This window comes from Streptomyces sp. NPDC107581 (genome assembly GCF_055657175.1).
On sequence record NZ_JBVKBH010000010.1, the window covers coordinates 223,973 to 339,315 of the forward strand.

At 70.3% G+C, this 115,343-nt stretch carries 85 protein-coding genes, 8 pseudogenes and 1 riboswitch (2 of these 94 running past the window's edge); of the genes and pseudogenes, 48 read left to right on the forward strand and 45 right to left on the reverse strand.

Annotation, left to right across the window (positions count from 1 at the left end):
• The 13 genes and pseudogenes from ACZ7P3_RS26060 to ACZ7P3_RS26120 all read right to left on the reverse strand — a co-directional run.
• Positions 1-967: the 5' portion of an ornithine cyclodeaminase family protein gene (locus ACZ7P3_RS26060; protein ID WP_472085460.1), read on the reverse strand. The gene continues 107 nt to the left of window position 1, outside the view; the window shows 967 of its 1,074 coding nt (coding positions 1-967); the start codon lies at positions 965-967; its stop codon lies beyond the left edge, outside the window.
• Between the two features lie 367 nt (positions 968-1,334).
• Positions 1,335-1,484 (reverse strand): XdhC family protein, encoded by a 150-nt coding sequence (locus ACZ7P3_RS26065; RefSeq protein WP_472085550.1) that lies wholly within the window; start codon positions 1,482-1,484, stop codon positions 1,335-1,337.
• A 154-nt stretch (positions 1,485-1,638) separates the two neighbouring features.
• A complete protein-coding gene (locus ACZ7P3_RS26070) occupies positions 1,639-2,760 on the reverse strand; it encodes a phosphopantetheine-binding protein (protein ID WP_472085461.1) in 1,122 nt (373 codons plus the stop codon).
• A 7-nt stretch (positions 2,761-2,767) separates the two neighbouring features.
• Positions 2,768-8,713 (reverse strand): amino acid adenylation domain-containing protein, encoded by a 5,946-nt coding sequence (locus ACZ7P3_RS26075; protein ID WP_472085462.1) that lies wholly within the window; start codon positions 8,711-8,713, stop codon positions 2,768-2,770.
• Positions 8,714-8,779: 66 nt separating this feature from the next.
• Positions 8,780-10,003 carry a hydantoinase/carbamoylase family amidase gene (locus ACZ7P3_RS26080; RefSeq protein WP_472085463.1) on the reverse strand — a complete coding sequence of 408 codons (1,224 nt, stop codon included), beginning with the start codon at positions 10,001-10,003 and terminating at the stop codon, positions 8,780-8,782.
• Positions 10,004-10,020: 17 nt separating this feature from the next.
• Positions 10,021-10,824, reverse strand: a complete 804-nt coding sequence (locus ACZ7P3_RS26085; protein ID WP_472085464.1) for a thioesterase II family protein — start codon at positions 10,822-10,824, stop codon at positions 10,021-10,023.
• A complete protein-coding gene (locus ACZ7P3_RS26090; RefSeq protein ID WP_472085465.1) occupies positions 10,821-12,077 on the reverse strand; it encodes an MFS transporter in 1,257 nt (418 codons plus the stop codon). The genes ACZ7P3_RS26085 and ACZ7P3_RS26090 overlap by 4 nt, the downstream gene beginning before the upstream one ends.
• A gap of 4 nt (positions 12,078-12,081) precedes the next feature.
• The gene (locus ACZ7P3_RS26095) at positions 12,082-12,354 is read right to left on the reverse strand and encodes a hypothetical protein (RefSeq protein ID WP_472085466.1); all 273 of its coding nucleotides are present in this window, start codon (positions 12,352-12,354) and stop codon (positions 12,082-12,084) included.
• On the reverse strand, positions 12,351-12,572 hold the full coding sequence (locus tag ACZ7P3_RS26100; protein ID WP_472085467.1) for an MbtH family protein: 222 nt from the start codon (positions 12,570-12,572) through the stop codon (positions 12,351-12,353). The genes ACZ7P3_RS26095 and ACZ7P3_RS26100 overlap by 4 nt, the downstream gene beginning before the upstream one ends.
• A 46-nt stretch (positions 12,573-12,618) precedes the next feature.
• A complete protein-coding gene (locus ACZ7P3_RS26105; RefSeq protein WP_472085551.1) occupies positions 12,619-27,345 on the reverse strand; it encodes an amino acid adenylation domain-containing protein in 14,727 nt (4,908 codons plus the stop codon).
• 51 nt (positions 27,346-27,396) lie between these two features.
• The gene (locus ACZ7P3_RS26110; RefSeq protein WP_472085468.1) at positions 27,397-30,399 is read right to left on the reverse strand and encodes a non-ribosomal peptide synthetase; all 3,003 of its coding nucleotides are present in this window, start codon (positions 30,397-30,399) and stop codon (positions 27,397-27,399) included.
• A 294-nt stretch (positions 30,400-30,693) separates the two neighbouring features.
• Positions 30,694-31,197 (reverse strand): molybdopterin cofactor-binding domain-containing protein, encoded by a 504-nt coding sequence (locus ACZ7P3_RS26115; protein WP_472085552.1) that lies wholly within the window; start codon positions 31,195-31,197, stop codon positions 30,694-30,696.
• Positions 31,198-31,210: 13 nt separating this feature from the next.
• Positions 31,211-31,882: pseudogene (locus tag ACZ7P3_RS26120) on the reverse strand (FAD binding domain-containing protein); the annotation flags it as partial.
• A gap of 383 nt (positions 31,883-32,265) precedes the next feature.
• On the opposite strand from ACZ7P3_RS26120, the gene ACZ7P3_RS26125 reads away from it, so the two are divergent.
• The 9 genes and pseudogenes from ACZ7P3_RS26125 to ACZ7P3_RS26165 all read left to right on the forward strand — a co-directional run bounded on the left by ACZ7P3_RS26125 (position 32,266) and on the right by ACZ7P3_RS26165 (position 40,785).
• Entirely contained in the window at positions 32,266-34,032 is a 1,767-nt protein-coding gene (locus ACZ7P3_RS26125) for a fatty acyl-AMP ligase (protein ID WP_472085469.1), read from the forward strand.
• A gap of 271 nt (positions 34,033-34,303) precedes the next feature.
• A pseudogene (locus tag ACZ7P3_RS26130) lies at positions 34,304-34,930 on the forward strand (hypothetical protein); the annotation flags it as partial.
• Positions 34,931-35,315: 385 nt separating this feature from the next.
• The gene (locus ACZ7P3_RS26135; protein ID WP_472085470.1) at positions 35,316-35,468 is read left to right on the forward strand and encodes a hypothetical protein; all 153 of its coding nucleotides are present in this window, start codon (positions 35,316-35,318) and stop codon (positions 35,466-35,468) included.
• Between the two features lie 162 nt (positions 35,469-35,630).
• Positions 35,631-36,038 (forward strand): hypothetical protein, encoded by a 408-nt coding sequence (locus ACZ7P3_RS26140; protein ID WP_472085471.1) that lies wholly within the window; start codon positions 35,631-35,633, stop codon positions 36,036-36,038.
• A 308-nt stretch (positions 36,039-36,346) separates the two neighbouring features.
• A pseudogene (locus tag ACZ7P3_RS26145) lies at positions 36,347-36,661 on the forward strand (ATP-grasp peptide maturase system methyltransferase); the annotation flags it as partial.
• A 177-nt stretch (positions 36,662-36,838) separates the two neighbouring features.
• The gene (locus ACZ7P3_RS26150; RefSeq protein ID WP_472085472.1) at positions 36,839-37,375 is read left to right on the forward strand and encodes a hypothetical protein; all 537 of its coding nucleotides are present in this window, start codon (positions 36,839-36,841) and stop codon (positions 37,373-37,375) included.
• A 142-nt stretch (positions 37,376-37,517) separates the two neighbouring features.
• Positions 37,518-38,072 (forward strand): telomere-protecting terminal protein Tpg, encoded by a 555-nt coding sequence (gene tpg, locus ACZ7P3_RS26155; protein WP_472085473.1) that lies wholly within the window; start codon positions 37,518-37,520, stop codon positions 38,070-38,072.
• A gap of 414 nt (positions 38,073-38,486) precedes the next feature.
• On the forward strand, positions 38,487-39,137 hold the full coding sequence (locus ACZ7P3_RS26160) for a CatB-related O-acetyltransferase (RefSeq protein WP_472085474.1): 651 nt from the start codon (positions 38,487-38,489) through the stop codon (positions 39,135-39,137).
• A 379-nt stretch (positions 39,138-39,516) separates the two neighbouring features.
• Positions 39,517-40,785, forward strand: coding sequence for a M20 metallopeptidase family protein (locus ACZ7P3_RS26165; protein ID WP_472085475.1), 1,269 nt, complete (start codon positions 39,517-39,519; stop codon positions 40,783-40,785).
• An 816-nt stretch (positions 40,786-41,601) separates the two neighbouring features.
• Here the strand turns inward: ACZ7P3_RS26165 and ACZ7P3_RS26170 are convergent.
• The 6 genes and pseudogenes from ACZ7P3_RS26170 to ACZ7P3_RS26195 form a co-directional block, all read right to left on the reverse strand.
• Positions 41,602-42,507: a poly-gamma-glutamate hydrolase family protein gene (locus ACZ7P3_RS26170; protein WP_472085553.1), complete on the reverse strand. Its 906-nt coding sequence runs from the start codon at positions 42,505-42,507 to the stop codon at positions 41,602-41,604.
• A 402-nt stretch (positions 42,508-42,909) separates the two neighbouring features.
• Positions 42,910-43,248 (reverse strand): annotated as a pseudogene (locus tag ACZ7P3_RS26175) (helix-turn-helix domain-containing protein); the annotation flags it as partial.
• Between the two features lie 129 nt (positions 43,249-43,377).
• Entirely contained in the window at positions 43,378-44,313 is a 936-nt protein-coding gene (locus tag ACZ7P3_RS26180; protein ID WP_472085476.1) for a GNAT family N-acetyltransferase, read from the reverse strand.
• Positions 44,314-44,427: 114 nt separating this feature from the next.
• Positions 44,428-44,775, reverse strand: a complete 348-nt coding sequence (locus ACZ7P3_RS26185; RefSeq protein ID WP_472085477.1) for a YciI family protein — start codon at positions 44,773-44,775, stop codon at positions 44,428-44,430.
• Positions 44,772-45,707 carry a Vgb family protein gene (locus ACZ7P3_RS26190; RefSeq protein WP_472085478.1) on the reverse strand — a complete coding sequence of 312 codons (936 nt, stop codon included), beginning with the start codon at positions 45,705-45,707 and terminating at the stop codon, positions 44,772-44,774. The genes ACZ7P3_RS26185 and ACZ7P3_RS26190 overlap by 4 nt, the downstream gene beginning before the upstream one ends.
• Entirely contained in the window at positions 45,704-46,384 is a 681-nt protein-coding gene (locus tag ACZ7P3_RS26195) for a CatB-related O-acetyltransferase (RefSeq protein WP_472085479.1), read from the reverse strand. The genes ACZ7P3_RS26190 and ACZ7P3_RS26195 overlap by 4 nt, the downstream gene beginning before the upstream one ends.
• A gap of 277 nt (positions 46,385-46,661) precedes the next feature.
• On the opposite strand from ACZ7P3_RS26195, the gene ACZ7P3_RS26200 reads away from it, so the two are divergent.
• Positions 46,662-47,555, forward strand: coding sequence for a LysR family transcriptional regulator (locus ACZ7P3_RS26200; protein WP_472085480.1), 894 nt, complete (start codon positions 46,662-46,664; stop codon positions 47,553-47,555).
• A 729-nt stretch (positions 47,556-48,284) separates the two neighbouring features.
• Here the strand turns inward: ACZ7P3_RS26200 and ACZ7P3_RS26205 are convergent.
• Positions 48,285-48,581 carry a glycosyltransferase family 4 protein gene (locus ACZ7P3_RS26205; protein ID WP_472085481.1) on the reverse strand — a complete coding sequence of 99 codons (297 nt, stop codon included), beginning with the start codon at positions 48,579-48,581 and terminating at the stop codon, positions 48,285-48,287.
• Positions 48,582-48,950: 369 nt separating this feature from the next.
• Between ACZ7P3_RS26205 and ACZ7P3_RS26210 the strand changes: the two genes are divergently transcribed.
• The 5 genes and pseudogenes from ACZ7P3_RS26210 to ACZ7P3_RS26230 all read left to right on the forward strand — a co-directional run bounded on the left by ACZ7P3_RS26210 (position 48,951) and on the right by ACZ7P3_RS26230 (position 54,914).
• Entirely contained in the window at positions 48,951-49,568 is a 618-nt protein-coding gene (locus tag ACZ7P3_RS26210) for a TetR/AcrR family transcriptional regulator (RefSeq protein ID WP_472085482.1), read from the forward strand.
• A gap of 361 nt (positions 49,569-49,929) precedes the next feature.
• Complete coding sequence (locus ACZ7P3_RS26215; protein ID WP_472085483.1) at positions 49,930-50,322, forward strand: ATP-binding protein; 393 nt, start codon at positions 49,930-49,932, stop codon at positions 50,320-50,322.
• 458 nt (positions 50,323-50,780) lie between these two features.
• Entirely contained in the window at positions 50,781-52,499 is a 1,719-nt protein-coding gene (locus ACZ7P3_RS26220; protein WP_472085484.1) for a CocE/NonD family hydrolase, read from the forward strand.
• Positions 52,500-52,904: 405 nt separating this feature from the next.
• Positions 52,905-53,294 (forward strand): annotated as a pseudogene (locus tag ACZ7P3_RS26225) (DUF6069 family protein); the annotation flags it as partial.
• A gap of 120 nt (positions 53,295-53,414) precedes the next feature.
• Positions 53,415-54,914: a long-chain-fatty-acid--CoA ligase gene (locus tag ACZ7P3_RS26230; protein WP_472085554.1), complete on the forward strand. Its 1,500-nt coding sequence runs from the start codon at positions 53,415-53,417 to the stop codon at positions 54,912-54,914.
• 123 nt (positions 54,915-55,037) lie between these two features.
• Here ACZ7P3_RS26230 and ACZ7P3_RS26235 read toward each other — a convergent pair whose 3' ends face one another.
• A complete protein-coding gene (locus ACZ7P3_RS26235) occupies positions 55,038-55,478 on the reverse strand; it encodes a MarR family winged helix-turn-helix transcriptional regulator (RefSeq protein ID WP_472085485.1) in 441 nt (146 codons plus the stop codon).
• A 491-nt stretch (positions 55,479-55,969) separates the two neighbouring features.
• On the opposite strand from ACZ7P3_RS26235, the gene ACZ7P3_RS26240 reads away from it, so the two are divergent.
• From ACZ7P3_RS26240 to ACZ7P3_RS26250, 3 genes are all read left to right on the forward strand, one after another.
• Positions 55,970-56,497, forward strand: coding sequence for an isochorismatase family protein (locus ACZ7P3_RS26240; RefSeq protein WP_472085486.1), 528 nt, complete (start codon positions 55,970-55,972; stop codon positions 56,495-56,497).
• A 173-nt stretch (positions 56,498-56,670) separates the two neighbouring features.
• Positions 56,671-57,015: an NAD(P)H-dependent oxidoreductase gene (locus ACZ7P3_RS26245; protein WP_472085487.1), complete on the forward strand. Its 345-nt coding sequence runs from the start codon at positions 56,671-56,673 to the stop codon at positions 57,013-57,015.
• A 114-nt stretch (positions 57,016-57,129) separates the two neighbouring features.
• Positions 57,130-57,894, forward strand: a complete 765-nt coding sequence (locus ACZ7P3_RS26250) for a GntR family transcriptional regulator (RefSeq protein ID WP_472085488.1) — start codon at positions 57,130-57,132, stop codon at positions 57,892-57,894.
• Positions 57,895-57,971: 77 nt separating this feature from the next.
• Here ACZ7P3_RS26250 and ACZ7P3_RS26255 read toward each other — a convergent pair whose 3' ends face one another.
• From ACZ7P3_RS26255 to ACZ7P3_RS26285, 7 genes are all read right to left on the reverse strand, one after another.
• Entirely contained in the window at positions 57,972-58,874 is a 903-nt protein-coding gene (locus tag ACZ7P3_RS26255; RefSeq protein WP_472085489.1) for a VOC family protein, read from the reverse strand.
• A gap of 43 nt (positions 58,875-58,917) precedes the next feature.
• Entirely contained in the window at positions 58,918-59,613 is a 696-nt protein-coding gene (locus ACZ7P3_RS26260) for a class II aldolase/adducin family protein (protein WP_472085490.1), read from the reverse strand.
• Complete coding sequence (locus ACZ7P3_RS26265; RefSeq protein ID WP_472085491.1) at positions 59,610-60,047, reverse strand: nuclear transport factor 2 family protein; 438 nt, start codon at positions 60,045-60,047, stop codon at positions 59,610-59,612. The genes ACZ7P3_RS26260 and ACZ7P3_RS26265 overlap by 4 nt, the downstream gene beginning before the upstream one ends.
• Positions 60,048-60,097: 50 nt before the next feature.
• Complete coding sequence (locus ACZ7P3_RS26270; protein WP_472085492.1) at positions 60,098-60,583, reverse strand: SRPBCC family protein; 486 nt, start codon at positions 60,581-60,583, stop codon at positions 60,098-60,100.
• Positions 60,584-60,681: 98 nt separating this feature from the next.
• Complete coding sequence (locus ACZ7P3_RS26275; protein ID WP_472085493.1) at positions 60,682-61,581, reverse strand: VOC family protein; 900 nt, start codon at positions 61,579-61,581, stop codon at positions 60,682-60,684.
• Entirely contained in the window at positions 61,578-62,774 is a 1,197-nt protein-coding gene (locus ACZ7P3_RS26280; RefSeq protein WP_472085494.1) for an oxidoreductase, read from the reverse strand. Before ACZ7P3_RS26280 ends, ACZ7P3_RS26275 begins: the two co-directional genes overlap by 4 nt.
• Positions 62,771-63,709: a fumarylacetoacetate hydrolase family protein gene (locus tag ACZ7P3_RS26285; RefSeq protein ID WP_472085495.1), complete on the reverse strand. Its 939-nt coding sequence runs from the start codon at positions 63,707-63,709 to the stop codon at positions 62,771-62,773. The genes ACZ7P3_RS26280 and ACZ7P3_RS26285 overlap by 4 nt, the downstream gene beginning before the upstream one ends.
• A 300-nt stretch (positions 63,710-64,009) precedes the next feature.
• Between ACZ7P3_RS26285 and ACZ7P3_RS26290 the strand changes: the two genes are divergently transcribed.
• The 13 genes and pseudogenes from ACZ7P3_RS26290 to ACZ7P3_RS26350 form a co-directional block, all read left to right on the forward strand.
• Positions 64,010-64,804: a 2-keto-4-pentenoate hydratase gene (locus ACZ7P3_RS26290; protein ID WP_472085496.1), complete on the forward strand. Its 795-nt coding sequence runs from the start codon at positions 64,010-64,012 to the stop codon at positions 64,802-64,804.
• Positions 64,801-65,706, forward strand: coding sequence for an acetaldehyde dehydrogenase (acetylating) (locus tag ACZ7P3_RS26295; RefSeq protein ID WP_472085497.1), 906 nt, complete (start codon positions 64,801-64,803; stop codon positions 65,704-65,706). Before ACZ7P3_RS26290 ends, ACZ7P3_RS26295 begins: the two co-directional genes overlap by 4 nt.
• Positions 65,703-66,758, forward strand: coding sequence for a 4-hydroxy-2-oxovalerate aldolase (dmpG, locus tag ACZ7P3_RS26300; RefSeq protein WP_472085498.1), 1,056 nt, complete (start codon positions 65,703-65,705; stop codon positions 66,756-66,758). Before ACZ7P3_RS26295 ends, dmpG begins: the two co-directional genes overlap by 4 nt.
• Entirely contained in the window at positions 66,755-67,534 is a 780-nt protein-coding gene (locus ACZ7P3_RS26305) for a 2-keto-4-pentenoate hydratase (RefSeq protein ID WP_472085499.1), read from the forward strand. Before dmpG ends, ACZ7P3_RS26305 begins: the two co-directional genes overlap by 4 nt.
• Position 67,535: 1 nt before the next feature.
• Positions 67,536-67,754: a tautomerase family protein gene (locus ACZ7P3_RS26310; protein WP_472085500.1), complete on the forward strand. Its 219-nt coding sequence runs from the start codon at positions 67,536-67,538 to the stop codon at positions 67,752-67,754.
• The gene (locus ACZ7P3_RS26315) at positions 67,754-69,235 is read left to right on the forward strand and encodes an aldehyde dehydrogenase (protein WP_472085501.1); all 1,482 of its coding nucleotides are present in this window, start codon (positions 67,754-67,756) and stop codon (positions 69,233-69,235) included. Before ACZ7P3_RS26310 ends, ACZ7P3_RS26315 begins: the two co-directional genes overlap by 1 nt.
• 145 nt (positions 69,236-69,380) lie before the next feature.
• Positions 69,381-69,761, forward strand: a complete 381-nt coding sequence (locus ACZ7P3_RS26320) for a DUF485 domain-containing protein (RefSeq protein ID WP_472085502.1) — start codon at positions 69,381-69,383, stop codon at positions 69,759-69,761.
• Between the two features lie 510 nt (positions 69,762-70,271).
• Positions 70,272-70,562, forward strand: a complete 291-nt coding sequence (locus ACZ7P3_RS26325; protein ID WP_472085503.1) for a hypothetical protein — start codon at positions 70,272-70,274, stop codon at positions 70,560-70,562.
• Positions 70,563-70,913: 351 nt separating this feature from the next.
• Positions 70,914-71,960 carry an IS630 family transposase gene (locus tag ACZ7P3_RS26330; RefSeq protein ID WP_472085555.1) on the forward strand — a complete coding sequence of 349 codons (1,047 nt, stop codon included), beginning with the start codon at positions 70,914-70,916 and terminating at the stop codon, positions 71,958-71,960.
• A gap of 204 nt (positions 71,961-72,164) precedes the next feature.
• A complete protein-coding gene (locus tag ACZ7P3_RS26335; RefSeq protein WP_472085504.1) occupies positions 72,165-72,602 on the forward strand; it encodes a cupin domain-containing protein in 438 nt (145 codons plus the stop codon).
• A gap of 575 nt (positions 72,603-73,177) precedes the next feature.
• The gene (locus ACZ7P3_RS26340; RefSeq protein WP_472085505.1) at positions 73,178-74,059 is read left to right on the forward strand and encodes a GNAT family N-acetyltransferase; all 882 of its coding nucleotides are present in this window, start codon (positions 73,178-73,180) and stop codon (positions 74,057-74,059) included.
• A gap of 226 nt (positions 74,060-74,285) precedes the next feature.
• Entirely contained in the window at positions 74,286-78,071 is a 3,786-nt protein-coding gene (locus tag ACZ7P3_RS26345; protein ID WP_472085506.1) for an AAA family ATPase, read from the forward strand.
• Between the two features lie 191 nt (positions 78,072-78,262).
• Positions 78,263-78,496 (forward strand): annotated as a pseudogene (locus ACZ7P3_RS26350) (hypothetical protein); the annotation flags it as partial.
• An 8-nt stretch (positions 78,497-78,504) separates the two neighbouring features.
• Here the strand turns inward: ACZ7P3_RS26350 and ACZ7P3_RS26355 are convergent.
• The 4 genes from ACZ7P3_RS26355 to ACZ7P3_RS26370 all read right to left on the reverse strand — a co-directional run bounded on the left by ACZ7P3_RS26355 (position 78,505) and on the right by ACZ7P3_RS26370 (position 84,461).
• Positions 78,505-79,026: a hypothetical protein gene (locus tag ACZ7P3_RS26355; protein WP_472085507.1), complete on the reverse strand. Its 522-nt coding sequence runs from the start codon at positions 79,024-79,026 to the stop codon at positions 78,505-78,507.
• A 248-nt stretch (positions 79,027-79,274) separates the two neighbouring features.
• The gene (locus ACZ7P3_RS26360; RefSeq protein ID WP_472085508.1) at positions 79,275-83,072 is read right to left on the reverse strand and encodes an nSTAND1 domain-containing NTPase; all 3,798 of its coding nucleotides are present in this window, start codon (positions 83,070-83,072) and stop codon (positions 79,275-79,277) included.
• Positions 83,073-83,309: 237 nt separating this feature from the next.
• A complete protein-coding gene (locus ACZ7P3_RS26365) occupies positions 83,310-83,657 on the reverse strand; it encodes a hypothetical protein (RefSeq protein ID WP_472085509.1) in 348 nt (115 codons plus the stop codon).
• 138 nt (positions 83,658-83,795) lie between these two features.
• A complete protein-coding gene (locus tag ACZ7P3_RS26370; RefSeq protein ID WP_472085510.1) occupies positions 83,796-84,461 on the reverse strand; it encodes a TetR/AcrR family transcriptional regulator in 666 nt (221 codons plus the stop codon).
• Between the two features lie 135 nt (positions 84,462-84,596).
• Between ACZ7P3_RS26370 and ACZ7P3_RS26375 the strand changes: the two genes are divergently transcribed.
• The 4 genes from ACZ7P3_RS26375 (at position 84,597) to ACZ7P3_RS26390 (ending at position 89,647) form a co-directional block, all read left to right on the forward strand.
• Complete coding sequence (locus ACZ7P3_RS26375; protein WP_472085511.1) at positions 84,597-85,616, forward strand: NAD(P)-dependent alcohol dehydrogenase; 1,020 nt, start codon at positions 84,597-84,599, stop codon at positions 85,614-85,616.
• A 275-nt stretch (positions 85,617-85,891) separates the two neighbouring features.
• A complete protein-coding gene (locus ACZ7P3_RS26380; protein ID WP_472085512.1) occupies positions 85,892-87,388 on the forward strand; it encodes an IMP dehydrogenase in 1,497 nt (498 codons plus the stop codon).
• A 274-nt stretch (positions 87,389-87,662) separates the two neighbouring features.
• Positions 87,663-88,910 carry a 2-isopropylmalate synthase gene (locus ACZ7P3_RS26385; RefSeq protein WP_472085513.1) on the forward strand — a complete coding sequence of 416 codons (1,248 nt, stop codon included), beginning with the start codon at positions 87,663-87,665 and terminating at the stop codon, positions 88,908-88,910.
• Positions 88,907-89,647: a hypothetical protein gene (locus ACZ7P3_RS26390; RefSeq protein ID WP_472085514.1), complete on the forward strand. Its 741-nt coding sequence runs from the start codon at positions 88,907-88,909 to the stop codon at positions 89,645-89,647. Before ACZ7P3_RS26385 ends, ACZ7P3_RS26390 begins: the two co-directional genes overlap by 4 nt.
• Positions 89,648-89,985: 338 nt before the next feature.
• On the opposite strand, the gene ACZ7P3_RS26395 is transcribed toward ACZ7P3_RS26390, so the two are convergent.
• Entirely contained in the window at positions 89,986-90,564 is a 579-nt protein-coding gene (locus ACZ7P3_RS26395) for a Type-2Aa cytolytic delta-endotoxin (RefSeq protein WP_472085515.1), read from the reverse strand.
• A 455-nt stretch (positions 90,565-91,019) separates the two neighbouring features.
• Between ACZ7P3_RS26395 and ACZ7P3_RS26400 the strand changes: the two genes are divergently transcribed.
• The gene (locus ACZ7P3_RS26400) at positions 91,020-91,667 is read left to right on the forward strand and encodes an antibiotic biosynthesis monooxygenase (RefSeq protein ID WP_472085556.1); all 648 of its coding nucleotides are present in this window, start codon (positions 91,020-91,022) and stop codon (positions 91,665-91,667) included.
• Between the two features lie 233 nt (positions 91,668-91,900).
• Here ACZ7P3_RS26400 and ACZ7P3_RS26405 read toward each other — a convergent pair whose 3' ends face one another.
• The gene (locus ACZ7P3_RS26405) at positions 91,901-92,608 is read right to left on the reverse strand and encodes a type 1 glutamine amidotransferase domain-containing protein (RefSeq protein ID WP_472085516.1); all 708 of its coding nucleotides are present in this window, start codon (positions 92,606-92,608) and stop codon (positions 91,901-91,903) included.
• A gap of 167 nt (positions 92,609-92,775) precedes the next feature.
• A complete protein-coding gene (locus tag ACZ7P3_RS26410; RefSeq protein ID WP_472085517.1) occupies positions 92,776-93,633 on the reverse strand; it encodes an alpha/beta fold hydrolase in 858 nt (285 codons plus the stop codon).
• Positions 93,634-94,052: 419 nt separating this feature from the next.
• Here ACZ7P3_RS26410 and ACZ7P3_RS26415 point away from each other — a divergent pair.
• A pseudogene (locus ACZ7P3_RS26415) lies at positions 94,053-94,957 on the forward strand (phosphotransferase family protein).
• 190 nt (positions 94,958-95,147) lie between these two features.
• On the opposite strand, the gene ACZ7P3_RS26420 reads toward ACZ7P3_RS26415, so the two are convergent.
• A complete protein-coding gene (locus ACZ7P3_RS26420; RefSeq protein ID WP_472085518.1) occupies positions 95,148-95,966 on the reverse strand; it encodes an alpha/beta fold hydrolase in 819 nt (272 codons plus the stop codon).
• Between the two features lie 379 nt (positions 95,967-96,345).
• Positions 96,346-97,746, reverse strand: a complete 1,401-nt coding sequence (locus ACZ7P3_RS26425) for a purine-cytosine permease family protein (RefSeq protein ID WP_472085519.1) — start codon at positions 97,744-97,746, stop codon at positions 96,346-96,348.
• A riboswitch (TPP riboswitch) is annotated at positions 97,736-97,829 on the reverse strand. Its footprint overlaps the gene before it by 11 nt.
• Before the next feature lie 291 nt (positions 97,830-98,120).
• On the opposite strand from ACZ7P3_RS26425, the gene ACZ7P3_RS26430 reads away from it, so the two are divergent.
• Positions 98,121-98,519 (forward strand): DDE-type integrase/transposase/recombinase, encoded by a 399-nt coding sequence (locus ACZ7P3_RS26430; protein ID WP_472085520.1) that lies wholly within the window; start codon positions 98,121-98,123, stop codon positions 98,517-98,519.
• A 231-nt stretch (positions 98,520-98,750) separates the two neighbouring features.
• On the opposite strand, the gene ACZ7P3_RS26435 is transcribed toward ACZ7P3_RS26430, so the two are convergent.
• Positions 98,751-99,563, reverse strand: a complete 813-nt coding sequence (locus ACZ7P3_RS26435) for a class I SAM-dependent methyltransferase (RefSeq protein WP_472085557.1) — start codon at positions 99,561-99,563, stop codon at positions 98,751-98,753.
• 28 nt (positions 99,564-99,591) lie between these two features.
• Positions 99,592-99,765: a hypothetical protein gene (locus ACZ7P3_RS26440; RefSeq protein WP_472085521.1), complete on the reverse strand. Its 174-nt coding sequence runs from the start codon at positions 99,763-99,765 to the stop codon at positions 99,592-99,594.
• A 73-nt stretch (positions 99,766-99,838) separates the two neighbouring features.
• On the opposite strand from ACZ7P3_RS26440, the pseudogene ACZ7P3_RS26445 reads away from it, so the two are divergent.
• Positions 99,839-100,149: pseudogene (locus ACZ7P3_RS26445) on the forward strand (NF041680 family putative transposase); the annotation flags it as partial.
• Between the two features lie 166 nt (positions 100,150-100,315).
• Here ACZ7P3_RS26445 and ACZ7P3_RS26450 read toward each other — a convergent pair.
• Positions 100,316-100,960, reverse strand: coding sequence for a dihydrofolate reductase family protein (locus ACZ7P3_RS26450; protein WP_472085522.1), 645 nt, complete (start codon positions 100,958-100,960; stop codon positions 100,316-100,318).
• Positions 100,961-101,374: 414 nt separating this feature from the next.
• A complete protein-coding gene (locus ACZ7P3_RS26455) occupies positions 101,375-102,790 on the reverse strand; it encodes an amino acid permease (protein ID WP_472085523.1) in 1,416 nt (471 codons plus the stop codon).
• Between the two features lie 154 nt (positions 102,791-102,944).
• On the opposite strand from ACZ7P3_RS26455, the gene ACZ7P3_RS26460 reads away from it, so the two are divergent.
• Both ACZ7P3_RS26460 and ACZ7P3_RS26465 read left to right on the forward strand, forming a co-directional pair.
• The gene (locus tag ACZ7P3_RS26460; RefSeq protein WP_472085524.1) at positions 102,945-104,084 is read left to right on the forward strand and encodes a C45 family autoproteolytic acyltransferase/hydolase; all 1,140 of its coding nucleotides are present in this window, start codon (positions 102,945-102,947) and stop codon (positions 104,082-104,084) included.
• Between the two features lie 43 nt (positions 104,085-104,127).
• Complete coding sequence (locus ACZ7P3_RS26465; RefSeq protein ID WP_472085525.1) at positions 104,128-105,027, forward strand: MurR/RpiR family transcriptional regulator; 900 nt, start codon at positions 104,128-104,130, stop codon at positions 105,025-105,027.
• Between the two features lie 25 nt (positions 105,028-105,052).
• On the opposite strand, the gene ACZ7P3_RS26470 is transcribed toward ACZ7P3_RS26465, so the two are convergent.
• Positions 105,053-106,297 (reverse strand): pyridoxal phosphate-dependent aminotransferase, encoded by a 1,245-nt coding sequence (locus ACZ7P3_RS26470; protein WP_472085558.1) that lies wholly within the window; start codon positions 106,295-106,297, stop codon positions 105,053-105,055.
• A 439-nt stretch (positions 106,298-106,736) separates the two neighbouring features.
• On the opposite strand from ACZ7P3_RS26470, the gene ACZ7P3_RS26475 reads away from it, so the two are divergent.
• A complete protein-coding gene (locus ACZ7P3_RS26475) occupies positions 106,737-107,300 on the forward strand; it encodes an FHA domain-containing protein (protein WP_472085526.1) in 564 nt (187 codons plus the stop codon).
• 636 nt (positions 107,301-107,936) lie between these two features.
• On the opposite strand, the gene ACZ7P3_RS26480 is transcribed toward ACZ7P3_RS26475, so the two are convergent.
• Genes ACZ7P3_RS26480 through dhaM form a run of 3 tightly spaced genes read right to left on the reverse strand, consistent with a single transcriptional unit; the run spans position 107,937 to position 109,218 of the window.
• On the reverse strand, positions 107,937-108,500 hold the full coding sequence (locus ACZ7P3_RS26480; protein ID WP_472085527.1) for an ATP-binding protein: 564 nt from the start codon (positions 108,498-108,500) through the stop codon (positions 107,937-107,939).
• 42 nt (positions 108,501-108,542) lie between these two features.
• The gene (locus ACZ7P3_RS26485) at positions 108,543-108,842 is read right to left on the reverse strand and encodes an HPr family phosphocarrier protein (RefSeq protein ID WP_472085528.1); all 300 of its coding nucleotides are present in this window, start codon (positions 108,840-108,842) and stop codon (positions 108,543-108,545) included.
• Complete coding sequence (dhaM, locus tag ACZ7P3_RS26490; RefSeq protein WP_472085529.1) at positions 108,826-109,218, reverse strand: dihydroxyacetone kinase phosphoryl donor subunit DhaM; 393 nt, start codon at positions 109,216-109,218, stop codon at positions 108,826-108,828. The genes ACZ7P3_RS26485 and dhaM overlap by 17 nt, the downstream gene beginning before the upstream one ends.
• Positions 109,219-109,279: 61 nt before the next feature.
• Between dhaM and ACZ7P3_RS26495 the strand changes: the two genes are divergently transcribed.
• The 6 genes from ACZ7P3_RS26495 to dhaK (ACZ7P3_RS26520) all read left to right on the forward strand — a co-directional run.
• Positions 109,280-110,059 (forward strand): IclR family transcriptional regulator, encoded by a 780-nt coding sequence (locus ACZ7P3_RS26495; RefSeq protein WP_472085530.1) that lies wholly within the window; start codon positions 109,280-109,282, stop codon positions 110,057-110,059.
• A gap of 335 nt (positions 110,060-110,394) precedes the next feature.
• Positions 110,395-111,159, forward strand: a complete 765-nt coding sequence (locus tag ACZ7P3_RS26500) for an MIP/aquaporin family protein (protein ID WP_472085531.1) — start codon at positions 110,395-110,397, stop codon at positions 111,157-111,159.
• Positions 111,156-112,154: a dihydroxyacetone kinase subunit DhaK gene (gene dhaK, locus ACZ7P3_RS26505; protein WP_472085532.1), complete on the forward strand. Its 999-nt coding sequence runs from the start codon at positions 111,156-111,158 to the stop codon at positions 112,152-112,154. The genes ACZ7P3_RS26500 and dhaK (ACZ7P3_RS26505) overlap by 4 nt, the downstream gene beginning before the upstream one ends.
• A gap of 137 nt (positions 112,155-112,291) precedes the next feature.
• Positions 112,292-112,978, forward strand: a complete 687-nt coding sequence (gene dhaL / locus ACZ7P3_RS26510; protein WP_472085533.1) for a dihydroxyacetone kinase subunit DhaL — start codon at positions 112,292-112,294, stop codon at positions 112,976-112,978.
• Positions 112,975-114,675, forward strand: a complete 1,701-nt coding sequence (locus tag ACZ7P3_RS26515; protein ID WP_472085534.1) for a phosphoenolpyruvate--protein phosphotransferase — start codon at positions 112,975-112,977, stop codon at positions 114,673-114,675. The genes dhaL and ACZ7P3_RS26515 overlap by 4 nt, the downstream gene beginning before the upstream one ends.
• Before the next feature lie 3 nt (positions 114,676-114,678).
• Positions 114,679-115,343, forward strand: partial view of a dihydroxyacetone kinase subunit DhaK gene (dhaK, locus tag ACZ7P3_RS26520; protein ID WP_472085535.1) — the 5' portion only. The gene runs 328 nt beyond the window's last position; 665 of the gene's 993 nt are visible here — the first part of the coding sequence; its start codon is at positions 114,679-114,681; its stop codon lies off the right edge, out of view.

Sequence of the window (115,343 nt, forward strand, 5' to 3'; positions counted from 1 at the left end):
GGGCCAGCTCGTCGAACAGCTCCACCATCGCCAGGTCCTGGATCGCCAGTCCGGTCGAATCGTAGACAGTGCGCTGGGCGCGCAGCCCCGCGTACCGTCGTGGATCGCCCAGCACGGTGCTGATCGACGGACCGATCGCGTCGGCGGCCAGCCGCTGGCATTCGCCTTCCTTGCGGGCCTGGAGGTTGTGGTCCGGACAGACCGTCGCCCGGTCCAGCAGGTCCAGTGGGAGTTCGGTCTTACCGGGCATGTCGGAGCCCACGCAGTTGAGGTGCACAGCCGGTTTCAGGCCCTCGCCCCGGATCACCGGCCCGTCCCCGGGCGCCACCGAAGTGGCCGTGCAGATGACGTCCGCCTGCGCCTCCAGTTCGGCCAACGGCACGCTGCGGACCAGGCCGGGCCGCATCCGGGCGCGGCTGGGGAAGCTGTTCTCCGCGGCCGGGTTCACATCGCTGACCAGCACCTCATCGAACCGGAAGACCCGGGACAGGGCATGCAGTTGGGTCACCGCCTGGGCCCCGCAGCCGACCAGGCCCAGCACCCGCGAACCGGGGTCGGCCAGGGCCCTGCTGGCCACGGCCGAGGCGGCGCCGGTGCGCAGGGCGGTGGTGAACGTGCCGTCGATCACGGTGCGCAGGTGGCCACTGTCGGAGTCGAACGCCAGCACCGTGGACAGGATCGTGGGCAGGGCGTTCTTGGCCGGGTTGTGCGGGTTGTAGCCGACCGCCTTCACCGAAACGGTCGAGCCGTGGCGCACCGCCGGCATCCACTCCAGCAGGCCGGGGAACGGGGTGGTGAACCGGAAGCCGTCGCGCTCCTTCTGCTGCACCACGCCTGCGGCCTCGGCCGTCGACACCGCCTCAATCCTCTCGATGGCGAGCTCGAACAGCCGGGCCAGGCCGACGTGTGCGACGACGGCCGCCACAGCGGGAGCGTCGATGACGCGGGTGGTCTCAGTGGTTTCCAAGGCGATTCTCCAAGTAGGGATATGGCCGGGTGCGCAGACCGTGGCCGAAATGTGCTCCGTGGCAGAACGGGCAAGTCGTGAGGGAAGGGCTGGTCGTGAATCGGCCGCTTCCGGTCCCGCAGCGGTACATCGGCGCCGCCGCGTCGGTCGGCGATGATCTCGGCGAGGGTCGACATGGCCCTCTCCTGCGGGATGTGCACGCCCACGTATCCCCCGGGTAGCCGCAACGCGCGCGTCAGCAGTGGGACGTCGGACTTGGGGTCGTGGTCGAGGACGCAGACGGCCGCGGCCAGGGAGGCGCTGAGCTCCGAGCGAGCCGCCGCCGGATCAACGCGCTCGATGAGGATGGCCACGGTGCCGCCGCAGATCAGCCCACGTCGAGCGGGTCCTCGTCCGAGGAGGTGAGATGCTCCGCCCACGGCGGTGCGCCGGACAGGGCTTCCTGACAGAGCTCGTAGGCGGCCCCTTCGACGCAGCCGCCGGAGTTGCTGCCGACCACGGTCGCGGCGGCATCCACCGCCAAGGCCGACCCCGGGCACGCGCGGTGCGCTGCCTGCGGTCCCGACGACGGTCGCCACCGCGAAGGGTGCGCCCCCGCTCGGACCACGGAACCAGTTCTCGGACGATGTCGAGCATCGCCCCACCCCCGTTCAGTCTCTTCACGCGTCTCGTTACCCGACGGCTTCCAGCACCGCCCGCGCCAGGCCTTCGACGTAGGGACGGCCGAACAGTGACAGGTGCTGGCCGGGGACGACGACCGTGCGCAGGTCACGGCAGACGGCCTGCCAGGCATGCCGTGCGGCGTCGCGCTGTCCGGCATCGCTATCGGTGGCCTGAACCAGCGTCACAGGACCCTCATACGGCTGCAGTTGGTACTCACGTGCCGCCGTGACGTGGGCTTCGAGCATGAGCACCTTCGCCCGGACGACGTCCCGCTCGGCATCGGTCAGCCCGGCCGCGGCGGTCATGACCAGCTCTACGCCCTCCAACAGCGGAAGGGACTGCGCCGCCGCGAGGTCCACCGGGACCCGGTGGCCGATCGCCGCCTGGAGCTCCTCGACGAGCCCGGGGACGATTCCGAAGTCGTCGGTGTCCGGGATCGTGCCGGCCGGGTAGCTGTCCACCAGGACCACGTGGGCCGGGACGCGCGCGGCCGCGGCCCGGAGCCGGGCGGCCTCGAACGCCACGATGCCGCCCATCGACCACCCCAGCAGGACCGGCTGGTCCGCCGAGTCGTCCGGATCCTCCACCAGCGCCGAGTCGTCGGGCAGCGCAGCGAGCAGTCGTGCGGCGAGTGCGCCGATGCCGTGGTCCTCTCCCGGGGCGATCGGCGGAAACCGGAACGCCTGGACAGTCCTCGCGGTCTCCGCTTCGGCGAACGTGGCCGCGAACTCGCGCAGGCTCACCACCTCGCCACCGGCAGGCGGGACGCACACGATCCGAGCGTCGCAGGCAGAGCCGGCCCCGACGTTGACGCCGCGTGCCAGCACCACCAGATCAGAGTCCTGTGCCCCCGCGTCCCCGGCGACCAGCCTCGCGATCGCCGTCGGCGACACCCCGTCCCCGCCCACCGCACCGTCGGTGTCGAACAACGCGGACAGCGGAATGTCGGTCGCGAAGGCCGCGTTGACCCGCGCAACGAGCTGCACCGCCAGCAGCGAATGGCCGCCCGCGTCGAAGAAGTCCTCATCGGGCACGATCGGGCTGACGCCCAGCAGTTCTTCGAAGATCTCGACCACGGAGGCGACCGTCTGCTCCGCCCCGCGACCGCCGGTCATCGTTTCTTGCGTCATCGGCGCTTCACCCTCCCGTGGTGACTTCGACTTTCCCGAGCAGCGTCCCGGGCGACACCGCCAGCGCCTCCAGGAAGGCCAGGTATCGGCCCAGGAAGCCGGTCATGGACGACTCCTCGAAGAGCTCTGCGGCGTATTCCAGGACGCCGCTGATCCCGCCGTCGGCGTGCTCTTCGAGGTTCAGGCTGAGGTCGGCGCGGGCCTGGACCCCGACGTCGACGACACTCGCCGTCACCCCGGGCAGCACCGGCTGCCGCACGGCCGCGTTCAGCGAGACCTTGAGTTGGAACAGCGGGCTCTGATTGCGGCTCCGGGGCGGGTTGACGAGGCGCACCACCTGCTCGAACGGCAGCTCGTGGTACGCGTAGGCGTCGATACAGGTGTCGCGCACCTGCCGCAGCAGCTCGCGCAGGCTCTGCTCGCCGCTCACACCGGCCCTGAGGACCAGTTGATTGACGAAGAACCCCACCAGCCGCTCGGCGTCGGCGCCGGGCCGGTTCGCCACGTCGATGCCCACGACCGCGTCGGTCTGACCGGTGGTGGCGTGCAGCGCGCAGAAGGAGCCGGCCAACAGCGCCATGAACAGCGTCGCTTGCTCCGTACTGCACTGCACGCGCAGCCCCGCAACCACGTCCGCGGGCAGATGGAACGGCAGCGCCGCGCCTTCCCCGGTGGAGCGGGCCGGCCGCGGCCGGTCCAACGGGATCGTCGGCAGATCCAGGATCCCGGCCAGTCGGCCGCGCCAATGGTGGCGGTGCGCGGTGAAGTCCTGCCCGCGCTCGGACCGGGCGAAGTCCGAGTACTGCGCAGGCAGCGACGGCAACGGCTCGCCCGCGTAGCGGGCGGTGATCTCGTCGAAAAGGATCTGCGCGGACCACCCGTCGTAGGCGATGTGGTGCAGCAACAGCATCAGGATGTGCCGATCCGGGCCGCGACGCAGCAGCCACGCCCGCAGGGCCGACTCACGCGCCAGGTCGAAGGGACGGAGCGCGGCGACGCGCAACAGCGCGTCGGTGTCCGTCCCGGCGTCCGTCGCAGGATCGATCACTACCAGCCGGGTGCTCCCGGGGGCCAGGACCCGTTGGAAAGGCCGCCCCTGGCGCGACTCCAGCACCGTCCGCAGGATGTCGTGCCGGTCGGCAACCTCCCGGACCGCCCGCGCCAGCGCGGGAACGTCCACCGGCCCGTCCAGGGCAACGAACAGCGGCACGTTGAACGTAGTCGAGGCGGGGTCGAGCTGATGCAGGAACCACAGGCGCTCCTGGGCGAACGACAGGACACCCGGATCGGCCGACGCTTCAGCACCCGCCGGGCCCGGCCTCGGGGTCTCGGCGTCCGCCGCGGCGACCACCGTGGCGAGCTCGGCGAGAGTCCGCCGCTCGAACATCGTCCGGGTGGGGACCTCGACGCCGAACGTCTTCCGCAACCGGTGCAGGACCTGGAACGTCAGCAGCGAGTGGCCGCCGAGCTCGAAGAAGTCGTCGTCTGCGCCGATCCCGTCGAGGCCCAGCAGCTCCTCCCAGATCGCCGCGATCCGCCCCTCCAGCGCCGTCAGCGGGCGGCCGCGTGTCCCCGACCGTGCGGCGCGCCCGGCACCGGCCCGGCTGATCACCGCGATCCTGCGCAGCGCCGCGAGGTCGAACTTGCCGTGCGCCGTCAGCGGCATGGAGCGGACCAGGACGTATCGCGCGGGCCGCATGGCGATCGGCAGCCGGTCGGCGGCGAAGTCCGCGACGGCGTCCACCAGACCGGACCGCCGTTCACGCCACAACGGGTCGTTGGCGTAGCGACGCCAGTCGTCCGCGGCGGGAACCACTTCGGTGGTGTCGGCTGGCGACCGCTGCGAATCCGCACCCGCGCCCGCCCGACGCGGCACGGCGTCACGGTCTGCGTCGGCAGCGCCGACCGTCGGCAGCCGAAGGCCACCCGCAGCGTTCGCAGCGGCGTCCGATCGACGCAGCACGATGTCATAGGCACCGTCCGCATATCCCTCGGCCCAGCTCGGCTCGGCGTCATAACCGGCCCCGGCAGCGGCGACGACCAGCTCTTCGACGAAGCCTGAGTCATGCTCTCCTCCATCGGCCTGACCGGTGACGAAGCCGGCAGTGGCGGCCGCCGGGGCCGCCGCCAACGCCGCCAGCAGCCGCCGGTCCGAGGCCAGCCGAGGGTTCGGAACGCCGCGCAGCGTGACCCGCTCCGGGCGCTCCTCGGCCAACCGTCCCGCCAGAGCGTCGCCTCCGAGACCGCCCGACCAGTCCCACCTCAGGCCGTCGGGCTCCGCCCGTCCGTCGAAGGTCAGCACGGCGTCATAGCGGTAGCGGCTCAGTTCGTTGTCGTAGCCGCCGGTCCTCGGCAGCACCCGCACACCGCTCAGCCGCGGCCAGCGTCCCCGCAGCGCGTCGAACAGCCGGGGGTCGAGGCAGAGCTCCTCCTCGTCGGAGAGATCGGCTGCGACGCGCGCCCTGATCTCGTCGACCTGGTCGGCCGGTGGCGCCTGGAACAAACGCACGCTGGTCCGGAACAGCGGCTGGAGCACCTCGTTGCGGACGTCGCCGAGGAATATGCGGCCGCCCGTCTCCAGCGCCCCCACCGCACGGTCCAGCACGGCCAGCAGGTATCCCACCGAGGGGAAGTACTGGAGCACCGAGTTGATGACCACCAGGTCGAAGCGGTCCCCGTCCCGGACCGCCTCGTGCGCCGCCGCCACCTCGCATTCGACCCGTCCGTCCGGCTCGAACACACGGCGCAGGCGGTCGATGGACGCCTGCGCGAAGTCGGTCGCGCGGTAGGACTCGCACCCCGGCGCGATCCGCTCCACGATCATGCCGGTTCCGGCACCGATCTCCAGGACCCGCCGCGGTCCGAGGGCGGCGATACGCCCGGCGGTCTCGTCCAGCCACTGCCCCATCTGCGTCGGATCCAGCAGCTTGCCGGTGTAGCTGCTGGTCCACCCGGTCAGCGCCGTCGACTCCGCGTCGGAGTCCTGCGGCTGGTCCAGATCCTGGTACGTGTCCGTGTAGAGCATCCGCCACTGTTCGACCCGCTCCATCAGCTCGGCCAGGTGGGCCGCTTCCGGTGAATCGGCGGGGTCGTGCAGGTCGGCCGGTTCGACAAAGGCCGTCAACCGGTCGTCCACGAGGTCGACGACTGCCTGCCGGACGCCGGGCGCGGCGGTCAGTGTCGCCGCGATCTCGTCGGGCTCGATCCGGTGCCCGCGTACCTTGACCTGGCGGTCCCGGCGCCCCAGATAAACCAGCTCACCGTCGGCCCGCACCACCACCGAGTCGCCGGTGCGGTACAGCCGCCCGCCGTTCCCGCCGAACGGGTCGGGGACGAACCGCTCGGCCGTCTGCCCGCCCTGGCCGAGATAACCGTACGCGACCCCGACGCCCCCGATGTACAGCTCGCCCGCCACACCGCGCGGCACGGGCCGCATCTGGTCGTCGAGCACATGGACCCTCGTGTTGGCGATCGGCCGGCCGATCGGCACCGGACCCTCGGGGTCGATGTCGGCGGTGGCCTCGTAGACGGTGCAGGCCACGGATGCCTCGGTCGGGCCGTACTCGTTGAACAGCCGGGTGCGCCGCGGTCCGGCCAGCCAGGGCAGCACCGCGCTGCCGTGCAGCATCTCGCCGCCGATCACCAGCCCTTCGGCGTCGAAGCTCTGACCGGTGTCGCTCAGCATCCGCAGATGCGACGGGGTGAGCTTCACGAAGCTCGCCTTTTCCGAGCGCCGCGCCCAGTGCAACAACGCCTCCGCCGTCGGGCCACCGTCGTCCGCGACCACGATCCGCTGCCCGCACAACAGCGGGGCGAACAGGGTGGTGATGGTGAGGTCGAAGCCGAGCGAGGAGTGCAGCGGCGCACCGTCGCCCTCGGCCACGCGGTAGTGCTCCGCAGCCCACAGCAGATAGTTCGCCACCTGACGGTGAGCGATCAGGGTGCCCTTGGGCGTGCCGGTCGATCCGGAGGTGTAGATCACGTACGCCCCGTCACGGTCGTCCCCGCCGACAGCCGGTGCCTGCTCGGAAGGCTCCGCGTCCGAGACCAGGACGGCGCGGGCTCCCTCCCACGACGTGTGGTACGCCGCCGACGTGAGGACCACGGCCGCACCGCTGGAGGCGATCATCCGCGCCGACCGGGCCGCGGGATAGGCGGTGTCGAGAGGGAGGAAGGCAGCTCCGGCCTTCAGCACGCCGAGCATCGCGCCGACCGCGTCCGCGGAGCGGTCCAAGAGCACGCCGACCACGTCCCCACGGTGTACCCCCTGGGCCCGAAGCAGGTGCGCGACGCCGTTGGCCCGCCGATCGAGCTCGCGGTAGGTGACGTCGCCGGCGGCCTGGTCGCTGACCGCCGTCGCGTCCGGGGTCCGGGCAGCCTGCTGCTCGAACAGGTGGTGCAGTGCGGTGTCGGCCGGGAGCGGCAGCTCGGGGCCCGCGGCATCGGCGACCAGGTCGGCGGTCTGGCTCCGAGTGAGGATCGGCAGTTCTTCCAACTTTGTTGCGGGCTGGGCCAGTGCGGCGGTGAGCAGCGTCTGGAAGGAGTCCGCGATCTGCTCCGCCGTCGAGCGCTCGTACAGGTCGGCCGCGTAGATCAGCGAGCACTCCATCCCCTGCTCCGTCTCCAGGACCACCAGGTCCAGGTCGAAGCGGGCACCGTCGTGATCGAGGTCGAGCGGGGTGATGACCAGGCCCTCCGCGGTCGTGACGGTCTCCGGCGTGTTGTGGAACGCCAGGTTGACCTGGTAGAGCGGATTGCGGCCGGCCTGCCGCTCGGGGTATAGCAGCCGAGCCAGGACGTCCACCGGAACATCCTGGTTGTCGTAGGCGACCAGGCAGGTGTCGCGGACCTCGGCCAAGAACGCGGCGAAGCTCAGCGTTCCGTGCGGGCGGCTGCGGATGATCAGGGAGTTGACGAAGAAGCCGATCAGGTCGTGGAACCCGTGGAACCGGCGGTTGGCGACCGGGGTACCGACCAGGACGTCGTCGTGCCCGGTGAAGCGGGCCAGCGCCGCCTGGAACGCGGCCAGTAGCACCATGAATGGCGTGCCCCCGCAGTCCAACGCCAGCCGATGGACCTCCTGGGCCATGGCGGGCGGCAGCAGGAAGTGGCAGACCTCACCGTTGCGGGTCACAGTCGCGGTGCGCGTGTGGTCGGGGGGCGGAGCGCACTGCTCGGCGGCCCCGGCGAGGCGGCCGACCCAGTAGGCCTGCTGCCGCTTGGCCTCCTCGGTCTCCAGCCAGTCGTTCTGCCACCTGGCGTAGTCGGCGTACTGCAGCCGCAACGGCGGCAGGGACGCCGGCCGGTCCTCAAGCCGGGCCGCGTAGAACTCCGCGAACTCGCGGGCGAAGACCGAGAACGACCAGCCGTCGACGATGGCGTGGTGGAACGTGGTCAGCAGCAGCGCCTCAACCGGTGACTGCAGAACCAGGTGGAACCGCACCAGCGGCCCGTGCCGCAGGTCGAAAGGCGCGCCTTGTTCGGCGCGCACCAGCCGGTCGCTCTCTGCCGCTCGGAGCTCGGGTGTCAGACCGCTGAGGTCGACGACCGCGAGCCGTCGGCGGGTGTGCGGAACGACGTGTTGCACCGGCTCGCCGTCGACGATCGGCAGGGAGGTCCGCAGCACGGCGTGGCGCCTGACGATGTCGTTCAGCGCTGCCTCGATCAGCGTCGGCCGGATGGTCCCGCGCAGCGCCACTGGCGCGGGACTGTTGTAGGCCGCGCTGTCCGGGTCCGTCTCGTGCAGCACCACCATCCGGCGCTGGGTGAACGACGAGGGTGCGGTGGCCGCGGCCTCGTCGGCCCGGTACGCCCCGCCGGACAGGCCGCGCTCCCACATCCGCTGCCACAGCCGGGCCCGCTGTGCAGGCGGCAACTGCTCGATGCGGCGACGGACATCATCGAGGGAATCGGAGGACTGGTCTGTCGTCTGCACGGATCCTGTCGCGTCCATGATCGGTGATTGATCCATTCTCGGTGTCGGTCGTCACGGTGTCGTGGGGCAGCGGCGGGGGCGGCGTCATCCCGAGCACAGCCGCTCCGCGCACGCCAGCAGGACCCGGGCCCCCGCGACGAGGTCGTCCGGGGCAGTGTCCTCGGCGGGGGTGTGGCTGAGCCCGTCCCGGCTGGGGACGAAGATCATGCCGATCGGCGCTATCCCGGCGATGATCTGGGCGTCGTGGCCGGCGCCGCTGGGCAGCGTCGTCGTGGCGTATCCGGACTCCTTCGCCGCGGTCGCAATCAGGTCAGCCAGGCCCGGGTCGGTGGACACCGGGGCGACGCGCATGGTCCGGCGGACCTCGAAGCGGCAGCCCGTCGCGTCGGCGAGCCGGGCCGCCTCCCGCCGCAACGCCCGCTCGGCCGCGTCGAGCCGGTCCTGCGAGGTGTCGCGCACCTCCGTCGTCAGCCGGACCAAGCCTGGGACGACGTTCGTGTCGCCGGGCTGGACGTGCAGCGCGCCCGTGGTCGCGACCCGGCAGTGCCGGTGCTCGGCAGCGATGTCCCGCACCGCCGTGACGAGTCCGGCCGCGCCCACCAGGGCGTCGCGGCGGTACTCCATCGGCGTCGTGCCGGCGTGCCCGGCCCGGCCGGTGACCTCGACCTCGAAGACGTGGCGGCCCACGATCGACTCGACCACGCCGATCGGGATGCCCGCCTGCTCCAGCACCGGCCCCTGTTCGATGTGCAGCTCCAGGTACGCCGCCACCGTCCCGTCCGGCCACGCCGCCGCGGCCACCGCGTCGAGATCGCCGCCGACCTGCCGCAACGGTTCGCGCAGCGACCGGCCCTCGCGGTCCACGGGATCGCATGCGAGCCGTTCCGCCCCGCCGGCGAACGCCGTCGAGCCCCAGAACGGCTGCGGGTACAACGCGCCCTCCTCGTTGGCGAACGCGACCGCCACCGGTTCGAGCCCACCGGGGTCGACGACGAGCGCCTCGACGACTGCCAGCGCGGCCAGCACGCCGTAGGCGCCGTCCAGACGTCCGCCGTTGTGCACGGTGTCCAGATGCGAGCCCATGACCAGGCTCGGTCGGGTACCGAATGGCTCCCGGCCCAGGAGCAGGTTGCCCGCCGGGTCGACGCGCGCGTCCAGTCCGCCGCACCGTGCTTCTCTGGCGACGTAGTCGATCGCCGCTCGGTCGGCGGCGCTGAACCCTGGCCGGCTCACCCCTCCGTCGGGGCCGGCCCCGATCCGGGCGAGTTCGGTCACCCGCCGCAGCAGGGTCGCGTCATCCAGCCGCATGGAAGTCTCCGTCCGCCTCAATCCTCATCAAGCCTCATCAGAACGACCGGCCGGGGCGCCCGGGAACCCGGCGGCCTCGGCACCCGCTGGCTCCCGAGCGATCGCCGCAGCGACCTCAGGCGCCCCTGATCCTCGAGATGGAAGTGGCCACCGGTGAAGGCGCGCAGGGCGAACCGCCCGCGCGTGAACCGTCGCCGGCAGAGTGCCTCGTCCGGGCCACGGACCGGGTCGTCCAGGCCCGCGTACGCGGTGACCGGGACGGTGACCGGCGACGTCTCCGGTCCCGGATGGTTCTCCGGCAACCGCAGATCGTCGCGCGGCACAGGCAGGAGCACCTCGCGGTACCCCGGATCGTCGAGCATTGAACCCGTGCCGGCCGTCGAGCCGTCGCACCGTCTCGACGAGCTCATGGTCCGGCGCTGCGTGCAGCCGCGAGGGCCGGACTCGGTCCGGGGCGACGCGGCGGAGACGAACAGGTGCCGCACCGCGATCCCGAACCGCTGCTCCAGCACCGTCGCGGCTTCGAAGGCAACAGTCGCGCCCGTGCTGTGCCCGAACAGGACCGGTGGCCGGTCCCCCAGCGGGACAAGGACGTGCACCATGCGCGCCGTCAGCTGCCGTAACGAGGACGGCGGCGCCTCGCTGCGGCTCCCCGTACGTCCGGGGTAGCGGACGGCCACCATCTCGATCGAGCCCGGCAGCCGTGCCCGCCACGTGCGGAACACCGTCGGCGAACCGCCCGCGTGCGGGAAGCAGATCAGCCGCACCGGTGCGCGCCAAGCCGGGGCAGTGCGCGGCCGGCCCTCCGATGTCCGGCTCATGACGTCCTCGCAGCCTGATCGCCGCCTTCGAACACCAGCTGCCGCGAGGCCGAAACGATCACTGGCGCGCTCGCCAACCCGGCCGCCACCAGCAGCAGACCGCCGACGACGAAGGGCGCGTGCAGGCCGTAGCGCTCGGCGACGACCCCGGACAGGCCGGCCCCCACGGGCATCGCGGTCAGGGCGATGGTGCGGTAGATGCTCGTCACCCGGCCCAGCAGGTGTTCGGGCACGATCCGCTGCCGGAGCGAGACCGCGACGACGTTCCACATGCCGTTGGCCAGACCGGCGAGTGTCAGGGCGGTGATCGCGGCCGGCAGGTTCGAGGTCAGCCCCGCCAGCAGCACCGCGCCTCCCATCAGCACCGCGCCGCCGACCAGTGCGCCCGGATAGCCGGTCAGCTTCCGGACCATCGGCGCCGCCCCGGAACCGGCCACGGTGCTCAGCGCGAGCACCGACAGCAGCACGCCGTATCCGAGGTCACCAAGGTGCAGCACCTTCCCCGCGTACAGCACCAGGACCGCTTCCGCGACGGCGGTGACCCCGTTCAGCACCGTCACCAGCGCGCAGACGGTCCGAAGCAGCCGATGCCGCCCCAGCCACCGCACTCCGGTCAGGGCATCGCCGGCCAGGCCGGCCAGGCCGGGCCGGTCCACGCCGGCCGCGTCAGCCGCACCGGCCGAGTCGGCCGGACGGCCCACCGGGGCCAGCGCGGCGACCAGAACGGCCGCGACGAAGAAGCACGCGGCGGCGGTGACCAGCGGCCCGGCCCGCCACACGGCGAACAGCACCGCGCCCACGACCGCGCCGACCAGCGTCGAGGCCGCGGCCTGCGCCGAGAACAGCCAGGAGTTGGCCCGTTCCAGATCCTTCGGCGGCACCAACTGCGGAACGATTGCCGACGCCGAACTGTCGAACACGGTCTCCGCGGTGCCGATCAGGAACGACACCGTCATCAGCACCGCGATCGCCCCGCCGACGCCGGCCACGGCGATCGCGAACGCGCCCATGACCACCGCCCGGCCGAGGTCGACCAGCAGCATCAGCGATCGCCGGTCGTACCGGTCGGACAACGCCCCGCCGAGCAGCCCGAACAGCGGCCACGGCAGGTATCCGGCGACGAACACCAGCGAGACCGCGCGCGGGTCGCTGCTGAAGGTGGTCGCGATGAGCGGGAACGCGACGTACCTGATGCCGTCGCCGAGCGCGGACAGTGTCGAGGCCGACCACAGCAGCCAGAATGACCGGTTCACGGTATTACGACGCTCCGAGAGCGTCTTCGAGCAGGCCCTCGGGGATCTCGAAGCCGAGTTCGGCGCGGCAGAACGCCCGCCAGTCGTCCGTGGGCGCGGCCACCAGGGTGGCCGCGTCGGCGACGACGGGGTTGTCCACCACGGTGAAGTCGTCCCAGACGTAGGCGACATCGTCGTCGCCCAGGTGGTCCTGGGGGGCCAGCGCCAACGACGCCCAGCCCTCGAACCGGCGCAGCTCGGCGACCCGGTATCCGCGGCAGTAAAACTTCGGTGTCATCGCGCGGCGTCCTCTTCCATGGCGCGGCGCACACTCAGCGGCCGCATGTCGGTCCAGACCTCGGCCACGTGCTCCAGGCACGCCGCCTTCGCGCCGCCGAAGCCGGCGTCGGTCCAGCCGTGCGGCATCTCCATGTCGGCGGGCCAGATCGAATACTGCTCCTCGTGGTTGACCACTACGCGGTACGTGCGCTCGTCGTCACGATCGGTGGTGTCCATGGTGCCTTCCTGTCTCGGTGATGGTCGGTGTCCTGGTCGGTGGTGATCAGTGGTCGTCGAGCCCGGCGCCGTCGGAGGACAGCCGTTCGAGGTCGTCCAGCAGGGCGTCGATCTCGGCCAGGTCGTCGGGGTCGGTGCGGGTCGTCGAGGCGTCGATCCGGCTCGCCAGGCCGGCGAGGGTGGGCGCCTCGAACACCGCCCTGATGGGCAGTTCGGTCTGCAGGGCCTCCCGGATGCGGGCGATCAGCGTGGTCGCCAACAGCGAGTGCCCGCCGGCCAGGAAGAAGTCGTCGTCGACGCCGACCTGCTCCCGGCCGAGCACCTCGGCCCAGATCCGGACCAGGGCCTGTTCGGTGGGAGTACGCGGTGCGACGTATTCCGCCGTCACGCGCGCGGACTCCGACACCATGGGCAGGGCCGCCGCATCCAGCTTTCCGTTCGGAGTCAACGGCAGGGTGTCCAGCACCATGAACGCCGAGGGCACCATGAAGTCCGGCAGGTCAGCGGACAGCGCCTGACGCAGTTCGGCAGGCTCCGGCAGGACCGGCCGGTCGGTGGCGAGGTAGGCGACGAGAACCTGCCCCGTACTCTCGGTGCGGGCGACCACGGCGGCCTGGGTGATGCCAGGCCGGGAGCGCAGGCGCGCCTCGATCTCGGCCGGTTCGATCCGGAACCCGCGGATCTTCACCTGACGGTCGGTCCGGCCCAGGAACTCCAGCACCCCGTCACGGTTCCACCGGCACAGGTCCCCGGTGCGATACATCCGCTCCCCCGCACCGTGGAACGGATCCGGCAGGAACCGCTCGGCGGTCAAGGCCGCACGGTACAGATACCCGCGCGCGACACCGGCTCCGGCCAGGAACAGTTCTCCCGGCACTCCGTCCGGAACTGGCCGCATGCCTTCGTCGAGCACGTACGCCCGGGTGTTGGCGATCGGAGTTCCGATCGGCACAGACACCGGCCAGTCCGTACCTTCCGGGCCTCCCACGGTCCAGTGGGTGACCACATGGGTCTCGGCCGGCCCGTAGTGGTTGTGCAGTCGGCGCTCCGGCAGCTCCGAGACGAACAACCGCATCTGCTCACTTGGAGTCAGCGCTTCTCCGGCCTGCACGAGATGGTGCACAGACGGCAGCGGAAGGCCGGCCTTGAGCGCCTGCGCGCAGACGAGTTCCAGAACCAGGTTCGGAGCGTAGACCTCGGTGACGGCGTTCCGGTCGAGCCAGCGGACGAACTCCGCCGGGTCCAGCCGGGTCTCCTGCGTCGGAACGGCCAGGGCCTTGCCGAACAGCAGGGCGCCGAGGATCTCCTGGGCGGCGACGTCGAAACTGAGCGAGGTGAACTGGGCCACGACCTCCCCGGCGCCGCCGGGGAGGGCCCGGTGATGCCAGGTGAGGAGGTTGTGCAGACCGGCGTTGGGCATGACCACGGCCTTGGGGCGGCCGGTGGACCCGGAGGTGTAGATCAGGTAAGCCGGGTTCTGGGGCCGGATCGGACCTGTGCGCTCGGAGTCGGTCAGATCGCTGTCGTCCAGCGCCGCGACAGCGGCCAGGATGTCCGGATCGTCCAGGTGCAGAGCCGGAAGGTCCTCCGGCACCGCGGCCGGGAAGTCCGACCGGGTCACGGTCAGAACCGGCCGCGCGTCCTGCAACATGAAGGTCAGCCGGTCCATCGGGTAGTCCGGGTCCACCGGCATGTACGCCGCTCCGGCCTTCACCACCGCGAGCACGGCCGTGACCATGTCGATCGAGCGCGGCAGCGCCATCGCGACGATCTGCTCCGGACCGGCGCCGCGTGCGGCCAGGTACCGGGCGAGCTGGTTCGCCCGCCGGTTCAGCGCGTCGTAGTCGAGCGTCACCGCCGAACCCGCCCCAGCCGGTTCGAACACCACCGCGAGGGCCGTGGGCGTCTGTCGCACCTGCTCTTGGAACAGGGCGACGACGCTGCTGCCAGCCATCCCCACCGGTTCCGGGTTGCGACCGGTGAGCAGGCTCTCCCGCTCACCGGGTCGCAGAATATCCACGTCACCGAGCGCAGCGTCGGGATCATCGGCCAGCGCGGTCAGCATCCGCACATACCGGTCGGCGAGAACAGCGGCGCTCTCCTGGTCGAACAAGTCGAGGGAGAACTCCAGCAGACCGTCGATCCCGCCGTCCTCACCCTCGGCGAGGTTGAAGAAGAGGTCGAATTTCGCGGTGGTGGTCGGCGTCGACTCCTCGACGATCCGCAGCCCGGGCAGCTCGACGTCGTAGTGCGGTGTGTTCTGCAGAGCCAGCATGACCTGGAACAACGGATGCCGGGACAGGGAACGCGGCGGGTTGACCGCCTCCACTACGCGCTCGAAGGGGACGTCCTGGTGCTCGTACGCGGCCAGAGCCGTGCTCCGCACCCGGGCGACCACGTCGCGCAGGGTCGGGTCACCGTCTGTGTCGACCCGCATGACCAGGGTGTTGGTGAAGAACCCGACCAACTCCTCCAGCGCCGGATCCGTACGCCCGGCAAGCGGGGTACCGATCGCCACGTCCGATCCCGCGCCCGTACGGGAGAGCAGCCCGGCCAGCCCGGCGAGCACGACCATGAACAGGCTCGCCGAGCCCTCCCGGCCGATCGCGGACAGCTGCCGGGTGAGCACCGGGTCGATCCGGAACGGCACACCGCCGCCCCGGCCCGAGGCCACCGCAGGACGCGGCCGGTCGGTCGGCAGCTGGATCTCCGCCGGTACTCCGGCCAAGGCCGTACGCCAGAACGCCAACTGACGCGACGCGGGGCTGTCCGGGTCGTCCTCGGAGCCCAGCATCTCGCGCTGCCACACCGTGTAGTCGGCGTACTGCACCGGCAGCGGCGACCACGAGGGGGCATGGCCGTCGCGCCGCGCCAGGTAGGCCATGCCGACGTCGCGCGCCAGCGGCGCGAACGACCAACCGTCCCCGGCCACGTGGTGCAGGACCAACAGCAGCACGTACTCGTCGGATCGGACCCGGAACAGCCACACCCGCAACGGCAGGTCCACCAAGAGGTCGAAGTCGACCTCGCAGGCCTGCGCCGCCAGTTTCTCGACATCGGCACCAGCGGCGTCTCCCCGGTCACCGACATCCACGAAAGACGCCGTCGGTATGCCGTCGCCGAGCGGCAGCACCACCTGTTGCGGCGTGTCGTCGAGCTCGACGAACCGGGTCCGCAGCACCTCGTGCCGACCCACCACGTCCGCCAACGCCTCGTGCAGGGCGGCGAGATCGACGTCTCCGGTCAGCCGCAGCGCCATCGGGATGTTGTAGACCGGGTTCGGACCTTCGAAGCGGTTCAGGAACCACAGCCGCGACTGCGCGAACGACAGCGGAATCACGTCCGGACGCGGACCTGCGACCACACCGGCCCGAACCCTGCCGGCCCCGCCACCGGCGGCCAACCGCTCAGCGAGCAGCGCGACCGTCGGCGCCTCGAACACCGCCCGGATGGGCAGCTCGGTGCGGAAGTCCTCGCGTATGCGCGCGACCAGTGTCGTCGCCAACAGCGAATGGCCACCGGCGAGGAAGAAGTCGTCGTGGACGCCGACCTGGTCCCGGCCCAGTACCTCGGCCCAGATCCGGGCCAGGGCCTTTTCGGCGTCGGTACCTGGCGCGGCATAGTCCATGCCGGTCACCCGCGCAGACTCCGAAACGGTCGGCAGCGCCGCGATGTCCAGCTTTCCGTTCGGCGTCAAAGGCAGGGTGTCCAGCACCACGAACGCCGAGGGCACCATGAAGTCCGGCAGGTCGGCGGACAGCGCCTGACGCAGTTCGGCAGGCTCCGGCGGGGTGGATCGATCGGTGGCGAGATAGGCGACAAGGACCTTCCCGGTGGGCCCGGTGCGGGCGACCACGGCGGCCTGGGTGACCCCGGGCCGGGAGCGCAGGCGCGCCTCGATCTCGGCCGGTTCGATCCGGAACCCGCGGATCTTCACCTGACGGTCGGTCCGGCCCAGGAACTCCAGCGCCCCGTCACGGTTCCACCGGCACAGGTCCCCGGTGCGATACATCCGCTCGCCGACGCCGTGGAACGGATCCGGCAGGAAGCGGTCGGCGGTCAGCCCGGCGCGGTTCAGGTACCCCCGGGCGACACCGTGCCCGGCCAGGAACAGTTCACCGGGCACTCCGACCGGGACCGGACGCATGTTCTCGTCGAGCACGTACACCCGGGTGTTGGCGATCGGCGATCCGATCGGCACCGACACCGGCCAGTCCCTGTCGTCGGAGGTCAGTGTGTGGCTGGTGACCGCGTGTGTCTCGGCCGGGCCATAGATGTTGTGCAAGCGGCGCTCCGGCATCGCGGCGAAGAAGGATCGCAGCTGGTCGGAGACTCGCAGCGCCTCGCCGCCCTGCAGCAGATCCACCAGGGCCGGCAGATCGGTGCCCAGCATCCGGGCGGTGTCGCAGACCGCTTCCAGGACCAGGGTGGGTGCGCACAGCTCGGTCACTTCCAGCCGGTCCAGCCAGCGCACGAACTCCGCGACGTCGGCCCGCACCGCCTCGGTGGGGACGGCCAGCGACTTGCCCGACACCAGGGGCGCCAGGATCTCCTCCACGCAGAAGTCGAAGCCGATGGCCGTAAACTGTGCCATGCGGCCGGCGGGGCGCCTGCCGACGGTCGCCCGGTGCCAGGCGAGGAGGTTGTGCAGGCCGGCGTTGGGCATGACCACGGCCTTGGGGCGGCCGGTGGACCCGGAGGTGTAGATCAGGTAGGCCGGGTTCTGCGGACGGACCGGACCGGTCCGTCCGCCGTCGGTGAGATCGCTGCTCTCGAGTGCCGCGATCGCGGCCAGGGTGTCCGGATCGTCCAGCCGCACCAGTGACAGACCCTCCGGCAGCGGGGCCGGGAAGTCGGAGCGGGTCACCGTCAGCACCGGCCGTGCGTCCTGGAGCATGTAGGTCAGCCGCTCCACCGGGTATTCGGGGTCGAGCGGCATGTACGCCGCCCCCGCTTTCATGGCGGCGAGGAAGACCGTGACCATCTCCGGCGAGCGCGGCAGCGCCATCGCGACGATCTGCTCCGGACCGGCGCCGCGTGCGGCCAGGTACCGGGCGAGCTGGTTCGCCCGCCGGTTCAGCGCGTCGTAGTCGAGCGTCACCGTCGAACCCGCCCCGGCCGGTTCGAACACCACCGCGGGGGCCGTGGGCGTCTGTCGTACCTGCTCTTGGAACAAGGCGAGCGCGCTGTCCCCTGCCACGGCAAGCTCGGGGTTGCGGTCGACGAGCAGGCCTTCGTACTCCCCGGGCAACAGGATGTCGACGTCGGCGAGTACGGCGTCCGGGTCGTCGGCCAGCGCGGCCAGCATCCGTACATACCGGTCGGCGAGAATCGCGGCGCTTGCCTCGTCGAACAGGTCGCGGGCGAACTCCAGCGTTCCGTCGATCCCGCCGTCCTCGGTGTCGGCGAGGTCGAAGAAGAGGTCGAACTTGGCGGTCGTGGTCGGCGCCGGCTCCTCGGCGATCCGCAGCCCGGGGAGCCCGACGTCGTAGCGGGGCGTGTTCTGCATGGCGAGCATGACCTGGAACAGCGGGTGCCGGGACAGCGAGCGCGGCGGGTTGATCTCCTCGACGACCCGCTCGAAGGGGATGTCCTGGTGCTCGTAGGCGGCCAGGGCGGTGTCCCGAACCCGGACTACCAGATCCCGCAGCGTCGGGCTCCCCCCGGTGTCGACGCGCATCACCAGGGTGTTGACGAAGAAGCCGACCAGCTCCTCCAGCGCCGGGTCCGTACGCCCGGCGAGCGGCGTACCAATCGCCACGTCCGATCCCGCGCCCAGGCGGGTGAACAGACCGCCCAACGCCGCGATCACGACCATGAACAGGCTGGCGCCGTCTTCCCGGCCGTGCCGCCGCAGCCGCTGGGTGAGCTCCGGATCGATCGTGAACGGCACGCTGGCACCGCGGCCCGAGGCCACCTGCGGACGCGGCCGGTCGGTCGGCAGCTGGATCTCCGCCGGCACTGTGGCCAGGGCCGCGCGCCAGTACGCCAGCTGCTTGGACACCGAGCTCTCGGGATCGTCCTCGGAGCCCAGCATCTCGCGCTGCCACACCGTGTAGTCGGCGTACTGGACGGACAGCGGCGACCACGAGGGCTCCCGGCCCTCGCGCCGCGCCGCGTACGCCACGCCGATGTCCCGCGCCAGCGGTGCCATCGACCAGCCGTCCCCCGCCACGTGGTGCAGAACGACCAGCAGCATGAACTCGTCGGGCCGGACCCGGAACAGCCACACCCGCAACGGCAGGTCCTCCGAAAGGTCGAAGTCGACCTCGCAGGCCTGTGCCAGCAACCGGTCGGTATCCGCGCCCGCATCGACGTAGACGATCGGCGGCACACCTTCGCCGAGCGGCATCACCACCTGCTGCGGCACCTCGTCAAGCTCGATGAACCGGGTCCGCAACACCTCATGCCGACCCACCACATCGGCCAACGCCGCACGCATCGCGGCGAGATCGACATCCCCGGTCAGCCGCAGCGCCATCGAGATGTTGTAGACCGGGTTGGGGCCCTCGAACCGGTTCAGGAACCACAGCCGCGACTGCGCGAACGACAGCGGCACCACCTGCGGACGGGGGCCGGCAACCACCCCGGCCCGAACGCCGTTCCCGTCGCCGGCCTCCAACCGTTCGGCCAACAACGCCACCGTGGGCGCCTCGAACACCGCCCGGATCGGCACTTCGACGTGGAACGCTTCGCGAATGCGGGCGATCAGCGTCGTAGCCAGCAAGGAATGGCCACCGGTCAGGAAGAAGTCGTCGTGGACGCCGACCTGGTCGCGGCCGAGCACCTCGGCCCAGATGCCGGCCAGAGCCTCTTCGGTGTCGCTGCGCGGGGCGACGAACTCCACACCGGTCACCCGCGCGGACTCCGACACCGCCGGCAGCGCCGCCACATCCAGCTTCCCGTTCGGCGACAACGGCAGGGCGTCCAGCACCACGAACGCCGAAGGCACCATGTACGGGGGAAGCAGGTTCCGGAGCCGCGCGTGGGCTGCCACGTCCATCGGATCGGCCTGCCCGCCGGTCGCGAGGTAGGCGACGATACGCGCTTCACAGTCGGCGCCCCGGTCGATGACAGCGAGTTCGGCGAGCCCGGTGACGGCCCGCACGGCGGCCTCGACCTCACCGAGGTCCACCCGGTTCCCGCGGATCTTGACCTGTCGGTCCGACCGGCCCAGGTACTCGATCGAGAGGGTGTCGCCGTCGGCCACCAGACGGACCGCGTCGCCCGTCCGGTACAGCCGGGCCCCGGGCACGGCGCTGAACGGATGTGGGACGAACCGGTCGGCGGTGAGCGCGGGATTGTCGAGGTAACCGCGGGCCACGCCCACACCGCCGGTGTAGAGGATCCCCGGCACCCCGGGCGGCAACGGCCGCATCCACTCGTCGAGCACGTACGCCTCGGCGTTCGGGTACGGCAGGCCGATCGGCGACCGGTGCGGGCGCTCTCGGTCCCGCTCCCCGTAGACGTGGAAGGTGGTGTCGACGGTGTCCTCGGCGAGCCCGTAGGAGTTCACCAGCACCGTGGATCCGCCGAGTACCGACCGCACCGCTTCCAGGTCCTGGTTGTAGACGGTCTCCGAGCCGACGATCAGCACCTTCATGGTGTCGAGCCGGCGGCCCAGACCCGCGACGTACGCGGCCAGCCCCTTCAGCACTGTGGGCACGAACTCGGCGCAGACCACCGCCTCCTCGTCGATGAGCCGCAGTAGCCGCGGCGGATCGAGCAGCGCCTCGCGGGGGCAGACGACGAGTTTCGCGCCGGAGCCCAGGGCCCGCACCACGTCGCCGATGAACACGTCGAACGCGCCGTTCGCCATCTGCAGGACGCAGTCCACACCGGATCCGAGGCCGTAGGCCGTGGTCCAGCCCCGCAACCGGGCCAGCAGGGCCCGCTCGGACACCATCACGCCCTTCGGTCGGCCGGTGGAGCCCGAGGTGTAGACGATGTAGGAGAGCGCGTCCGGTACGGGCGCCCGGCGCGGATCCTCGGACGACTCGCCGTCGATCTCCGGATCGTCCAGGAACAGGGTCGGCCCGCTGTACCCGTCCGGCACCGGTACGTCCCGGTCCTGGGAGAGGACCAGCGCCGGTGCCGCGTCCGTGACGATGGCGTCCCGGCGCGCGGGCGGGGCATCGGGATCGAGCACGACCAGGGTGGCGCGCGCCTTCCAGATCGCCAGCACCGCCGCCAGCATCGGCACGCCGCGCCGGGCGGCCAGACCGATCCGTACCTCGGGGCTGGCCCCTCGGCGCAGCAGGGTGTGGGCTATGCGGTTGGCATGGCGGTCGAGGTCGCCGTAGGACACGCGGTGCGATCCGGACACGGCCGCCACGGCGTCCGGTCGCCGCGCGGCCCACGCCTGGAAGACGTCGACGACCGAGTCTCCGACCGGCTCGGCGGCGAGGGCACCCCGGGCACGGGCGAGCAGTTCGGCCTCGTGGTCCGGCCGGGCCATCGGCAGCGCGGCGACCGTGCCGGCCGGCTCGCTCAGGACCTCCTCCAGGATGAGCTCGTACAGCTCCGCCAGGCGCCCGGCCGTGGACTCGTCGAAGAGGTCGGAGTTGTAGGTGATGCTGACCGTCGCCGGGCCGGAGTTGGGCAGCCGGACGTCGACTTCCAGCTCGGCCGGGGAGTAACGGCGCGGCGGGAGCACCACGGTGGCGCGCACGCCTTCCAACTCCGGCGTCGAGACGTCCTGGTCCAGATTGAACAGGGTGCTGAACAGCTGTGTGCGCACCGAGTTGCCGTCCTGGGCCAGGCGTCCGCGCAGCCGGGAGAACGGGAAGTCGGAGTGCCGGTAGGCCTGGACGAGCCTCGCTTGCAGCCGCTTGAGATAGTCGCGGACGCTCTCGCGAGCGCCGAGCATGCTCCGGACCGGAACGACATTACTGCAGTTCCCGACCAGCCGGGTGGCGTCCTCGTGGGCGCGCTGCGCGACGGGGACCCCGACCACCAGGTCGTCCTGGGCGCTCAGGCGGTGCAGCAGGATCGCGTACGAGCCGAGAAGGGCGGTGAACGGCGTCACCCCGAGGCGGCGCCCGACTCCGACGAGGCCGCGCACCGCCTCCTCGCCGAGTGGACGGACCACCCGGCCGCCGCGGTAGGTGACGGCCGCGCCGTGCGGCCGGTCGGTGGGCAGCTGTAACGCCGGGATGCCGCTCGCGAAGTGCCGGTGCCAGTACTCTTCGTCGGCGTGCCACTGGTCGCCGTCGACCCGTTCCCGCTGGCGGCGGACGAAGTCGGCGTAGCGCGGGGCCGGGGCCAGCTCGGGCGTGCCACCCGTGCGGCGGGCGTTGTAGATCCGGCCGACCTCGTCGAAGAGCACTGCGAAGGACCAGCCGTCGATGACGGCGTGGTGCGCGGACATGTAGAGGCAGTGATCGGTCTCGGAGAACTCAAGCACAGCGGCGTTGATCAGCGGGCCCGCGACCAGGTTGAACCGCCGGTCGCCCTGCCGGTCGAGCCAGGTGCTCAGTACGGCGTCCCTCTGATCCGGGGGCGTCCGAGTGAGATCGACCGCCACCACCTCGACGGAGCCGTCCGGCAGCGCCGACTGGCTACGGCCGTCCGGCGCGATCACGGTACGCAGGATGTCGTGGCGGGCCAGCGCTTCGATGACCGCGTCGCGCAGCAGCGCCGGGTCCAGCGGCCCGTCCAGTCTCAGCAGGACGCTCTCGTTGTAGGCCCGTGCTTCGTCGACCCCGAGCTGGTCGAGGATCCACAGCTCCTGCTGGACCTCGCTGAGCGGGTACCCGCCGGTGTCGGCGGCGGGCACGGACCGGTCCGCCTCCGGGCGCGGTGCCCCGGCCGAGTCACCCGAGCCTGCGGCGTCCGCAGGACCGGTCATGCCGGGGAAGAGCTCGTTCTCCAGCATCTGGTCGACCACGCCGAGGATCGACTTCTCGACGAGCGCGACGTCCTCGTCGTTGTGCGCGGTCGACAGGAAGCAGTTGCGCCCCTCCCAGATGTAGACGCCGGCGTTCAGGAGAGCCAGGTAGAAGACTTCGAGGACCTCTGGCGGCACGGCGCGCCCGCCGAGCCGGAACCGGAACAGTGACCCGAACGAGACAACCTCGATCGGCACGCCGAGCCGGGTGAATGCCTCGTTCAACCGGCCTACCAGGGCCGTGACGCGGTCGCCGAGCTCCTGCTGGAGCACCGGGCCCCGCCGCCGGAGCTCGTGCAGGACCGCCCGGCTCGCGGCCAGCGCCAGCGGGTGCTTGCAGAACGTCCCCATGTAGAACGTGCGCAGCCCGTCCGGCGGCGCCCCCTCGAAGCTCCAGGTGCCGCCGTCGATCGTGTCGAGGAAGGCCCGGCGACCGGCCACCACGCCGAGCGGCAGGCCGCCGCCGATGACCTTGCCGTACGTGGTGATGTCGGCCTCGATCCCGAACAACGCGCGCACGCCCTGCTGGTGCATGCGGAAGCCGGTGATCACCTCGTCGAAGATCAGGGCCACGCCGGCCTCGCGTGTCATCCGCCGAAGCTCGGCGAGAAACTCCCGGGGCTGCAGGTCGGGACGCCGACTCTGGACCGGCTCGACGAGCACGGCGGCCAGTTCCGGCAGCCGCTCCCTGATCGCCTGCAGCGCGGTCTCGGTGCCGTAGGGCAGCACCACGGCCTCGGTGCCGATGCCCTCGATGATGCCCGGGGCCAGCGGCGCCGCAGCACCGGCCGCACCGGCCACGTCCTGGCGCGCCATCACCGTGTCGGCGGCGCCGTGGTAGGACCCGGTGAAGGTGACGATCTTGCTGCGGCCGGTCACCGCGCGGGCCATCCGGATCGCGACCATGACCGCTTCGGACCCGGTGTTGCAGAACACCGCCCGCTCGTTGCCGGTCATCTCACAGATCAGGTCCGCCACCTCTGCCGCCAGGGCGGGCTGCGGTCCCAGCTGCATCCCGGCCGCGAGCCGGCCGGTGATGGCGCGGTTGATGAACGGCGCGTTGTGGCCGAACAGGTTCACGCCGAAGCCCATGGTGAGGTCGAGGTACTCGTTGCCGTCGACGTCCACCAGACGCGCCCGGTCCGAGGTCTCCACCACGAGCGGATAGTGCGTATCTCGCAGGAGGTGGTCGATGCGCGGTGCGTGCCGGGCGTCGGAGTGGTGCACACGCTCGCTGATCGCGTGGGCACGCGAGCGCGCGGTCCGTTCGCAGAACCGGGCCACCAGTTCCTCGATATAACGCTCGGCGCGCGGACCCAGCCGGGTCGGCCGACCGGAGGACGCCGGGGCCATGCCGCCCATAGGCAACACCGGGGCGGGCACAGCCGATTCCGCCATGGCCGGGGTCTGCGCGGGGGCCGGAGCAGGCTCCGATACGGCCGTCGCCTGGGCCTGGGCCGGTACCCCGGCCGACGTCGGGATGGGCGCCGGGTCCGACCTGATCAGCTCGTACGCCTGGGCCATCACCTGGGCATGCACGTCGAGGAACCGCTGTGCGACCGATCCCAACGCGGCGATCGGCGTCGCGGCGCCCGGTGTCGCGGGGATCGCGGCGACGGCAGCCGGAACGGCGACCGGGTCGGGGACCGCCGTCACGGTCTCGGCGAACGCCGGGGCATCCATCGGAGCGTGCTCCATCAGGTATCCGGCAAGCAGTCGCAGGGTATTGACGTCATCGAACAGCTGGCTCACCGGTGGCGCGGCCCCGAACTCCTTGCGGACGGTCTGCAGGGTCTCGAACATCGTCATCGAGTCGGCGCCGAGCTCCAGCAACGGGACGTCCGGATCGAGCGGGACATCGGCCTGCAACAGCTTGCCGACCAGGGCGGTCAACTGATCGAGCACCTGGTCCAGACGGCCAGGTGCGGCCGGGAGGACGGCCATACTCATCTCCGATCGGGCCTGGACGGCGGGCAGCCAATAGGGCTTGCGTTGGAAGGGGTAGGTGGGCAACGGGATCCGCGGGACGGAGAGCCGGGAATGCACTGCCGGCCACTGGATCTCCCGGCCGGCGGCGGACAGCCGGGCCGCGCTGTCCATCAGCACCGACCAGTCGTCCTGGCCCTTCTTCAGGGACGGGAGCCACGTCGCACCGGCCAGGGAGCGACGCCCGAAGCCCAGCAGCACCGGATGCGGACCGACCTCGACGTAGGTGTCGCAACCCGCAGCCTCCAGCTGGAGCAGGGCGTCGGCGAACCGCACCGGTCGGCGCAGCTGCGTGGCGAAATAGTCGGCGTCCGGGGCAGTCAGCGGGCTGCCGGTCGCGGCGCCGATCATGGCGATCGTCGGCACCGCGTAGGCCATTCGGTCGGCCGCCGCCCGGACCCGGTCCATGGCCGGGTCCACCATCGGCGAGTGGAACGCATAGTTGGTGGCCACCGGCATGGTCACGACCCCCCGCCGCTCGCACTCGGCGCGCAGCCGCTCCACCGCTTCGAGGGGACCTGCGACCACCACGGCGCGAGGCGCGTTGACCGCCGCGACCGCGACCCGGTCGTCGGCGACCGTCGTCGCGATCAGGTCCAGCACGGTCGGCTCGTCGGCCAGCACCTGCGTCATCGCTCCCGGCTCGACGTGCTCCTGGAACGCCTGACCGCGCTCGACCGCGAACAGCAGGCCGTCGTCCCGGTCGAACACCCCGGCGATCGCCGCCGCCGCCAGCTCACCGAGGCTGTGGCCCAGGACGAGATCAGGTCCGACGCCCCACGACTGCCACAGCCGGCCCAGCGCGTACTGGACGGCGAACAGCGCCGGCTGCAGGACGCCCGCCCGGCTCAGCACCGTCTCGTCGGCGCCGAACAGCACGGAGGACAGCGTGTCGCCGAGACGGCCGCGCAGCACTCTGTCGCAGGCGTCGATCTCGGCCCGGAACGCCGGATGACTGCGATACAGCTCCCGGCCCATCCCGAGGTAGTGACCACCCTGGCCGGAGAACAGGAAGGCGAGCTTGCCCGATACCGCGCCCGACCCCTGATACACCCCGGCGGCCTGCCCGCGTCCGGCCCATTTCGTCAACTGCCTCGCCGCTGTCTCCGCGGCCTCGGCCGAGACCGCGAGCCGGTGTCGGAACCGGGTCCTGGTCGTGTTCGCCGCCATGGTGACGTCCGCGAACCGCACCGCATCGGGTCCGGTCAGGAAATCGGCGTAGCGGGCCGCGAGATCGGTCAAGGCCTCGGGGGTCCGCGCGCTCAGTGTCAGAACCCGGTGCGCTCCGCCGCTCTCCGACGGCTCCGCGCCCGCGGTGGACTCACCGAGCCCGGCTTCCCGCAGCACCACGTGGGTGTTGGTCCCGCCGAAGCCGAAGGAGCTGACCCCGGCCGTGCGCGGTCCCCCGCGCCGGGGCCACGGGCAGCGGACGTCGGCGAACCGGATCCGGTTGCCGACGTCCAGCGCCGAGCTGGGTGCCGTCAGGTTCGGTTGCGGGACGAGTTCGCCGTGCTGCAGCATCAGCACGACCTTGATCAGCCCGGCGATGCCGGCCGCCGACTCGGTGTGGCCGATGTTCGCCTTGACCGAACCGACGATCAGCGCGTCGGCGTCGCTGCGGTGGGCGGCCAGGGCCGCGTCCAGGGCCCGGGCTTCGACCGGGTCCCCGAGCGGGGTGCCGGTTCCGTGCGCCTCGACGTAGTCGACGGCGGCCGGCTCGATCCCGGCGTCCCGCGCGGCCGCCCGCAGTACCTCCCGCTGCGCCATCCCGTTCGGCGCGGTCAGGCCGTTGCTGCGCCCGTCCTGGTTCGCGGCGCCGCCCAGGATGAGCGCCAGGATCCGGTCGCCGTCGGCCAGTGCCTGCGACCGGCGCTTGAGCACGATGACGCCACACCCCTCGGACCGGCCGTAGCCATCGGCCGAGGCGTCGAACGCCTTGCTGCGGCCGTCGGCGGCCAGCATCCCGGCCCGGGCGAAGGCGTCGGTCAGGTCCGGGCTCAGGATCAGGTTCACCCCGCCGGCCATGGCCAGCCGGCTCTGCCCGGACCACAGGCTCTGGCAGGCCAGCTGCACGGCGACCAGGGACGAGGAACACGCCGTGTCCACGGCCACGGCGGGTCCGCGCAGGTCGAGCAGGTACGACAACCGGCTCGCGGCGACGGTCGGCGACTGGCCGGTGGCGTCGTAAGGTTCGACGTCGGTGCCGCGGCGCACGTTCAGCCGCGCATAGTCGACGTTACTGATCCCGAGGAACACTCCGGCGTCGGTGCCGGCCAACGTGGCCGGGACGATCCCGGCGTGCTCCAGCGCCTCCCACGCCACCTCCAGAACCAGCCGCTGCTGAGGATCGATGTGGTGCGCCTCGCGGTTGGAGATCGAGAAGAACTCCGGGTCGAACCCCGAGACGTCGTCCAACAGTCCATGAGGCGGGTGGATGCCGAGCATCTCCTCGCGGTCGGCCGGGCCGCCGATCGCGTCGCGGCCCTCGGCGAGCAGCCGCCAGTAGGCCGGGACGCCGGAGGCACCCGGGAAGCGACAGCCCAGGCCCACGACGGCAATCGGTTCCCGTTCGGCCGCCTGGTCAGGATCCTGCTCACCGTCCTGAGCCCGGTTCTGCGCCTGGTCACGACCGGGTCCGGTGAGGAACTCCGTGAGCCGGCGCGCGGTCGGATACTCCCACAGGAGGCTGGGCTCCAACGTCCGGCCGATCAGCTCCTGCAACTTGCCGAGCAGGACCAGCGCGTCCTTGGAGGACACGCCGTAGTCCAGGAACGGCTCGGTCGCCGAGACCCGGTCGCGCGGCAGCCGCGCGAGGTCGGCGACGTGCTCGACGATCCAGCGTTCGACGGCTGCGGCGTCCGGAGCACCGTCCTCGTTCTCGATGTTCCCCACGGGCATGGTCACGTTCTCTCCATGAGTCTTCACGTCGGGGTACCGGTCCACCTGCGGCTAGCCGAGGCGTGCGGACAGGTCGGCGACCGTCTGCCACTGCAGGATCATGCGGGCGTCCACCGGCAGTCCCGCCTCCCGTGCCAGCTGCGCGGCACGCACGGCGGCCAGCCGACCGCCCCCGAGCTCGAAGAACCGGTCCGTCCGGGCTACGGTGTCGACGCCGAGCACCTTGCACCAGTGCCCGGCCAAGGCCTGCTCGACGGGGCCGTCAGGCTCGTCGGTCTCGGCCCGGGCATCGACGCCGGCACTGTCGACCGCCTTGTGTCGCGGGTCGGGCAGCAGGCGCCGGTCCACCTTTCCGCCCGGGCTCAGCGGCAACTCGTCCAGGGGCACGTAGACCCGCGGGACGAGGTAGTCGGGCAGTCGCTCGGCCAGGAACCGGCGCAGCTCCTGGCGACCCACCTCGCTCCCGCCACGCGGCACGAAGTAGGCGGCCAGATACGTGTCGCCCGGGTTGTCCTCCCGGACCGCGACCACCGTCTCGCTCACGTCGGGATGGGTCAGCAGATTCGCCTCTACCTCGCCCAACTCGATCCGGTAGCCCCGGATCTTGACCTGGTGGTCGATCCGGCCGAGGAATTCCAGTTCCCCATCGGGCCGCATTCGCGCGTGGTCACCGCTGCGGTAGAAACGCGCACCGGGCTGGGCGCTGAACGGATCCGGCAGGAACTTCTCGGCGGTGGCGTCCGGCCGGCCGAGGTAGCCGCGGGCCACGCCGACGCCGCCGATCCACAGCTCGCCGACCACGCCGACCGGCACCGGCCGCAGATGGTCGTCGAGCACGTACATGGTCATGTTGCCGATCGGCCGCCCGATCGGCACGATGCTGCCGCCGGCCCGGTCCGCAGGCACCTCGAACACCGAGCAGCCGACCACCGTCTCGGTAGGGCCGTACTCGTTGATGACCCGCGCGTTCGGGGCCAGCCGCCGCCACTGGTCGGCGGTGTCCGGCTTCACCTCGTCGGCGCCGACGACGTAGGTGCGCACCGCGGTCAGCGGCGGCTGCCGCGTGATCTGCGCGCGCAGCACGTCCAGATGAGCCGGCGTGATCTTCAGAAGACTGATGTCCTCGTCGCCCTCCAACTGGCGCACCAGAGCCTGCAACGCGCGTTCCGGCGGCAGGATCAGCACGTCGCGGCCGACGATCAGCGGTAGGAAGATGTTCGGGATCGACAGGTCGAACGCGATCGAGCCGACCAGCGGCGCGCCGTGTTCCCCGGCGGCCGCGCCATAGCCCTCGATCGCCCACAGCAGGTAGTTCACCAGCCCGCGATGGCTGATCTGGACCCCCTTGGGGCGTCCGCTCGACCCCGACGTGAAGATCGTGTAGATAAGGTTGTCGGGACCTGCGGTCCGCGGCGGATTGTCGGCGGGGAACGAGGCCAGGTCGGTCTCGTCCAGACAGACCGCCTCGACCTCCGGCGGCAGCAGAGCCTTGAGGTCCGAGGTGGTGACGACCACCGGGGCCTGGGTCTGGTCCAGTGCGTACTTGAGTCGTTCGGCCGGATGCGCGGGATCGAGCGGCACGTAGGCGGCGCCGGTCTTCAGGACTCCCAGCAGGGTCGACATGAGCTCGACGCTGTGGTCCAGACACACTCCGACATGGGATTCCAGCCGCACTCCGCGCGCCCGCAGCAAATGCGCAAGTCGATTCGCCGCGATGTTCAGTTCCGCGTAGCTGACCGTCCGGTCCGCAGCGGTCAACGCTGTGCTCCGCGGTGTGGCCGCGGCCTGGCGTTCGAACAGTTCGTGTAGGCAGACGTCGGGGTCGTAGTCGGCAGGAATGGCGTTCCAATCGAAGGCCAGGCGGCGGCGCTCCGCCTCGGGAAGCATCCCCAGCGCCGACACCGGTGCCTTGGGCTCGGCGGCGGCGGACGTGAGGAACTCGGCCAAGCACATGAGCACGGTCTCGACGGTTACCGCCGGATACGCGTCGACCGCGTAGTCGACAACCGCCGCGAAGCCGCCGTCGTCCTCGATCCGCAGATGGACATCGGTCGACATCGGGCCGTCGGCCGCCGCGACGACATCGAAGGACCCCGGGGCCGAGTCGGCCGACCAGACCCCGACGTCGTCGTAGGCGAAGGACGCCTGGAACAGCGGATGCCAGGACGCGTCCCGGGCGGGGGCGACTTCAGCAGCGACCTGGTCGAGGTCGGCGAACCGGTGCGGGGCGACCGCGGCCCGTACGGCCTCGACGGCATCGGCGAAACCCGGATCGGCGCGTAGGTCGACAGGGATCGGCACGGTGGTGGCGAGGTTGCCGACGATGTCGTGCGCCGCAGCCTCGGCACGGCCGTCGAAGGTCTGTCCGACGGCGAGGTGGCGTTGGCCGGTGAGCCGGGCCAGCACCACCGCGAAGGCGGCGAAGGCCACGTCGCGGACTTCGCAGGACAGGTCCCGCGCGAGTCGACGCAGGGCGTCGGCGGCGGCCTCCGGCAACGGCCGACGGATCGAGGCCGTCCGATGAGAGGCGATCGTCGGCCGGCTCAGTGCGTTGGGCAGGGTCAGCACCGGCGGGATGTCGGCCAATGCAGCACGCCAGTAGGCGATGTCCTGCTCGCTGTCGGTGTTCGAGGTGTCGGCGTTCGAAGTGCCGCCGTCCTGGATCGGAAGCACTGCCGTGTCGGTATCGGCGGCACCGACAGCACACAGTGCGGCCAAGTCGCGGGCGATGACCCGGATCGACCACCGGTCGACGGCGAAGTACGGCAGCGGCATGAAGAGCTGACGACCGCCGTCAGCAGAGCGTAAGACGGCTAACCGGTCGGCAGCCACGGTCTCGGGCAACGTGCGGGCCGTCGCATCGGAGCCGACCGGTTCCTCGACGTCCCGCCTCACCGGCGTCGTTGCGGACCCGAACGCGCTCCGCAGCACCGGATGCAGATCAAGGAGCCGTCCCACGGCGCGCTCCAGTGCGTCGTACGAGACCGACACCGGAATGCGCAGCACACAGAAAGCCGTCCGGTCGATCGGATCGGCGACGAATTGTCCCGCCACCCAGGCCCCGTACTCCGGCCCGGTCAAGGGGCGACCGGCAAACACTTCATGACGCACAGCAGGTCCCCGTCCAGTCATTTCCAATGCCATGCAGTATTCGAACGTACTATCTGAATGAAAGCCCTTACGTCACTACTTGATAACGGATAGTGATCTTGCCTGCGCGATCTGCCCGCCGTCGAGATCGAAGTCGACCAGGTCCGCGTCGTGGCCATCGGAGATCAGACCCTTGCGGCCGAACCTGGACAGTTTCGCGAGGAACCGCCCGATCGTGGCTGTGGTCCGTGGCGCCGCTCACGGGACCAGATCCCACGGCCGGATCGGCACCCGCGTCAGCGCGCGCCCGGTGGCGTCCCGGACCGCCGCGGCCACCGCGGGCGTCGACGACACGGCCGACACCTCGCCCACGCCGCGCAACCCGTAAGGTGCCTCGTCATCGGCGCTCTCCAGCAGGACCACCTGCATCAAGGGCACGTCTGTCGCAGCGGGCATCACGTACGCCCCGAAGCCCGGGTTGAGGGTCACGCCATCGCGGACGGCAAGCTCCTCCGACAGCGCCAGCCCGACACCCTGCACCGTCCCGCCGTGCAGCTGCCCCTCCGCCCCGATCCGGTTCAGCACCCGACCGACGTCCTGCACCATCGCCAGGTCGACCACCCGGACCCGACCGAGCTCCGAATCGACGTCGACCATCGCACAGTGGGCGCAGAACGCCAGCTGCACGTGGGAATCGCACTGCCCGGTCAACGGGTCCAACGGGACGGTCGCGCGGTGGTGGTAGCGGCGGGTCTCCTCGATGACGGCGTCGCCGAACGGCGTCGGCCACCTCGATCACCGCGTCTGCGGCCAACAGCACCGGGTGACAGTCACCCGCCGGGTGAGCGGCGGCCACGGCGCCGCCGAGCGTGCCGCGTCGCCGTACGTGCGGCGACCCGACAGCCCCGGCCGCGTCCGCCAGAACCGACAACCCGGCCGGCTCCACAGCCGTGGCGATCTGCTGGTACGTCACCGAGGCGCCGCCCCTGAGCTCGCCGTCCCCAGCGCGCCAACCACTCAGTTCCCGGAGTCGGCTGAGGTCGAGCAGCGCCGCCGGACGCTCGCCCTGCGTGTTCAGTTTCGGCATGACGATGGTCCCGCCAGCCACCGGCCAGGCTTCGGGATGACGACGCCGCAGTTCCAGGGCCTCGGTCAGATCTCTCGGACGCAGGAAATCCACCGCACTACCACCACAGCCGGCCGGCGTCAGACGCGCCATCGACGAGGTCGTCACACGCGCCCAGGACGCTCTTGCCCATCTCGTACAACGTCTGGGGCGGAGATCTGCTGTACGTTCCCGCATACGAGTCCACCAGTGGTTGACGCGTCTGCTGAAAAGGCCCTGCCGCAGCGCTGTGTGCCTGTCGGTCGGCTGATACTGCTCGCCACGCGGAGCATTGACTATTCGAATATCCTGCTTGACGTATTCCTGAGTGGTGATGCTCATCTCTCCGGTGTTCACAGCATCACCGTCAGGACGTCACCTTCGCCATCCACTCGGCCGAAAGCCGACGGCGTACGGCGGCACACCGCCATCACCGTAAACATGACAAGTTTTTGCCGATAGCGGAATGTGATCTAGGCATGAGGGCATAGATAGCTGCTATCATGAATCCCCGTTTCGATGCCGACTGGCGCCGAAGATCGGCGCCGGAGCACGAGCGCTACTCGAGCACAGAGTTGATGCCACTGTCAACGAGGGTTTCTCGTCCTACCCGCCTATTTCAGGCCACGACCAGGCACTGAGTCGCCATATGTTGACGCGCTAATCAAGACTCTGCTTGCCTGGATCCAGCCACAGTCGCTCAATTCACGGGGGATGAGACCGTCATGGCTGCTCGGAAACGCACAACCCTGCCCGTCGACCGGAGCCTGGCGCACCTGCTGCACCGGCGCGCTGAGGCCCATCCGGGCCGGCTCGCCTGCCGTGTTCTGCCCAGCGAAGGCCGGGCCGCCGAGCTGACCTACGCACAACTCGACCAGCGGGCGCGGGAGCTGGCCGGCGGGCTGCGGACCATCGGCGTCTCCGGCGACCGTGTCGTGCTGCTGCTGCCGAACAGCCTCGACTTCATCGTCGGCTTCATGGCGTGCGCATACGCCGGGATGGTCGCGGTGCCGCTGCCGTACCCGGTCTTAGGACGCGGCCTGGCCAAGACCGTCGCGCACGCGACTGCGCTGGTCAAAAGCGCCGCACCTGTAGCGACCATCGCGATGGCGGCGGACCTGGACACCGTACGCGCCGAGCCCGCGTTCGGACGCGTCAGCACGACCGCCGACTTGCGCACCGCTGCCGAGCCGGTGACCACCGAATACCTGCCCGGCCGCTCCGATCTGGCGCTGCTTCAGTTCACGTCCGGTTCGACGACCCAGCCGCGCGGCGTCATGCTGACGCACGACAACATCCTGCACAACCTTGCCCAGCTCGCCCAGCTCGGCGACATGGACAACCGGGACGTGGCCCCCGAGGACACCCGCCTGGTCTCCTGGCTACCGATGTTCCACGACATGGGGCTGGGAATGGGCACCTTCGCCCTCCACGTCGGGGGGCGATGCGACTTCATGACCCCGGCCCAGTTCCTGATGCGGCCACTGTCCTGGCTGGAGAACATCGCCGCCGTCCGCGCCCATATCTCCGGCGCCCCGAACTTCGCCTACGACCTCTGCGTCGCCCAGATCAGCGCGGAGGAACGGGACCGGCTCGACCTGTCCTCCTGGGAGATCACCCTCAACGCCGCGGAACCGGTCCGGTACGACACCGTGCAGCGCTTCACGGAGTTCTTCGCGCCCGTCGGCTTCCGGCCCTCGGTGACAGCACCCTGCTACGGCCTGGCGGAGGCGACAGTCTTCGCCACCGGTCTGAAGGACCCGAAGGCCCCGACCGTCCTGCGACTGGACCGTCAGAGCCTGCAGGACGGGTCAGTAGTGCTCTCGGACATGGACGACGCCGTCACCCTGGTCGGCAATGGCCGCACGCCCGAATGGCTGACGCTCCAGATCGTCGAGTTCGACGAAGCACGCGGCCTCGGCGCGCCTCTCCCGCCGGGCCGCGTCGGCGAGGTCTGGCTGCACGGCCCGAACGTCGGGCGCGGCTACTGGCAGGACGCCGAAGCGTCCTGGGCAACGTTCGGCGGACGGCTGCCCGACGACGACCGAACCCATCTGCGCACGGGGGACCTCGGGTTCCTCCACGACGGCGAGCTCTATATCACCGGGCGTCTCAAAGACCTGATCATCGTGGACGGCCGCAACCACCAGCCGCAGGACATCGAGCGGACGGTCGAGGACTGCCACCCGGACATAGGCCCCCGCCGGTGCGCCGTCTTCGCCGCGGACCCCGGAGTCGACGCGCAGCTGATCGTGGCGGCCGAGCTCACGCCGCACGCGTGGCAGGCCTTCAGCCGCGGCGACGAATCCGTCGGCGCCTCCGTCGCGCAGGCCATCCGCACCGCAGTCAACGAGAACCACCAGCTTCCGGCATCCGACGTGGTCCTGCTGCGTCCCGGCAGCATCCCGTTCACGACCAGCGGCAAGGTGCGGCGGTCGGCCTGCCGCGAGCGCTACGCCGACGGTCGCTGGACGGCGGTACCGCCGCTCTGAGTCTTCGACTGTTCGACGGTCTGGCGGTCGCAGAGGCCGGACACGCCGTCGCCGGCTGACGCGCCGCACCCGGCTGGACCGACCCAATGACGTCGGGCCGACCGTGCCGAAGCCTGGACGAAGTCCTGGAAATCGCTCGGTCAGCGCCTCAGCCTCAATCCACCGCGTGATGATTGGTCTGTGGACGGAGAAATAGGAAGAGGTGCCCGATGACCTGCGATGATGGGAGTTTCTACGCTTCCACCACGCACGATCGGCAAGGCACCTCTGAAGTAAAAGTCTCAACGGCAACGTGCAGGGCAGCTTCGCCGTCGACGCCCTCGGCACGGTCGGCGCGAGCCTGGGCCTGAACGTCCAGGTCAACTACACCTCCACCAGCAGCGTGTCGAACTCCATCACCTGGAACTTCTTCCAGCCCGGCTACTACGGGCTCTACAAGGGCACGAAGAAGGTCACCGGCACCTACGGCAGTCTCAACTGCAACCGCGTCCAACAAGGCGACGACAGTTGGGCGTTGAAGTGGGTTGAGGGGCCCGACACCGGCAGCTTCACCACCTACACCACCCTCGAAGAGGGCGCCGTGCGCTGCGAGGACAAGGTCCCCGCCAACAGCATCATGGCCAAGGCGCAGGGCCTGCTCGACTGCGGCTCCGCCACCGCCACGGCGAAGCACGAGGCCGGTCCGGTGCCGTCTGCGAAGGCCGACGCCTGCTCGGAGGACGACCTCCAGCGGTTCTACATCTACCGCGACGTCCCCGGCTCCGGGAAGATCGGCATCCAGAACAAGTACACCGGCTACATGATCGGCCATGACCGCTACGTCGACGGCGAGTTCTTGCGCCAGTACAGCAGCGGCAGGCAGGACGGCACCGGCACCTACGACCTGGTGAAGGTCTGACCGCCAACCAGCCATAAACACTCGGGCCCTGGCCGATTCCGGCTGGGGCCCGAGCCGCGTATGAGGGCGGGCAGCGTGCCGTCATGCGCTTGCGCTGGGACTGGCTCGGCCCGCTGTGGCAGGTGCCGTACGTGCCGACGATCGGCCCCCGTCCGGCCCAGTGGCCCGGCTCCGAACCTGTTGTTCGAGGACGTGTTGTCCGTCGCCAGCACCGGCCGCTTCCTGCTCTACTACAAGGACCAGCGGTGGAGGGCCAAGGACGAGACCGTCCTGGCGAACCGCAGATCGGCACCTCTCCCGCGTCCAGTCGAGCAGGGTCAAGGACTACGTCCGCGAGTTCAACGCGGTCCTCGCCGCGGTCGCGGCGTTCGTCACGAGCGCGCATGTGCCCCCACAACTCGAAGCACGGGCCCGCCAGACCGCAATGGACAAGGCCGAGATCGCCAACAGGATCTACGAGACGTCCGGGCGGCTGCCGTTGCTCCCCGGCCGAGGTGCCCGCGTCCTCACCGGCGTGCAGCCGCCGAAGGCCGCCTGACGGCCACCAGCATCACGGCGCCCCGCCCCCGCTCGCACCGGGGACGGGGCGCCGCCGCGTCAGCCGGTGGTACCGCGGCGGGCGCTGACGGAAACCACCGTGCGCCGCAAGAGGCTGTCGTGCACGGCCTCGTTGTCAGTGGCGTGCGCAACCATGGCTCCCATGACGACGGAACCCTCCAGCCCCGTCGAGCGGCAGATCCCGGCCTGGGCCTCCACCGTTGGGCCCGGCTGGGCCGCCCTGCTCGACCAGCTCCACCACGACCTGCTCACCCTGGATGCCGCCTACCGGATTGAATCGTTCGGCACGAGGTTCGGCGGCCTGCGCATCACCATCGCCGACCGGTTCGAAGACGGAGAGTTCGATGGAGAGTTCGCCGACCGGGCCACCGCGCTGACCGATGCCGCCGAGACCGCCTCCGAGCACACCTGCGAAGCCTGCGGAGTTTCCGGGCGCATCCGCCTTCGCGGTGACGGCCAGCGCACCTGGATGCAAGCGAGCTGCGAGAACTGCCGCACCCTCCGCCCACGCCTGTCCACAACGGTCGGCAGCGTGGAGGGCCCGGCATAGCCGGGCCCTCCACTGGCCGCCTCCATTTCGCTGCGGCCGCAACAGACGTACGACACCTCCGGAACTGTCGGCCTGGTGGTGGGATCATCCGGGCGGATCGTGGAACTCTCCTCGTCGAGCGGACAGCGGCACCACGTTGCCTTGGCCTGTGTCGCCGTCCCGGCTGGCGATGTACTCACGCAGGGCCTCGTTGTCGTGGTGGAGAGCGGCGATGACCGTGGCGGCAGCGTCCAGTTTGCGCTGGAGTTCGGTGCACTGGGCGGTCTTCTTCTTGAGCGTCTTGGTCAGCTCGGTGATCTCCGCGTCCCGCCACCGAGGAGGCGTTCCACCTGCGGTTCCTCGCCCAGAGCGCTGTGCCCGACGCGCAGATGACGACCGTCGGCGAGGTCGTGCACCTGATCGACGTTGTCACCGGCTCCGCCGCCACCCTCAGCCCGAGCGAGGACGGCTGGTCCGTGCGCGAGGGCGGTCCGGTGAAGCTGTGGGAGCGGATCGAGCGCGTCCTGGACGCCTACGACGCGGCCGGCGCCCCCGGCCCAGACACCTTCACCCTGCACGTGTACAACGGCGGGCAGCACCTGCGCCACCCACAGATGCCCGGCCTACCACTGCCCAGGCCCTGACTGGGCCCGTACGCGCCAGGCGCCCCGTGCGGGGAGAGTGACGGCCCCGCCCGGGGCGCCTGCCATTCATAGCAATGAGATTATGAGACCCCGTTTCAAGGAAGATTGATGGTCTAGCATTTCTCCGCTACCTTAGACACATCGACACCGTTAAGGGATGGTCTAATGGGAGGCTCGATGATCCAGATCACGCTGGGCAGACGCAGGCTGATCGACCCGCACAAGGACGCCTTCGCACGGTCACAGATCGGATGGACCGAAGGGCTCTCCGACCAGCAGCTCCACGATATTGCCCGGGGAACCTGGGCGATTACCGGTGAACGTGTCGAGCGAGAGCGGTTCGCCGTCGTCAGCGGCGACGTCATCATCAGGCAGGCCATGGAGATCGACCGGATCGTCGACACCCCCGACGGCCGGCGGGCCTTCGAAGGACGCATCCTCGGCCCCGGGCATCCGGTGTACGACCAGTACGTGGGCAAACCCGCCCCGAACGGCGCCCAGCAGAACCCCATCACCTACTTCAAGTCCCCACTCGACAACCGGAAGTGCAACTGCGGCTGCGACAAACCGATCGAACGCGGCGACTTCCTCCCCGGACACGACCAGCGAGCCATCCACGAGCGCATCGCCCGCGTCGGCACCGTGATGGACTTCATCACCTGGTTCGACCATACCTGGGAGCCCGACGAGGAGCAGCAGGACGATGCGGCATGAAGAAATGCCACCGCGCTGAGACGGAACCCGTGGGACATCTGATGAGACAGCAGAGCAAGCAGCAGGTCAGCGCGGCCCGGAATGACAACGGCGGCGCGAACCTACAGGCCACGACGCCACGTTCGACGAAGGGGAATGACCCGTGGGAGACATCGACGACGCCCTGGAGCGCGCCGGCCAGGAGGCGTTCACCAGGGAGCCGCCCAAGGCCCTCAAGGGACAGATCGGTTACCTGATGAAGCAACTCAGGACGACGCGGGCCGTCGCGGCGGAGATCGGGGTCAGCCGGCGCTCGGTGGAGCGCTACCGCACGGGCGAGCGCAAGCGCCCGCCGAAGGAGATCGCCGACAGGATCGACGCCGCGGTCCGGGCCCGCTGGCAACCGCTGGTCCGTAAGCGCCGCCGCCGGCAGGCCGCCACCGCCACGGGCATCACGATCGAGACGCGCGCCCAGTTCGGCTACACCGCGCCTGTCGGCAGCACGGACGACGGCCGCTTCCGCCGCCTGACCGTCCACCTCCCGCCCGCGTACGCGGCACGTCTTTTCGACGCCCGGGAACAGGGAGCCACTGATCGGCAGATGCGTGAGATCGTCGCCGAAGGACTGCAGGAGGTGTACTTCAAAGACGGCGGCCGCCGCGCCCAGGACCTCGAAGTGGCCATGAACAACATCGACTATTTCGACGTCTCTTTCTGACTTCGCGATGAGAGGAACAACCTCATCGACGAGCGACGGCACAGACCGGCGACATCACGGAACCGTGGGCCCGGCCCTGAATACGGCCAGAACTCCCCTTCCTCCGCGGCTGATTCGGTTCTGAAGGAGTGCGCGGAGGTTGGACGGAATGCGCGCGAAGAGCTGCCGGTCGTCACGTCGGCAGTTCCAGGAGACCAGCGGCGGTCACCGCAGCGCGTCAGGGGGCTCCGCATCGGGATGCTCGTAGCCCGCCGCCCCAGTGCGGGTGCCCCGTGAGCCTGACGGGCAGTGAGCCGCCTTCGGACAGGTGGTAAATGGGTGTCCTGCGACGGCGCGATGCCGCGATCATGGCCCGGACCCGGACCCGCCGACGATCCGGACCCGGACCCGCTACCGAAGAGGACTCCCCCGCCCATGCCTGTGCCTGCAGACCCGAAGATCCTCCATCCAATGCCCGAGCAGCCCCGGGTGGTGCTGCTCAAGCCGCTCGTGAAGTCCCCGCTGATCGACGTCGGGGAGTACTCCTACTACGACGACCCGGATGATCCGACCGCCTTCGAGACGCGCAACGTGCTCTACCACTACGGGCCGGAGAAGCTGATCATCGGTAAGTTCTGTGCGCTGGGCACCGGGGTGCGGTTCATCATGAACGGCGGCAACCACCGCATGGACGGCCCCTCGACCTTCCCCTTCCCCACCATGGGCGGGTCCTGGTCGGAACACTTCGACCTGCTCACCGACCTGCCCAACCGAGGGGACACCGTCGTCGGCAACGACGTGTGGTTCGGCCACGGCACGACGGTCATGCCCGGCGTACGGATCGGACACGGCGCGATCATCGGCGCCGGCGCCGTGGTCACCAGCGACGTGCCCGACTACGGCATCGTGGGCGGCAACCCGGCCCGCCTCATCCGCACCCGCTACAACGACCAGGACATCGCCCGGCTGCTGGCGGTGGCGTGGTGGGACTGGCCCACGGAGCACCTCACCGAGCACATCCGCACGATCATGTCGGGCAGCATCGCCGATCTGGAGGCCGCCGCCCCGGACACCCCGCGCAGCTGACGCGTCCGGCACTGCCGCGCGGGCGCATCGGCCTGCGCGGGACGCTCTCGATGGCCGCAGAAAGCTCTCCGAGGGACCGGTGTCCCCAGGTGACGGCAGATCAAATGGGGAACCTGACGGCCGATTGAGCGCGCCGGCGATGTCCGACAGGTCGTCACCGGTCTGCGTGGACAACGTCGCCCCGATGGGGTTACCCCCACCCCCTGAGCGGTGGCCCGCCGCATGGGCAACGGCATCCGTGTGCGGCCATCGTGTCGTAACAGGGTTTCCGCTCGACGGGCAGCCACGGACAAGGCCGTGCAGTGCCGGGCGGGATGCCCTGCCGGACGTTCCGGAAGAGCACTTGACGGATCACGGAGGGGGAGCAGTGAAGCGTCCCATGGAGCATGCACCTGCGCGCCGCACGCTGCTGGGCGGTGTCGCGGCGGCCGGTGTGGCAATGATGTGGGGAACTGCGGGAAGGGCCGACGCGGACGGGTGGGGACGGCCGGCGGAGGAAAGGGCGATGGATGCGGAGGTGGCGCGCCTGGAACGTGGGCTGATCGAGCTGCGGCGGGACATCCACCGGCACCCCGAGGCGCCGGGACAGGAGCAGCGCACCGCCGACGCCGTGGCCCGAGAGCTGCGAGCGGCCGGACTGACCGTCACCACGGGGGTGGGCGGTCACGGCATTGTCGGCGTCCTGCAGGGCTCGCGGCCGGGGCGGGCCGTCGCGTACCGGGCGGACATGGACGCGGTGCCGCCCCAGGACATCGTCGGAGGAGGCCCGGCGCCGGCCCACGTCTGCGGACACGACCTCCACACGGCGGTGGCTGTCGGCGTCGCACAGGTCCTGGCACGGCTGCGGCAGCAACTGAGCGGAACAGTGGTGTTCCTCTTCCAGACTGCCGAGGAGACCCTGTCCGGGGCCCGGGCAATGATCGACGCGGGCGTGCTGGAGCGCAACTGCGTCGAGGAGATCCACGCGCTGCACTGCGGGCCCTTCCCGGTCGGCCGGTTCGCCGTGTCCCCGGGGTACGGGATGCCGGGCCAGGACAAGGGGGAGGTGACTCTCTCAGGGCCGGACGCACCCGATGCCGCGCGGCGACTGGCCGCCGAGATCGAGGCGCTCGCCACGGTGACACCGCCGCAGACACCTGCGGACATTGAGCGGATGGTCGCGGACGCCCAGACACCCGACGGGCCGCTGGCCCGCTTCGTGGCCCTACGGGCGAAACCGCAGCAGGCAGAGGTGAGCGTGTCCTACCGGTGCTGGCCGCAGGAGCGCTACAAGGAGGTACGCGAGGACATCCGCCGGCTGGCCACGGCACACGCGGGGGCCGAGGTGAACTTCCCCGCCGATCCGTTCCCCGCCATGGTCTGCCCGGAACGGGACGTCCGCAGGCTCGCCCACCACCTGCGCCGCACACTCGGCCGAGGCGCGGTCACCGAGCTCCATGCGGCCTTCCCTCCCTTCAGCGGCGAGGACTTCGCCCTCTACTTGGACCGCGTCCCCGGCACGTTCACCTTCCTCGGTGTCCGTGCCCCAGGCGCACCCGTCACCACCAGCTACCCGCACTTCCCCGACTTCGCCCCGGACGAGCGCGCCATCGGCCTCGGCGTACGGGCGATGGCGGGCTGGATCGCGGCCCGGACCCGCAGGCCGTAGGACCTGCCCGCAGGGTCCGGCGACTGAGGCCTGTCCGGGGGCATCTGCGGCACCTCAGGTGGGTCGGGTGACGGAGATCCGTGACACCGCGCCCACGGGGGTGGGCTGCTCCGGCAGGGGTGAGTCACCTCTCCGCGCGCAGGGCCGGGCTGCACGAGAGGGCCCGGGGCTGCTTCCGCTGGGGACCAAGTGGCGTGCGGCGGGAGGCCCAAGGACGTGTGGGCGCCCCGGGCAGAAGCTCGGGGCGCCCTGTCACTGCAGCAGCCGCTTCTCCAATGCCGCAGCGACGGCCTTGCGCACGGTCGGACGGACCACAGGGCCGTTGACCGTGCCGTCCTGTTGCCGCCGCCGGACTCGCGGCGAATGCCGGACCCGTGGCGGATGCGGGGCTCGCAGGCGATCCGCCGTGCCCAGGACCTGCCGGCGCTGCACCATGGTGCCAGGCGTGCGCAGCGTGGGACCGGCAGACGACCGGCATGTCAGCGACTGGTAAGGAGTTGGCGCTCCAGCGGCTCAACAGCGCACTGCGCAGTGTCGGTCCGTGGCCGCACGGTGACCCATGGCCTCTGGCTCTGCGCGGAGCCGCCGCTCGACCGCGGGTGCCGACGGGCCTTCTCGCCACGGCCCGGTCGGCAGTGCCATTGCCGGGCGGGGCCTGGGGACATGTCCGACGTCGTCAGGCACCCCGGACCGCCGGCGCCGCCCGTGATCCCTCGCCCGTTTCTCGGGCAGGAGCAGTCCCCACCAAGAAGATGCCGACCACCAGCCGATGTCGCTCGACGTATCGAAGCACTACTGGAGCTGGTCCCGAATGCACTATTGGAGTTGGTTGAGGCCGAGTTCGTGGTTCTTGATGGCCTCGCGGACGGCGCTCACGAAGCCGTTCCAGAAGTGGTCGGCGTAGGGGCTGTCGTCGCTCGGCACGCCGGCCGTCGTCCTGCGCTTGGCCGCGCCGGAGAAGTCACCGAACATCGCCTCGCGCAGCGCCGTGGAAAGCTCCAACTGTGCGCCGGCCCCGGTGCGGGTGCGGTTGACGATGTTGGCCGGGTCGTCGCCGTTGATGGGGTCGGTGGGGCCCGCGAAGACCACGGTCACGTTCCAGTCGGCCTTGGTCGCGGGGGAGGTCAGACCGTACTTCGTGAAGGCCGCCAGCAGGTTGCGCTTGAGCCGCTCGTCCCGGCCGCCGATGGTGATCTTCTTCACGGCCGTGTCGTCGAAGCCGTGCAGGGAGACGGCGTACAGATTGTCGGCGCAGACGGCGAGGGCGGCCGGGTCGTCGCAGTGGGTGGCGGTGACGTGCTGCGCGGCCGAGTTGGCCAGGGCCTCGAACATCCAGTAGTCGCGCTGCGGCTCTCCGGGCACGGCCGCGGCCGCCGGGTCGGTGTTGGCGTCGAAGGGCGTGTAACCGGCGACGGCCAGGCACAGCTCGCTCGTACCCGCCTCGATCCCACCGCCGTGCGGTGCGATCACCGCCGTACTGCTGACAGGGCTGCTCGTGCTGCGGGCATTGTCCGTGACCTGTACCGGTGCGCCGATACGGAACCGGCGCATCCAGTCGGTGCCTTCCTTGGCGGCGGTTCGGGTGTACAGCTCGGTGTTGGACCCGTACTGGTCGGCTGCCGCGGCCGGCGTGGCGCCGCTGCCCACCACGGCGTTGAGGGTGGGCAGTCCGGCGGCGGCGACGACGGAGGCGAGGACGGTGCGTCTATTGGTGTGGTTCATGGGGCGATCTTGCATCACCGTACGACGGCCCCTCCAGCGGGCCCCGTCTGAGCATGACAATCCTGGCGCACTGCGAGGCCCGCACCCGGCCCGGAGCGCAGGAAACCCACGGGACCCGGATAATCGGATGCCCGGGGCTCGCCCTATGCACCCACTGGGTACCGGTCTGGAACTTGAAGGCGATCGCGCCGACCACCTCCCGGTGATCACGCAAAGCACCAGGGCCTTCTCCGGCGGATCGAGATACAGGCCGACGACGTCGCGGACCTTGTCGATGAACAGCGGGTCGGTCGACAGCTTGAACGTCAGCGACCGGTGCGGGGCCAAGGCGAACGCCGGCCAGTTACGTGAGACCGTCGACTGCGACATTCCCGTGGCTGCGGCCATCGACCTCGTCGACCAGTGGGTCGCGTTCTTCGGCGTCTCCTCAAGCGTCTTGACGATGACCCGCTCGACATCAGCGTCGGTGATCTTCCGGGGGACGCCGGGCCGCGGGTCGTCGCACAAGCCGTCCAGCCCCCGCTCGATGAAGCGGCGCCGCCAGGTGCGGACCGTGTCCGGAGTGATCCGCAGCCGGCGGGACACCTCCATGATCGAGTGGCCTTCGGCGCACTCCAGCACGATCCGCGACCGCTGAGCCAGAGCCTGAGCCGTCGTACGGCGGCGTAACCAGCCCTCCAGCACCGCCCGCTGGGCATCAGTGACCGACAACGGCGGAATCTTCGGACCCGGACGCCACATGCCCGACCAACGACGGATCTCTGACTCAGGTCACTAGAGCCTTCCTGGCCTGATCCGCATCGCAGGTCAGGCGCCTGCCACGTCTCCGGAGACCGTCATGGGGGAAATCCGGAGACGCGGCAGGTGGGGTCAGTCCCAGACCAGGTTGAGGGAACGTTCGAAGTTGGCGTATCCGGCGTGGGCGAAGGACTTCGCCATGGGGACGTTGCCGAGGTCCGTCGATGCCCTGATGCGGTCTACGCCCTCGGCGGCGAGGATGCGGGTGCCCTCGGCGAGGATCTCGTCGACGTAGCCGTTGCCGCGGTGTGCGGGCAGGACACCGATGTACGCGATGATCGGGTGGTAGCTGTTGCGGGCCGGGATCACGAAGCCCACCGGGCCGCCATCGCCCGGGAGTTCGGCGATGCGCCACCACTCGTGCGGGCTCGTGAACCTGGCGAACTCTCCGTCGTAGTGGCGTTCCGCCGCCTCGCGCGGGCTCAGCCCGGATGCCAGGTCCGCCTGGCTGTGGGCGTCGAGGGTGCCCTCCATGACCGGGGTCATCAGGGCGAGGAGGTCCTCACGGTCGGCCACCGGGCGGAAGACGAGACGCCCCTTGGACTCGGGGAGTGGGGACGACGGGGTCCACTGCAGCCGCAGCCGCTCGACCAGCAGCCGTGCGCCCGTGCTCTCCAGCACGCGCGTGCGGGATTCGACCACCTCGCGGGCTGCGGGCTCGTGGTGCCAGTCGGGCGGGACGAAGCGGCTGTACTCCGGTAGCTTTGCGCCCGCTGGGAAGACGGTCGCCGTCGCCGTCTCGAACAGCCGCAGGCCGATCTCGTGGCGGTCGGCCGGGGGCAGCGTGTCATCGATGTCGAAGAAGTCGAACTGCAGTGGGACGTCACCGCCTGGGGTCGTCCACCAGGCGAGCCGGGCGAGGAGACGGTCGCCGTGCAGAGCCACCCAGGCCCACTCGGGGCGACGGCAGCCGCAGGCGAAGTCATCGGTCAGTTCGTGGTCGAGGACGTAGGAGAGCCGGCAGAAGAGGTCGATCTCCTCGGGGCCGGTCAGAGGTCGGTAGCTCACCGATGTCAGTGCCAAGTCAACTCCTGTGAAGGGGTACAGCGCTCCGGACCGGTATGTCGTGCTGGTCAGGCACGCCGGGTGTCCGGGCGGAGGGCGGCGAGGGCCGCATGCCGCTCAGGCCGATTCGAGGATCGGGCGGATTTCGAGCGCCTCCGGGGTGGGGAAGCCGCGGGCCAGCTCGATGGCCTCGGCGTGGTCGGCCACCTCCAGTACGAACCAGCCGCCGAGAGTCTCCTCGCCGCTGTGCACGGGCCCCTCGGTCACCGCCACGGATCCGTCCGCCGTCTTGCGCACGGTGACGGGGCCCTGGTGCTCGGTGTCGAGGGCGTCGCCGCCCACCAGCTTGCCCGCTGCCGCGAGCTCGCCGATCCAGGTCTGGTACGCCTTCCGATAGGCGTCGCGGTCGGCCTGGATCCGGGCGCGTGACGCGTGCGTTTCGAAGATCACGAGAGCGTATTTCATGAGGCGTTCCTCTGCGCGGTGTTCTTGGTGGTAGTGGTCGTTCTGGTGGTGGTCGGTTTGATGCGGGCCAGTGCGCCTGTCTCCAGGGCCGTCCACAGGGCGCCGTCCGGGCCCACCGTGATCCCGTGCGGCTCGGAGCCCGGGGTGGGCAGGTCGTGGACCGTGACCGTGCCGTCGGACGTGACCGAGCCGACGCGGTTGCCGCCCCACTCGGTGAACCACGCCGTGCCGTCGGCGTCGGTGGTGACGGCATGCGGCCGGGCCGAGCGGTCGGGCAGCGGGTACTCGGTGATCCGTCCGCCGGGCTCTCTCCGCCCGATCTGACCGGCCGCGATCTCGGTGAACCAGATACCTCCGTCCGGGCCCACGGCGATACCCACCGGCGCGGCCGCCTCGGTGGGCAGCTCGTGGACCGTGATGTGGCCGTCCATGCCGATGCGGCCGATGGCGTTGGCCTGGTTCATCGTGAACCACATGGCGTCCCCGGCCGCGACGATCGCGGAGGGGAACGCGCCGGTGCTCGGCAGCAGGTACTCCGTGACCGTTCCGTCGGTGGTGAGGCGGCCGATGCGGTCGGCCGCGGTCTCGGTGAACCACAGCGCGCCGTCCGGCCCTGCGGCGATACCGAACGGACCGCACTGAGCGGTCGGCAGCGCGAACTCCGTCACCCGGCCGGCCGTCGTGATCCGGCCGATCCGATGAGCCCGGTACTCGGTGAACCACAGTGCGCCGTCCGGCCCGTTGCTGATGACCGTCGGACCGCTGTCCGGGGCGAGCTGATGACTGGTCGGCTCCTGTCCCGGGACGAGCCGACCGATCCTGCCGCTGTGCACCATGGTGAACCACAGTGCGCCGTCCGGGCCGGTGGTGATCGCGTACGGGCCGCTGTCGCGACCGGACACCGCGTATTCCTCGACGGTCTGGGCCGTCACTGCTGCTGCTCCAGACCTTCGGCGGCGGCGACGCGCTCGATGTCCCGCGGGGAGCCGGCCATGATGGTGCGGGCGTGCGCGGTCACCAGCTCGACGGGCCAGTCCCACCAGGCGACGCGCACGAGCCGTTCGATGTCGCTGTCGTCGAAGCGTTGTCTGATCGTCCTGGCCGGGTTTCCGCCCACGATGGTGTAGGGCGGCACGTCGGCGCTGACCATCGATCCGGCCGCGATCACTGCGCCGTCGCCGATCCGTACCCCGGGCATCACGGTGGCTCCGTATCCGAACCACACGTCGTTGCCGACCACCGTGTCCCCGCGGCTGGGCATGCCGGTGACGAGGTCGAGGGTCCGCTCGGCCCACTCGCCGCCGAACATGGTGAAGGGGAAGGTGGACACCCCCATCGACGGGTGGTCGGCGCCGGCCATCAGGAACCGGGTGCCCGTGGCGATCGCGCAGTACTTGCCGATGATCAACCGTTCCGGTCCGTAGGCGTACAGCACATTGCGCTGCGCGAAGTCGGTCGCGCCGTCGGGGTCGTCGTAGTAGGTGAAGTCACCTGCCACGACGTTCGTCCCGGCGACCAGTGGCTTGAGGAAGACGACCCGCTCGTGGGCAGGCAGTGGATGGATGGTGGCCGGGTCAGGTGTCTGGGCAGCGCTCGGGTCAGATGTCACGCGGGAATCTCTCCGTGGGGGTTCGTGCTCGGTGGGCGGAGCCCGGGGCGGCGAGGCCTCATGTCCGATGAGGTACGCGTCTTCCGCGTGGTCCGCTTCTTTCGGGTCGTCGGCTGAATCGGGCGGGTCGGTCCTGCTGCCTCGTGCCGGCTCATTGCATCACCTGCGGGAGGCGGCCTCCCGGCCCGGTACCCAGCATGCGTACCGGACGACCCGGGAACAACGGCCGATCTTGTTATGGTCGTTAACCCAGAGGTTCACAAATCCGGGGGACAAGATGGAACTGCGGGACATAGAAATCTTCCTGACGCTCGCGGAGGAGCTCCACTTCGGCCGCAGCGCCGAACGCCTGCGTGTCTCCCCGGCCCGTGTCAGCCAGGCGATCAAGAAACAGGAACGCGTCATCGGCGCCCAGCTCTTCGAGCGAACCAGCCGCCACGTGCGGATGACCCCCGTCGGAGAGGTGCTGCTCCAGCGGCTGAAGCCGGCATACGAGGGAATCCAGGAAGCCATGGCGGAGGTGACCACCATCGCCCGTCACACGGCAGGCACACTGACGCTGGGAGTCATGGGCGCACAGATGCACGACATGACCCCGGTCCTGACCCGCTTCCGTGCCCGGCACCCGTCCGCCGAACTTCGCTTCCAGGAAGTGTTCTTCAGCGATCCGTTCGGCGCCTTGCGGGCCGGCGAGGTCGACGCGCTGACCACCTGGCTGCCGGTCCGCGAGCCGGACCTGACCGTCGGAGTGGTGCTGCGTGAGGAACCGCTCAACCTGATGGTGGCCGCGGATCACCCGCTCGCCCGGCAGGAGTCGGTGAGCATGGAGGTGCTCGGAGACCACATCGTGCCGCGCCTGAACGGCTCCCTTCCCGCCTACTGGGAGACGGCCGTCCTTCCGGCCCGCACACCGGCCGGACGTCCCGTCCGCCGCGGCCCCGCCGTCGCCACCTTCTACGAGATCCTTGCCCTCGTCGCGGCAGGCGACGCGGTGTGCACAGTCCCCGACGAGGGGCGGCGCTACAACGCGCAGACCGACGTCGTCCACCTCCCCCTCCACGATGCCCCGCCCGTTCAGTGGGCCCTGATCTGGCGCACGGACCGTGCGACCCCACTGGTACGCGCACTCGCCGAGGCAGCGACAGACTGCGGGGACGTAACTGGGCGGTAGAGACGGGATGTGCCGGCGCCGGTGTCGTGTCTCTCGGTCCCCGTCCCGGTGCGTCCGCGATCGGTCGCCCCGCCCGAATCGGTCCAGCGAGGCCCGGAGCTTGCTCTGGAGGGCGGTAATGAACTCGCCGGCGTCCTGGGGCTGTCCCAGGGCGGCCTGGTGCAGGTCCTGGTTGTCCTCGAAGTCGGTCCTCCGGGTTGCGCCACCGGTCCGCGCCCACCACCCAGATCTCCCGGTGCCGCACTGCCTTCCCGAAGTGCCACCAGCACGCACAGCTATGAGGGGATGCACTCGACGCGGCCTTTGTCGTCCAGCACCGCCGCCCGCCAGCGCCTTCTCGCCGCCGGCCACCGGGAAGATCACCTGGCCGCACGGTGTCGTACGGCTCGGACAACGCCGCCTGCGCGACCCGCAGCAGCATGCCCTCCTTGCCCCGGATCTTCTTCGCTGCGGGTTCCTCCGCGCGCCCGCCCGGCGCCCACCACACCCGCGGCGAGTCGACCTTCGCAGCACCGTGGCGAGCACGGGCGCGGATCACCGCTCCGGTCCCGCAAGAATCGAGCCTGAAGGGCGATGCCCAGATTGGAGAAAGCGCCCCCGCCGGCTTGCGGGGGACCCGTGCCCTCGAGCCCCGTGCAGCCATCAAGCAGACCGCAGATGCATAGCGGTCGCGGCCACGCCTGCCGGCCGCCCCGGCCGCGCCGCGGCAGACCATGCCGCAGGAAACCCTCACCTCCAGCCCCGAACCGGTGTGGCACTCAGTTCGATGGAGCGGGCTTTGGCCCGGTGGGAGGCCCGGGCCCAGTTGGCGGGGTCCTTCAGGGATGCCAGGGCGTCGATCCAGGCGTTGAGGTCGTCGCGGTAGGCGAAGATCCCGGCTTCACCAAGGGACTCGACCAGTCCGGGAGTGGGGTGGGCGATGACCGGGATGCCGGAGGCGAACGCCTCCACCGCGACCCGCCCCGAGGACTCGTACAGGCTCGGCATGAGCATCACGCGAGAGCGGCTGTAGCCGTGTTCGCGCATCTGCTGTCCGGGTACGCTGACCGGTGCGCCGCTGGCCGGACCCAAGAAGCGTGCTGGTGAGCGCCGTGGCCGCAGGCGACCCGTGGGGCGAGCCGGAGTACGAGATGCATCCGTCCTCGCTGAACTCCCCGTTCCGTGAGCGCCGATCCGCCGCGTGCGGTCCGGTTGTGCGGAGGGGTGCTCACCTCACCGGCCGTACCCGCCTCGCGTCCACTTCCGTTCGCGGTGTCCGGGTGGCTGCGTGCATCCATGGCGGGGACAGCACGGTGGAGTCAATTTCACGGTACGCTGAAACAAGTTTCAGTGTGTGGTGAAACTTCGTCGCGGCCCATCGGGCGAGTGTGGAACCGGCAGAGGAGAGGGCGGGACATGGCAGCGCGAGCAGGCAGGGGCCCCCGGGGGGAGCGTGGCGCGCAGGCGGATCACATTCTGGCGGCGGCGCGCACGTCCTTCGCCGAGCGGGGCTACGGCGGGACCTCGTTGCGGGCCGTGGCGCAGGCCGCCGACGTGGATCCCACCCTGGTGAACTACTACTTCTCCAACAAGGTGGGACTGCTGAAGGCGGCGCTGGAGCCACCGGAAGCCTTCGGTGAGGCCATTGTCGAGGCCGCCAACGTGCCACTGGAGGACCGTGGGCGGGCCTTTGTGGAGGCGACGCTGTCCATGTGGGACGATCCGGCCACCTCGGAGATCCTGCGTTCGATCATCCTCGCGGCCAGCCATGAACCCTTCGCCATGGAACGCCTTCGTGCGGTCTTCTCCGCTCTTGTCCTGCAGGTCGTCTCGGCGAGCCTTCCCGACGACGAGGCAGGGCTGCGTTCGGACCTGGTCGCCACCCAGATCGTGGGTCTGGCCATGACGCGTTACGTCTGGGCGATCGACCGCATCGCCGACATGCCCGGGGAACAGGTCATCCGCCTGATCGGGCCGGTCGTGCAGCATTACCTGACCGGTGCCTTGGGTGGGGATGTCTCGGAGGGCGCCTGACCGGTAGCGGGCCGCCAGGACGGACCTCCCCGTCTGCTTATTTTCATGCCGAATGGAAATTCCTCTTGCCCTGGTGTGGTGGCCGGCGTAGCGTGGAGCTCGTTAATTTCCTGACGCATGGAAATGAGAGTGCCATGGCCCCGATTCGGGCCGCTGGCGTCGAGCCTGGTCAGCGTCAGTTCTGCGGACCGCAGACCACCGGTCGTCAGTGTCAGAAATTCCCCTTGTCCAGGTGATGACCTGGGAAGACGGGGTGTCCGTCCCGGTCCGCGACGGCAGTCGGCCGCCAGTGGATGGTTGCCGCCCCGACGTGGACGCCTGGGCCTCCGTACCTGTGACGGCCTCTGCGATGAGGAGGTCGGTGCAGTCTCGGCAGGGAGGCGGGGTGACGGCCGAGCGGGTGGGCATCATGCCGTGTGAGCCGCGGTCGGCGGCCCTGGCCCGGGACCTGGTCGCCAAGCGGCTCGCCGCCCTTGGCCTCACCCGCCTCGCCGATGTCGCCGAATTGCTGGTGTCCGAGCTGGTGGGCAATGCGATCAGGTACGCGGGCGGCCATACCCTGCTCATCACCGTTCACTCCGCCGAGCGCGGCGCCCGGGTCGCCGTCACCGACGGCTCGCGCAGGCTGCCCACCGTCGTCCGCGCCGGGGGTGAGGACGAGGGAGGGCGCGGCCTGGCCCTGGTCGATGCCCTCGCCCTCCGCTGGGGCACCGTCCCTCTCCCGTACGGCAAGCGCGTCTGGTTCGAGCTCTAGACCTGCTCTGGACCCACCGTGGCGGATGCCGGTGGGGGGTCCTGGTCCTGTGAGCGGGCGCAGGGTGAGGGCCGTGTCGCGAGCGGTCATGTGAACGCGGCCGACCAACCGCGCAGGGGTGTATGTCTGCGCTCGTAGGGGGCGGGGGCGGGGGCGGGGGCGGGGGCGGAGCTGCAGCTCTCGGTGGAGCGGCGCTCCGACTGCTCGGCACCGCGCCGGGCTCGTGCCCGAAGTGGATCACCGTGCCCCTTGCCGGACGCAGTCGCCGTCCGCTGTGCCTCGCTGCCCATGCCGGACGGTGCACCCAGGGCGCCGCCTCCAGTGGACGTCGAACCCGGCCCGGCCGCTCGTCGGCGCTGCTTAATTTCACGCTGTATTGAAATTTCCCTTGCCCGCAGCAGGGTGGCGAGCGTACCGTCAGCCACGTTAATTTCCGTACGTGTGGAAATGAGGGTGCCATGGCTCGGTTCAAGGCAGCTGGGGTGGAGGCCGGTCAGCGTCGGCTGAACGGACCACAGACCACCGGTCGTCAGTACCGCAACCTGTCCCCGGCTCTCCACGGGATGACCCGCGAGGACAATGTGCCCGTTTTGGTCCGCGACGGCATCCGGCTCTTGGCCGACGTCCACCGCCCCGACACGGACGGCAGGTTCCCCGCGCTCATCGCGGCGGCCCCCTACCCCCGCCAGCTCCAGGACCTGGGCGCCCCCGCGGCCATCATCGAGGCCGGCGCCAGTGACTTCTGGGCACCGCGCGGGTACGCCCATGTCATAGCCAACCTCCGCGGCACGGTGGGCTCGGGCGGCACCTACACCTTCTTCGACGAGCAGGAGCGCAAGGACCTGTTCGACCTGGTCGAGTGGGTCGCCGGGCAGCCGTGGTGCGACGGGAACGTAGGCATGATCGGCCTCAGCTACTACGCCATGACCCAGATGGAGGCGGCCACCCAGCGCCCGCCTCACCTCAAGGCCCTGTTCCCCTTCAACGTCACTGTCCAGGTCCGGGAAGCCACCTACCACAACGGCCTGATGAGCGCGGCTTTCGTCACCACCTGGTTCCATGCGCTGGGCGTCCTGTCCGCCCACGGCGACCGTCTCTACCGCAGGGGCCTGTCCCGTCTCCTGCGTAAGGTCCTCGCCATTCCCGCCGTCCACCGCCGGTTCGACCACATCGATTCCGTCCAGGCGACCCGCGCCCTGCAGCTGATCAGCCACTTCCGCCACGACGGCCACCCATGGGACACCCTGCTGGACGCGGTGGCCACCGAGCACCCCGTCCGGGATGCGTGGTGGGACGAGCGTGACGTGACCGAACTGCTCGCCGGTGTCGACATCCCCGTCTACCTCGGCGGCGAGTGGTCCAACGTCGCTCTTCATCTGCCCGGCGTCTTCGAAGCCTGGGAGGCCCTCGCCCGCAACCCTCACGTGCGCATGGCCATGCTCGGGGAGCACAGCCTGCCCTGGCCATGGGAGAGCATGCACATCGAGGCCCTCGCCTGGTTCGACCACTGGCTCAAGGGGCGGGACACCGGCATTCTCGAGGGCCCTGCCGTCCGCTACTGGCTGCCCGGGGCCGAACAGTGGCGCACCGCCGATTCCTGGCCTCCGCCGGCCACCCACACCGCCCTGGCCCTCAACGCCGACGGCTCCCTGGCGGCCGACGAGCGGCCGGGCGAACGCAGCTACGCCACGGACGGTGCGAACGCCATGCCCGCTCAGCTGAGTTGGTCCAGTGACCCCCTCCCCGGCGACCTCGACATGGTCGGTCACCCCGAGCTGCGGCTCACCGCCACCAGCAGTGGGAGCGACACGGGATGGATCCTGCTCCTGCAAGACGTCGGCCCGGACGGTGAGGCCGCTGACATCACCCAGGGCTGGCTGCGCGCCAGTATGCGCCACGTCGACGAGGACGCGAGTCAGACGGGCAGGCCCGTCCTCCCGATGAGGACGCGGGATCCCGTCCCTGCGGGGGAGCCGGTCGAGTACCGCATCCCGCTGGTGGCCAACGCGCGCCGCTTCCGCACCGGGCACCGCATCCGGCTGATCCTCACCAGCGACGACACCCGCGAGGACTTCCGCCCCATGATGCTGTTCAGCCACGCCCCAGTCGGCATCCCGGGCGTCAACACGGTGCACTCCAGCTCACGACTTCTCCTTCCGGTCCTGGAAAGGGAATGAGTGCGACGCCCGACGGCCCGCCCGGACGGTCCCCTCACCGACGACCGGACATGGCAAGAGCACACCGACATCGCGGCGGCACCTCGGCCGCGACGATCGCCCGCGACCCCCACGAGGGGCTCTGGTACCGGCTCACGCCGCTGCAAGCACTGTGCCGTGGCGTCCGCCTGCGGTTCGCTCGGTCTCGATCACTCCGTCGGGACCCCGGCGTCAGGGACGTGACCCTGGGCATTTCAGTGCCCGCGATCGCCCGGCTCGGCGTGCTCATCGCCCTCGACCTCAGCGGTGGAGCCCGCGGACCCCACGACAGCCCACTTCCTCCCCGAACTCCCGACGGTGCGCCGCGCTGTCGAGTCCTGCCGCGCAGCGGCGAGACCGTCCTTCACCTCATGACGGAGCATTCCGATGACCGCCCCACCCACCCGCCTGGCCACCCCGGACCTGCGCTGCACCGCATCCGCGATCGGCGGCGCCGTCCTGGCCGCCAGCCTGCTGTGGACCGCTGCCCACATCCTGGGCGTCGAACTCCGTGTCGGGCTCGGCGGCGGATGGCCGGCCCGGGACGTGGATCTGCCCGGCGTCGCCGGTAGCACGCTCGTTGTCTCCCTGCTCGCCGCGGCGACGCGAAAGGGGCTGGACCGGTTGACCGACCGGGCCTCGACCGTCTGGACTCGACTGGCCGTCGCCGTGTTGTTGTTGTCACTCACGCCGCTGACGTATCTCGCGGCATCCAGCGGCACCAAGGCGACCCTGGCGTTGATACACCTGGCCGTCGCCGCCGTACTCATTCCCCTCCTGGCCCCGGAAACGTCGACTGATCAGGACACGGCAACAAGTCGAAGACAGCCAATCGATCCACCACAAGTTCGGAGCGTCATCCGGGAGTCGGCCCGGAACGCCGAAGAGGCCATGCACATGCCTTCCCGCTCGCACGCCAACCTTGCCGCGATCCTGGTGGACTCGGCGGCGCGCCATCCCGGCCGCCCGGCCGTCCGGCTCGACGGCTCCACCCTCACGTACGCCGAACTCGACGAGACGAGCGCCCGGGCCGCGTCCCTCCTGCTGAGCACCGGGGTGAAGCCGGGCGACCGGGTCGGCCTGATGCTGCCGAACGTCCCCGCGTTCGCCGTCCTGTACTACGGCATCCTGCGTGCCGGGGCCGTCGTGGTGCCGATGAACCCGCTGCTGAGGGCACGCGAGGTGGAGTACCACCTGGACGACTCCGCAACCTCCATCCTGTTCGCCCCGCATGAGGCCCAGGACGCGCTCCAGGGTGCCCAGGCAGCCGGAACGGCGCACATCGCGGTACCGGCAGACGCGATCCACGGACTACTGGCGAGCCACGACCCGGTATGGGAGGTGACCTCCCGGGAGCCGTCCGACACCGCGGTGATCCTCTACACCTCCGGGACGACGGGGCGGCCCAAGGGCGCCGAACTCACCCACGAGAACCTGGCCCGCAATACCGCGGTCACGCGCACCACACTTCTGCAACTCACCGAGCAGGACGTGGTCTTCGGTGGACTGCCGCTCTTCCACGCCTTCGGTCAGGTCGTCGGACTCAACTGTGCCGTCGCCGCCGGAGCCTGCCTGACCCTGCTGCCCCGCTTCGACGCAGTCAGGGCCCTGGAGATCATCGAACGGGACCAAGTCTCCGCGTTCCTCGGTGTTCCGACGATGTATGGCGCCCTGCTCGCCGCGACAGGCCAAGCGGACACCACGTCGCTGCGGGTGTGCGTCTCCGGCGGAGCCTCACTGCCGGTGGAGCTCCTGCACGCCTTCGAAACGGCATTCCACTGCCCGGTCCTCGAAGGTTACGGCCTGTCCGAGACGTCCCCGGTCGCCTGCTTCAACCACCCCGACCGCCCCCGCCGCCCCGGCACCATCGGCACCCCGGTCGACGGCGTCGAGATGCGGGTGCTCGATCCGGACGGCGCCGAGGTGCCCGACGGCACCCCCGGCGAGATCGTCATCCGCGGACACAACGTCATGAAGGGCTACTGGCACAACCCTCGGGCCACCGCCGAGACCGTCCCGGACGGCTGGCTCCGCACCGGCGACATCGGCGTGCGCGACCCCGACGGCTGCTTCCGGATCGTGGACCGCAAGAAGGACCTCATCATTCGCGGCGGATTCAACGTCTACCCGCGGGAGATCGAGGAGGTCCTCTACGAGCATCCGGCCGTGGCCGAAGCCGCCGTCGTCGGCGTACCGCACCCCGTTCACGGTGACGAGGTCGCCGCCGTCGTCACCCTCAAGCCCGGCATCGGGGCGGGGACCGATGAACTCCGCGAGTTCGTCAAGTCCCGCGTCGCCGCCTACAAGTACCCCCGCGTGGTCCGGATCGTCGATGCCCTGCCCAAGGGCGCCACCGGCAAGATCCTCAAGCGTGAGATCGTGCTTCCGCCGAACTGACGGGCCGGCAGGACCGGCCCCCTGCGCGCCGGCCGGCCGCCGTGAGCGACGGTGAGTGCTGCCGAATCGGCGCAGCCCGGACCGGTGACCCGCTGGAGTGGCCCGGACAACCGGGCGTCGCGGTCACGACGGAGCCGACGGCTCGCTGTCTGCGGACGGCGCGCTGTTGAGGTTGGCCTCGATCCGGGTCATCACGCGCATCGCTTGCTCGTATTCCTCCTGCGTGAACCCCGCGGAGGTGATTGCCTCCAAGTCCCGCCAAGCCTGTTGGACCTGGTCTCGCAGGGCCCGGCCGGCCCGGGTGGGCTTCACCACGGCTGCCCGCCGGTCGTGCGGGGAGGGGCTGCGGGTGACGAATCCGGACTGCTCGAGGCGCTGGAGCATTTTGGTGACGGTGGAGGGATCCAGGCCCAGCGTCTTGATCAGATCGGCCTGACGCTGTTCACCCTGGGCCCAGAGCTGCATCATCAGCAGTTCCTGCCCGGGGTACAGGCCCGTTTCACGCAGCAGGTTGCCCGCCATGATCCGGTGCACACGGGCAGCGCGGAAGAGTGCCTCGCTCATCGGAGCGTCGGCGACGGTCGGTACCGCGTCGTCCTTGTTCCGGACCGATTCGGACGCTGGCGGCATGGCGGCTGATCCTCCATGAAGGGCGGGGCGAGTCGTTGGTCGACACATCATCTCACCCCTCCAGAATTGGCCGACCAAGGGAGTGCGTCGCAGCGCCGGCTCGCGGAGTGGACCATCGCCGTGCCTGTGCTTCTCGGTGCCTCCGTCGACCCGGTGCGGGTTGACGGGCGCTGTGCCGGACGGCTCGTTTTGCCTTGGTGGGTCGGCCTGTAACCGTGTCCGCCCGTGACGCTTGCGAAGGCCGTGGCCGGTCTCGGTCCGGCTGTCGGGCGACCGGACCGGGACCGGTCTCCGTGCGGGGGTGTTCCGCAGTGCGATCGCTGCCGGCCTGTGGGTCGTGAGCAAGAAAATTGGTCAGCCAAGTAATCGCGTGCCGGTCCGTGCCCACCCGTGTGGCTCATCGGCTCAGCAGAGAGGTCTCCCTCGTGTCCGCACCCTCCTTCACCGCCGATGACACGGCGATGCTGCTCATCGACCAACAGGTGGGCGCCCTGGGGTGGGTCCGCTCCACCCCCTTCGACCGGATGGAGGCCAACGCCGTGGCTCTCGCCAAGACCGCCAAGGCCAATGGCATCCCCCTGCTCTTCACCTCCTCCATGGACGCGCCCGACGAGGGCCCGCTGTCGGCCGCACCGGGGGAGGTTGCTCCCGAGGGGTTCAAGGCGCACATCAAGCGTCAGGGCGGCGTCCATGGCATGGACGAGGAGGGCTTCGCCTCCGTCGTACGGGAGACCGGGCGAAGAAAGCTGATCATCGCGGGTACCGGCAACGACGTGCGTACCGTCCACACCACCCTGACGGCACTGCGCCTGGGGTACGAGGTCCAGGTCGTCGCCGACGCGGGCGGCCCCCCGCCGAAGACCGGGCAGGATTTCGCGCTCCGTCGCATGGGCAGGGCGGGTGCCACCATCACCTCCACCGCCCAGGTCGTCGCCGAGCTCCTGCAGGCCTGAACCGGTCAGCGCGACGGAAAGATCGTCCCGCTCGTCATGGTGCTCATGCCGCAGCAGTGACGAAGTGGAGTGGTGGCCGTCCGCCCGCCACTCCGCCGCACTGCCCTCCGGCTCCGTCCATCCCTGGTTCGGCAGGGACATCCGCCAGGGCGTCCCGCTCGCCGTCGAGAACTGTGCGCGCCTCCGGGTTCTGCTCTCCGAACCTGTATGAGGCCATCGAGTCGGTCACCTCGGCCGACGGCCTGATCGCCGTCCCCCGGGTGTTCGCCGCCTCCTGCAACGGGTTGTTCAAGTCGAGCTTCGACGTGATCGGCGACGACGCCCTCGGCGGCGAGCCCGGCCTGGTGGCCGCGACCGGTGGCGCCACGCGGCACTCGCCGGTCCTGGAGCACGCGATGCGCCCCTCCGACCGGGGCGGCAGCCGCGACACCCTACCCGGACGGATCGGCCGCACCGGCCGGGGACTCGCGGGGCTGTTGCCGGGACCCTTCGGAGAGCGTGGGCCGTACGGCCGGTGAACCGGAGGTCGCGCCCCTCGGGCAGCACCTGGCCGTGCCACCGGCCCGAAGAACGGGAATCGGACTTACCTGGCCGCAGTTCAATGTGTATGCAGATACGCCATAATGGAGGGCATGCCTCAGCCGACCATCGTCATCGACGGCATCGAGCCGCTGAACCTGCCCGGCATCCGGCAGTCGATCGGACCGCTGCACGCCCTGCTGCGGGAGTGCATCCTCGACGGCCGGCTGGCGCCGGGCACCGTGCTGTCGCAGGTGGCGCTCGCTCGGCAGCTGGGGGTGAGCCGCACCCCGGTGCGGGAGGCGTTGCGCATGCTCCAGGAGGAGGGCTTCGTCGAGTCCGAACCCAACCAGCGGATGCGGGTGGCGGGTATCGACCCGACCGAGCTGGACGGCGACTACGCGATGCGGATCACGCTGGAGTCCCTGGCTCTGACCATGACACTGGACGGCTTCGACACCCGGGCGAAACGGGAGGCCAAGACGCACCTGACGGCAATGCGCCGGGCCGCCCGGGCCAAGGACGTCGAGGGCTGGTTCGCCGCGCACCGCGAGTACCACCGCCTCCTCGCCGCCGGGGCGGGCGAACCACTGCGGCGCCAGCTGGAGGTCCTCGCCGACCGCAGCGTCCGCTACATCCGCATCACCCAGCGGCACGATCCCGAGAGCTGGTCCGAACCCGGCGACACCGAGCACCCCGCGATCCTCGAAGCGGTGGTCGCGGGGGACCGTGACGCCGCGGTGTCTCGTCTGGCCCATCACCTGGAGCGGACCGCGCTGAGGGTGCTCCGGGAGCAGGCCCCGGACTACAAGCCCGAGGCCGTGCCCAGGGCGATGGCCCTGATCAGTGCCGGTCCGTCGCCCTGGGGCCGCGGCTGACCTCCGTGCGGCCCGGCCCCCGATGGCAACCGTGCGGGGCGGCCCGGGGAGGCAACCGAGCCCCCCGTCCCTGTCGACTACGGCTTCGGCTCGGAATTCTGCAGGAACTGCTCCGGCATCAGGGGGCACCACACCGCCGGCGGGACATCCCAGTCCTGCCCCTTCCAGGCCTCGGTGATCTGATCGATGTCGGAGAAGTACTCGATCCAGCTGCCCCAGGGGTCCCGGATGTAGTGGAACAGGTTGGAGCCCACGGTGTGCCGGCCCAGGCCCCAGCCGACGCTGTGGCCCTTGTCCGCCATGACGCGGGCGCCCATCGCCAGTTCGTCGATTCCCGCGACCTCCCAGCTGGAGTGGTGCAGGCCCGGGTGGCTGCTCTGGATGAAGCCGAAGACATGGTGGTCGCCGGGGCCTGGGTTCATGAAGACGACCTTGCCGGTGATCCGGTCGGACACCCTCAGGCCGAGGGCGCGCTCGTAGAACTCCTGCGAGCGGTTCACGTCCGAGGAGAAGATCAGCATGTGACCAAGCCGCCGGGGGCGCGGCGGTGCGTCGGCCTCGAGCCAGCACGGCTCGTCCACTCGCCGGTAGTCACCGGCCACGTTCTGCTTGACGGGTTCCACGAGGCGTGGCGCGGCGAGTTCCTGCTCGCGCACGTTGACCGCGTTGCCGTCCGGGTCGCTGAACCACAGGCCGCCCTCGGTACCGCCGGCCGGGGCATCCCGCAGGCTGATGCCGAGGGACTCGAGGTGGCGCTGCAGTTCGGGCAGGGAGCCGCCCGGCGCCGCGAAGGCGACGTGGTGCAGGCGCTTGTCGTGTCCCTCGACGAGCATGGTCTGGTCCTGGTCGCGGCCGTCGCAGCGTACGGTCAGCCGGTTGTCGTGTTCGTCGACGGACAGTCCGAAGTCGGTGTAGAAGTCCTTGCCCTGGGCCAGGTCGGGCAGTTGGAGGCCGTAGTGGAGAAGTCCACTGACGCGCATGATGCTTTCCTTCGTCGGTCGCGTGGGTTACGGGTCTCATGGGTCACCGTGGTGGCTGGTCGCCGGGTCTTCGCAGGTGCGCCCAGAGCCGGTCGAGCAGTGGTGGGCCGGCGGCCCGCCAGGCCGTGATCTCCTCGCTGGTGAGGGCCCGGACGGCCCCGGCCTGCCGGGCCGCGAGGTGCAGTCGGCAGGCGGCGTCGAGCAGCCACATGCGGGCGACGGCGTGACCGGGTGTGCCGCCGGTGGTGACGGCGCCGTTGCCGCGCAGGACGAGTGCATCGGCGTGGCCGAGCGTGTGTGCGGCGGCTTCGGCGATGCCGGCCGAGCGCATGAGCCGCGCGTCGTCGTGGACGGGTACGCCTTCTCCGAGCAGGGCGCCCTGTCCGTGCAAGGGCGGGATGGTGCCGGATGCCGCCGCGCCGGCCGCGAAGGCGGATTCGGGGGTGGCGCGGGCGACGGCACGTACGTCGGGTCGTGCCCGGTAGACGGCCAGGTGTGCCCACGCCTCGCCCGGTGCGTTCGCGGGCAACGCCGTCGAGTCCAGCGGGATGTCCAGGAGAGTGCCGGCGGTGGCCTCGGCGAGATCGACCGGGGGTGTGATCAGTACCCGGTCGCCGTGCCGCGCCGACACATGCCCGAACGCCGAGACCAGGCCCAGTGCCGCGAGGGTGCGTGCCGCGACGGCCACCTCTGCGGGTAGGTTGCCGGCGTACGGCTCGGCCGTCGTCCGCCCGCTCATGCCGCGAGCCCGCCGGCGGCCTCGGGAGGCGCGGTGGCCGACTCGGCGGCGAGTGCCGCGAACAGCGGAGCGGCGTCGAGGTGGATCCGCAGCGAGGTGACCGCTCCCGAGGGGGCGCGTGCGATGACCGTGACGCACGGGAGCGTCAGCTCGGCGCCGCCGCGCGTGGTGAAGTGGACGCGGGCTTCGAGCAGCACGGTTCCCCGGTCGTCCGCTTGCCAGCAGTTGCACCACTCGTGTCGTATCCCGGAGAGTGCCGCGCGCAGGTGCTCCAGCACTTCACGGATCGCTGCATGTCCGACGGCGGGCGGGTTGTTGCCGAACACCAGCTCCCCGGCGGGGGCGAAACGGTCGAGGACGCGCTCGATCAGCTGTGCGTCGATGTCGGCGTAGAAGGAGTCGGTCCAGCCGATCCAGTCGGGCGTGTCGGACATCTTTGTTCCTTTCGTCCGTGTCGGTGGGCCCCGGCCGCCGTCGGTTCGGGTCAGGCGGTGGCGGTGGCGGTGGCGGTGGCGGTGCCGGACGCGGAGCGGCGGCGCATGGCGTCGCGGGTCGCGGTGAGGGCCTGGAGGTAGTCACCAGTCATCGTCGCGGCGCTCGTCGCCTCGGCTTCGGAGCCGCCGGGGACGCCGGTCTGAACCAGGGCGAAGGTGAAGCGCAGCCGCAGGTCGTCGCCCTCGCCCTCGATCTCGTTGGCGATGGTGCCGAGCACCGGGCCCGACAGCCGGGTGAACACCACGCGGTGCGGCTCCTCGAGCGTGATCCGCTCACGGAAGTCCACGCCCCGGTAGCGGATGTCGCGGTCGAAGCAGGTGTCGCCCAACCGCTCGACGACGGTGCAGTGGCTCATCGAGGGGACGAACGGCAGGGCGTTGTTGGCCTTGAGTACCAGTCCCTCCCACACGGCGGCACGGTCCAGCCGGGGCTCGCCGGGCTCGTTGACGGGCACGACGTGGGTCACGAAGATCATCGTTTCTCCTCCGGCCGGCGGTGCTGCCGGCCAGGTACGGGTTGTTTGCAGGCGGGCGGTGCTGCCGGCCTGGTACGGGCTGTCTGGGGGCCGCGCCGCTACGACGCCGCGGTGCGTACCGCATGGGGCAGCTGGCGCTGCCGGGTCGTGGGGGCCACTGGGCCGCGCCACATGTCGAGCGACGAGGGCTGCTCGGGGTCGAACACGCGGGGGGTCCACGCTGTGCCGGCCTCGATGAGCCGGCCGCCGACGGCGTACTCGTAGGTGAGGTTCTCGGGGCCGCGGAAGTAGAGGAAGACCGAGCCGGAGGTGGGGTGCCGTCCCGGCCCCATGACGATCTCCACGCCCCGGTCGGTCAGGAAGTGCCAGTTGCGCATCAGCGCGTCGAGGGAGTCGACCTGGAAGTTGATGTGGCAGAGGGCGGCTTCCTCGCCCTGGAACACGGCGAGTTTGTGATGGACGGTGTCGATGCGCATCAGACATGCGCGGTCGCCGACCCAGTCCGAAGCACGTGCGTTGAACGTCGTGGACCAGAACCGGTGGGCCTCGTGCACATCGGGTGCGTCCAGGCACAGGTGCCCGAACTCGGTGATCCCCGAGTCGCGGGCCGGCCGCACCTGGTCGGCGGAACGGTACTGCGCCGCAGCGAGTTCTATGCGGTTGCCGAAGGGATCGTCGAAGGCGATGTACTCCGACACCCCGCGGGAGCGTGCCCCCGCCTGATCGCCGCGTTCGACCCGCAGGCCCTGCTTCTCCAGTTCGTTCTCCGCGGCGGCCAGGGCGTCGAGCCCGGCGACGGTGAAGCCGGAGGAGATGACGCCGGAGCGCCCCTCGACGAAGGTGAGACAGTGGCCCCGGGGGTCGGCGCGCAGGTGCGTCACTCCGGGCTCCTCGGAGTCGACCACCTCCAGGCCGACGATGTCACCGGCGAACCGGACGGCGCCTTCCAGGTCCTCGACGCCCGAGCGCACGTAGGCGATGTCGGTCAGGGTGATCACGGGGTGGTCCCTTCGTCGTGGCCGAGGTAGCCGCGCGCCCGCACGCTGTCCGGCCAGCGTTCGCAGAGCGAGCCGGTCAGCTGGGTACGCAGGCACAGCGATGTCTCGCAGCGGCAGGTGCGCAGGGTCTCGACGGCGCCCGCCTCCACCTTGCGCGGCCAGTCGGGGTCCACGAAGAGCGGCCGGGCCAGGCCCACCGCCTGTGCCTGCCCGGACCGGAGAACCCGCGCCGCCATCCTGGGGTCACCCAGGCCGCCGTTGGCCACCACGGGGATCCGCACCGCGCGTTGCAGCGCTGCCGTGTCGTGGAGCGCATAGCCCGGCTCGCTGAGCATGTCCGCGTTGTGGGGCAGGCGCATGGTCTCGAACGTGGCCGGGACCGCGAACAGGAACGTGGCCCCTGCGTCCTCCAGCAGTGGAGCGAGCCGCACGGCGTCCTCCAGGCTCCAGCCGCCCTCCACGCGCTCGTCGCTGAGCAGGTGCACGCCGACCGCGAAGTCCGCACCGGTGCTCGCGGTGACCCGGCGCACCACCTCCAGCGGGAGCCGGGTGCGCCCCTCGAAGTCGCCGCCCCACTCGTCGGTGCGCCGGTTGGTGCGCGGCGAGAGGAAACCGGACAGCAGGAAACCCTGCGCCACATGGATGTCCACACCACCGAACCCGGCGCGCTTGCACAGGTCGGCGGCCCGGACGAAGGCGTCGACGGTCTCCTCGATCTCCTCCGGGGTGATCTCCTGCGGTGTGACCACCCGGCCCGGCGTGAGCTCGAAGGGGATCGCGGACGGTGCGAGGCGAGGGCGACTCTCGTACTCCTCCCAGGGCCCCGCGTACCGGCCGGCGTGCACGATCTGCGCGATCGCCAGGGCACCGTGCAGGTGGATCTCGGAGGCCAGCAGCCTCAGCCCGGGCAGCTGTTCCTCGTCGTTCACCAGCGTCTGCAACGGCATCTGCCGGCCCGCGACGCTGATCGCGAAGTTCTCCGTGATCACCACGCCGGCGCCGCCCCGGGCGCGCCGGGCGTAGTGCTCGACCTCGCGGTCGGTCACGGTGCCGTCCGGGTTGGCATAGCCGACGGACATCGGCGCCTGCACGATCCGGTTGCGGGCCGTACGCCCGCCGAGGCGCAGCGGCGTGAACAGAGGTGCGAGATCCGCTGTGTCGGCCGTGCGGCTCGCGTCCGCGGTGAAGGTCATCCCTGCTCCATGGTGTTCGAGTGCGCGAAGGCGTGAGGCGGCTCGGCCTGCCGTACGTCGTTGCCGAGCACGCCGAGTGGATCGATCCGGATGCGCAGCCGGTCGCCCTCCTTGAGCGCAACGCCCTTGGCGGCGCCGACGCCGGCCGGGGTACCGGTGGCGATCACGTCGCCCGGCTCCAGGGTCATCAGCGCGCTGGCGGCCGAGACGAGCTGTGCCACGGTGAAGATCATGTCGTGGGTGTTCCCGTCCTGCTCCAGCATGCCGTTGCGCCACAGCCGGATGGGCAGCGCCTGCGGATCGGGTACGAACCAGGACGGCGTCACGCCGGGACCGATCGGTGTGAAGGTGTCGCGTCCCTTGGACGCGAGCCAGTCGTAGGCGAACGGGGGCGCCAGCGGGTTCGGCCGGGCGTGCAGGCCGCGCGCCGAGATGTCGTTGACGATGGTGTAGCCCGCGACCGCCTCCAGCGCCCGCTCCGCCGGCACCCGGTGGGCCCGCCGTCCGATCACCACGCCGAGCTCGGCCTCCCAGTCCACACGGGCCTCGGGGTCCCCGGGGATGGAGACCGCTTCTCCGGGGCCGACGATCGCCGTGGGCGGGAGCAGGAAGAAGTACGGCTCCATGCCGTCCGGCACCTTCTCGACACCCATCTCCCGCAGGTGGTCGTGGTAGTTGGCGCCGGCGAAGACCAGCTTGCCCGGCCGCGGCAGAGGCGGCAGCAGGCGTACGGCTTCGAGGGGTTCACCCTCGGCGGGCCGCCAGGCGCGCAGGACCGGCTCCAGCTCCGCCCAGTCCCGCAGCGCCGCCCCCACGTCGGGGTACCGCGCCAGTGCCGGGTGGCGTCGTACCCGTCCCTCGGTGTCGGCGGCGGCGACGAACGAGACGGCTCCCGGCTCCTCTGGACAGCAGGTCACCAGGTTCCATACGGACATGCGAACTCCAGGCATCGATTGTTTGCCGCGCCATGATCTGGGAGCACTGGCGTCAGAGTGCTGAAGTGTGGAAACCAGCGCGGTGATGGCGCCTTGCTGGAACAGACTGCATACAGTTTCGGATCCAGTCAATAGGCCGACCAAGTATTGACTTCACTGGCCGAAAGTGTACACAGTTTGGGTGTCCCGCCTGCCTGGACGTGACAGGCGGGGCACTCGACCGGCCCGCACCGACCCGATCGGAGATGTCATGACGGACGTCGTCGCACACCCCGCGGAGCAGCACGACGGGGTGCTGTCGTGACAGCCGCGCCCCTGGCCGAGGCGACGGACGCCCTGCTCGCCGCTCACCACAGCCGGGTCCCGGTCGAACCGCTCGTGGACACCTACCAGGGCCTGACGCTCGCGGACGCCTACGAGATCCAGCTGCTGCAGATCCGCCGCCGCGTAGCCGGCGGCGCCCGGATCAAGGGCCACAAGGTCGGCCTGTCGTCCCAGGCCATGCAGCGGCAGTTGGGCGTGGACCAGCCGGACTACGGCCACCTGCTGGACGACATGTTCTGGCTGGAGAACGCACCCGTGCCCGCCGCGCGGTTCTTGCAGCCCCGGATCGAGCCGGAGATCGCCTTCGTGCTCGGGCGTCGCCTGGCCGGACCGGGAGTCACGGTCGCGGAGGCCGCCTCGGCCGTGGACTTCGTCCTCCCGGCGCTGGAACTGATCGACTCACGCATCCGCGACTGGCACATCGGAATCATCGACACCATCGCGGACAACGCCTCCTCCGGGGGCGTCGTCCTGGGCAGCACCCCGGCCCGGCTGACGGACGTCGATCTCCGCCTCGCCGGGTGCACACTGCACCGGAACGGCGACCTGGTCGGCACCGGGGCGAGCGGCGCGGTGCTCGGGTCGCCGCTGACCTCGCTGGTCTGGCTCGCCAACACCCTCGGCGCACGCGGTGTGGCCCTGGAGGCGGGACATGTCGTGCTGCCGGGATCCATTACCGCTTCCGTCCCCGTCGGCGCGGGTGACACCGTCACCGCCGCCTTCGCCGGGATCGGCAGCGTCACGGCACGCTTCACCGAGGAGAGTTCATGAGAAAGGTGACCGCGGCCATCGTCGGCCCCGGCAACATCGGCACCGACCTGCTCGCCAAGCTGCTGCACAGCCCGGCGGTCGAGGTCCGCTACATGGTCGGCGTCGACCCGGCATCGGATGGGCTGGCCCGCGCACGCGACCTGGGCGTGGAGACGTCAGCGGGCGGAGTGGACTGGCTGCTGTCCCGCGCCGAACCGCCGCAGTTGGTGTTCGAGGCGACCTCCGCGAAGGCACACATCGCGAATGCGCCGCGCTACGCCGCAGCGGGCATCCAGGCGATCGACCTGACCCCGGCGGCCGTCGGCCCGCCCGTCTGCCCGCCGGTGAACCTGGAAGAGCACCTGGGCGCCCCCAACATCAACATGATCACCTGCGGCGGGCAGGCCACCATCCCGATCGTGCACGCGGTCTCCCGCGTCGTCCCGGTCGAGTACGCGGAGATCGTCGCGTCGATCGCCTCCAGGTCTGCCGGACCCGGAACCCGCGCGAACATCGACGAGTTCACCGAGACCACCTCGCGCGCCGTCGAGCGGGTCGGTGGCGCCCGCAAGGGCAAGGCGGTCATCATCCTCAACCCGGTCGACCCGCCGATGATCATGCGCGACACCGTGTTCTGCGCCGTCCCGGAGGACGCCGACCGGGACGCCGTCAGCGAGTCCATCGCGCGCATGGTCGGCGAAGTGGCCGCGTACGTCCCGGGCTACACACTGCGGGCGGACCCCCAGTTCGACCACCCACGCCCCGAATGGAAGGGACAGGCCCGCGTGGCCGTCTTTCTCGAAGTACGCGGCCGGGGCGACTACCTGCCGCCCTGGGCAGGAAACCTGGACATCATGACGGCCGCGGCCGCTCGCGTCGGTGACCTGCTGGCGGACGCCCGGACCACGGCGGTGACTTCATGACCACCCTCGCCGACGACCGGCAGCCGCGCAGGCTGCGGATCACCGACTCCACCCTCAGGGACGGCTCGCACGCCATGCGGCACCAGTTCACCGAGGAACAGGTGCGCGCTGTCGTACACGCCCTCGACCAGGCGGGCGTCGAGGTCGTCGAGGTGGCCCACGGCGACGGCCTCGGCGGTTCCAGTTTCAACTACGGCTTCTCCCAAGTGGACGAGATCCAGTTGATCGAGGCCGCCGTCGACGAGGCGACGCGGGCGGAGATCGCCGTACTGCTGCTGCCCGGCGTAGGCACAGTCACCGACCTGAAGCGCGCTCACGCCGTCGGCGCACGTGTGGCCCGAATCGCCACCCACTGCACCGAGGCCGACACCTCCGTCCAGCACTTCACCGCCGCCCGCGAGTTGAGCATGGAGACAGTCGGCTTCCTGATGCTCTCGCACCGCATCGGCCCTGCTGAACTCGCCGCGCAGGCGCGGATCATGGTCGACGCCGGCGCCCAGTGCGTCTACGTCGTCGACTCGGCCGGAGCACTGGTGCTGAGCGACGCACAGGTCCGGGTCCAAGCCCTGGTGCGGGAGATCGGACACGAGGCCCAGGTCGGCTTCCACGGCCACCAGAACCTCTCCCTCGGCGTCGCCAACTCGGTGCTCGCCTACCAGGGCGGTGCCCGGCAGATCGACGGCGCCCTGTGCGCGCTCGGCGCCGGCGCCGGTAACGCGCCGACCGAGGTGCTCGCCGCCACCTTCGAGCGCTTGGGCATCCCCACCGGCCTGGACGTCGGCCTCGCCCTGGCCGCCGCCGAGGACGTGGTCAAGCCGTTCATCCCCCGGCTGCCGTGGACGGACCGCTCCTCGATCGTGCAGGGCTACGCGGGCGTCTACTCCAGCTTTCTGCTGCACGCCGAACGGGCCGCGGAACGCTATGGCGTACCCGCCCACGAAATCCTCCAGCAGGTCGGCGAGGCCGGATACGTCGGCGGCCAGGAGGACATGATCATCGACATCGCGATGCGGCTGGCCGAGGAGCGCGAGAAGGCGGGGGCCGGCCGATGAGCTGGGACATCGCCCGCGCCGCCACCGTCCTACTGGACGCCGAGGCCCACCGCACCGACCGCGGCCCGATCACCGACGAGTGGCCCGGACTCGACCTGGACACCGCCTACGCCGTCCAGGACGAGACACTGCGCCGCCGACTTGACCGCGGCGAGCACATCGTCGGCGTCAAGCTCGGCCTGACCTCCCGTGCCAAACAGGAGCGGATGGGCGTCGCCGCGCCGCTGACCGCCTGGCTGACCGACGGCATGCTGCTGCCGGCCGGAGCCCCCGTACCGCAGGACCGGCTGATCCACCCGCGGGCCGAACCGGAGATCGTGTTCGTCATGAAGGACCGGTTGGCCGGCCCCGGTGTCTCCGCCGCCACCGCCCTGTCCGCGGTCGGCTCGGTGCACGGCGGCATCGAAGTGATCGACAGCCGCTATCGGGACTTCCGCTTCACCCTGCCCGACGTGGTCGCCGACAACGCCTCCTCCGGCCGCTTCCTCACCGGCCCCGTCGGAGTGCCGCCCGAGACGCTGGACCTGGCACTGGAAGCCTGCCTGGTCGAGGTCGACGGCCAGGTCGCCGACAGCGCCACCGGTGCGGCCGTTCAGGGCCATCCTGCCGAGGCCCTGGCCCTGGCCGCCAACGACCTCGGCCGCCGGGGCCTGGCGATCGAGCCCGGCTGGGTCGTACTCACCGGCGGCATGACCGACGCCGTGCCCGTACCGCCCGGTTCCACCGTCGCGGTGCACTTCACCCACCTCGGTTCGCTCCATCTGACGGGAGGCTGACATGCCGCTGATCGAAGTGACGATGGTCCACGGACGGACACCGCAGGAGATCCGGTCGCTGATCCACGAGGTCACCAGGGCGGTGGTCGCAGCGCTGGGCGTACCACAGCAGAGCGTCCGCGTGGCCGTCCGGGAACTGCCGAAGACCCACTGGGCGGCCGGTGACGTCACCATCGCCGAGCGGGAAGAGACCGGCAGAACCGAGGGAGCGGCGAGCTGATGGAGTTCTACGGTCATGTGATCGACGGCGAGGAAGTGGCCTCGCTCTCGGGCGCCACCTTCTCGTCCACCGACCCCCACACCCGCCGCCCCTGGGCGGAGGCCGCCCTCGGCGACAGCGCCGACGCCGACCGCGCGGTGAGAGCGGCCCGCCGTGCCTTCGACCACGGCCCCTGGCCGCGCATGGGCACGGCCGAACGCGGCCGAATCCTGCACCGCCTGGCGGACCTGATCGAAAAGCACGCCGAGGACATCGCCCTTGCGGACACGCAGGACATGGGCAAGCCGATCGCCCAGTCACAGGGCAACGACGTACCACGCACGGCGGCGAACTTCCGCTTCTTCGCCGACCACGCGAGGCTCTCCACCTCCGAGAGCTACCCGATGGACACCGGCCACCACGCGTACACCCGCTTCGACCCCGCCGGGGTCGTCGCGGCGATCGCACCGTGGAACTTCCCGATGATGCTGGAGTCCTGGAAGGTCGCACCGGCCCTCGCCTGGGGCAACACGGTGGTGCTCAAACCGGCCGAGGACACCCCCGTCTCGGCCACGCTCATGGCGCGACTGGCCCTGGAAGCGGGCATGCCCCCGGGCGTCTTCAACGTCGTCCACGGATACGGCCCCGACTCCGCCGGCCAGGCCCTCACCGAGCACCCGGCCGTGAACCGGATCACCTTCACCGGCGAGTCCGGCACCGGCCGCGTCATCGCCGCCGCCGGCGCCCGCAACCTCACCCCGGTCAGCCTCGAACTCGGCGGCAAGGGAGCGAACATCGTCTTCGCCGACGCCAGCCTGGAAGGCGCCGTCGAGTGGTCCATCCGCGCCGTGTTCACCAACTCCGGCCAGGTGTGCCTGGCAGGCTCCCGGTTGTACGTCCAGCGGGAGGTCTACGACGAGTTCCTCACACGGTTCGTCGCGGCGGCGGACGCGCTGGTCATGGGCGACCCCAAACACCCGGCCACTCAGGTCGGACCGCTGGCCTCCGCCGAGCACCACACCAAGGTCGCCGGCTATGTGGACACCATCGCCGAGCAGAGCGGCACACTCCGCACCGGAGGCCGGGGTGAGGGCTGGACCATACGCCCCACCGTCATCACCGGCATGGACCACACGGCCCGGCACGCCCGCGAGGAGATCTTCGGCCCCGTCGTCGTTGTGATCCCGTTCAGCACCGAGGCCGAGGCGATCGAACTCGCCAACGACACGCCGTACGGGCTCAACGCGATGCTGTTCACCGAGAACCTGCACCGCGCACACCGCGTCGCGGCAGCACTCCGGGCGGGCACGGTCTGGGTGAACTGCTTCTTCGTACGGGACCTGCGGGCCCCCTTCGGCGGCGTCGGCGACTCCGGGACCGGGCGCGAGGGAGGCACGTTCAGCCGGGAATTCTTCACCGAGCCCAAGGCGGTCGTGATGCAGATCGACCCGGCGGCCGACCCTGACCGGCCTCGTGGCAGCCGAGGCCGCTCAGCACGGTAACCGGCCACCACCACCGCGAAATCAGCGGGCCGGACCTCGACATGCCCAGTGTTCAGCAACCTTGCGGGTGCAGCGCCCCTTGCAGACCCGGCCTGCGTGAAGCGGCGTATCACTCCATCCCTTCCCTCACTGCTCAAGGGGTTCCATGCACTCCCACGTCGCCGCTTCTCGCAGCCCCGAACCCACGGCGTATCACGGGCGCGAAACCGAACTGCTGCAACGCGGTGAAAGCCTCCGCGAACGCGCGCATCAGGCTCAGCGCGCTGTCCTCGCCGTCAACGGCGTTCCGTTCGCCGTGGGCATCGTGCTGTCCTCGTTCACGGACGTTCCCTCGGTCCCCGTCCACGGGCGGCTCACCCTGGGCCTGGTGTGGGGTGTTCTGCAGATCGGTCTGTTCGTCATCACTGCCTGTCTCTACGAGGCTCGCTGTACCCGCTCCTGCGACCCCCTGGACCATTCACTGGCCCACGACATCACCAAGGACGAACAGCAGGGCGCTCACCCGGGCCACGGGTTCGGGTGGTGATGGTTTCCATACCAGTGGCGTTCTTCCTGGGGTGGCTCGGCAGTGTTGTCCGTCCAGGAAGCCCAGGGCCCGATTTTCGGTACGTTGAATTGGGAATCACAACGGGGGCGGGGTGGAAGTCATGACTCGGCCGGGCAGGGCCAGGCGGTGCTGCTCAGCTCTGATCGATGGGACGCCATCCATAGGCTGGAGGGTTGTCTCCACGACCTCGCTGCTCCGGGTCTGCCGAACCGGCTCCAGTCGATCGTGGTGCTCGTCCATCCAACTGTCCGGCATCAGGGGGTCATGGGGCAGTTGAGTGGTGTCTGCTGTCGCACCCTGAGGCCGGCCCACCAGCCACGGGCATGTGAGCACGACACCCCGGACGGCGTTTGCGCCGACCCGCAGTCCTGACCCACCCGGGCCGCCCTCGGCGGGCCCCTGCGAGGCGTGGCCTCCCCTGAGGCCCCGCCCTGGCGCAATTCGCTCCACGTCACGTCTACCGGCTGTCCGCCGAATCGAGGTTCCGTCATGTCTGCTGCCCGTCTGATCGGGGCTCTGGTCCCCGTGTCGCTGGTGATGATCGCTGTGGTGGGAATCTGGTGGGTGCTCCGCCAGGAGCGTCGCCGGCCGTCGTCGCACGCCCGCCGTGGGGTGCCGGTGCAGTTGGGTGGTAAGCCGTCACTGGAGGAGTGGCGGCAGATGTCCACGCAGGCGCAGGGCGCGTACGACACGGCGGTGCTGGACGCTGCCGAGTCCGCGGAGGCGACTGCGGCTCGGTTGGCGGGGGCCGCGAAGCGCGACGCCCGGTTCCGCCCCTGATCCTGTCCATTCCCGTCCCCTGCCCTTTGGAGGTGCGTGCCGCTGTGGCGGGCCGTGCCGGGCGACCGATCCGAGGCGGACCTGCTCGATCCTGCCGGGCCGCGCCCGGCCCTGACCGCGGAGTGCTCCGCCCTAGTGATCTGGCCTTGAGTTCACGTCTCGCCACGTGAGGTGCGGTTCGTTTCAGATGGGGGCGTGGGCGGTGACGAAAACTGTCGGCTGCGGTCTGCTGGAGGAGTGGGCGACAGCAGGCTGCAGCCGCTGGTGTTATCCGAGGACGAGCGGCTGACGTTGCAGGGGTGGGCGAAACGCCGGACGACCGCGCAGGGCCTCGCCGGGAGAGCACGCATCGTGCTGGCCTGTGCGGACGGGCTCAGCAACACCGCGGTGGCCGCGCGGCTGGACACCGATCGCGCCACCGTGCGCCGGTGGCGGACCGGATTCCTGCGGGACCGGCTCGACGGACTGTCCGACGAACCCCGTCCGGGAGTGCCCCGCACCATCACCGATGTCCAGGTGGAGGAGGTGGTGGTGCGCACCCTTGAGGAGACGCCGGAGGGGGCCACGCACTGGTGGAAGCGGGAGCTCGCCAGGCGGGTGGGGATCTCGCCCACGAGTGTGCTGCGGATCTGGCGGGCGTTCGGGCTCCAGCCCTGGCGCACGCAGGACTTCAAGATCTCCCCGGACCCGCTGATGATCGACAAGATCCGTGACGTGGTCGGGCTGTATCTCGCCCCGCCGGCGAACGCGGCGGTCTTCGCGATGGACGAAAAACCGCAGATCCAGGCCCTTGAGCGGAATGCTTCGGTGCTGCCGATGGTGCCCGGTGTTCCTGAGCGCCGCAGCTTCGACTACGTCCGGCACGGCACGGTCGACCTGTTCGCGGCCCTGAACACCGCGACGGGCAAGCTGTCCGCGCAGCACCGGGCCGTGGACTTCCGCGACTTCCTCGAGGAGATCGACCGCCAGACCGAACCCGGCCTGGCGGTCCTGCACCAGTGGCTTCTCGCACATCCCCGGTTCGAGCGTTCGTGCTGGTCGCGGGCTGCCTGCGGTAGAGATCAATTGCTGGTAGTGGCCTTGATGTTCGTTGGGAAGGGCGGCGCGCGGAGCCGGTGGGTGGTGCGGGCGGGGTCAGTGCGGAGCTTGGTGAGGGTCCGCCCAGTCCGAGGAAGCCGATGTCGGCCGGGGCGTCGCGGTCGGCAGCACGCAGGTGGGTCAGGATGCGGTTGCGGTCTGCCTGCGGTGATGTCGTGGGTGCGGCTGGGCCGGGTGGCCGATGTCCACGCCGGACGGCTCCGCTCGCCGGTCGGTGCGGTCGCGTGCAGGCCGTGGCGGCGAGGCTTGCCGGACCAGGGCCTGTCCGGCGGGTCAGGGTCACACGTACGAGGGGTGTGACTGTGCATGTGCCCGTAACAGCATTTGTGCGGGTAAGCATCGGGACCTGAGCGGGTGTGGCTTGTCCTCATCGCGAAGCGAGTTGTGTGAGCCGGGAACCGGCGATCTTGGTCACCGCCGAACGAGTGGGTCGGGCCACCGGTCCGGAATGCGGCGGCCGAGCCAAGATCGTCCATTCCGGGCAGGCTTACGGAGGTGTGGTGCATGTCAGAGCAGAGCCCAGAGCACGGGACCGCCCACGAGGCCACCTTGCCGTCCGAAGTCAAGGTGCTGCAGGAAGTCACTCCGCCCTTCTTTCCTGAAGGTGGTTCGGGAATGACCATCCTCGTCGATTGGCCTCCCGGTCACCCCGGGCTCCCTCCGCATCGCCACTCGGGCCCGTCGTTCGGCTATGTGATGGAGGGCGCGCTCCGGTTCGAGCTCGAGGGTGAGCCGGAGCGTGTGGTCGAGGCGGGTGGGACGTTCTGGGAGCCAGGCGGTGACGTGATCCATTACCAGGACGGCAACGCTCTGCCGGACGCCCCGACCAAGTTCCTGGTGACCATGGTGTGCGCGCCGGGTCAGCCGATGCTCACGTTGGTCGACGAGGAGGAGCTGAAGGAACGGGCCCACCTGCGCGCCCCGCGTCCTTCCCGAGGCTGAACCGCGAGAGCGGAGCCCGGAACACCGATCCCGGTGCCGGCTCTGCAGCAACCCCCGGCCCTCATCGTCATCGACCTCACGAACCCGCGCACGTTCTGTCAGCAGCCGGTGTGCTGTGGCGGGGTGTGTCTGAGCGGTACGGCCCGTGGGTGCGGGTCGTACGAGCGGTTCCGCCGCCGGCGGCGGGACGTCGTCCTGCAGCGGATATTCGCCCGCAGGCCCGCACCGGTGCCGAGGAGCTCACCACCCGGGACCTCAGCGTCGGCACGCGGTCGAGTGCGGCATCAGCCGCCTTGAACACCACCGGGCCGTGGCCACGGGCTACGACAAGCAGGCGGCCCGCTGTGAGGCAACCGTGCTGGTCGCGGTCGTCGGCGAGTGGCTGTGACCACACGCTCGCACCGGCCTTTCATTAACCCTTTGCTGCGGAACCGACGGGCCCGCTAGATTCACCCGGCCGTCCGCGTTGTTCCGGACCGGCGCTGTCGACGAGGAAGTGTGGAGCACATGCGCAGGAGTGCCGAGCAGTTGAGCCCGCGTACTGACCTCTGCCACCTCCTCACGACGGAGACATCTTGTCGCTTCGCATCACCCCGCTGACCGACCCCGCTCACGGGCCGCACAGCCGGCGTCTCGCATGGCTGGCGTCCGACGCCGATTCCATCCCGGTCGGGACGGCCTTTCTGCGGCTGTTCACCGATCCGGGACAGGAGCACCTGGCCGAACTGACCCTCCGTGTCCATCCCGCGGAGCGACGCAAGTGCGTCGGTTCCTTGCTGCTCGATGCCGCAGCGGCCGCCGCCCGGGACCATGCCCGACGCTGTGTCATCGCGCAGGCCGAGGCCGGATCACCCGGCGACCACTTCCTGGCGGCGCGCGGTTTCCGTAAGGTCCTCACCCTGAGGTTCTCCCGCTTGTCACTCGCCGATGTGGACACCACCGCCCTCGCCGAGATCGTAGAGCGTTCTCTGCCCGGTTACCGGCTGGTGTCATGGCAGGGAACCGTTCCCGACGGCCTCGCCGAGACGTTCGCCGCCTCACGTCGTGCCATGGACGACATGCCCATGGACGACACCGACTACGGCACCGTGACCTGGGACGTGGACCGCGTCCGGGCCGCGGCGAAGGCCGTCGAAGAGCGCGGCGACCGGCTGCACACCGTCGTCGCCATCGACGCCTCCGACGGCTCGATCGCCGGGTTCACCGAACTCGTCATCCCCGGCAGCGGCACAGGTGAGGGCCAGCACTACGGCACCGGTGTGCTGCCCGAGCACCGTGGACACGGCCTCGGCCGATGGATGAAGGCCGAGTCGATCCGACGGGCCCGTGGGTGCTGTCCGGACCTCGACGGCCTCCTGACCGACACCGCCGACAGCAATACGCACATGAGACAGATCAACGACAGTCTCGGCTACACACCCACGCACACGACACACCAGTACCAGCTCGACCTTTAGCAGCGAACGGACGGGCCGGAGCCGGACATCACCTCGTCCGGCCCGTCAACGCCGTAGCACGCGCCAGGGCAGTGATCAAATCCGGCTGAGAGAAAAGCAGTTCGAGCCGCCAGCGCCCAACGCCTGCGGTCAACGCCCGCCCGCACACCGGTATCTGCTCCGTCACTCACTGCCACCCCACTCCCGCTAGGCTGGGGCGACCTGCGCAGCACCGGGGGAGAACTCCATGTCCTACATTCAGCATCTGTCCGTGCGGGTCCCCTGGCACGATGCCGGGTGGGCAGGAACCGTCTGCACGGACCCGGCCGCCAACCACGCCTGCATGTTGCTGGACGCGATCGGCAAGCAGCGTGACGAGGCCTTCGAGACCGCCCACAGCGGGGACGACTGGACCGCGCTGGACGGCAGGCTCCCGCCGTGTGCGTTGGAGCGCGGAGCCTTCATGAGCGAGCGCGCGCACGTGGCTACCCGGGAACACCCCTATGCCTGGAGTCTGAAAGAGCTGCGGCCGGCCCGTCTGGCACTGCCGGCGCACGCCGTCCACGGCATCCCGTACTTCTGGCTGCACCGCGACAACCTCGAACAGACCGTGCTCCATGAACGCCCCGTACCCGGATACCAGCCGGACGCCGAGGACTCGGTCGCCGCCCGCTTCCACCAGCCCCAGATGACCTGGGTGATGAATGGCGACAACCAGCAGGCAGTCATCGAGGCGTTCTTCAAGGACGTCGTCACCGACAAGTCCCTGATCTTCTTCTACCTCAAGCACAGCCCCTTCGAGGACCAGCCCCGCCGCCAGTTGGTGGGAGCGGCACTCGTCACCGGCCGCACCCCGCCAGGACCCTGGCCGGGTTCGGAGCACAGTGACTTCCCCAGCCACATGTGGGAGACCACCCTGCAGCACAGTCTGCGCGCCGACGGCAGCGGCGGGATCCTGCTGCCCGTGCAGGCCTTGGCCGCGCTCGCGGCACAGGGCACCGACATCACCGACACCCTGGCCGTGGCGCCGGAGCACGGCCGCAACTTCTCCTACGCCACCGAGCATGTGTCACCGGACGCCGTCGTGGCCTCGTTGATGGAACTGCACCGGGCGGCCCGGGCGGCCATCGCTCTGGAACACGACAGCGTCACCATCCCGGAAGCCTCACTGGCCTGGCTGGACGACCAGCTCGACCACGCCTGGAAACGGCGCGGACCGGCCCCTGGACTGCCCGCAGTGCTGGAGCGGCTGGGATTTCTCCACCCCACCTTCTGCGCTCACCGGTTCATCTCCGCCGCCGGTGACGGCGCGGATCCCTGGCCGCTGCTGGAAGACCTGCTCGAACAGCGCCCCGTACCCGCCGTCCTGAAACCCTTGGCCACCGCCACACGGCGAACCATCTGGGCCAACACCTCAGCCACAGAACGCCAGGCACTGCGCGTACTGTCCCGCTTCGACCTGTCCGCCGAGACCGTGACGGCCGTCCTGGACGGCACCACCGGAGTGGACATCGGCGCCGACAACCTGCTCGACAACCCCTACGAATTGGTCACCTGCACCGTCGACGACGGTGAGCCCATAGCGTTCGAGACCATCGACCGCGGCGTCTTCCCCGACCGCCAGACCACCGTGCGCCACCCGCTGCCGCTGACCACTCCCTTCGACGACCCGAACGACCGCCGCCGCGCGGACGCCGCCATCACCACCGTGCTCGCCCGCGCCCAGGAGGCCGAGGGTCACACCCTGTTGCCCCTGGAGCAGGTCGTCGAACGCCTCGAGCAGATGGAGCTGACCTTCCCCCTGCCCACCCGGCCCTCCCTGCTGCAAGCCCTCGGGCTGCTGCCATCAGCACTCGAACCGGCCACGGCCCAGGACGTACCCGAACCATTCACCCAGCTGCGCCGCGCCGAACTCGACGACGGCAGACCCGCCTACAAACTCGCCTCCGCGGCGATGCGCCGCACGTTCCTGCGCGACCGGCTGAACCAGATGCTCAACGGCGGCCCGCACCCGGTACCTGCCGACCTCACCCGCACCCTGGACAGGGTCCTCGGATCCTTGAACACCACCGCTGTACGTGTCGCCCAGGGCACGGAGAACGCGGAGGAGCGCGCCCGCGAGGAGAAGGCGGCAGCCCTCGAGATGACCTACCGTTCTCGCGTCATGCTCCTCAACGGGCCCGCCGGCACAGGCAAGACCACCCTCATCCGTGCACTGGCGCAGCGAAGCGAGGTACGCGCCGAGGGGCTTCTGCTCCTGGCGCCGACGGGCAAGGCACGAGTACAGCTGGAGCAGAAGGTGCAGCACCCCGCCTTCACCCTCGCCCAGTACCTGCGCCTGCGTCACCGCTACGACGACCGCAACGCCCGCTATCTCACCAACCCCGACGCCGACCGGCTCACCGTCGGCACCGTGGTGGTCGACGAAGCGTCCATGCTGACCGAGAACATGCTGGCCGCACTCCTGGACAGTGTGAACATCACCCGCCGCCTGGTCCTGGTGGGCGACCCCCGCCAGCTGCCGCCCATCGGCGCCGGCCGCCCGTTCGTCGACCTCGAACAGAGCCGCCGCCCCCAGATCGCCGGCTGGCCCCGTGTCGCGCCCGGATGGGCCGAACTGACCGTCCTGCGCCGCCAACAAGGAGACGCACGCGACGACTTGGCTCTCGCCCGCTGGTTCAGCGGTGACGGACGCCCCGATGAAGCCGAAGAGGTATGGCAGAAACTGCTCGACGGACAGGACACGCCCACCCTGCGCGCCGAAGCCTGGCACGGCCGCGCACCGGCGCAAGTCCTGAGCGACGTCCTCGAGCACGAATTCGGCGTCCGCGACGACCTCACGTTTGCCCAGTCCTACGGCGCCGGAGCGCGGCACAGCAAGGCCGGCACTCCCTATCCCGACTACAGCCCGGCACCCCCGCAGTGCGAGCGCTGGCAAGTGCTCTCGCCCGTACGAGGCAATCCGCACGGCACCACACACCTCAACCGGCGCCTCAAGCAGACCTACCGGCGCAAGGCACTCAACCTCGCACTCGCGTCCCGGAGCCAGCGTCTCACCCCGGAACCCTTCGGCCCGGAGCAGATCGTCGTCGGTGACAAGGTCGTCAACACCCGCAACCAGACCCTTCACGCCTACGACGCCACCAAACGCACCTCCGCCAAACAGTACGTCGCCAACGGCGAAGTCGGTGTGGTCACCGGACAGCTCAGGCCCAGAGGCGGCAAGGCGGCCCCTCGCTACACCCAGATCGAGTTCCCTTCCCTGCCAGGCTTGAGGATCACCGCGGCCCGTACGGGCAACGACGCCGACCCGGCACTGGAACTGGCCTGGGCCCTGACCGTGCACAAGAGCCAGGGCAGCGAGTTCGGCACCGTCATCCTCATGCTCCCCGCCGGCCTGCACAGCGTCTCCCGCGAACTGCTGTATACCGCGCTGACCCGCCAGACCGGCAAGGTCATCCTCTGTCACGAAGGCCCTCTGGAAGGTCTGCGTGAACGCGCCGACCCCACTGCCTCCGAAACCGCACGACGGCTGACCGACCTGACGCGCGCCCCCAGACCCGTCCCTGTCCAGGACGCACAAGGTCGACAGCACCTCTTCGACGGCCATCTGGTCCACGTCACGCACTTCGGCCTCACGGTGCGCTCCAAGAACGAGGTCATCATCGCGGACCTGCTCAAACGTCTGGCCGACGGTCGCTTCGCCTATGAGCGGCCCTTGTCCGGCACCGACGGACGCCGCCGCTTCCCCGACTTCACCATCACCACCGACGACCCGAACCGGCCCATCTACTGGGAGCACCTCGGCATGCTCGACGACGCCGACTACGCCGCGAAATGGGCCAAGAAGAAGGCATGGTACGCCACCCAAGGGGTGCTCCCCGGCCCAGCCGGCGGCCCCCACGGCACCCTGCTGGTCACCGACGACCGGGCCGGAGTCAAGGAGGACGTCTGGGAGCGCCAGTTCAAGGATCTCTTCGGAACGTCCGTGACCATCCGCCCCCAGAAGATCACTCGTCGCCGGGCGCGCTAGGCCGCGTCTGATGTGTCGAGTGACTCACCTGGTGGCTGATCCTTCCGGCTGATGCGGGGCGGGGCGATCTCTCAGATGTCGAGGGGGCTCGGTTGGAACCGCATGCGCCGAAGAACCTTGAGTGAGGCGGGCGTTGGCACTGCCACCGGCGCGTGATCAACAGGAGGATGTTCCGGCGGCGGACCGGTCTGAAGGCCAACCGCCAAAGGCGCGGCAGCCAGGGCGGCCGTCCCGCCGGGTTCGACCAGGCACGGTATGTCCGCAGGCGCGAGGCTGAGCGGTGCATCAACGCTCTCATGGGCATCTGAGCCGTGGCGACTCGGTACGACGAGAGAGCCTGCGTCTTGCATGGCACGGTCACTCTGGCCGCGATTCGGCGATGGCTGCGTTGTCGCTCTCTCCGACGTCCTCCGCAGATGCCCTGACGGTTGCTTCAGTCGTCGGCCGCGACGAGGAGTCTGATCTGCCCGGCCGAGCGGTCGACGAGCACGAACTCGTGGAATTCGCTGTGCACACGACCCCAGTCGTGGATCGCCTCATCGCCGAGCTCGGTCAGGTAGTAGATGTGCTCGGCTGCGGCCAGGCGGTCGAACACCTCCCGCTGCAACTCCGTCGCAAGGCCGGCGGGCACGTCCTCGAACTGGTTCGCCCACTCCCACAGGATGTGGTCACTCTTCTCCTTGCCGACGGCTTCGTACGCGTCGGGAGTTACCGTCCTCAGCCAGTATGGGCCGTGCCGGAGCCCCTCCGGCTGTACTCCGCCGCCGGCGTAGTCGTCCCGGAACTGTTCATGCCCGATGAGTGCGGCAAGCAGCTCCCTGTCACCGACGGACTCCGCGGGGAGCCGCAGCCGCTTGATATCGACCCACCTGAAGGCGGGTGACCTCGAATCCTGGAACTTGTAGTTCCGAAAGTTGATGAAGGTGCTGCCTTCGTAGGTGAGCCTGTTCTGCACGCCTGTCAGCCTAGATGCGCTCAGGTCACGCTCGGCGGACCCCTCGGACACGTCCTGGCGAGAGGGGTTCGAGAAGGCCGTCGATGAACGTCCGCTCATGCCGCCGCAGGTAAGGTGAGGTCTTCGTCGTGCGGCGACGTGGCGGGTGCTGAACACGGGGGACCCGGCAGTGGGCAGTCCCTCCGAATCCGGCCTCCCGCTCACCCACTGGATGGGGGCGCAGCGGTGATGAGCCGACTCGTCCGGCGTCACTCATCAGATCGGTGTCCTCGGGACGGGCAGGGCGGGTTGAAGCCGACCGCCGCGAAGTACCGTGTCCACTCAGCCCTGGTGATCCGCGGGTACGCGCTCTCGCAGATGCGGGCGGCGACCTGGTCCAGGCTGGTGTCCCACAGCCGGATCGTGAAGTCGTTGCCGCCGGTGGCCAGGGTGTTGCCGTGCGGGCCGAACGCCACGGCCGGTACCGCACTCGCGTGGCCGGCGAGGACGGCGGGAGCAGCCGCACCGCTCACGTGCCAGAGCAGGATCTTTCCGTCCGCGGCGCCGGCCGCCAGTCGGCGGCCGTCCGCGGAGAACGCCAGCGCGTAGAGCCAGGTGCCGGTCGCCCGTAGCCGCGTCATCTTCACCGGGTGGGCGATGTCGCTGATGTCGATCAGCCAGACCGTCTTGTCCGAGCGGTGGACGGCGGCCAGGGTCCGGTTGTCGGGGCTGAACATGCCCTGGGTCAGCGGGTCGGAGCGGAACGGGGACCGGAGTTCCCGGGGGCTGCGCGGCTCGCTGATGTCCCAGAACCGCAGCGATCCGGACTCGCCCGTGCTCGTCACCAGCGTGCGCCCGTCCGGCCGGAACGATGCCATGGTGACGTCCGGCCCGCCTTCGGCGATCCGGCTCAGCCGCCGGGGACGGCCGGGATCGCTCAGGTCCCACAGTTCAGCTCCGTGTTGAGCCCACAGGGCGAGCAGGTGACCGCCCGGGCCGAAGCCGGCCCCGCCGACTTCGCCGGCATCTGGGGTGAGGATCGACGTGAGCCGCGGTCTTCGTGGATCGCGCACGTTCCAGATGCGGACGGTGGTGTCCTCGCTGGCAGTGACGAGGGTGCGTCCGTCCGCACTGAACGCCACGGACCGGACGAACTTGGTGTGCCCGCGCAGGACCGCCAGCGGCCACAGAGCCCGGCCGCCGGTGACCTGCCACAGCCGTGCGGTGCCGTCCCAGCTGGCACTGGCGAGCAGGTGGCCGCCAGGGGCGAACGCCAGGGACGTGACGACGTCGTCGTGGGTTCCGAACGACAGGTCCCGCAGGTCCAGCAGCCGGTCGGAGTCGGCGAACAGGCGGCCGTCCGGGCTGAACGCGGCTTGGTAGGCCCCGCCGGGGACCGTGCTGACGCGCTTCGGGTGTGCCGGGTCGGTGACGTCCCAGAAGAGTTGGGACCCGCCGACCGACACGAGTGTCCGGCCGTCAGGACTGAACGCCACCGACCAGACGATCGCGGGATGGCCGAGCAGGACGGCCGGTTGATGCGTCCGGGAGGCCTTGCCGATGCGCCAGATCCGTGCGGTGTGATCCCAGCTGCCCGTCGCCACGGTCCGGCCATCAGGGCTGAACGCCACCGAGGTCACCGTGTCGGTGTGTCCGCGCAGCACGTCGAGGAGGCGCGGCTTCGCCGGGTCGGTGACGTCCCACAGCCGGGCGGTGGTGCCGCCGGTGGTCGCCAGCGTGTGGCCGTCGGCGCTGAACGTCACCGAGGTGACCGCGTCGGTGCGGCCGGGCAGGGTGGCCAGCAGCCGCGGACGCCGGGGATCCTCCACGTTCCACAGCCGCGTCGCGCCATCGGTGTGGCCGGTCGCGATGACGTCGCCGGCGGGCCGGAACGCCACCCACGTCGGCGCGGCCCGCTGATCCGGCAGGGTGCTCAGCCCGATGGGCGCTCGCCGGTTCGTCACGTCCCATAACCGCACCGATCGTTCGCTCACCGTCGCCAGCACGTGGCCGCCCTGCCCGAACGCGACCGACAGCAGCCGCCAGGGCTGGTGCAGGACCGCCAGCTGGACGGGGCGGTGGGCGTCCCCGACGTCCCACAGCCGGACCGTGCGGTCCCAGCTCGCGGTGGCCAGGACGGTGTTCTTCGGGGCGAAGGAGATCGAGACCACGTCGGAGGTGTGGCCGGTGAGCCGACTCGTGTACGGCGTCGCGAACGCGCTCATCAGCTGCTCGCGGACATCGTCGGTGGGCGCCAGCCGGTACGCGGCCAGGTTCAGCTGCGCGGCGAGCGCGGGGTTCTGCTTGCGCACCTCGGACGCGTCCGCGGCGGCCTTGCGCGCAATGGCCACGTTGCGCTGCTGGATGGCCGAGTTGCGCGAGTGGACGGCCAGCACACCCGCAGTGGCCGCGATGACCACCAGCACGCTGAGAAGTGTGACCAGCTGCCGCAGGCGGACCGACCGCCGTCTGACCGCCGCCATCTCCCCGGCCTGCGCGTCCCCGCTCGCGTCGAGGAAGCACCGTTCCCTGGACGTCAGCCGGCCGGTGTCCGCAGCGGCGAGGTCCAGTGCGGCAGCGAGCCGGGCACCCCGGTACAGGGCGTGCGGATCGCGATCGTGCGCCTCCCAGCGGGCGGTCGCGTCAGTGAGCTGCCGGTGCAGGAGCAGCCGGTCCCGGTCTTCGGCCAGCCAGCCGCGCAGTCTCGGCCAGCATCGGATGATCGCCTCGTGGGTGATCTCGACGCACTCCTGGTCCAGCGTCACCAGCCGCTGCCGGGCAAGGGAGTCGAGTACGAGGTCGGTGTCGGGGCCCCGCTCCAGCTCGTCCCTGGTGATCCGGCGCCTGGTGTCCTCCGTACCGTCGCCCAGCGCGGTCAGCCGGAGGAACAGCGATCTGGCGAGGTTCTGCTGCACCGGTGACAAGGCCCGGTAGGCGGCCTCGGCGGTCTGCGCGAGAGCGTGCTGGATCCCGCCGGCCGCCAGGTAGCCGTCCAGGGTCAGGCGATTGCCGCTGCGGCGACGCCAGGTCTCGACCATCGCGTGTGACACCAGTGGCAGCGCACCCGGCTGACCGGTCGCGTCCGCGACCACGGCCGCAAGCAGCGGGCCGGTCACCGTGCAGCCGGCCTGCTGGGCCGGCCGGGTGATGGCCTCGCGCAGTTCCTGGCTGCTCATCGGACCGACCGCGAACTGCGCGTCGCGCATCGCTTCGGCCAGCAGCGGGTCCTGGACGCAGTGGCCGTAGAAATCGGCGCGCACCCCGAGTACCACCCGGGTCCGGCTTCCCGCCGCAGTGGTGGCGGCGATCAGCATGGCGATGAACGCGTCTCGTTCGTCCCGGTCCCGGCAGAGGGTGAAGACCTCCTCGAACTGGTCGGCCACGATCAGCGTGTCGATGTCCGGCGTGCGCTCGATCGTGGCCTGCCGGATCCGCAGGTGCAGCGTCGCGGGATCGTCGCGCAGCTCGGTCAACAGTGTGCCGGGGGCCTCTCCCGTCGCCGCGGCCAGGCGGATGGCGCACTCCTCCACAGGGTGGGGCCCAGGCGTGAAGAGCATCACCGGCCACCCCGATGACCGCGCACGGGCGACGAGCCCCGCCCGTAACAGCGAGGATTTGCCCGACCCGGACGGCCCGAAGACCGCCAGGAACCGGCGGTCACGGACCCTCGCAAGCATCTCGTCGGTCAGCCGCTCGCGTCCGAAGAAGCGGTCGGAGTCCTCCGGCTGGAACGCCGACAGCCCGGCGTACGGTGTGCGCTGTCGGCCGGTCTCCCCGGGTTCATCGCCGCGTGCGCTCGCGGCGATCTCGGCGGCGACCGCATGCCACCGGGATTCCCATTCGTGGCGGTCCCCCTGGCACGCCTCGACATACGCGAGTGTGACACCCAGGCTCGGAAACGTGCGCCCGGCCGCGGCGTCCGACAGTGTCGTGGACGAATAGTGTGCCTTTTGCGCCAGTGCCCGATAGGGCGGCCGTCCCGCGGCCTCGCGCAGCTTTCGCAGGTCGGCCGCGAACTGTGTCAGTGGACCGGTGTCCGGTTCGAGCGGACGTTCGGCACGTGGCATGGCCTGCCTTTCTGAAGCCTTTTCGCAGCCGCGATGCATGGTCATTGTCCGGCTGTCGATGCCCGGCGTCCAAGTCCTGGCGCCGGACAACCCTCGGCGGTCAGGCACGTGGTGTTCCGGTCCGGGCCACGGTCACCGGGGTACGTGGGTACATGTTGCAGCCGGCCAAGAAGGCCGCGGCGAAGAAGGCGACCAAGAAGAAGACGGCGGGCCGTCGGCCGCGCAGCGCGTAGGGCGCTACGGCGCCCCGGCCCCGAACCAGATGCTGTTGGGACGGTAGCTTCCCCAGGTGATCGCCGTGTATTTCGGTACGACCTCCTTGGTGCCGGTGCAGCGGGCGAGTTGGCCCTTGCCGGTGTAGAGCGTGACTTGTGTGTCCGTCTGGTTGTCCACGCCGATCGCTGTCTTGGAGAGGTCGATGCATACGCCGTCCGGCGGGTTGGCGATCACGTTGTGTGTTCCGTCCGTGCCGTCGTAGTCGAACCTTCCGCCGGCGGCTCGGAAATCGGCAGGCGCGGCGGCTGCCAACGTGATCGCGGCACCGACGGTGACGAGGAACCGGGACGTCTTCGTGTACCACTTCATGAGATGAGCATCGATCCCTCAGGAGATCCCTTGAAGCAACGGGACTCGCAAACCCCCTGATTGGGTACATTGCCGAGTCGCAGTCCCGCGGTCCCGCAGTCCCGCGGTCCCGCGGTGTCCGAGTGCCGTGACGGCTCGTCAGCCCGCCGCTTGCTGGAGACCGTCGAGGATGAGGTCCAGTCCGAAGGCGAACTCGTCGCCGTAGGCGTACCCAGGTCGCATGACATGAGCGGTCGCGATCTCGGCCAGGTACGGGTACTGGCCGTCGGCGAATCCGCTCATGATGGACTCCGCCAGTTCGGCGGTCTCCTGAGGGGTGTCGAAGGGCAGGGTCTTCTCCTGCAGGGCGAACCCGTAGATGTAACTGTCGAGAACCGAGACGGCGTGGGCGGTCAGGGCGAGGGAGAACCCGCCCCGGCGCAGGCAGCCGAGAACGGCGTCGTGGTGACGCAGGGTGGCCGGGCCCGGGGTGGACCGCGACTCCATCAGCCCGATGGCCCAGCGGTGGCGGGACAGTACGAGGCGCATGGACAGGGCCCGCTGCCGCATCGCCGGGCGCCAGTCGTCACCCGGTGTGGGCAGGTCTACCTCGCCGAAGACCAGGTCGACCATGCCGTCGAGCAGGTCCTCCTTGTTGGCCACGTGGTTGTACAGGGACATGGCCTCGACTCCGACGGCCTCGCCGAGTTTGCGCATGGAGAGCGTCTCCAGGCCGGCCGTGTCGGCGAGTTCGACGGCTGCGTGCAGCACCCGCTGCCGGGTGAGCGTCTGGCGGGCCGGCTGCGGGGTGGTACGTCGGGGCATGGCGGACAGTCGCTTCCTCTCGTGGTCTCCCGGCGTTGACGAGCTTACGCCGTAAGTGCTGTACTTACGGCGTAAGTCCTATACATACGCCGTAAGTAACGGGTGACGGAAACGGAAGCAGTGACGATGCGGAACATGAGCGAGCCGATCGCCGCCGGTGGGACCAGGACGATGACGGCCGTCGTGCAGGAGCGCTACGGCGCCGAGCCGGAAGCCGTGCTGCGCACGGCGCACCTCGCCCGGCCCGATGCGGGGCCGGGCGAGGTACTGGTGCGGGTGCGCGCCTCCAGCGTGGACCGGGGCACCTGGCATCTGATGGCCGGTCTGCCGTACGCGGTCCGGCCCGTGAGCGGGCTGCGCAGGCCGAAGCTCCCCAACCCCGGCCGCACCATTGCCGGTGTCGTCGAGGCGGTCGGCTCCGACGTGACCGGGTTCGCGCCCGGCGACGAGGTCTACGGCACGGCAGCCGCCGCGTTCGCCGAATACGCCGTCGCCCGCCCCGACAGGATCGCTCCCAAACCGGCCGGTCTCACCTTCGAGGAGGCGGCGACGGTACCCGTCAGCGCGCTCACCGCGCTCCAGGCGGTTCGCGACAAGGGCGGGGTCCAGGAGGGCCGCCGGATCCTGATCACAGGAGCCGCCGGCGGCGTGGGCACCTTCGCCGTCCAACTCGCCCACGCCTTCGGTGCCCAGGTCACGGCCGTCGCGAGCACGCGCAAGCTCGATGCCGTACGGGCGCTGGGCGCCGACCGCGTGATCGACTACTTGCGCGAGGATTTCCTCGCGGGCCCACGACGCTACGACGTCATCATCGACATCGCCGGCAACCGCGGTCTGCGGGACCTGCGCCGCGCCCTCACGCCCCGCGGCAGACTGGTGATCACCGGCGGCGAGACGAACGGTCCCCTGCTCGGCGGCACTGACCGGCAGCTCCGCGCACAGATGCTCTCCCCTTTCACCGGCCAGCACCTGGGCATTTTCATTTGCTCCGAGCATGCCGATGGGCTGCGCGACCTGACCGCTCTCATCGACGCGGGCACAATCAGGCCGGTGGTGGACCGCGTCTACCCGATCACCGACACCGCTGCAGCCGTCAGGCACCTTCTCGACGGCCGCGTCACGGGCAAGTTGGCCCTCGCCCTGCCCACCGAGTGACGCCGACCGATGCCCGCACGGGCCGGCGGTCGCGTTGGGACGCCTCGGACGGCCTACCGGTGAGGGGCCACGATTCGTGCAGAGGCCGAGGCAATCGATAGGGTGCCGGGTCACGACCGCACCCCGTTCGATCCACGGGCCGGTCAGGGCTCTGCCGCAGTTGGTGGCACCTCCACGGCTGCCGTGCCGATCTCTGCCTGCCCGGGCCCTGGGATACGGGGGCGATCCTCACGGCGGGGGCAGTCGGGCCCCGGCCGACGGGTCTGGAGGAACGAGTGGCACAGATCATCGCCGAGGTCTCACGGACGTTCAACGAGTTTCTGCTCCTGCCGAACCGGACTCGGACCGACTGCTCGGTTGCGACGGTCGACCTGCGCACACCCCTGGTGCGGCACATCGCAGGCGAGGCGTCGGCGATCGAGCTGCGGTCCCCGTTCACGTCCGCGATCATGCAGGCTGTCAGTACACCCGAGCTCGCGACCGCGCTCGCGCGCAGCGGTGGTCTCAGTTTCCTGCACCACAACCAGCCGATCCAGGACCAGGCCGCTGCGGTCCGCCAGGTGAAGAACTTCAAGGCCGGATTCGTCACCAGCGACACGAACGTCCGTCCCGGCGACAGCCTGAGCGTCCTGGTCGACGTCATGCGCCGCACCGGTCACAGCACCGCCGCGGTCACCCACGACGGGACCGCCACCGGCCGCCTGCTCGGCCTGGTGACCTCCCGGGACTTCCACCCCCAGCGCCATGACCTGGACGGTCCGGTCAGTGGCCGGATGACCGCCATCTCCGAACTGGCCCATGCCGGGCCCGACATCGCGCTTTCCGAGGCCAACACGCGGTTGTGGGACGAGCGGCTGGACTGCCTCCCGGTGCTGGATGCCGGGGGTCACCTGCAGTATCTGGTGTTCCGTTCCGACTACGCGGACAACAAGCGCTTCCCGAACCAGCTCGTGGACGCTGCCAAGCGTCTGCGCGTGGGCGCGGGTGTCAACACCCACGACTACCAGGAGCGCGTCCCCGCCCTGCTGGAGGCGGGCGTGGACGCGTTGTGCTTCGATTCGTCCGACGGCTACAGCGACTGGCAGGCGCAGGCTCTGACCTGGGTGAAGAAGCACTATCCGGAGGTCCCGGTCGGCGGCGGCAACGTGGTCGACGGCGAGGCGTTCACCTTTCTGGCCGAGGCGGGGGCGGACTTCGTCAAGGTCGGGGTGGGCGGCGGCTCCATCTGCATCACCCGCGACCAGAAGGGCATCGGCCGCGGCCAGGCCAGCGCCGTGCTGGACGTCGCGGCGGCCCGGGACGCCTTCCGCGAGCGCACCGGCGAGTACGTGCCGATCTGTTCCGACGGCGGGCTGGTGCACGACTACCACGTGGCCCTGGCGCTGGCGATGGGAGCCGACTTCGTCATGATGGGGCGGTACTTCGCCCGCTTCGACCAGGCGGCCGGCGCGAAGCTGCCCACCCGCGACGGCTTCGTGAAAGAGTACTGGGGTGAGGGCTCGAACCGGGCCCGCAACTGGCAGCGCTACGGCCAGGGAGGCCAGGGGCTGGTCTTCGAGGAAGGCGTCGACGGCTACGTCCCCTACGCGGGCGACCTCAACGAAGGGCTCGCCCTGACCGTTGCCAAGCTCAAGGCCACGATGGTCTCCTGCGGCTCCACCACTCTGCCCGGGCTCCAGTCCACGGCCCGGCTGACCCTCGTTTCGGACCAGAGCTTCCAGGAGAGCCACGCCACCGTCACCGTGCGGGATGCCCCGGCGACGGTCTCCTGACGAGCTGCCGAGGTCCGCCGGAGGGGCCACTGACCGAGAGGACTGGTGCACGGCCGGAACCCCCTCCCTCCTTCCTTCCCTCCCTCCCGCCGGTCGAGGGCTTTCATCGACCTTGTCGGCAGCCGAGCCGACAGCCCTGGCAGGTTGGCGGACCGTGCTGTCGGCCCGTTCGTCTGACGGTGGGTCATCTAGAGTACGGATCCGGCTGCTCTCCATCGGCGGAGGGCTGAGCGGTGGGCCGCCTGCGGGGCCGTGCCGGGGATCGGGGTGCGCGGTGGACGGGGATCTGGTCCGGGAGTCGGCTCGGGCGGGGCGGGTGGTCCTGTGGGAGGAGTCCGCGCGGGACGGTGCGCAGGCCAAGACGCTGATGGGCGCGGTGTTCCGGGTCCGGCTGGCGCGGGAGCAGGGGCGTATCTTCGGTGTGCACGGGCCGCGGCACGTGGTCTTCGCGGCCGGCTTCCCGGCGGTCTGCGGGGAGGAGTTCGAGGCAGTACGGCGGGTTGCGGTGGAGGCGGAGGGTTCGGTCAGCGTCGCCGCCGTGTGCCGCGGCAGGTCGGCGGACGTGCGGCAGGCCGTCGCCTGCGTCGGGGGCACGGTGCACGCGCGGATCATGGTCGTGGTGCCCGCCTCCGAGGCGATGGCGCGGGTGATGACCCACCGGACGGCGCGCGAGGCCCTGGAACAGGGTGTCGGACTCGTCAAGGACGCCAAGGACGTGGACGACCGGGTGGCGGTGGACGTCTGCCTGGCGGATGCCTCCCGCGCTGACCACGGGCTGATGGCGGCGTACGCGGCGGCGCTGACCGGAGCGGGAGCGGGGGCCGTCGTGCTGGCCGACACGGTGGGCTGCCAACTCCCGGCGGATGCCGCGGAGATGTTCACCAAGGTGCGGGACAGGGCGGCCGGTGAGGAGGTGGTCCTCGCCTCTCATCTGCACAACGACCTGGGCCTGGGCCTTGCCAACACGCTGGAGGCGCTGCGGGCGGGGGTGCGGGTGGTGTCCAGTTCCTGGCTGGGTATCGCCGAACGCAGCGGCATGGTGGCGACCGAGCAGCTGCTGTTCCTGCTCGCCCATGGTCCCGAGCGCACGGCGCGGTTGCTGGGCACGGATCGCGGCGCCTGGTGGACGGCTCCGGACCTCACCCGGCTGCCGGGTATCGCACGGATGGTCTCCGAGGAGACCGGCGTGCCGCTCAGCGTGACGACACCGATCGTCGGCACCGGCGTCGGCACGATCTCCACGGGTACCCCGTTCGTGCATCCGCACCTGTTCCAGCCGTTCGACCCCCAGGAGATGCTGGGGATCACGCCGGGAGTGGTGCTCACCCATCTGGCCAGCGCCCGGGTGGTGAAGGCGGTGGCCGCCCGGCTCGGCCACGACCTGGACGACGCGCAGGCGCAGACCGCGATGGGCTGGGTGAAGACGCGGGCGTATCGGACCGGTCGGGCCACGGTCGACGAGGCTGCCTTCGGCAGCTACCTCGACGGGCTGCGCCACCGTGTGACGGGGGATCAGCGATGAGCGCGGACCGGGGGACGGTCCCTGAGCCGGCACCGGACTCCGACCTGGGCACCGTCGATGCCGCGGGTGCTCGGCGTGCCCTGCGGCGGGGCACGGCGGTGGTGCTGCCGAATCCGGCGCCGCTGACCTCCGTCGTCGCCGCGACCGACCCGCAGGCCGTCAACACGGCCAAGGGCCGGCCGGCCGAGCAGGCTGTCGCGCTCTGGGCTCACGACCCCGCCACCCTCGCCGCGCTCTTCGAGGTCCTCGACCTCGACCCGGACCGCGCCACCCTGGCTCGCCGGCTGCTCACCGACGAGCGGGCGACCCTGCTGGTGCCGCTGCGGCCCGGCGCCCGTGGGCCGTCCTGGCTGCCACCGGCCACGCGGGACGGCTGGACCCTGCTCTTCGGCGCCCGCTGGACACCCCTGCTGCCCGTCCTCGCCGGCCATCCCGTCCTCTACGTCAGCAGCGCCAACCGCACCGGCCAACCGCCCGCCGGCTCGGCCGCGGCCGCCGTCGCGATGTTCCCCGCGGCGGTGCCCGTCCTCGGCACCGCCTCCCTCACCGGCGCCGGCCGTGACCCGGCCGGGGCGGCCCGTGCGGCGACCACCACCCTGCGCCTGCACCCGGACGGGCGGATCGGCCTGCACCGCCACGGCGCCCAGGACCGGCCGTATACGGCCGCCGGCCACTACCTCGAACACATCCGAGCCACATACGCCATCACGGGCTCCGACGGGGTTACGGACCGGTGAGCGCGCACGTTCGTACCCTGCTTCTCGGTCTGGGCGCGGTCAGGCGTCGGGCCTGCTCTGATGCCGGGGGAGGGGGGACGGAAGCACTCCGGCTCACTGGGAGTGCCGACGGTTCGTCACCGAAGTGGTTCGCAAGCGGGCGGCAGGACTCGTCGGAGGGGGAAATGCCCGGCCCCACGGGATCAAGCGGCAAGGTGGCTGTCACCACCGCACAGCGGTGAGTGGTCTTCGCGGCCCGGGACGGCGGGCCGTAACCTGTCGTGGGGGCCGGTGGGGGATCGGCCGCAGCACCTACGGGGGACGGCCCGGGAAGGAAGCCGCAGCTGATGCCCGGAAGGTCAGGTCACGTTCGCGAGCTTCTGGCGCACGACGATCGCGTTGAGCCGGACCGCGAACGGTGCGGTGTCGGTGAGGCCCAGGGCCCCGACACGGGACTTGTCGAGGCCGACGGTGACGTCGGCGCAGAACGCGACGGCGTACAGGTACGCGTCGGCCTCCTCGTCCTGGAGCGCGAAGAACAGATCGCGGTAGTAGCTGGTGTGGTCCAAACCCTCCTCGTAGTAGGCCAGTCCCGGTTCGCCCTCCTGCGCGGCCAGAGCGGTGAAGGCATCCACCAGGCCGCGCTCGACGGTGTCCCAGAACGATGCCTGCGCCGCCTCGGGCGGGAGCGCCTGGCGTACCGCCTCCTTGAGGGAGAGCGCCATCACCAGGATCGGCGCCTCCTCCTGGAGCCTCCAGCCGCGGACCATCTTGACGATCTCGCTGTCGGGAAGCAGGGCGGCGGCATCGCGAATGTGATTGAAGTCGTAGTTGACGGTGGCGGGCGCGATCGCCTCCTGGAAGGCACGCCCCAGGGCCTGCGCTTGGGCCAGATGGGCCTCTCCCACCTCGGTGACTGTCCTGAAACTGGCTGCCAATTTACCCTCCTTAAACATTTTGTTGCACGAGTGAGGCGTCAGTATGCCGTAGCGGTGCACCACCGCGCCCCCCCAGGGCGCCTGTGCGGCAGGCGCCACGCGCAACAGCGTCGGGACCAGCAACTTCTCTGGGCCGGGCGGCACACACAGCACGGCCTCCGTTCTCACCTGACTCGCCCAGGAGGCATTTAGTGGTCGAGTTCGTAAGTCTTTCGGGGGTTGACTTCGGTGCTGCTTGGAGTGTGTCTGCGGTCATGTGTCGAGGCGGAGGCGGCCGGTGATGTCGAGGGCGCCTTGGGGAGGGCTGCATGCCGTTCGGCGGTCTGGCGTCTTCGTATTCACCGTCGAAGCAGCCATAGCGTCGGCAACTCGGGCTCTGAGCCGCCCGGCTTGACCTCAACCGCGCTTGACGTTCAATGCTGGGCACACGGCGACGACAGGAGGTTTGTGTGACAATGCTTCAGCTGCCGGATCTGGCCCGGGCTGACGCCGGGACCACCCTGATCAGCGAGTGGATCGCGGACACGCCGGACCGTCAGGACAGGGCGGGCCGTGCACTGCTCGGGGAGTGGGACGAGCTGTCGGCCAGGTTTCGCCCCGAGGCTTTCCTGCGGCTCAGCTGCTTCGCAAGCGCGGACGGGCGTGTGCTGCTCAGTGTCGCGCAGTGGACCAGCGACGATGCCCACCTTGCCTTCGTGCGCGAACACCGGGCTGAGATGGTCGGCCGCATCGACCGCGAGATCCCGGGGATCGGGCGTCCCGGGCTGGTCCGCTACCGGTTGGCGCACACCGTCGTGCCGGACGGAGCCGGCGACGACACGACCGACGTGGTCGTCGTCGCGCGCGCCGAGAGTGAGCCGGCGTCCCATGCCGCGCGATGGGCTGAGGCCACCGCCGACCGGCTACGGGCGGCTCCGCCCCCCGGCATGGGCACCGCGCACGTGTTCGTAAGCGAGGACGGTGCGCGTGGCCTGCTCTACGCGCCGGTGGCACAGGCGAATGGCGTTGCCGGTGCGCGGCCCTACCGGCTGCTCGGAGCCGTCGCAGGGCCGGGCACCGGTGCGGACGGCGCAAGACCGGCGGGCGGGGGCTCAGCGTTCTGACGGTGCGGGAGGGCGTAGCCGACCCCGGAGAGCCGTTCCGGCAGCTCCCACAGGCGGCCGGTCCCGGGGCCGGCCGGCCAATTGACGCGGTCAGCCGCAGCTCGTGCCCGCACATGGGAGGACGGGGAGGGAGCGCAAGCACCCGTGGGGGACCCCTGAGGCACCTGTGGAGAACCCCTGAGGCACCTGTGGGCAACTCCGAGCAAGGAGTGGGCACTTCCCGAAGATGGCCATCACCCTCGGGCGTGGCCCAGAGCTTCGACGAGTTCTCTGGCCAGTGGACCCGACGACGCGGGGTTCTGTCCTGTGAAGAGGTTGCGGTCCACGACCGTGTAGGGCTCCCAGACAGGGCCCCGCGAATACTCGGTGGGGAGCTTCTTCAGCTCGTCCTCGAGCAGCCACTTGGCCTTGTCGGCGAAGCCGACACCGGCCTCCTCATCGTTGCAGAAACCCGTCACACGGTAGTTCGCGAAAGGCGTGTCGCCGTTCGCGTCACGGGTCGCGAGGAGAGCGGCCGGGGCGTGGCACACGATGCCGAGGGGACGGCCGGAGGCGAGCGCCTCCCGCAGCAGTGACCCGGAGTCCGGGTCGACCGCAAGGTCTTCCATCGGGCCGTGGCCTCCGGGGTAGTAGACCGCGTCGTAGTCGTCGAGACGCACATCCTCGAGGGAGACGGGATGCCGCAGCTCGTCCGCCTTCTCGATGACCGCCTCCTCCCGCAGGGCGTTCTCCTCGCCGCCCGCCATGCGCGGCTCCAGGCTCATCGTGTCCACGACGGGCACGACCCCATGCGGAGTCGCCACGGTGACCTCGTGTCCGGCGTCGGTGAACACGCTGTAGGGCGCCACGAACTCCTCGGCCCAGTACCCCGTGGGATGTCGGTGCCCGTCCTTGAGGGTCCAGTAGCTCGCGCCGGTCAGCACACACAGGATCTTGGCCATGGGACGCTCCTCCGGAACACACTGCCCCGGACAGGGCATGGGGTTACCGGTTCACACGTGTCCAACAAGTCTGAGCGGGCATGGGAGAGGCCGCAACCCGTGGCCGCCGTACAGGAAATACGTGACACGAACACGTGCGGGCACACGCCCGGGTACGTGCGGGTCCCCTATTTCCACATGTAGTCCTCGGCGGCGTCGGTGATCAGATTTTTGACCGCCTGAGGATGGGAGACAAGGGAGACGTGCGAGGAGTCGATCTCCACCGTCTTTCGGGCATGCGCCCGCTGCGCCTCGAACCGCTCCAGGCTCGGGTTGATCGCCCGGTCCTCCTTGCCGATGAGCGCGTAGACGGGTTTGGTGCGCCACGCGGCGCCGGTGAGCTTGTCGGCGAACGCCGACAGCGCGATCGGGCGCTGAGTGGCGCCCAGGATGTCGGTCTGGCTCGTGGGCAGGTCGGCGGCGAAGACCTGGCGCAGTCGGTCCGGCTGCACGTACACGTCCGTGCCGGTGGTGCCGTCGCCGTTGCGGAAGGGCACCTGTTTCAGGGCCGTGGTGAGGGCGGCGGGAGGGAACTTCGCGGAGAGGCTGGAGAAGGACTCGCCCGCGTCGGGCATGATCGCGTTGATGTACACGAGGGCCTTGACGTTGTCGTTTCCTGCGGCGGCTTGGGAGATCACCTCTCCGCCGTAGGAGTGCCCGGCCAGGACGATCGGTCCCTTGATGGACTTCAGAAAACTTGCGAGGTAGGTCGAGTCCTGGGGGATGCCGCGGAGCGGGTTGGCCGGTGCGGCCACCGTGTAGCCGTTGCTCTGGAGCCGTTCGACGACTCCGTTCCAGCTCGACGCGTCGGCGAAGGCGCCGTGGACGAGCACGATGGTGGGCCTCTCCCGCCCGGGATCCCCGCTCGGCCCGCCGGCCTGCGCTGTCACGAGTGCCAGGACGGAGGCGGTTCCCGACAGTGCCAGAAGTGCCGCACCCCAACGGACGATGTTCACGTTGCGGCGGGACTCACGGGATATTCGCATGCCGGTCCTTCGGTGCGAGGGCGTCGGGCGACACCCGGGATTCCAGCGTCGAGGACACCTGCCGGCATGTCCCCGCGCACGGGCCATCCGGGTGAACGCACCCGGCAGAGGCAAATCGCTGGCCCACGCGGCGACTGTGCGCCCGGGTCGTGCACCAGGCCCCTCGGCCAATCCCCTTCGACGCGCCTTCGTCACAGCCGTGCGATCACTGCCGGAATCCGCTGGACGGGGACCTTCCCGGCTGGGGTCACGGCTCGATGCGAGTGCCTGAACGGTGCCTGCGGCGCAGCTGCGAGAGGAGCGGAGCAGCGTTGCCATCGCCTCCGGCAAGGCTTCTGCGCGTGCCGCCGTCCGGATGGTGAGGGGGCACGGTGGTCGACCAACACGCGACCGCTGTCCGGCTGTTGACCTTGACTTGGGTGAGCCGGCACCTTGAGGCCGGCGAACGGATCGTCAGAACCGAGGCGTTGCACGGCGGCATCACTGCCGAAATGCGATGGCGGCTGACCCTCGGCACCTGGGACGGCGGCACGCGTGACCTGGTGCTGCGGACGATCGTCAAAGTGGAGCACGCCGAGGACCGGCTGAACCGGGAGGCCGGCGCCCTGACCCTGCTCACGGGGACCGGCGTGCCGGCTCCTGGCCTGGTCGCGCTGGATCCGACCGCCGCGCAGTGCGAATATCCGTCGCTCCTGATGATGCATCTGGCGGGCCGGACGGTCCTCGACGACGAGGGATTGGAGACGCGCGTCCCCGTACTGGCCCGTCAACTCGTGGCGATCCACGCGTTGCGGCCCGACGAGCGGCCCCGGGAGTATGAGGCGTTGACGACCGCCGACACCGTCGTCGTTCCGAAGGGCGCCGACGCGGCGGCATGGGCCGCGGCGATCGACGTGATCCGCAGGCCTGCGCCGCCCTATGAAGGGCGATTCCTGCACCGGGACTTCCACCCCGGCAACGTGCTCTTCGACGTGCCGCCCCCAAAGCCGGCAGGTCCCCGGATCACGGGGGTCGTCGACTGGGTGCAGACCTCCTGGGGCCGGCGGATCTCGATGTGGCGCACTGCTCCACCCATCTCGCGCTGCCGCACGTCTCGGCGTGGGGTCTGCGGTTCGCTGAAGCGTATGAAGAGACCGGCGGGGTATTGGCCGTGGCCGCGAGCGAGCGGCTGTACTGGCGAGTGCGGGACGGACTGGCGCTCTCAGAAGAAGTGCGGTCGGTGGCGCAGCCATGGCAGGAGGCGGGGAGGACGGATCTGACGACGCGAGCCGTGGAGGAGCGGCTGGATGCCTATGTCACCGTCCTGATGGACACCCTGGGCTGAGCCAAAGCCGCCCGGGGCGCGGGCACGGCGGCGAGCGCCAGGCCGGATGCCATGCTCATGAGAACGGGCTCTGGCTCAGATTCTGCGGCAAGGACACTCTGAGTGACGGCAGAGTGTCCATGGCCGGAACCGGAGGCCGCCCGAAAATGAGCCGTGGGCAGGGCGGTCGGACCGGGAGTGTGCTAGGCGATCAGCACGGGAAGGCCCCGCCGTCGACCTCGCGCCAGAAGGCGTGAACCCGTGCGTTGAACATGTCCGGGGACTCCTGGAACGGCTGGTGGGCTTCCTGCGCCATGACTTCGAAGCGGGCACCCGGGATGGCATCGGCCACGACCTGGCCGAGCCGCGGAGGCGTGGCGATGTCCCGCTCACCGGCCAGGACGAGGGTCGGCGCACTGATGCCCGGCAGTCGATCGAGCGTGTCGTGCCGCATGAACGAATCCAGTTGGCGCTGGAAGGCCTCGACGGACTGCGGGTACGGGAAGGCGAGCGCCTCGTCGATGGTTCGCTGCACCGTGCCGTCGGCGTGGGCCCGCGGCGAGTAGATCCACAGGAAGAACGCCTCCAGCATGGCGCGTTCGTCGGGCGCCTCCGTCACCAGCCAGTGCCAGAAGCGGGTCATGGCGGCGACGTAGGCGTCCGCCCGTGCCCAGGTACTCGTGAGGACGAGGCTGCGGACGGCTTCCGGGTGACGCAGCGCCAACTCCTGCGCGATCGCACTGCCGCCCGAAAAGCCGGCGACATGCGCCCTTTCGACTCCGAGTTCCCGCAGCAGTTCCGCGGCGTCATCGGCCATCATGGCCACGGACATGGGTCCGTCGGGCAACGGCGTCCGCCCAACCCCTCGGTTGTCGAAGGCGATGACCCGGTACCGGTCCGACAGCCCGTCGAGCTGTGCCTGCCATGCCTTCGCGGGATCGCCCAGCCCAGCGATCAACAGGACATCGGGCCCTCGGCCTCGGCTCTCGGTCCAGATCGTGGTGCCGTTGACTTCGACGTACTCACCCATGGAACACCTCCTGCCTCATCGTCTTCTCCGTCGGTCCGCGATTCCGACCCACCGCGCCGCACGCACTCCGAACGTCCTCGGCCTTCCACCGCCGCACCTCCAACAGGTCATCGGATCCGAGTGGTGCGGCACGACTCCGCATGGCGTGCTTCGGTCTGCTTGGGCTGTGTCGGCAGCCGCTTTCCGAATCCTCGTCTCATCACGCCCGGTGACGGACCGGAGAACCTGTGTCTCATGGATTTGGCCGGCGCAGCGAGCTGCCCATGCCCATCGGCAGGCCGTGATGCCGGAGCCCCGACGTGGATGGGAGGGCGTCGGCGGCGTTCGTACGCGGGGAGGGGCTGTCGGGGCCGTACGACGCCGCTGCGCCGAGGCGTGCTCAGACCTGGGGTCGTAGGCGCCACGGCGTGTAGACGAGCAGGGCCGCGAGGAACGCCACGGGGTAGGCGAGATCGGCGCCGTGCAGGGCTCGGGCGACCGGGCCCACGTACAGGCTGGTGCTCATGAACGGCACCGAGACGGCGAAACCGACGACGAACGCGGTGAGAGCCGGCCACCATGGCTGCGGCTTCGCCTCCTCCGCCGCCAGGTCGACCGGGCGGCCGCCGCGCGCCCGGGTGCGAGCCACCCAGTCGACGATCACGATCGCGACGAACGCGGGGATCCAGTAGCCGACGAACAGCAGCACGTTCTGGAAGCGGGCGGTGGTGTCGGCGGCGTGCATCCACAGGACTAGCGGGAATCCGAGCACCGCGGCGAGCGCGGCGGCGAGCGGCCGTGACAGCCGCACGCCGATGGTCTGCAGCGCCAGCGACCCGCTGTAGTCGTTCATGGCGTTGCTGCACAGTGCCGCGAGAGCGACCGCGAGGAGTCCGAACGCGCCGAGAGCGCCGCCGCCGAGCAGCCGGTCCACACCGTGGGCGGTCTGGTCGGTGAACTGCGCGGCGCCCCACAGGCCGAGCGCCTGCACCGCGACGAAGGACACGCCGACACCGAGCAGGGTGTACCAGAACATGCGCGGACGGGACGTCGTCCGTGGCAGGTAGCGGCTGAAGTCGCTGGCGTACGGGGCCCACGATAGGGCGAGGCTCAGAGCGATGGTGCAGGTCAGCACGAACGCGCCTGCCCGGTCGGCGCCATGTACGGTCGCGGCCGTGGCGGGTTGGGTGCTGTGCACGAGCTTCACCGCCAGCGCGGCGAGCGCGGCGGCGAGCGCGAAGGTCATCACCGTCTGCATGCGGTGGATCGCCTCGTAACCGATCACGCCGAGCGCCCCCTGGGCCGCCAGCATCACCACGACACCCAGCCAGAAGGGACAGCCGACCAGCTGGGCCAGCGCGTCCCCGCCGAACAGGCCGATCAGGGCGTCCCAGGCTATGGACGACAGCCACTGAAGGGCGCCCGGCAGGGCGACGGCCCGTCCGAAGGCCAGCCGCGCCAGCGGCAGCTGGCCCGCCCCGGTCTGGCTTCCCCAGGTCCCCAGGTAGGCCGTGGGCACCGCTCCGATCAGGGTGCCGAGCACCACGGCGAGCAGCGCGGTGGCGAAATCCAGTCCGAGGGCCGCCCCGACGGTGCCGGTGAACACGCCGGTCATCGTCAGGTTGGGGGCGAACCATACGGTGAACAGCCGCCGGGGGCTGCCGTAGCGGGCGTCCTCGGGCACCGGCGTGATACCGCGCGCCTCCACCCGCAGATCCCCGGGGGCCGTCGGCATCCGGCCGTCGAAGACGCGCCGCGCCTCGGCGACGGCCGTCTCTTCATGGGCATACGGCAACGACATACGACATCCCTCCGCCAGTCCTAACTGGTTCAGGTTCAACGGGTGTGATCTCAGCCCCGTGCGGGGCACCCCGTGTCCAGGTACGCCGGCCAGAATAGCCCGGACCGATGACTGGTTCCGGCCAGGGGGAGGGGAGGTGTGCGGGAGGACCGGGTCACCACAAACGCGGCACGGCCGTGGCGGCCCGCCCGAGAGCCGCCCGGCCTCACCCCGCGCGAGGGCGGCTTCACGACCGCGTTCGGCGGCTCCAGGCCAGCAGGCGGGCCCCGGCCTCGGCTCCACCACGACGTCGGTCGAAGTGGAGGCGGAGCATTGACCCGCCTACGCCAAGAATGCTGCCCCGGCGCCTGTCCCGGCCGGGCGACATGTGACACATGAATGAGGCGTTCATCCAGGTCAGTAGGCGGATGCGGTACCTGCGGCGCGCCGTCGGCCGGGACGTCCATGCCCTCGCCACCCTCGAGACCGAAAAGCGGGACACCGAGGCGGCGGAGCGATCCTTCCGTAGGCTCCTCAAGGACTCGCAGTGCGTGCCCTGGGTGATCGTGACAGAAGGGCTGCTTTCCTACGACGCCACCCACCGCCGGACGTTGTCGACCGTGTGCGCGTGGTGGGAATTCCGTCCTGGCCGGTCATCCTCAGGCCCCCTGCGTAACGGCACCGCCCAACGACATCCAACGCGTGAGTCATCGCCTCCGAGACCGCGTCAGGTGCGTCGTCCGCATAGTGCAGAGAGATCCTGTGTGCCTCTGCCGCCAGGGCGACCAGGTTAGTGAATGCCCTGGTGCGGTGCATTTCCCCGGCGTCATAGCCCAGGACAGGGCGTTCACTCAACTGAGGAGCCGTTCGAGCCGGCGATCCGTCGTCAGCCGCTGGATGATCGATTCCAAGGGGTTTGCTGGTCGAAGGCGGTCAGTGCGCGCATGACCGGCTGGCCGTGCATGAACCTGGCTCCACTCATCAGGTCCCCTTGGAATCGATCATCCAGGGAACCGGGAGACGCTCTACCGGCGGACCGCCGAGATCAGTCCGCCGGGCCCCTCCTCGCGCTGCGGCGGGGTGCTGATCGGGCGGCCGTAGGCGGCAGCGCGCTCGCGCAGGGTGTGGCTGCTGGCCTCCCAGCCGTGCCCGGCCAGCCAGCCCACCGGGTCGTCGGGCATCTCCGAGACCCACATGGACGCCGGCGATCCCGGCACGGCGTCCGCGGCGAAGCGCTCGATCACGCCGCGCGAGCCCAACGTCAGTCCCATCCGACTGCCTGCCGCCGACTGCGCGCTGATCCGGGCCAGCAGCAGCTCCACCGCGTCCTCGGGCAGATAGATCAGCAGTCCTTCGGCGATCCACACGGTCGGCACCGCCGGGTCGTGCCCTGCGGCGGCCAGCGCGCCTGGCCAGTCCTCACGCAGATCCACCGCGACGGTGATCCGCTCGCAGCGTGCGACGGCCCGCTCCTGGCGCAGCACCGAAGTCTTGAAGTCCAGTGGCGCGGCGGTGTCGACCTCGAACAGCCGGGTGCCCTCGGGCCAGTCCATCCGGAAGGCCCGGCTGTCCATGCCGGCGCCGAGCAGCACAACCTGCCGCACCCCGGACGCGGAGGCCTGCTGCAACAGGTCGTCGAGGAACTTCGTCCTGATGACGATGGAGAACGACACGGCCAGCCGGCGGCGTCGCGCGGCCTCGTCATCGGGCGGCGGCGAGGAGGGCCACAGGCCGCCGGCGCTGGCGAAGGCCTGTGCCAGTGGGTCGCGGAACAGCGCGTTCTCCCGCTCGGTCTCCAGCGCCCGCACCCTGGCCACCCCTACCGCCGTGGCCCACACTCCCGACGGCCGCACCCGCTCCTGCTCATCAGTCACCGTGCCAGCCTAGATGAACGGTTCCAAGTTGTGCGACGCCCTGTTGTGTACGGAGTTGTGCACGCACGGGCCGGTACGGATGCTGGTCGACCTCGACCTCGACCTCGACCTCGACCTCGACCTCGACCTCGACCTCGCACTCGCACTTGAACACCGCTGTGGACACAGAGCCCTTTATGCAGGGCGCAACCGGGGACGGATCGATGTTGGCCGACTGCGTCGAGCCCTGACCAGCGCTCGTCTTCGGTGATCCCAGCACCTGGGGCGCCGAACAGGCCGTGACGCCCACCGACAAACACCCGGCTCTTCGGGAAGGCGACCGCGCAAGCGTGGGACCGACTACACCGCGGCTCACCGTGCGGGGTGCCTGGCCCGACCACGAAGGCCGCTGCCCATCATCGAAGGGACCGTCGTTCGCCTGGTCGTGGAGAAGCTGCCCAGCGGCGAGGTGAACAAGCCAGTACGGCCGTGGTGGTCAGGCACCGGCGCCACCGCGGCGGATGTCAGCCGCTGCTGCCAGTCCTTCCTTCGCCGCTTCGACATCGAGCACCCGCAGCACCGCGACCGTCACGTTTGAAGGCATCGAGGTTCACGGGATCGACTCCGTAAGCAACAGAGCCCAGGCCATGCTCGCGCCCGCATCCGCAGTGAGAAGGCCATCCGATGGGGCGGACGCCCCATCGGAGTCGCAGCTTGAACTCGAGTGGGCCCTCGCCTCACCTTCGCCAGAACAGGTGGTGCGTTACACCGCTCGGGCTGGGCACGACCTCCAGGTGGAACCGGTCGAGCAGCTCATCGGGGGACTCCCAAAGTCGTAGTCCGGACCCTAGCTTTACCGGCGAAACCGCCACATGCATGGTGTCGACGAGGTCGGCATCGAGGAACTGCCGGATGGTGGTGACCCCGCCACCGAGCCGGACGTCCTTGCCCTGCGCCGCTTCCCGTGCCCGTTCGAGGACCGTGGCCGGGTTGCCGTCGATGAAATGGAATGTGGTGTCGGAGAGCGTGAGCGACGGACGCTCGTGGTGAGTCATGACGAACACCGGAGTGCGGAATGGCGGCTCCTCACCCCACCAGCCGCGCCAGTCATGGTCCTGCCAGGGCCCGCGCTGGGGCCCGAACTTGTTGCGCCCCATGATCTCGGCACCGATGTTGCGTGCGAAGTCCCGCGTGAAGTAGTCGTCCAGGCCCCGGCTCCCCCCGGAATCCGTACGCATGGGCCAGCTCGCCGTGGCCCCGGCCCAGGCGAACAGCCTCTCGGGATGGTCGTAGCCGAACGGTTTCTCCAGACTCTGGTGCTCACCAGCGCCGATTCCGTCACTCGAGACGTTGAAGTTCATGACTCTCAGCAGTTGATCCACGTCTTTCCTCCTCAGGTCTTGTCGCGTCATCGTGTGGCGAGGTGCCACACATCATGACGTCGAACGGGACGTGGCCGGATCGACAGCTGCCCGTAACTTCATTCCAAAGCGTGTCGAGAAGCCGCTCGCACAGAACAGCGAGGAGCCCCGTGCCTGACGCACTCACCGGCGCCGCCGCACCGGTCATCCGGCTACGTGCTGTTCGGCGGGAGGCCGTGGCATTCTCGCTCTGCGCTGGCTTCACTTCTCCGGCCCGAGTCGGCGCCAATGGATGTTCGAGGGGGAGCCGGGGCTGTGGGCCTGCGCAGGTCCGCACCGGGGCCAACTCGGGCCGGAGTTGAAACAGCAATCATCTGGGGCCCACTGGCGCCGGAGCACCTGGGCCAGGCCAAGCCGAGAAGGCCAAGGCCGTAGTCAGACGAGGGTGCGTGAGTGTGCCGGTTCGGCAGCGGTCTTCGAGTGCCGGGCCCGCTGGGTGATCAGTCCGGCGACGGCGGCGACGGCGGTGACCAGGAGGGTCAGCAGGAGCGATCGCCGGCTTCCGGAGTCGGCTGCCATGCCGGCGATGATCGCCAGGAGTGCCGCCAGGACGAGCAGGCTCAGCCAGGGGTAGGCCCACATGCGGACGGTGAGGGCTTCGGGCCGCTCCCGCATCAGCCGGGCACGTCCGCGCAGGTGGGTGACCGTGATGCACAGGTAGACCACGACGGCGACGGCGCCGGAGGAGTCGAGCAGGAACTGGTAGACGGCCGTGGTGGGCAGGAAGTAGTTGGCCACGACGGTGAGCAGTCCGATGCTGGAGGCGGCGAGCACGGCCGGTGCGGGCACACCGAGCCGGGTGGTGCGGGCGAACAGCGCCGGGGCCTCGCCTCGCTCGGCCAGAGAGTGGAGCATCCGGGAGGAGGAGTAGATCCCGGAGTTCAGGCAGGAAAGGACGGCGGTGAGCACGATGAAGTTCATCGCGGTGCCGGCGAAGGGCACGCCGAGGTGGCCCAGGACGGCGACGTAGGGGCTGTCGGTGACGGCGGTGGAGTTCCAGGGCAGCAGCATCACCACGACGGTGATCGAGCCGACGTAGAAGAGCAGGATGCGCCAGACGACGCTGTTGATGCCGCGCCGCACGGCCTGGGCGGGATCCTTGGCCTCACCGGCGGCGATGGTGACGACCTCGGTGCCGAAGTAGGAGAAGAAGACGACCAGCGATGCCTGGAGCACGGCCAGCCAGCCGTTGGGGGCGAAGCCGCCGTGACCGAGGAGGTTGGTGGTCCCGGGGGCGCCGGTACCCGGGAGCGCGCCGAGCACGGCGGCGAGTCCGATGAGCAGGAAGGCGATGATCGCCGCCACCTTGATCATGGCGAACCAGAATTCGAAGGTGCCGAAGGACTCGACGCGGGCGAAGTTGACCGTGATCAACGCGACCATCAGGACCAGCGCGGCCAGCCAGGTGGGTATGGCGGGCAGCATGTGGTGGGCGACGGCCGCACCGGCGATGGCTTCGAATCCGACGGTGATGCACCACTGGTAGGCGTACAGCCATCCCACCGACAGTCCGGCCCAGGGGCCCAGCTCGCGGCCTGCGTAGCTGGAGAAGGAACCGGTATCCGGCTGGGCGACCGCCATCTCGGCCAGCATGCGCATCACCAGGACGGCCAGGGCGCCCACGGCGGCGTAGGCCACCAGTACGGCGGGCCCGGCTTGGCGGATGGCGCTGCCGCTGCCGACGAAGAGACCGGCGCCGATGACGCCGCCGATCGCGATCATGGACATCTGCCGGTTACCCAGCGCGCCACGCAGCTGGGTAGAGCCGTTGCTGTGAGCGGAAGGTTTCATGGGGGTCCTGACCTTGGGGAGAGGGGCGGGAACATCACGATATGCAAGCAGAGTTGCAGGATGTAGTATCGGTGCAATTAAATTTACGTCACGGGTTGCGGCAAGCGCGTCCACACAAACGGTCGGCGGTGCTCAACCGGCTGGAGGTCGGAAGATGGCGGCAGGCATCCGTGAGCAGGAACTCGCCGGGCTGCGGTGGCTGGTCGTCTCCGGGGAACGGACGGAGGTGTTCCGTGCCCTCGGCCGGGCGGCCCGTGCCGATGTCCATGCGGTCCAGGACGCCCTGCCCGAACGCTCCGCGCTGCACCGTTGGGCGGCGACCGAACGAGGGCGGATCAGGGTCGGCCGGCTGCTCGATGCCACGGGCGCCGCGTGCGGCCGGCAGCTGGCCGAGCTCCGCGCCCTCGCCGCCGGCGCCGGCGCGGACTTCCACGACCTGCTGCTGGCCAACCTCCGCGGCGATCTCGGAGTCGACGACGGCACCGGCTGCACGGACCTCGGCTGGCGCCGGACGCGTTCTTGCGTTGCGCACAACGAGGACGGGGCGCCCGCACTCGACGGTCGGCTGATGCTGCTCACCCTGCTCGTCGACGGGGATGTGCCGGTGACGGTCCAGTGGTATCCGGGCTTCCTGCCCGCCAATACCTTCACGGCCACCGGCAACGGCCTGGTCTGGGGCATCAACCACGTTCAGGCCGCGTGTCCGGCCGACGCCCCGGGACGGCACTTCGTCGCCCGCGCCCTGCAGCAGGCTTCGACCCTGGACGCCGCCGTCGACCACCTGCGCACCAGCCCCAGCGCCGGAGGCTTCGCCTACACCCTGGGCGACCGCGCCGAGGGCCGGATCGTCGTCGTGGAGAGCGTCGCCGGACGGACCGCCGTGGTGGAGGCCGACCCGGTCCACCGCCCCCTGCAGTGGCACACCAACCACCTGCGCCACCTGCCCGAACCGGCGGACGCGCCCATCACCGCCGCAGCCGTGAACGACGGCGCGCGGGCGGCCCGCAGCCTGGGCCAGTTCGAGGAGAGCGTCGCTCGCGGCAAGGTTCTGAGCGATCTGCCGGTCCCGGCCGGCGACCCCGGCGCGCAGTGGTTCCTGGACATCCTCACCTCGGCGCCGCTGCCCCGCGGGGTGCACCGCACGGCCGCGGGCACCGACCCGCTGATGACCCTGTGTTCAGTGGTGGCCGACCTGACCGCCGACCGGATCACGGTGCGCGGACCGGCCGGGAAGACCGCTGAGATGGCGCTGTCGGACTTCGCACAGGGGCGTGCCGACGCCGCCACCGGGTGACCCCGAGGCCGCAGCACGGCCGTTCCGAGAGAGAATTCCTCCCATGGCCACAGCATCGCGGCGACCTCCGCGGACCTACGACGAACTCGTCGCCACACTCCACAACCCGGCGACGCCGCTGACCCGCTCCCAGCGGCTCCTGGCCGACCGCGTCATGGCCGACCCGGAAGGTGTGGCGTTCATGACAATTTCGGACCTGGCGTCCGCCGTCGGCGTCAACGAGGCCACCGTGGTGCGCTTCGCCACCAGCATCGGCCTTGAGGGTTACCCCGGGCTGACCGGACTGTGCCGGGAGCACCTGCGCGAACAGGTGCACCTGCTGCGCCGCTACGACAACCTGGAGCAGCTGGGGGCCGACGGCGCAAACCTGCTTCAACAGGCGGCCGCGCTGGAAGGGGCCAACATCGCCCGCACCTTCGCCCGGATCGACCCCGAAACCTGGGAGGCCGCCGTCAAGGCGCTGGCCGAGGCCCCCCGCGTCCACGTCATGGGCCTGCGCAAGTGCCACGCCCCGGCCTATCTGCTCGGCTACCTGCTGCGGATGCTGCGCGAGGACGTCGAAACCGTCACGCTGGGTGCGGGCACGCTCACCGACGACCTGCGCCGGGTCCGCGAGGGCGACTGCTTCGTGACCATCGCGATCCGCCCCTACAGCACGGAGACGGTGCGGGCCGCGGCCTGGGCCCGAGCGCGCGGCGCCCGCTGCGTGGCACTGACCGACAACCCCTCCTCGCCCCTGGCCTCCTCGGCCGAACAGGTCTTCTTCGTAGACGCCTCAAGCCTGTCGGTGCTGCGATCGCTGACCGCGTTCACCGCGCTGATCCAGGCGCTCGCCACCGGGGTTGCCCAACTGCGCGGGCACCAGGTGCGTTCGACGTTGCTGCAGGAAGAAGAACTGCTGGAGGAGTTCGGCGCCTACGCCCCGGACACACCCCTGCCGTGAGCCGCCGAACCGGCGGACGCATGCGTCAGTCCCGTGCCGTCAACGCGGCGAGCGCACCGCGCAGGTGCTCCAGGGACGCCGCGATCCATGGCAGCCGCAGCGGGTCGTCGCTGCGCAACGCCGCCCAGCGCTCCGCCTCGGACTCCCCGTACAGCAAGCTTGTCGCCACCCGGGTGCGCAGTCCGCCGACCGCGTCCCCGAACGCCTCACCGGCAAGCACGCCGACCCCGCCATCCTCCAGCAGGGCTGCGGCCAGCCCCGCACCGGTGTCGATGCCCCGGGCGGCGAGGACCGGCCGTACCGGCTCGAAGTCCGGGTAGAGGTAGAAGCCCGCCTCGGGACGGCGGCAGACCGCACCGGCCGCAGTGAACCGCTCGTACACCGCCGCCGCGACCGTCGCATGCAGCCCGCGAGCGGCACCGACATGGTCCAGCACCTCGGGCGGCTCCTGGAGGATGTACGTGGCGGCGGCCTGCATCGGCGCCGCCAGGCTGGACCACACCTCACTGGCCACCCCGACGATCTCGCGCATCAGCCGCTCTCCCCAGGGGCCCGACGGCACCCGGGCGAACCCGATGCGCCAACCGCCCAGAGCCATCGACTTGCTCAACCCACTGGTGACAACAGTGCGTTCGGGCAGATAGCCGACTGCGCTGGGAGCCTTGCCGAAGTGGCAGAGTTCGGCGTAGATCTCGTCGCAGACCACTGCCAGACCGTGCCGCTCGGCAATCCCACAGACCGCACGCAGGTGCTCCTCGCGGGCGATCGTCCCCGTGGGGTTGTCCGGCACCGTCACCACCAGGACACCAGGGTTCGCCCCGGCCGCGCGCGCGTCGGCCAGCGCCTGCTCCAGCAGCTCCGGGTCCGGAACGCCGCCCGCCTCCGCCGGAACCGGGACGCTGACGGTCCTCTTGCCCACCAGCGCCGTCTGGGCCGCGTAGCTGACCCACGCCGGGCACGGCAGCACCACGTCCCCCGGCAGCGCGGCGAGCAGCGCGAACAGCAGCGCCTTGCTGCCGGGGGCGAACAGCACCTGCTGGGCTTCCGTCTCCACTCCACGCCTGCAGAACCACCCGGCAGCGGCCTCACGGGCCTCCTGCGACCCGACGACCGCCCCGTATCCGTTGCGCCCGGCTGCCGCAGACAACACCTGGGCGAGCGAATCCGGCACCGGCAGCCCCGCCTCACCGAACCCCAGGTTCAGCACCCTCTCTCCTGCCGCCCGGCGGGCCCGCAGTGTCTCGTTGATGGCCAAGGTCGCCGAATGCATGGTCACGGCGCCCCACTCTCCTCACAGGGATCGGCACGGCAGCGCAAGCACGACTGCAGAAAAATAGTACATGCAAATTTGTTTGCATTCGAGGTCGGAGGCCCGCCCGGATTCCCGAAGATCCGGCTGATGGCGCTGGTCGGGGTGCGGGACCCGCGCAGTGGGCCTGGCTGCGTTCGGGTCCCGCCGGCGTGCCCGGCCCTGGAAGACGGCCCCTGCCTCTCCTGGGCCAAGGTCCGTGCCAAGCATCGCCGTGACGACCCACAGGCAGGTGACCTGGGTGCAAGGCCGGTACGACCGGGAGGGACAAGCGGCTGTTTCCCCGCAGGGGCGTTGGCGATCTGGTATGCGCAGGTGGGGGATCGAATCGGCGTCCGCGGCCTTGAAGGTCACTCAGCACGCCGCGGGCCGGGTCCTGCGCTCACACAGCCTGCGCGGCGTGGAGCAGAAGGTCTACGTCTACCTGACGACACGCCAGCTTGCGGGTTCTCCAGGACAGGCCGTCGACAACGTCCGCAGGCAGCACCCCGCACTCGACTGCATCGACGACCCGATCGCCGCCGTCCAGACGCAGACCTGCTGTCGCCCCGACAACGATCTGGTCGTCCGCGAGGACGACGTCTCCTGGCACCACGCCGAATCCCGCCTTGCTCCCGCCGGCCACCAGGTCGTGGACTTGGGCACGCCGCACGGTACCTACGTCAACGGCCATCGCGTCGAACGGGCCCGGCTGCGGCCGCACGACACCGTCACCATAGGCCGCAGAGCGTTCAGACTGATCGGCGACCGACTCAGGGACTGTGGCAACGCGGAGGAGCCGTCGTTGAGCGCCCGCCGACTGACCGTCAGGGTCAAACACATGGACCCGAACGGGCCGGGCAGCTGTCGCTGCGAGAACGCACCAGCCAAAGACCGACCGGACGATTCGTTCACGTGCGCGCCGGACACGAGGTTCAAGGGCCGCCGCCCGTGCAAGCCATGCAGGCCCCCTGGCAGCCCGTGAGGGCTTCCCCGATGTGCCCTTGGCCCGGCCTTGAGCGGCCTCCATCCCTGCACGGCCCCTCCAGTCGGGCCGTCCCCCCTCTCACGTACCGCCCGCAGCAACGTGGCCGGTCATTGTGAGTCGCCGCGGCCACCCCGATGCCGAAGCCGGCCACGAACCCGCTGGGCACCTGAGCCCACAGCGGCAGGGTGAGCGTGTCCAGGGTGGTGGTGTGCGTGACCATCGGGGCGGCGGCCATGAGCACCATCAGCGCCGCAGGCACCTTGCAGAGGCTGTGCATGCGCACTGCCCACGTTGCTCCGGCCCACGCACCCGGCAGGCTCCCGGCGAACAGGCTGGCTGCGACAGGTCAGTGAGTCGCCACCTCGGAGGCTGAGGCCGCCGCCAGACGGGCGGACAGTGCGACCAGGACCATGATTGGGCTTATTGCCTTGTTCAGGATGACCGCGGATGGTGCGGCGAACCCGAAGCGGCTGATCAGCAGCGGTAGCCGGAACCGCGCTACCCAGGCCGACCATTCTGCCCAGCACGCTGATGGCCGCTCCCGCTCCGGACGCCAAGGGCGCCGGACGTGCGGGGGCGAGGTCCTTGTCAGTGGCTGCAGCGGGCATCCTCGCTGGAAGTCGTTCCTGGCCGCTACGGCACGTCCCCAGCTTCGGGGACAGGCCTTTCCGACGTTCCACGGAGACGTGCGGCTGTCGTGCCACGGTGGTCAAGCCCCATCTGGAGAACGGCCCATCGGGTGGTCCTTTCGGGGTGGCGGGATATTCCGTGTTGTGCGGAGAGGGCCGCGACGATGTCGGTCCCGCGACCGTTTTCCCTGTGGTCGACGGGGTGGGGGTCGTGGTGTGTTGGGTGTCGTTGGGGTGCCGGACCCGTGTCGGCGAGCTCGATGCGGAGGGTGCGGCGGCTGCCGGCCTCGGGCAGGGACAACCGCAGTACTGCCGGGGGCAGTGCGTGGACGATCGCGTTGGTGGTCAGCTCCGAGATCACCAGGAGGGCGTCGTCCACTGTCGGTGCGGGCACGCGCCATAGAGTGAGGACGGTGCGTGCCCGGCAGCGTACGGCGGAGACGGCCTCGGGAATGTGCGGCACCATACAGATGTGCTCGAGCCGCGAGGGCGTGGCCATATGGGCGTCAGACGTGCTCGTGGCGGGGACGCTCATCCTCGGCCACCTCCACTGGTCTTTGCTTCTCATGTCGGAAGCAGCGGCTGGTTTGGTGCCGCTGGTGGCGTCGGGTTACTCGGCGGTGGCGAGGATCTGGGTCAACGCCGTGACGGCTTCTTCGGCGTCATGGCCTTCGGCGCGGACGGTCACGGTGCTGCCGACAGTGGCACCCAGACCCATGACGGCGAGGACACCGGTCGGATTGACCGTCCGGTCGGCGTACTGCAGTTGTATGGCGCTGGTGAATGCGGCTGCGGCCCTGGCGAGTTGGCCGGCGGGCCGGGCGTGGAGGTTGGCGGGCAGGACGATGGCCGTCTCGTGTGTGGGTGCGGTCGTTGTGCTCGTGGTGGTGGGGTCAGAGCTTGTGGACATGGCGGGCCTCCCTGGCGGCCTCGGCGACGGATTTCAGGTCGGCACCGGATGCGGCGGTGACGACGGCTGCGACGGCTCCTTCGACGAAGGGCGCGTCGACGATCAGCACGTCTGGGCGCGGGTGGTCTTCCAGGACGGTGCGGGCGGTCAGCACGGAGCTGCCGAGGTCGGGCAGGACGACGACGCCCTGGCCGCGGTCGACGCTGCGGATGGCGGCGAGGACCAGGTCGTAGCTGGTGCCGACCCGACCGTCGTCGGTGCCTCCGGCGGTGGCAAGGGGGACGGTGTCGGAGCCGATCTGCTCCACCAGCAGGCGAAGGCCCGCGGCGAGCTCGGCGCTGTGGGACACGAGTACGATGCCGACAGATGTGCTCATGAACAGCTACAGTAAATCTCGGAACGCTGTTCATCAATAGTGAATCAGGGAGAAATTTTCGATGGTGCAGGCGGTACAGCGGGCGGTGCAGATCCTGAGGGAGCTCGCGTCCACCGGGCCCCGGCTGGGCGTGACCGAGCTGGCAGACCGCCTGGGCGTGGCCAGGCCGACCGCGCATGCGCTGCTGCGCACACTGGAGGCCGAGGGGCTGGTGGTGCAGGACCGGGACAGCTCGAAGTACCAGCTCGGCCCGGACCTGGTGCAACTGGGCAACGCCTACCTGGACACCCAGGAGCTGCGGACCCGCTCGCTGACCTGGGCGGACCAGCTTGCGAACCGGGCGAATGAGGCGGTCTGGGTGGCCGTTCTCAGCGGTGACCACGTCCTGGTGGTGCACCATGCCTTCCGGCCCGAGGGTGCGGTGCAGATCCTCGAGGTGGGCGCCAGCATCCCGTGGAGCACGTGCGCCCTGGGCAAGGCCATCGTGGCCTTCGTTCCGGCCGGCGAGCGTGAGCGGCTGCTGGCGGGTGAGCCGGCCGTGCTCACCGGCGCCAGCATCACTGACGCCGAGGAGTTGGCGGGTCAGTTGAAGGAGGTTCTCAGGACCGGGTATGCGATCGAGGACCAGGAGTCGGCCATCGGGGACGCAGGCATCGCCTCCCCTGTTTTCGACCGCTCCGGCGAGGTGGTCGGCGCTCTCGGCATCGTCGGCCCCGTCGAGCGACTGCTGGATGAATCCGCACGTCAGGAGCTTGCGGTCGCCGTTCGGGAGACCGCCCGCAACCTCTCCCGCGACCTGGGTGCCCCCCGCGGGGCAGCCGCACGCACTGCCATGACCTGACCTTCCCCCGCGGACGGGCGGCGGCCATCCTCCTTCCCTGCCCCCCGCCTCTGTTCCAGGCCCCTCGGCTCGCCGCCGTGGGGCTTTCTTCATGTCGGCGGAACCCGAGCGTTTGCCGAACCTCTTGACAGGCCGGAAACGCAGCCTTAATTTTCGGAACAGCGTTCATCCATGGTGAATGACATGCAGCCGAAGGCTCGATTTGCCCGGCTTCCCCTGAGCGGCCGCCAGGTTGCCCCGACCCTGATCAACCTGGCGGCTACCTCCCTTCACAGCCCGCTCCACGCGCAGGAGGTGAGACGCCCAAGCCGCCGCTTCGGCGGTGGGCGCCTTTCATGGAAGAAAACACCTACCCACAGAAGCTTGTGGCCGAGATGCTGGGCACCGCGATGCTGGTGTTCATCGGCGTCGGTTCAGTCCCCGCAACACTCATCGTCAACGGCAAGGCCCCGTTCACCTTCGCCGATCTGGGCATGATCTCGCTGGCGTTCGCCACCGTGGTCATCGCGATGGTCTACGCGATCGGCCACATATCCGGCTGCCAGATCAACCCGGCCATCACCCTGGCACTGGCCGCGACAAGGAAGATGCCCTGGCGGGACGTCCCCGGCTACGTCGCGGCCCAGGTGGCCGGGGCGGTGCTGGGCGCCCTGGCCATCGTCGGGGTGCTGGGGAAGAAGGCGGTCGACGTCGGCCTCGGCATCGCCACCTACGGCAGCGGAGTCGGCGCCGACCAGGCGTTCTTCGCCGAAGCCATAGGCACCTTCATACTCGCCTTCATCGTCTTCGGTGCCATCGACCGCCGCGCGGCGGGTGGCTTCGCCGGTCTGGCCATCGGCCTCGGCGTGTTCGCGATCATCATCCCGGTGGCGCCGGCCACGGCTGCGTCCATCAACCCTGCCAGGACGCTCGGTCCGATGATCACCGGCCAGCTTTTCGACGGCACCGTCCACTGGAACCAGCTGCCGGTCTACCTGGCCGCCGAAGTGCTCGGCGCGGTTGCCGCCGGATTCCTCTACGTCGCCCTGAACGCCCGCCGCGGCGTTGCCACCGATGTGACGGCCGAGCCGGTCGCCGCTGCTGAAGGAGCCCTGTCGTGAAGAAGTTCATCAACGCCCCCGAGGCGGTGCTGGCCGAGGCACTGTCCGGGATCGCCGCCGCCCACCCCCGACTGAAGGTCGACGCGGAGAACAAGGTGATCTCCCGCGCCGCGGGTACCAAGCCGGGCAAGGTCGCCCTCGTCTCCGGCGGCGGATCCGGGCACGAACCCCTGCATGGTGGCTTCGTCGGACAGGGCATGCTCGACGCCGCCTGTCCCGGCGAGGTCTTCACCTCGCCCGTGCCCGGCCAGATGCTGGCCGCGGCCCAGGCCACCGACGGCGGCGCGGGCGTGCTGTTCATCGTGAAGAACTACACCGGCGACGTCCTCAACTTCCAGATGGCCGCCGAACTGGCCACCGAGGAAGGCATCGCCGTGGAGACCGTCCTGGTCGACGACGACGTCGCCGTCCAGGACTCCACCTGGACCGCCGGGCGCCGAGGCACCGGAGCCACCGTCTTCGTCGAGAAGATCACCGGCGCGCTCGCCGAGCAGGGCGCCGACCTCGCCGCCGTGGCGGAGATGGCCAAGCGGGTCAACGCCGCCTCCCGGTCGTTCGCCGTGGCGCTGACCGCCTGCACCACCCCCGCCTCCGGCACGCCCGGCTTCGACCTGCCCGAGGACGAGATCGAGGTCGGCGTCGGCATTCACGGTGAACCCGGCCGCCGCCGTGAGAAGCTCCGCCCCGCGAAGGAGATCGTGGCGACCGCGCTGGACGCGATCCTCACTGACCAGCCCCTCGACGCCGGTGACGAGACCATCGTCATGGTCAACGGCCTGGGCGGCACCCCGCTCATCGAGTTGTACGTGATCTTCAACGAGGTTGCTGCCGCACTCGCCGACAAGGGCGTGTCCATCGCCCGCAGCCTCGTCGGCAACTACGTGACCAGTCTGGACATGGCGGGTGTTTCCCTCACCGTGTGCAAGGCCGATGCCGACATGCTGTCCCTATGGGACGCGCCTGTGAACACCCCGTCGCTGCGCTGGGGTATCTGAACCGAGCCGGGGGCGGGGCCACGCGCGACGCGAGGGCTGGGCCGGCGCCTTCCCGCTGTCCGCCCGCCCGGATCGCACCCCTCGCGTCTTCCCCCCGCCCCCGGCTCACCCAACGCCCGGCCAGCCCCGTACCGACCATGACGACCAGCCCCGTACCGACCATGAACGGAGACTCCGTGGACACCGACCTCGCCCGCACGTGGGTGCAGGCCATCGCAGCCGCCGTGGACCAGCACAAGGACCACCTCACTCAGCTCGACTCGGCCATCGGCGACGCCGACCACGGCGCCAACATGCACCGCGGCTTCTCCGCCGCCGTCACGGCCTTGGCCGACTACGAGCCGGACACCGTCGGGGCCGTACTGGCCAAGGCCGGTTCCACCCTCATCTCCACTGTCGGCGGCGCCTCCGGGCCGCTCTACGGCGGCGCTTTCCGTGCCATCGGCAAGGCTCTGGACATCCCCGTCGCCGACGCACAGCAGTTGGCCGCCGCACTGGCTGCCGGCCTCGCGAGCATCCAGAAGCTCGGTGCGGCCGCACCCGGCGACAAGACCATGATCGACGCCTACGCCCCCGCACTGGCCGCCTTCCAGCAACAGGCCGACGCCGGAGCGGACTTGGGCGCCGCGGCCGTAGCCGCGGCCGACGCCGCCGAAGAGGGCATGCGTGCGACCACGCCGATGCAGGCGCGCAAGGGCCGTGCGTCCTATCTCGGTGCCCGCAGCATCGGCCATCAGGATCCGGGCGCCACCTCCACCGCCCTGGTCTTCCGTGCCCTCGCCGAGACGCTGGGGTCCCTCGCCGAGCCGCTGGGGGCCCGGTGACCGACCGCCGCACCTACGCCGGGCATGTCGCCGCGCCCGGCATAGCCCTCGGTGTCGTCCACCGCACCGACCGGCCACTCACCGCAACGGTGTTGCCCCGGCGCGCCGGCGGCGACCCCACGCAGCAGATCACCGATGCCTTCGACGCCGTCGCCGCCCGCCTGCTCGACCTGTCCGCCTCGCTGCGCGAGCAGGGCAAGGACGAGCAGGCCGACATCATGGAGGTCAACAGCTACATCGCGCAGGACCAGGATCTGCGCGACCAGGCCGCCAAGAGGGCGGACGACGGCGAGCCGGTACCTGTTGCCGTGCGGCTGGCCATCGACGCCTACGCCGGAACCATCGCCGCCCTGGACGATCCCACCCTTGCCGAACGCGCCGCGGACGTCCGGCAGGTCGGCCGCCGCGTCCTGGCTCACCTCCACGGCGAGACCGGCCCCAGCCCTGACCAGCCCCTCGTCCTGGTCGCCCACGAGATCGGCGCCGCCGACCTGCTGGAACCCGGCCAGACGGTGACAGCAGCCATCTCCGTGACCGGCGGCCCGAATTCGCACGCTGCGATCGTTGCCCGCTCGCTGGGCATCCCGTTCCTCCTGGGCGTCGATGCCGAACTGCTCGAACTGTTGGACGGGCAGGAGGTCCTGCTCGACACCAATCAGGCCGGCGCGGTCGTTCACCCCGACGACGAGGAGCGCACCAGGGCTCTGCGAGCCATGGGGGCCGCCCGAGCGCGCAGACTCGCCCTCGCCGAAGAGCGTCACCTGCCCGCCGAGACACTCGACCAGCACCGCATCGTTCTGCGGGCCAACGTGGCCACCTTGGCCGAGGCCCGCGCGGCCGTGACCACGGCAGCCGAGGGTGTCGGTCTGCTCCGCACCGAGCTGCCCTTCCTCAACCATCCCGCATGGCCCACCCGCGATCAGCACGCAGCCACCCTCGTCCCCATCCTGCGCGCTCTCACCGGGCAGGCCGTCACAGCCCGCACGCTCGACTTCGCCGACGACAAACTCCCGCCGTTCCTCGCCCGCATCCAGGGCGCGCGGCTCGGCCGCGGTCTTCCCCTCATGCTCGCCCAACCGGACGCCTTCGCCGACCAGTTCCGCAGCCTGCTCAGCGCCGGAGCCGACACCGACCTGCGCATCATGATCCCCATGGTCGCGAGCGTCGACGAACTACGCGACTGCCGACGCCTCCTTGAGGCAGCGGCCACCGAAGCCGGCGTACCGGTGCCACCCCTGGGCATCATGGTGGAACTCCCCGAAGCCGTCGCCGCCGCCGACGACCTCGCCCGCGAAGCCTCCTTCTTCTCCATCGGCAGCAACGACCTCACCTGCCAGATCCTGGGCCTGGACCGGCGTGACCCCACCGCCACCCCCGCCATGGCGGCACACCCCGCCGTACTCGACGCCATCGCCCGCGTCGTCACCGCCGCCCACCGCCACGGTCGTCAGGTCTCCGTCTGCGGTGACGCCGCCGCACACCCCCTCGTGACACCTCTCCTGATCGGCGTCGGCTGCGACAGCCTCTCGGTCGGCCCAGCCGCCCTCGACGAAGTCCGGGCCCGCATCCGCAGACTCCGCCACGACACCTGCGCCTCCCTGGCCGACCTCGCCCTGACCCGCAAAACCCCAGAAGAGGTCTGGCACCTTGTCGAGCAGTGCTGCCGGCCCTCGCTGCTCGGAGAAGAAGGGGCCTGAACCGTGAAGAAGCTCATCAACTCACCCGATGAGGTGCTTGCCGATGCTCTCGTCGGTGTGGCCGCCGCGCACCCCTCGCTGACGGTCAACATGTCCGACCGCTACATCGCCCGCGCGGGCGGGCCGACCCCGGGGAAGGTCAGCCTGGTGTCAGGTGGCGGATCCGGGCACGAACCGCTGCACGGCGGGTTCGTCGGGTACGGGATGCTCGATGCGGCCTGTCCCGGTGAGGTGTTCACCTCTCCCGTGCCGGACCAGATCCTCGCCGCCACGCGGGCGGTTGACGGCGGGGCCGGGGTGCTGCACATCGTGAAGAACTACACCGGAGACGTGCTGAACTTCCAGATGGCCGCCGACCTGGCCGCCGACGACGGCGTACGGGTGGAAGGCATCGTGGTCAACGACGACGTCGCCGTGGAGAACAGCACCTGGACCGCGGGCCGACGGGGCACCGGGGCGACCGTGTTCGTGGAGAAGATCGTGGGTGCGGCCGCCGAGCTCGGCGCCGACCTGGGCACGACCGCGGCTCTGGGCCGGGAGGTCAACGACCGCTCCCGTTCCTTCGGGGTGGCACTCACGCCGTGCACGGTGCCCGCGTCCGGCAAACCCGGTTTCGAGCTGGGCGAGAACGAGGTCGAGCTGGGCGTCGGCATCCACGGCGAGCCGGG

Coding starts and splice junctions, on each gene's coding strand:
- ACZ7P3_RS26070 (WP_472085461.1), bottom strand. CDS start 2,760: ATGACGCAAGAAACGATGACCGGCGGTCGCGGGGCGGAGCAGACGGTC.
- ACZ7P3_RS26075 (WP_472085462.1), bottom strand. CDS start 8,713: ATGGACGCGACAGGATCCGTGCAGACGACAGACCAGTCCTCCGATTCC.
- ACZ7P3_RS26080 (WP_472085463.1), bottom strand. CDS start 10,003: ATGCGGCTGGATGACGCGACCCTGCTGCGGCGGGTGACCGAACTCGCC.
- ACZ7P3_RS26085 (WP_472085464.1), bottom strand. CDS start 10,824: ATGAGCCGGACATCGGAGGGCCGGCCGCGCACTGCCCCGGCTTGGCGC.
- ACZ7P3_RS26095 (WP_472085466.1), bottom strand. CDS start 12,354: ATGACACCGAAGTTTTACTGCCGCGGATACCGGGTCGCCGAGCTGCGC.
- ACZ7P3_RS26100 (WP_472085467.1), bottom strand. CDS start 12,572: ATGGACACCACCGATCGTGACGACGAGCGCACGTACCGCGTAGTGGTC.
- ACZ7P3_RS26105 (WP_472085551.1), bottom strand. CDS start 27,345: ATGCCCGTGGGGAACATCGAGAACGAGGACGGTGCTCCGGACGCCGCA.
- ACZ7P3_RS26125 (WP_472085469.1), top strand. CDS start 32,266: ATGGCTGCTCGGAAACGCACAACCCTGCCCGTCGACCGGAGCCTGGCG.
- ACZ7P3_RS26140 (WP_472085471.1), top strand. CDS start 35,631: ATGACGACGGAACCCTCCAGCCCCGTCGAGCGGCAGATCCCGGCCTGG.
- ACZ7P3_RS26150 (WP_472085472.1), top strand. CDS start 36,839: ATGATCCAGATCACGCTGGGCAGACGCAGGCTGATCGACCCGCACAAG.
- ACZ7P3_RS26160 (WP_472085474.1), top strand. CDS start 38,487: ATGCCTGTGCCTGCAGACCCGAAGATCCTCCATCCAATGCCCGAGCAG.
- ACZ7P3_RS26165 (WP_472085475.1), top strand. CDS start 39,517: ATGGAGCATGCACCTGCGCGCCGCACGCTGCTGGGCGGTGTCGCGGCG.
- ACZ7P3_RS26170 (WP_472085553.1), bottom strand. CDS start 42,507: ATGAACCACACCAATAGACGCACCGTCCTCGCCTCCGTCGTCGCCGCC.
- ACZ7P3_RS26185 (WP_472085477.1), bottom strand. CDS start 44,775: ATGAAATACGCTCTCGTGATCTTCGAAACGCACGCGTCACGCGCCCGG.
- ACZ7P3_RS26200 (WP_472085480.1), top strand. CDS start 46,662: ATGGAACTGCGGGACATAGAAATCTTCCTGACGCTCGCGGAGGAGCTC.
- ACZ7P3_RS26205 (WP_472085481.1), bottom strand. CDS start 48,581: ATGCGCGAACACGGCTACAGCCGCTCTCGCGTGATGCTCATGCCGAGC.
- ACZ7P3_RS26210 (WP_472085482.1), top strand. CDS start 48,951: ATGGCAGCGCGAGCAGGCAGGGGCCCCCGGGGGGAGCGTGGCGCGCAG.
- ACZ7P3_RS26220 (WP_472085484.1), top strand. CDS start 50,781: ATGGCTCGGTTCAAGGCAGCTGGGGTGGAGGCCGGTCAGCGTCGGCTG.
- ACZ7P3_RS26230 (WP_472085554.1), top strand. CDS start 53,415: ATGCCTTCCCGCTCGCACGCCAACCTTGCCGCGATCCTGGTGGACTCG.
- ACZ7P3_RS26235 (WP_472085485.1), bottom strand. CDS start 55,478: ATGAGCGAGGCACTCTTCCGCGCTGCCCGTGTGCACCGGATCATGGCG.
- ACZ7P3_RS26250 (WP_472085488.1), top strand. CDS start 57,130: ATGCCTCAGCCGACCATCGTCATCGACGGCATCGAGCCGCTGAACCTG.
- ACZ7P3_RS26255 (WP_472085489.1), bottom strand. CDS start 58,874: ATGCGCGTCAGTGGACTTCTCCACTACGGCCTCCAACTGCCCGACCTG.
- ACZ7P3_RS26260 (WP_472085490.1), bottom strand. CDS start 59,613: ATGAGCGGGCGGACGACGGCCGAGCCGTACGCCGGCAACCTACCCGCA.
- ACZ7P3_RS26265 (WP_472085491.1), bottom strand. CDS start 60,047: ATGTCCGACACGCCCGACTGGATCGGCTGGACCGACTCCTTCTACGCC.
- ACZ7P3_RS26270 (WP_472085492.1), bottom strand. CDS start 60,583: ATGATCTTCGTGACCCACGTCGTGCCCGTCAACGAGCCCGGCGAGCCC.
- ACZ7P3_RS26280 (WP_472085494.1), bottom strand. CDS start 62,774: ATGACCTTCACCGCGGACGCGAGCCGCACGGCCGACACAGCGGATCTC.
- ACZ7P3_RS26285 (WP_472085495.1), bottom strand. CDS start 63,709: ATGTCCGTATGGAACCTGGTGACCTGCTGTCCAGAGGAGCCGGGAGCC.
- ACZ7P3_RS26295 (WP_472085497.1), top strand. CDS start 64,801: ATGAGAAAGGTGACCGCGGCCATCGTCGGCCCCGGCAACATCGGCACC.
- dmpG (WP_472085498.1), top strand. CDS start 65,703: ATGACCACCCTCGCCGACGACCGGCAGCCGCGCAGGCTGCGGATCACC.
- ACZ7P3_RS26305 (WP_472085499.1), top strand. CDS start 66,755: ATGAGCTGGGACATCGCCCGCGCCGCCACCGTCCTACTGGACGCCGAG.
- ACZ7P3_RS26310 (WP_472085500.1), top strand. CDS start 67,536: ATGCCGCTGATCGAAGTGACGATGGTCCACGGACGGACACCGCAGGAG.
- ACZ7P3_RS26315 (WP_472085501.1), top strand. CDS start 67,754: ATGGAGTTCTACGGTCATGTGATCGACGGCGAGGAAGTGGCCTCGCTC.
- ACZ7P3_RS26320 (WP_472085502.1), top strand. CDS start 69,381: ATGCACTCCCACGTCGCCGCTTCTCGCAGCCCCGAACCCACGGCGTAT.
- ACZ7P3_RS26325 (WP_472085503.1), top strand. CDS start 70,272: ATGTCTGCTGCCCGTCTGATCGGGGCTCTGGTCCCCGTGTCGCTGGTG.
- ACZ7P3_RS26335 (WP_472085504.1), top strand. CDS start 72,165: ATGTCAGAGCAGAGCCCAGAGCACGGGACCGCCCACGAGGCCACCTTG.
- ACZ7P3_RS26345 (WP_472085506.1), top strand. CDS start 74,286: ATGTCCTACATTCAGCATCTGTCCGTGCGGGTCCCCTGGCACGATGCC.
- ACZ7P3_RS26360 (WP_472085508.1), bottom strand. CDS start 83,072: ATGCCACGTGCCGAACGTCCGCTCGAACCGGACACCGGTCCACTGACA.
- ACZ7P3_RS26365 (WP_472085509.1), bottom strand. CDS start 83,657: ATGAAGTGGTACACGAAGACGTCCCGGTTCCTCGTCACCGTCGGTGCC.
- ACZ7P3_RS26370 (WP_472085510.1), bottom strand. CDS start 84,461: ATGCCCCGACGTACCACCCCGCAGCCGGCCCGCCAGACGCTCACCCGG.
- ACZ7P3_RS26375 (WP_472085511.1), top strand. CDS start 84,597: ATGAGCGAGCCGATCGCCGCCGGTGGGACCAGGACGATGACGGCCGTC.
- ACZ7P3_RS26390 (WP_472085514.1), top strand. CDS start 88,907: ATGAGCGCGGACCGGGGGACGGTCCCTGAGCCGGCACCGGACTCCGAC.
- ACZ7P3_RS26400 (WP_472085556.1), top strand. CDS start 91,020: ATGCTTCAGCTGCCGGATCTGGCCCGGGCTGACGCCGGGACCACCCTG.
- ACZ7P3_RS26405 (WP_472085516.1), bottom strand. CDS start 92,608: ATGGCCAAGATCCTGTGTGTGCTGACCGGCGCGAGCTACTGGACCCTC.
- ACZ7P3_RS26410 (WP_472085517.1), bottom strand. CDS start 93,633: ATGCGAATATCCCGTGAGTCCCGCCGCAACGTGAACATCGTCCGTTGG.
- ACZ7P3_RS26420 (WP_472085518.1), bottom strand. CDS start 95,966: ATGGGTGAGTACGTCGAAGTCAACGGCACCACGATCTGGACCGAGAGC.
- ACZ7P3_RS26425 (WP_472085519.1), bottom strand. CDS start 97,746: ATGTCGTTGCCGTATGCCCATGAAGAGACGGCCGTCGCCGAGGCGCGG.
- ACZ7P3_RS26430 (WP_472085520.1), top strand. CDS start 98,121: ATGAATGAGGCGTTCATCCAGGTCAGTAGGCGGATGCGGTACCTGCGG.
- ACZ7P3_RS26455 (WP_472085523.1), bottom strand. CDS start 102,790: ATGAAACCTTCCGCTCACAGCAACGGCTCTACCCAGCTGCGTGGCGCG.
- ACZ7P3_RS26460 (WP_472085524.1), top strand. CDS start 102,945: ATGGCGGCAGGCATCCGTGAGCAGGAACTCGCCGGGCTGCGGTGGCTG.
- ACZ7P3_RS26465 (WP_472085525.1), top strand. CDS start 104,128: ATGGCCACAGCATCGCGGCGACCTCCGCGGACCTACGACGAACTCGTC.
- ACZ7P3_RS26470 (WP_472085558.1), bottom strand. CDS start 106,297: ATGCATTCGGCGACCTTGGCCATCAACGAGACACTGCGGGCCCGCCGG.
- ACZ7P3_RS26480 (WP_472085527.1), bottom strand. CDS start 108,500: ATGAGAAGCAAAGACCAGTGGAGGTGGCCGAGGATGAGCGTCCCCGCC.
- ACZ7P3_RS26485 (WP_472085528.1), bottom strand. CDS start 108,842: ATGTCCACAAGCTCTGACCCCACCACCACGAGCACAACGACCGCACCC.
- dhaM (WP_472085529.1), bottom strand. CDS start 109,218: ATGAGCACATCTGTCGGCATCGTACTCGTGTCCCACAGCGCCGAGCTC.
- ACZ7P3_RS26495 (WP_472085530.1), top strand. CDS start 109,280: ATGGTGCAGGCGGTACAGCGGGCGGTGCAGATCCTGAGGGAGCTCGCG.
- ACZ7P3_RS26500 (WP_472085531.1), top strand. CDS start 110,395: ATGGAAGAAAACACCTACCCACAGAAGCTTGTGGCCGAGATGCTGGGC.
- dhaL (WP_472085533.1), top strand. CDS start 112,292: ATGACGACCAGCCCCGTACCGACCATGAACGGAGACTCCGTGGACACC.